The sequence below is a fragment of the Duffyella gerundensis genome (assembly GCF_001517405.1).
GTDB lineage: Bacteria > Pseudomonadota > Gammaproteobacteria > Enterobacterales > Enterobacteriaceae > Duffyella > Duffyella gerundensis.
The window spans coordinates 3,154,377-3,269,719 of sequence record NZ_LN907827.1; the positions used below are offsets into that span (position 1 = coordinate 3,154,377).

Below are 115,343 nucleotides of genomic sequence, written 5' to 3' on the forward strand. Positions count from 1 at the left end.
GATTGCCGAACGCGTGCGTCGCGATGCGGATATTCCGGTCGCTTCCGCCTGGGGCATTGATGTGCCGGCAATGGCGAACGAAACCGTGGAGAAATCACAGCTGGATCTGGTGATGGTGGGTCGTGCGCACCTGGCAAATCCACACTGGCCTTACCATGCCGCGCTGAAACTTAATCAGGATCGCGCCGCGTGGGTCTTGCCAGCGCCTTATGCGCACTGGCTTGAGCGTTATCGCACCAGCGAGTAAGCCTTACTGCAGGGCGCAGGACGCGCCCTCATCGAGATGCTCTGACAGATTGGCATCCCCGAGGATTTCGCCTTCGTGGCAGCGGGTGTTGTGCAGCATGTTGTTTTTTTCGTTCAGCGGCGAGGTGCTCTGCGCACAGGCCGTCTGGCCCGCGAGTGACGCAGCAAATAGTACAGTAAACAGTAACGAGCGCATGATCTTCTGCTTTTTTAAAAATCAGTGAAAGGTTGAGCGGGAAATTACGCCATCTTCAGCGCGCGGCGATTATGCCGCCAGCGCGCCCTGTCGTCTTATTAACGCGTGCTCTTTTCCACGTTTTTTTCATCGGCGTTGTTCATCATCCATGCGGGCAACTGAGGCTCGGGGATCGCCGTGCCACCAAAGGGGCAATAGAGCGCGCTGTCATCGGTTTGGCTGGCGCGTCGATAGGCGGCAGGCGTCTGATGAAAATGGCTTTTGAACACGCGGGTAAAGTGCTGCTGGGTGTTGAAACCGTAACGAATGGCGATATCCAGAATAGAGAGGCGCGTTTTACGTAACGCCACGGCAGACTGCGTCAAACGGCGCTTGCGGGTGTAATTCGCCAGCGTTTCGCCGGTGTAATCTTTAAACAGCCGCTGCATGTGCCATTTTGAATATCCCGATTTGTCGGTAATGGTGTCGATATTGAGTTCGGCAGAGAGGTTGGCTTCTATCCAGCCGATAAGCTGACTGAAGTAGGCCTGTTTTAACGTGAGGTCGGACTTTCTCATTGCGGATGCGCGCTAGCGGGCAGTGGTTTATCAAATGGTGAAGTAGTTTAGCATGAAATCATTACATTGTTAACGATTGGCACCACCGGGAAGCCGTGCGCATAAAAAAACGCCCCGTTGCGGGGCGTTCAGCGATCAGTGAGATTTCATGCCTGCCGCGGTCATCATCATGCGGAACAGCATGGCGACGACGCCTAACGCCAGCACGCTGGCGCCGTAGATAATCACCAGCCACAGCATGCGCTGCCACAGTGGCGCTTTGGGTGTTGCGGTTGCTTCAGTCACAGAACCCTCCTGAATCATCAATGGTAGCCTTCATCCGGCGTGATTTTGCCGCGGAACACGTAGTAGCTCCAGAAGGTGTAGCACAGGATCACCGGGATAATCAGCAATCCACCCACCAGCATAAAGCCCTGGCTTTGCGGCGGTGATGCGGCATCCCAAATGGAGATCGACGGTGGAATAATGTTTGGCCAGATGCTGATGCCGAGGCCGGTAAAGCCAAGGAAAATCAGCGCCAGCGTCAGCAGAAACGGTGTGTAGTGCGCATGGCGCTTCACCGCTTTCAGCAGGCCCCAGGCGCACAGCACTACCAGCACCGGCACCGGCAGAAACCAGAACAGGTTCGGCAGCGTGAACCAGCGATGGGCGATGCTGGCGTGTGACAGCGGCGTCCAGATGCTGATCACCGCGATCGCCGCCAACAGGGCAAGCAGCAGCGGCGGCACCAGTTTTGACATCTTCTGATGCAGCGCGTTGTCGGTCTTCATGATCAGCCAGGTGGCGCCCAGCAGCGCATAGGCCAGCACCAGGCCAACGCCGCAGAACAGCGGGAACGGCGCCAGCCAGTCCAGCGCAGAACCAGCAAAGGTACGATTCACCACCGGGAAACCGTTCAGGATCGCGCCAACGGCCACGCCCTGACTAAAGGTGGCGACCACCGATCCAAAGATAAAGGATTTATCCCAGAAGGCGCGGTGACTGACGGTAGCCTTGAAACGGAACTCAAACGCCACGCCGCGGAAAATCAGGCCAAACAGCATCACGGTCAACGGAATCGCCAGCGCATCAGCAATCACCGCATAGGCCAGCGGAAAGGCGCCATACAGCGCCGCGCCACCCAGCACCAGCCAGGTTTCGTTACCGTCCCAGACCGGCGCCACGGTGTTAACCATCATGTCGCGCTCAACCGCATCCTTGTTAAACGGAAACAGGATGCCGATACCCAGGTCGAAGCCATCCATGACGATATACATCAGGGTGGAGAAGACGATGATGGTGAACCAGATAATAGAGAGATCGATACCCATCGAATTATTTCACCTCTTCTGCTGAGTCATGACCTTCCTGCACCGCAGAGAGCGGACGGGCTGGCGTACGTTTCTGGCCCGGACCGCCTTCTGGCGTATGACCGCCCTCGCCCGGCTTCGGCCCTTTCTTGATCAGGTGCGTCATGTAGCTGTAACCAACGCCAAACACCGACATATAAACCACGATAAAGGCGATCAGGCTGATGCTCATGTGCAGATCGCCATGGGCAGAGACCGCATCTTTGGTGCGCAGCAGGCCATACACCACCCACGGCTGACGGCCAATTTCAGTGGTAAACCAACCGGCCAGAATAGCGATTAAGCCGCTTGGCCCCATGAACAGGCAGAACCACAGGAACGGACGCGAGCTGTAGAGGCGTTTTTTCACGCGCAGCCACAGGCTGACCACGCCCATCAGCACCATCAGCATGCCCAGCCCGGCCATCACGCGGAAAGACCAGAACACGATGGTGGAGTTAGGACGATCCTCTTTCGGGAAGGTCTTCAGCGCTGGCACCTGCTCGGTCAGGCTGTGCGTCAGGATCAGGCTGCCAAGATAAGGAATTTCCAGCGCATATTTGGTTTTTTCCTGCTCCATATCGGGCAGGCCAAACAGGATTAATGGCGTCGGTTCACCCGGCGGGTTTTCCCAGTGCCCTTCAATCGCCGCGATTTTCGCCGGCTGATGGTGCAGCGTATTCAGCCCGTGCATGTCGCCCAGCATCGCCTGAATCGGCGAGACGATCAGCGCCATCCACAGCGCCATAGAGAACATTTTGCGAATAGCCGGGGTATCGTTTTTACGCAGCAGATGCCACGCCGCCGAGGCGCCAACAAAAAAGGCGCTGGCCAGAAACGCCGCGGTAGCCATGTGCATCAGGCGGAACGGGAACGACGGGTTGAAGACAATCTTCATCCAGTCCACCGGCACCACCAGGCCATTCTGAATCTCATAGCCCTGCGGCGTCTGCATCCAGCTGTTGGAGGCGAGGATCCAGAAGGTGGAGATAATAGTGCCCAGCGCAACCATGCAGGTGGCGAAGAAATGCAGGCCAGGACCCACGCGGTTCCAGCCGAACAGCATGACGCCGAGGAAGCCCGCCTCAAGGAAGAAGGCGGTCAGCACTTCATAGGTCAGCAACGGGCCGGTGACGCTACCGGCGAACTGCGAAAAGCCGCTCCAGTTGGTACCGAACTGATAGGCCATCACCAGACCAGAAACCACGCCCATGCCAAAGTTCACCGCGAACACCTTCGACCAGAAGTGGTAAAGATCGCGATAATCATCGTTACGGGTTTTCAGCCACAGCCCTTCCAGCACCGCCAGAAAACTGGCCAGGCCGATGGTGATGGCGGGAAAAATAATGTGGAAGGAGACCGTAAACGCGAATTGTATCCTTGCCAGATGAAACGCATCTAATCCGAACATTGCTTACCTCTATGCGACATAACACACCTTGTTAATTACTTATATTTAACAAATCGATTTCATTTGTTACTTTTTTATTATTCTGAATTCAATAGCGAATAAAAAGAGAGCGGAAAATAAGGAAAAATGAACCGGAGGCAACTATATCAATTTATTTTGACGCTGATCATTGTTTTTTATTGAAACTATTATGATAAAAAACAAGGCGTCAGGTTAAATATCGACACGCAATGTAAAGGCAATGTAAATGACAAGGCGAGTTGTTAAAAAGCAGCAACTTATGCATTAAACACAGCGTGAAACCGGGTCGTAATGGCTTTTTTTAACGCCTGATGGCGTTTATTTCCGGCAATCCAGGGTGATAAAAAGGATTATGTTTAGCCTGAAGCAAATGAATTTACTGCCACTTTTAGCAAAATTAATTTCACAGGCGACTTTTAGGTAAAAAAAGAGCATGAGCAATTTTATTTAACGCTTACGGCGCCTTATTTCGCCCCTTTCACCCACCTATTTTTTAATTGTTTCCGCCCGGCGGCTATGCATTTTTACTACGGGCAAAAAGTGCGATTGCGGCACAGACCAGGGTACAGCGCTGTTGCCAGGCGGACGATTTGTGCCATCGCGCTTGTTTCTAAAATATATCTTAGATAGGGTATGAGACAACGTAAACGGCTGCCCATGAAGCAGCCCCGCCCTCTTTCAGACAGGACTATGCCATGAGTATTGAATCCACTCCGCTGCACTATGCCGTGCCACAACGCGTGAAAAACGAGCTGGTATTCCGCCAGATGACCGTCCAGCAAAAAACGCGGGTTGCCGACGCGTTTTACCGCATTGTCTTTCACGGTGAGCAGCTGAAAGGCTTTCATTCGCCGAGCTTCGACGATCACAGCAAGCTGTTTTTCCCCGATGCCAACGGCGTACTGCATCTGCCGACGCTCACCGATGAGGGCATCAGCTGGCCGCAGGGCGTGCGCCCCGCAGCACGCGATTACACACCGCTGGCGTTTGACGGTGAAGGCAGCCTGACCATCGACTTCTTCCTGCATGACGGCGGCGTCGCCAGCGAATGGGCCAAACGTGCTCAGCCGGGCGATGCGCTGGCGGTTGGCGGCCCGCGCGGCTCGACGATCATTCCCACCGACTATCCGTTCCAGGTTTACAGCGCTGACGAAACCGGCTTACCGGCGCTCAAACGTCGCCTGGCGGAACTGCGGCCGCTGCTGGCGGAAAAAGAGATTCACGTGCTGGCGCAGGTAAATGAAGCGGTCGGTCGCGCCTATCTTGGCGAGCAGCCGGGCATTCATTTTCAGTGGCTCGACTCCGCCGAGGCGCTCACTGCTGCGCTGCACGCACTGACGCTGCCGGGCGAAGGTTACTTCTTCTGGCTGACCGGCGAAGGTGCGCAGACCAAAGCACTGGCTGATTCTTTGGTGCAGCAGCGGCAGATTGACGACCGCTGGATCCGCGCCGTGGCGTACTGGCATCAGAAAGCGGAGGCGTAATGCGGGAGGAGAAAAGCGCCCAGTCGCGCGCGGGCAGGCAGAAACGGCGCGAACGGCTGCTCGATGCTGCCGATGCACGGCTGCTGATGCTGCATATCCTCGCACAGCGCAGCGCGCACGGTTATGAACTGATCAAAGCGATTGAGGAGATGGCCGGTGGCGAATATGCCCCCAGCCCGAGCCTGATCTATCCCAATCTGACGTTACTGGAAGAGATGGGACAGATTGCTCCGGCGCCTGACGGCGGCGACAAAAAAGCCTGGCAGCTCACCACAGCAGGTCATGATGCGCTGGCAGAGCAGCAGGAGAAGCTGACGGCGGTGACCGCGCGACTGGAAACGCTGGCGGTGCTGGTGGCTAACCGTGATATTCCGGCCATCAGCGAGGCGATTCATCTGATGAAAGGCACGCTGCATCAGCGCCTGGCGCAGGCGGATCTGTCGCCCGCCACGCTGGCGAAGATTGTCAGCGCGCTGGAAAAGGCGGCAAAGGACATTGCCGCCAGCTGACTCAGAAGTGTTTAAACAGCCAGTAAAGCAGCGCGGAGAGCAGGATGGAGACCGGCAGGGTCAGAATCCATGCCATCGCCAGATTGCGCAGCGTGCTGAGCTGCAAGCCGGAGCGGTTAGCCGCCATCGATCCCGCCACGCCCGAGGAGAGCACGTGCGTGGTGGAGACCGGTAAGCCAAAAGCATCCGCCGCGCCGATGGTGAACATCGTCACCACTTCGGCGCTGGCGCCCTGCGCATAGCTCAAATGCGTTTTGCCAATCTTCTCGCCTACCGTAACGACAATGCGTCGCCAGCCCACCATGGTGCCGAGGCCCAGCGCAATGGCTACCACCACTTTGACCCAGAACGGGATAAAGCGCGTGGCGTTATCCAGTTCCGCCTTCAGCGCGGTGAGGTTATCGCCAATCTGCGGCGTCACCGCCACCTTTTCGCTTTTAACATGCTTGATGGTTTCCGACGCGAGATACATGTTGTTGCGCGTGTTGCTGACCCGCTCCGCCGGAATGCGGTTTACGTCGCCATACTGACGGATATCATCGGAGATAGTGGCCGACAGCTGCGCCAGCGCGGGCATTACCGCCGGTTTCAGTTCGCCGGTACGCACATATTCGGTTAACACCGCGCGCGGCGATTCTACGCTAGCCGGTTGCGGATACTGACGGTGCAGCTGCTGGGCGGTAACTGATGCCAGCGCCGCTACACGGGGGATCTGCTCCGGCGGTATCGAGCGGTTCAGCGCATAGGCGATCGGCATGGTGCCCACGAGGATCAGCATGATCAAACCCATGCCTTTCTGGCCATCATTCGATCCGTGCGCAAACGACACGCCGGTGCAGGTCAGAATCAGCAGGCCGCGGATCCAGATCGGCGGCGGCTTTGGCCCTTCCGGCGCACGATAGAGCTGACGATTTTTCACAAAACGTTTCATCACCAGCAGCAGCGCGGCGGCGCTGACAAAGCCGATCACCGGCGACAGCAGCAGCGCATAGCCGACCTTCAGCGCCTGATCCCAGTCGACACCGCTGGATCCGTCGCGGCCGTTAAGCAGCGCATTCGCCACGCCGACGCCAATAATCGATCCGATCAGCGTATGCGACGATGATGACGGCAGGCCAAAATACCAGGTGCCGAGATTCCAGATAATGGCCGAGAACAGCAGCGCATAAATCATCGCGAAACCGCCGCCGCTGCCCGCCTGCAGAATCAGCTCAACCGGCAGCAGCGAGATAATGCCAAACGCCACCGCGCCGCTGGAAAGCAGCACGCCGAGGAAGTTGAAGAAGCCTGACCAGATCACCGCGGTGGTCGGCGGCAACGAGTGGGTATAAATCACCGTGGCAACGGCGTTGGCGGTGTCGTGAAAACCGTTCACAAATTCAAAGCCCAGCGCAATCAGCAGCGCCAGGCCGAGCAGCAGAAACGGCACGTAGCTGGTAAATTGCGCCCCGCTCTCTTCGACGTCGTTAAACAGATTCACCCCGGCAAAGGCGATGCCGAGCACCAGCAATAAAATAAAGAAGGTAATGGTGGTACGACTGTTCTTACCGTAAATATTAGGACGGCCGTGTTGGGCCAGCGGAGGCGTGGAGAGTGTGCTGTTTTGGCTCATGTCTCACCTGTTATTATCGTTGCTAAACGCACCGGCACAGTGTCGGGCTACGCAGGCTGTGATACCGCCGTTTCATGACAGTTGAATGAAGGAGGAGGCGGGTGTTTGCCGTGGGCAAATCCCTTAGGCCGGGCTGGCCGGAAGTTTTGCCCGGGAGCGGGCGGCTTTTTGCCTTGCAGGCGGCGTAAGGTCAATGGCTGCCTGGTTCTGCCTTGCAGGCGGCTTTAAGGTCAACGTCTTTAAGGTCAACGTCTTTAAGGTCAACGTCTTTAAGGTCAACGGCTATTTCGTTCTGCCCTTCGGGCCGCCCGAGCAGGGGCGGCAGTCGCCCCGCCCCTGCACCCCGGCTATCCGGCAAACACAACCGCCCGCCAAAGGCGGGTTCCCTCAGTAAAAGCATTTTCCTGACGGACCAGGCGCGATTCGCTCCCAGCTCAACGCGCCCTCTCGCCGCATCCCTGCGGCTCGCCCTGGAAAACACTTTTCCCTCGGCGGTGGTGATGCCTCTTAAAGGTCAAAACCCAGGTCAAAACCGAAAAGATAAAAGATGAAATTTTAAATAAAACCTAAAACCTAAAACCTAAAACTCAAAACTCAAAACTCAAAACTCAAAGCTCAAAGCTCAAAGCCCGGGATCCTTAATCTGATATCTGAAACTAAAAATTAAAGTGCCTTTGCCCTGTGGCCTGTGGCCTGTGGCCTGTGGCATTTGGCATTTGGCATTTGGCATTTGGCATTTGGCATTTGGCATTTGGCGTTTGGCATTTGGTGCTTGGTATTTGGTATTTGGTGTTTGGTGTTTGGTGTTGGGTGTTTGGTGTTTGGTGTTGGGTGTTTGGTGTTTGGTGTTTGGTGTTTGGTGTTTGGTACTTGGTGCTTGGTGTTTGGTGTTTAGTGCTTGGTATTTGGTGTTTGGCGTTTGGCGTTTGGCGTTTGGCTTTGTCTTAGATGTTCAGGTTTTGACCTGGGTTTTGACCTTTAGAGGCATCACAACTGCTGAGGAGGTGAACATTTTAGGATGGCCCGCCATGGATGGCGGGACAAGGGAGCGCTGAGCGGGGAGCGAATCGCGAGCGGTCCGTGAAGAAATGTGAACCGACGAAGGGACCCGCGCAGCGGGCGGTTGTGTTTGCCGGATAGCGCGGGTGCAGGGCCGGGGCGACTGCCGGCCCTGCTCGGGCAGGCTTTAGCCTGTACGAAATCGCTTTTGACCTGGCCCTGCTCGGGCAGGCTTTAGCCTGTACGAAATCGCTTTTGACCCGGCCCTGCTCGGGCAGGCTTTAGCCTGTACGAAATCGCTTTTGACCTGGCCCTGCTCGGGCTGCCTTTAGGCAGAACGAAATGGCTTTTGACCGTAAAGACTTTGACCTTAAGACTTTGACCTTAAGACATTGACCTTAAAGGCCGCCCGCCTTCGGGCAGAACCAGATGGTTCCTGACCTTGACCTTAAAGCCGCCTGCAAGGCAAAAGCCTCCCGGCTTACTGAGGGCGATAAACCCTCATCGATGAGGCGGGATTGGCCGCCAGCTTCCCCGCTGGCCGGATCGGCCGCCGCACCAATTCTCCGCCGCAGTTCGGGCATATGCCCTGCAAACTCTGCGTCGCGCAGTCGGTGCAGAAGGTACATTCAAATGAACAGATCATCGCCGTGGATGAATCGGCAGGCAGATCGCAGTCGCAACGTTCACAGCCAGGACGTAGTTCCAGCATCGGGGTATCTCCGTGATGAGCAAGCTGCCAGCATAGGCGCAAAATCTTCGCGGCGTAAGCGAGATAAAGGACAAAAACGCGCCCAATTGAGACAAAACGGGCTTACTTCACCCGGCCACGAAACACCCAGAATGCCCAGGAGTTATAAGCCAGCGTCAGCGGCATAACGATGGCGATGCCGGTTAACAGAAACTGCTGACTGTGCGGCGAGGCGGCGGCATCCTGCAGGCTCAGCTTGTCGGGAATCAGCCACGGATAGAGGCCGGTCATGATCATCATCGCCACGCTCAGCATCAACGTTAACGCCAGCAGCAGCGGCAGCAATGGGCGGCTGTCGGTCAGCGACCAGAGCAGGCTGAACCAGCACACCACCACAATAGCCATCAGCAGCTTGCCGGGCCAGGTGACGAGCGCATGCAGCCACAGATCGGGCAGCGACAGCACGATCGCCACAAACAATACCAGCGCCAGTACCAGAAACAGCCACGCCAGCAGCGTGGCGCGCTCGCCAGCCCGATCCTGCACGCGCCAGCGCACCCAGCAGCAGCCGAGCAGCCCATAAATCGCCACCATGCCAAAGCCGCTGAGCAGCGGATACCACGACAGCCAGCCAAACGCCTCGCCTTCCGGCAGGCCGCTGACCAGCAACCCGGCGATGCACCCCTGGAAAAAGCCGGTCAGCAGCGAAGCAATGATAAAAATGACATCAAGCGTGCGTTTGGCCCGCGACGACGTCTGGCCGCGATACTCCAGCGCCAGCGCACGGGCAAACAGACAGAACAGCATCAGAAACAGCGGCACATAAACCGCGTTGAAAATCTGCGCATATGCGGCGGGAAACAGCGCCAGCAGCGCCCCGGCGGTGAGCACAATCCAGGTTTCATTGGCATCCCACACCGGCAGGATCGACTGCACCAGACGCCGTCGGTCGTCGTCGTCATCGAACCACGGCAAAATAATGCCGACGCCGAGATCGGTGCCGTCGAGCATGACATAGAGCAGCAGTGAAAACGCCACCACCGCGGCGGAAAGATCGTCAAGACTCATGCCCGGTCCTCCCGACTGGTGTGCAGCTCATCGCTGAGCGTGCGCCCTTCGGCGCTGTTTATCACGCGAACGAGATAGTGCATGCCCACGCCAAAGCTCAGCAGATAGACCACAATCACCCCACTGAATGAGAAGATCACCGACGATCGTGCCAGGGATGCCACGCTCTCTGCGGTGCGCACCAGGCCATACACCGTCCACGGCTGACGTCCCATCTCCGTGACCACCCAGCCCGCCAGCATGGCGATAAAGCCTGCGGGCGTCAGGCAAACCAGCCATTTCAGAAAGCCGCGCCGCCACAGCCGATCTCCACGACGCAGCCAGAGCGCGGCCACGCTGGTCAGCAGCATTACGACGCCCAGCCCGACCATAATGCGAAAGGCGAAAAACACCGGCAGCACCGGCGGCTGATTTTGCGGCGGAAACTCGCTCAGGCTGGCGATCTCACCGCTGAGATTATGGCGCAGATAGAGCGAGCCCAACCGGGGAATCGCCAGCTCGGCGTGATTCTTCTGTTCCTGCTGATCCGGTATGGCGAACAGCCGCAGCGGCTCTCCTTCGCCGGGCGCTGGCCGGTGCCAGCTGCCTTCCATCGCCGCCAGCTTAGTCGGTTGATGATCACGGGTATTTTCACCGTGCAGATCGCCGACGATCACCTGTAATGGCGTCACGATCAACACCAGCCACAGCGCCCACGACGTAATGCATTTTGCCGCGCGATCGTCAGCATGATGCAACAGGCGCCACGCGCCGACGCCCGCCAGCAAGAAGCTGGTGCCGATCAGCGCCGCCAGCGTCATATGCGTCAGCCGCCACGGGAACGATGGCGATGAGAGCACGGTGAGCCAGCTCTCGGCGTGAAATACGCCGCTGTCATCGCGGATAAAGCCCACCGGCGTCTGCATCCAGGAGTTAGCGGCGAGGATCCAGAAAGTGCTGATCAACGCGCCCAGCGCCACCAGACAGGTGACGGCAAAGTGTAATTTGGGGTTGATCTTGCCCATGCCAAACAGCATCACGCCGGTCAGCCCCGATTCCAGAAAGAAGGCGACGAGGATTTCATAAAACATCAGTGGGCCAATCACGCCGCCCACCTGATGAGCAAATGGGCTCCAGTTGGTGCCAAACTGGAACTCCATCACCACGCCGGATACCGCGCCAATCGCCACGGTAAGCGAAAAAATGCGCATCCAGAACTGCAACGCCTGCCAGTGATGCTGCCGTCCATGGCGCAGCCAGGCGCCCTCCAGCAGCACCAGAAACAGCCCTAACCCCAGCGTAAATGCCGCGAGCACAATGTGCATGCCGATGGTTAGCGCAAATTGCATACGCGACAGCAGCAGCACCACATCGTTATCAGGCATGGCTTGGCTTACCGCTGTAACGGCTGATCGGTTTCTCAGCCGGTTTGTTGATTTCGCGGCCAAAGGCGCGCATGCCGGCCATCACCGGCTTAACGCCCTGCCACAGCTCTTCATCGTTCAGCATTTTGATGATGCCGCGAATGCCCGGCGCGCTTTTCTCCGCGGGCGCGTGCGCATTCTCACGCATGCCTTTAGCGGCGGCGGTCACCGCCAGCAGCAGCGGATTAAAATCCTCCGGTGGAATGGTCGCCAGTGCCTTGAACAGCAGGGTCAGGTTCTGCATTGCGTTCAGCGATCCAGGCTGATTCAGGCCATCCACCAGCACTTTGGCGATCTGCGTATTGGCGTTGACCATGTCAGTGGCGAGGCGCAAAAAGCCGTGTTGATGCAGGCTCTCAATCAGCTTTTCCATCGCTTCGGCGGCGGTAGGTTCGGTGCGCGTTGGCGGCACCTCATAGCTCATACGTTCAGCCATCAGAATTTCTCCGGGTGTTCAGTGTGTTCAGGCGGCAGCGTATAGCCCGCCTGCTGCCATTTATCCTCGACCGGCAGGTGATCGAGCGGGGTGCGCTGGCCGTAACGGAAGTTATGCGGCGGGAGCGGCGCAACCTGCGGCGGACGATCGAGCTTTTGCAGATTAATCGCGATCTCTTTATACGCTGGCGTGCGCACATCGGGATCGTGATGCTCGCCGGTCAGGCCGTTAACGCCTGGTTTGCCATGATGAATCGGAATAAACAGCACGTTGCCCGCCATGCGTTCGGTGATCACCACCGGCACCTCCAGCGACCCGCGCCGCGAGGTGAGTTTCACCCAGTCGCCCTCCTGCAGGCCGCGCGCCGCCGCCAGCTGCGGGCCAATTTCCACATACCAGTTAGGCGACAGCGAGGTGATACGGCCACCGGCACCGGTCTGGTTGGTTGACTGGAAATGTTCCAGCATGCGGCCGTTGTTCAGCAGCAGATCGTATTCGGCATCCTCTTCTTCCATCGGCGGCCGCCAGGTAAGCGGATAGAGCCGCGCCTTGCCGTCAGGGAATTTAAAGCCGTCGGTGTAGAGCAGCGGCGTGCTGCTGCCGTCGGCGGTCACCGGCCACAGCTGCGACTGCCAGCCCTCCAGCCGCGCATAGCTGACGCCGGCGAAAATCTCCGCGATGCGTGCCGCTTCCGCCATGATTTCGCCAGGGTGCTGGTAATACCACGGATGGCCCAGGCGACTGGCGAGATCGGTCAGAATCTGCCAGTCCGGGCGGCTGTCGCCCAGCGGCGGCAGCACTTCATAAAAGCGCTGGATCCGCCGTTCGGTGTTCACAAAGGTGCCCTCTTTCTCCACGCTCGGGCTGCCCGGCAATACCACATCAGCAAACTCCGCCGTGCGGCTCATAAAGATATCCTGCACCACCATGAAATCGAGGCGGCTGAACGCTTCATGCACCTTGGTGGAATCGGCATCGGAGAAAGCGGTCTCTTCGCCAATGATGTACATCGCCTTGAGTTTTCGCTCATGGGCGTGCTGCACCATCATGAAGTTATCGGCGCCCACCTCATCGGAGAGCGCTTCCGGTCGCACGCCCCACGCTCGCGCCCATTTCTCACGCACGGCGCTGTCGGTGACCTGTTCGTAACCGGGATAAACGTTACTCAGGCAGCCGAAATCGCTGGCGCCCTGCACGTTGTTATGGCCGCGCATCGGGTAGCCACCGGTGCCGGGACGGCCATAGTTGCCGGTCACCAGCAGTAGATTAGAGAGCGCGGTGCTGGTATCGGCACCGTGGCTGTGTTGGGTAATGCCCATCGCCCACAGCAGGCAGGCGCTTTCCGCCTGACCAATCATCTCGCCCGCCGCCGCCAGCTCATCCACGCTGATACCGGTCAGCGTACTGGCATACTCCAGCGTGAACGGCTCGAGCGAGGCGCGGAACTCAGCAACGTTATTCACTTTATCCGCCAGGAACTGCTCGTCGGCATAGCCGTGATCGAACATATAGCGCGCCATCGCCGACGCCCACACCATGTCATAACCGGGCTTGATGCGCTGATAGAGATCGGCGCGCTCGGCCATTTCATGCCGACGCGGATCAACTACCAGCAGCTTCTGCCCCTGATGCTTGTGTGACTGTTTGATGTGCGAGGCGATCACCGGATGGTTCTCCGCCAGATTGCTGCCGACAATAATGATCAGCGCGGTTTTCTGCAGGTCTTTAATCGTACCCGCATCGCCGCCGTAGCCCACGGTGCGGAATAGCCCTTCCGTCGCCGGGTTCTGGCAGTAGCGCGACGAGTTATCGACGTTGTTGGTGCCAAAAATCAGCCGGGCAATTTTTTGCGTCAGATAGGCTTCTTCATTGCTGGCTTTACTCGACCCGATAAAACCGATGCTGTTGCCGCCGTGCTGCTGGCTGATTTCCGTCAGGCGGCGCGCCACCAGGTTCAGCGCTTCATCCCAGCTGGCCGGACGAAAGCGGCCATTTTCGCGAATCAACGGCGTGGTCAGGCGTTTGGCATCATTCACGAAATCCCAGCCAAACTTGCCTTTTACACAGGTAGAGATGCCGTTAGCGGGCGCATCCGCCACTGGCTGCACCTTTAAAATGTGCCGGTCACGGGTCCACATTTCAAAACTACAGCCGACGCCGCAATAGGTGCAGACGGTTTTGGTTTTTTTAATTTCCGTCTGGCGCATGGCCATATCGATCAAGGAAATACCGGTGATCGGCCCCATGCCGATGCTGTCCTCCATCTTTTTCACCATGTCGATCATCGGTCGCTTAACCGGCTCCGGCATATCGGTGAATGGCCCGGCATTGGGCTGCATGGTTTTTTCCAGCAGCGCGTTACACGGACACACGGTGACGCAGTGACCGCAGCTGACGCAGCTGGAACCGGCAATTTTTTCCCCGCCGTCCCACAGCACACGCGGATGATCGGCGGTGTAATCGATGGAGAGCGTTTCGTTGACCTCAACGTTCTGGCACGCCTCCACGCAGCGGCCGCAGAGAATACACTGGTCGGGATCATAGGTGTAAAAGGGGTTGGTGTGGTCTTTCTCACTGGGTTTGCGTTCGTAAGGGTAATATTGAATCGCCATATCCATATCGCTGACCGCGTTGTGCAATGTGCAGTCGCCGGTGTTGTGTTCACACACCGTGCAGTAAAGCTCATGGCGCGCCAGCACGCGATCCATCCCCTCTTCCTGCGCCGCCTGCGCCAGCCGATCCTGGCTGTTGACCACCATCTCGTGCTGCGTTTTCAGCGTGCAGCCGCGCACCAGTTCGCCCTGATGCTCAACCCAGCACACGTCGCAGGTTTGCAGCGGCGGTAATGCCGGGTGATAACAGATATGCGGCAGCTTTCTGCCGTGCAACTCAAGAAAGTCGATAAGCGGCAGGCCCGCTTCGCCTGACAAGCGTTCGCCATTGTAAACAATGGTGCAGGTTTCCATGTTTATTGCCCTTTTATTTCGCTGACATTGCAAAAAAACTGCGTTCCGCCTGGCATTAATCAGCAGGCTGGTATTTTGTACGATTATGGTTTTGAGGATAGACCGGAACAGCGGGGAGATCAGGCGAAGCGGTGACGGATTTGAGACCGATATCTCTGTTTAAAAGCGGAATAACAGGCCGGTAGCCTGATAAAAAAAGTGTTGTTAAACATTTCTGCGCCGCCACAACGTAAAAAGGACAGCATCGCTGCTGTCCTCTGTGATGAAAAAAATCGGGTCAGACTTTTTTCGCGGCCGTTTCGTTTTCAATCGGCTGTACCGATCCTAACTCCGCGCCCGTTACCGGGTTCACCGCCGTATCAGACTGGGTGCGAACAATCATGCTGTCCAGCGCCGCCTGCTGATCCGCTGGCAGCGTGACGCTCGCCAGACCATCACCGCCGTCAACCGCAGGCTGCGGATCGGCCACGTAGTCGAAATTCTCATCGGAATTCCAGCTACCGCGCACTTCACCGCCTGCCGACATGTTGAAGTAGGTGTTGGCATACTTCTGCACCGGCGGCAATTTGCCCGGCGGGAAGTTGTTGCTGATGGCGTACAGCGCTTTTTCAAACGACATCTGATGCGCCACTTCGCGCGTCATCAGGAAGCCCAGCGCATCTTTTACGCCCACGTCATCGGTCATGTTGATCAGACGCTCATAGAGAATTTTCGCCCGCGCTTCGGCGGCGATATTCGAGCGCAGATCGGCAGTGACCTCACCGATAGTATCAATGTAGGCCGCTGTCCACGGCACACCGGCCGAGTTGGTCAGCGGCGGCCCACCGCCATACAGCAGCTGGGTCAGGTGGCTGTCATTACCATTACCGGTAATGGAGCGATAGATCTCGCCCTCCTGCTCAGTGCCTTCGGCCAGCTGGCCTTTTGCACCCTTGTTCAGCATGCCAACCAGTGAGCCAATGATCTCAAGGTGGCTCAGCTCCTCGGTGGCGATATCCATCAGCATATCTTTGCGTCCCGGATCGTCATCGCCGAGGCCCTGGGTAAAATAACGGCACGCGGCAGCCAACTCGCCCTGCGGCCCACCAAACTGTTCAAGTAACAGGTTAGCGAGACCGGGGTTCGGCCCGGCTACACGTACCGTGTATTGCAACTGCTTAACATGTCTGAACATGGTTCACTCCAACATTGCTTATCGCGGTAAGGGTCGCTGCCCAAAGATCTAACCGATTATTATTTTTTGGCTTCGACGCCTGATGCGGCATCGCGCACCAGGAACTGCTCGGTCACGCCTGGCAGATGGGTTAAACACCACTCCGCCATTTGCACTTCCTGATCACGAATCTGCTCAAACACGCGTGCGCCTTCGGTATCGCCCGCCAGCTCGGCGGCGGCAATCAGCGAGGTGTAGCTCGCGATTTCAAACTGTTCGAAAACGTAACCGCTGATCGCGCCTTTCACCACTTCGTCGTCGGCGGTCATACCGCCCATCGCCTGGCCAAACGCAGCCATTTTGCCCATGGTGTCTTTCAGCGTGGAGTTATCCACACCGTTGCGATCCAGCACGCCTTGCAGCAGTTCAAGTTGACCTTTGGTCTCTTCAATATGCTGCTCAATGCGCGCTTTCAGATCGGGATAATGCTCCAGACGTCCGGCCATTTTGGACAGCATCGACTCAGCCTGTTTTTCCATGGCGTGAGCATCGCGTAACCAGCTGTGATAGTTCTCAATTTTTGTCGTAGACATAATGTGACCTCACTAAAAAGGGTTTCGGAAAGGGCAGGAAATTACTGCTGCTGTTCGGCGATCTCGGTCAGCTTGATGTCAGTGTTTTTCTCTTCCTGCAGCGTTTCCGCCAGCAGCGCCGCCGCATCTTTCAGGCCCAGACGAACGGCCATGGCATGCAGCGTGCCGTAAGTTGCGATCTCGTAATGTTCGACTTTCTGCGCCGCGCCAATCAGGCCAGCATCACGCACTTCGCCTTTCTCAACGGATTCGATAATTTCCTGCGCCTCTTCCACCAGGCCTTCCAGCGCATGGCACTTCATGCGCTTAAGACGGATGCCTTCGGTGGTTTCTACCAGCTGATCGAGACGTTCAATCTGGCCGCGCGTCTCTTCCAGATGCGCTTCAAATGCCGCCTTGAGTTTTTCATCGCTGGCTGCACGGGCCATTTTTGGCAGGGCGCGGGTAATTTGTTTCTCTGCGCTGTAAACATCAGATAAATCATGAATGAACAAGTCAGTAAGTGTCTTAATAGCCATGTCAACTCCTGTCGTAGTTATTGAACGCTTCGCTTGTTAATTGATACCAAACTTCCCACGTCGCTTTAATAAAGCTCAGGGATAAGCATAGCTGCTAAATATAGGGCGTTTAAAAACCGGAGAAGCGGCATCACCATTTAAGACTATTCCTGGTTAGCCTTTTTCGCAAAAAAGTGGCAGGAAAAAAATTGTTATCGCACATGACTTAAAAATAAAATTAATCATTAAAAACAATTAATTAAAAGAATAATAATAGTGAACAAAAACCAGGAAAATTACCCGCCTCGCTTGTTTAACGCGCAGGCGTAAATAACCTTTAAATAACGCCAAAGGCAAAAATGCCATTTATTACCATACTGTTACCGAAAAATGAAAAAAGCGTCTCACGCCGTGCATTATACAAGGAGTAGCAATGCGAATTCATCATCTTAATTGTGGTTGTATGTGCCCACTGGGCGGCGCACTTTACGATGGCTTTAGCCACGGAATAAAAGCGCATCTGGTCTGTCATTGCCTGTTAATTGAAACAGATAGCCACGGATTAATATTAATCGATACCGGATTCGGCCTGCAGGATATGCGTCGGCCTGCCGACCGACTCACGCGCTTTTTCCGCACGCTGAACAATATTCAGTATCGTGATGAGCTCACCGCGCTCAATCAGGTGCAGCGGCTCGGCTTTCGCGCGGAAGATGTGCGCCACATTGTGCTGACCCATCTCGATTTCGATCACGCTGGCGGTCTGACCGATTTCCCCCATGCTCAGGTGCATCTGATGCAGCAGGAGATCGATACCGCCGAGCAGCGCCACAGCTGGCTGCGCCGCGAACGCTACCGGCCTGCGCAATGGTCGGCCCGTTCCGGCTGGCACGGCTATCAGGCCGCAGGCGAACGGTGGTTTGGTTTTGACGCGGTTAATCAGCTGCAGGGGCTGCCGCCGGAGATTCTGCTGGTGCCGCTGCCGGGCCACACGCTTGGTCATGCGGGTATTGCCATTCGTCAGCCCAACGGCTGGTTGCTGCACGGCGGCGACGCCTGGTTCTACCGCGGCGAGCTGCATCAGGCGCAGCGGCACTGCACGCCGGGGCTGCGTTTTTACCAGTGGATGATGCAGGCCGACGGCGCGGCGCGGCGGAAAAATCAGCAGCGGCTGCGCGAACTGAGCCTGGCTCACGGCAACGACATTACTTTTTTCTGTAGCCACGATGCGCAGGAGCTGCAACGGCTCTCGCCTGGCTTCTCAATCGACTAGCTGCATCCTCCGGCGATCGGGCAACATTTCCGGAGAATCAGGCAATCCCCTTTTGCAAAGAGCTTCTACACTTTATGGGGTTTCTCTTTGCATTTTTCCCCCCTTTTACTTTTTGCTCCATTTAAATTAAATACTGGAAAACAATCATGTCTGAAAACATTCGTTTACAGCTCAACGTTAACGGCCACCAGCATGATCTGGCCGTAGATCCGCGCGCCACGCTGCTCGATGCGCTGCGTGAAAACTTACAGCTGACCGGCACTAAAAAAGGCTGCGACCAGGGCCAGTGTGGCGCCTGCACGGTACACATTGATGGCGAGCGCGTGCTGAGCTGCCTGACGCTGGCAGCGCAGGCCGCTGGCCGCGACGTCACCACCATTGAAGGCATGGCTGACGCCGACGGCACGCTGCACGCGGTGCAGGCCAGCTTCCTTAAGCACGATGCGTTTCAGTGCGGCTACTGCACGCCGGGCCAGATTATGTCCGCCGTTGCCTGCATCAAAGAGGGCCACGCGCGCTCCGATGATGAGATCCGCGAATACATGAGCGGCAATATCTGTCGCTGTGGCGCCTATCCGCACATCGTTGACGCGGTGCGTGAAGCGGCTGCCCAGCTGAGTAAGGAGTCTGCATGAATCCCTTCCACTATCAGCGCGCCAGCAGCAGCGACGCGGCCATTGAGCTGCGCAGCCAGCAGGACAACAGCCGTTTTCTCGCCGGTGGCACCACCCTGCTCGACCTGATGAAATGCGGGGTTGAGCAGCCTGAGACCCTGATCGATATTTCCCAGCTCAGCGGTCTCGATACCCTTCGCTTTGAGGACGATAAGATCACCATCGGCGCGCTGGCCAGCATGAGCCAGCTGGCCGACCATCCGCAGTGTCAGGCGCTGGCACCGGCCATTTATGGCAGCCTGTGGCAGGCGGCCTCTCCGCAGCTACGCAATATGGCGACCATCGGCGGCAACCTGCGTCAGCGTACACGCTGCGTCTACTTCCGCGATCCAGCCACCTTTCCGGCCTGCAACAAGCGCCAGCCTGGCTCCGGTTGCGCGGCGCTGGACGGCGTAAACGCTAATCACGCTATTTTCGGCACCAGCGACAGCTGCATTGCCGTTTATCCTGGCGATTTAGCGATTGCGCTGACCGCGTTTGATGCGCAGGTAGTGCTACGCAACAGCCAGCAGCAGGAGCGCCGCGTCGCCATTGGTGACTTCTTCCTGCTGCCAGGCGACCGTCCCGATCAGGAGCACGATATCGCCGCCGACGAGATGATCATCGCCGTCGAAGTGCCCAACGTGCCCGCGCTGCGCCAGTCGCACTACCTCAAGGTGCGCGATCGCGCCTCTTATGAGTTTGCTGCCGCCAGCGCCGCCGTTGGCCTGGAGATTGAAGATGGCGTGATCCGCGACGTGCGCATCGCCCTTGGTGGCCTGGCCACTAAACCCTGGCGCGCCACCGCCGTAGAGCAGGCGCTGCGCGGCAAGCCGTTCAGCGAAGAAGCGCTGCGACTGGCCGCTGAACAGAGCATCGCTGACGCAGACCCCCGGCCACAAAGCCAGTTCAAGGTCACCCTGACGCCACGCGTTATCGTGCGCGCGCTGTTAGCCGCCGCTGAACCTGCGCAGAGAGGAGAATAAAATGACGGATCACAACAGTTATCAGGCGACCGGCGAGAAACGCGTTCGTGGCGATGGTCAGCAAAAAATCACCGGCCAGGCGACCTATGCGGTTGAGCATCAGCCGGAAAATGTCACCTACGGCGTGGTGCTGCAATCCACCATTTCCAGCGGCCGCATCACGCGTGTTAACAGCGAAGCAGCCCGCGCGCAGCCCGGCGTGCTGGCGGTGTTTACCCATGAAAGCGGCCTGAAGATCCATAAGCCGACGGCGATTGCCGACGGCGGCGCGGCGCAGTCGACCTACACGCCGATGCAGAACGATCGCATTATTCACAACGGGCAAAACATCGGCATCGTGGTGGCAGAAACCTTTGAGCAGGCCACCTGGGCTGCCTCGCTGGTGACCTTTGACTATGAAGCGTCTCCGGCGCTGATTTTCGCCACCGACGAAAACGCTGCGCCGAAGCCGGTAGAGAGTTCCGATATCGATCTGGGCGACGCACGCAAAGCGATGGACGACGCCGAGGTGCGCATTGAAGGCCGCTATATCACGCCGCGCGAGTACAACTCGCCGATTGAGCCGCACGGCTGCGTAGTGGAATGGCAGGACAACGAGCACGTTACACTGTGGGAACCGAGCCAGTGGGTTGCGGGTGCGCAGGTGGAAATCGCCGACTGGATGGGCATCGATAAAAAAGCGGTGCGTATCATCTCGCCTTACGTTGGCGGCGGCTTCGGCTCCAAACCGGTGCCTTATACGCACGTGGCGCTGGCCTGCGCCGCATCCCGCGAACTGAAACGACCGATCAAAGTAGCGCTGACCCGTCCGCAAACCTTTACCGGCTTTGGCGGCCGTCCAGCCACCGAGCAGCATCTTGAAATGGGTGCCACGCGCGACGGTAAAATCGTCTCAATCATCCACAGCGGCTTCAACGAAACCTCACTGGATGACATGTTTGGCGAAAGCTGTAACAAGGTCACCGCCCGCATGTACGGTGTGCCCAACGTGCATTCGCGCCACAGCGTGGTGCCGATCAACACCGTGACACCGGGCTGGATGCGCGCACCGGGCGAAAACCCCAGCGCCTTTGGCCTGGAAGTGGCGATGGATGAGATGGCCTACAAGCTGAACATCGATCCGCTGGCGTTTCGCCTGCTGAACTGGGCCGATCACGATTACATGCTCGATCTGCCGTGGAGTTCACGTCGGCTGAAAGAGGCCTATCAGGCGGGTGCCGAGGCGTTTGGCTGGGATAAGCGCACCATGGCACCGCGCTCCATGCGCGAAGGCCGTGAGCTGATCGGGTACGGCATGGCGTCCGGCACTTATCCGGTGAACACCATGCCAGCAGAGGCGCGTCTGGTACTGCAGGCCAACGGCCAGCTTACCGTGCAGAGCGCTGGCGCAGATATCGGCACCGGCACCTACACCATTCTGGCGCAGGCGGCGGCGGAAGTGCTGCATATTCCGTCCACCGCGATCAAGGTCGAACTCGGCGATACCGACCTGCCGCGCGCTGGCGTAGCCGGTGGCTCGCAGCTGGCCGGTAACCTGATGGGCGTGGTTAATAAAACCGCAAAGGTGCTGCGCGATAAGCTGCTGTCACTGGCCACTGAACTGGCTGACTCCCCGTTCTATCGTGCCGACCCGGCCCAGCTGACGCTCGACAACGGAGAAATCCGTCAGAGCGGTAAAGCGATCGGCTTTACGCGCCTGCTTCAGATGGCGCAGCTCTCAGAGCTGGAAGCGAAAGCGGACACCTTCCCGGAAGGCACCTCGGCGCAGGAACGCTTCGACATGACCGGTTCGATGTCAGCGATGTCACGGCCAAAAGAGGTTTCAGCGCACAGCTGGAGCGCACAGTTTGTTGAGGTCCGCGTTGACGAAGATTTCGGTACCGTGCGGGTAAAACGCATGTGCGCCGCGCTCGACAGCGGCCGGTTATACAATCCGACGCTGGGACGCAGCCAGTGGATCGGCGGCATGATCATGGGCCTCGGCCAGGCATTGCTGGAAGAAGGTGTGGTCGATCCGCGCAACGGCCGTGTGATCAACAACAACCTGGCTGATTATCTGGTGGCGGTTAACGCCGACGTGCCGGAGATCGTCACCATCGACGTCGGTCAGCCCGACTATCAGGCCACTGCCCTCGGCGGTAAATCGGTAGGCGAACTGGGGATCGTTGGCGTCGCTGCGGCGATCAGTAATGCGGTGTTTCATGCGACCGGGAAGCGGGTACGGGATCTGCCCATTACCATGGATAAGCTGCTGTAAGGGGGGCTGCCCGGAAGCGGGCGGCTTTTGCCTGGCAGGCGGCTTAAGGTCAACGTCTTTAAGGTCAACGGCCATTTCGTTCTGCCTGAAGGCAGCCCGAGCAGGGCCGGCAGTCGCCCCGGCCCTGCACCCGCGCTATCCGGCAAACACAACCGCCCGCTGAAGCGGGTCCCTTCGTCGGTTCACATTTTTTCACGGACCGGTCGCGATTCGCTCCTGCTCAGCGCTCCCTTGTCCCGCCATCCATGGCGGGACATCCTAAAATGTTCACCTCCTCAGCGTTTGTGATGCCTCCTCAAGGTCAACCCCCAGGTCAAAACCAAACACCAAAACACCAAAACACCAAAACATAAGGTCCTTAAAAGACACTTAAAAAGCACTTCAGATTTGGGATAAAAGCCGCGAGTTACTGCATTATTATATCTGTATTGCCTCCTCAACTGCTTCCAAATCAGGACTGGAATTGGAAAGATCTTCATATTGATGTTTGGAGTTTGGGATTTGGGATTTGGGATTTGGAGTTTGGAGTTTGGAGTTTGAAGTTTGAAGTTTGAAGTTTGAAGTTTGAAGTTTGAAGTTTGAAGTTTGAAGTTTGAAGTTTGAAGTTTGAAGTTTGAAGTTTGAAGTTTGAAGTTTGAAGTTTGAAGTTTGAAGTTTGAACTTGGTTTTTAAACTTGGGTTTAGATTTTATTTAAGACTTTGCTTTTAGTCTTTTGGGTTTTGACCTGGGTGTTGACCTTTAAGAGGCATCACCACCGCCGAGGGAAAAGCGTTTTCCAGGGCGAGCCGCAGGGATGCGGCGAGAGGGCGCGTTGAGCTGGGAGCGAATCGCGCCTGGTCCGTCAGGAAAATGCTTTTACTGAGGGAACCCGCCTTTGGCGGGCGGTTGTGTTTGCCGGATAGCCGGGGTGCAGGGGCGGGGCGACTGCCGCCCCTGCTCGGGCGGCCCGAAGGGCAGAACGAAATAGCCGTTGACCTTAAAGACGTTGACCTTAAAGCCGCCTGCAAGGCAGAACCAGGCAGCCATTGACCTTACGCCGCCTGCAAGGCAAAAAGCCGCCCGCTTCCGGGCAACAAGAAAGCCCGCCTGCGCTCAGGCCCTCTCCCCCCCATTTTTGGCTTTAACGATATCTGCCATCACCGCCAGGGCAATCTCTGCGGGCGTCTTGCTGCCGATATCCATGCCAATCGGCGCATGAATGCGCGTCAAATCCGCGGCGCTAAGATCGCCGATTTGTGCCAGACGCTGGCGGCGATTGGCGCTGTTGCGCTGCGAACCCATCACGCCAAGGTAAAACGCAGGCGTGTGCACCGCCTCCATCATAGTAAGATCGTCCATGCGCGGATCGTGGGTCAGCGCCACCACCGCGGTGTTGGCGTGGCAGCTCTGCTCTTCCAGATAGCGGGCAGGGAAGCATTTTTCCAGCCGCACCGCAGCGTCGAGCTGGCTGGCGAAGTTGGCTAAAAAATCAGGCCGGTTCTCGCAGACGATAGTTTCAAAACCCAACGATACCGCAAAACTGGCGCAGTACAGCGCCACCGTCGACAAACCGGCAACGATCAGTCGCGGCGGTGCGGCAATCGTCAGCGTGATGCGATCGCCCTGCTGCTCGACCACCGTGCTGCTGCGCCAGACAATCTCTTCCAGCCTTTCGCAGGCGTGCGGCAGCGTAATCACCTTTTGTAATGCCAGATGCCCGGCCAGCGCACGATGCAGCTGGGCCAGCCGCTGCGCGTTGTCATCACTGGGTTGCAGATGCTCAATCAGAATGTCCAGCACGCCGCCGCAGGGCAAGGTGCGATCCGGCGTCAGGCCACCATCGCCATAGCGCACGCGCTGGCTTGGCTGCTGAAAATCGCCCTGCCGAATACGGCGAATAAAATCTTCTTCAATGCAGCCGCCGGAAAGCGAGCCGCAATAGTCGCCATCGGCGGTAATCACCATCATGGTACCCGGCGGGCGCGGCGAGGAACCAAAGGTGCATAACACCGTGCAGAGCCAGACCGGCTGGCTCACCAGCCAGCGCTGTCCCTGATCGATCACCTGTAAATCTATATGCTGCATCAGGGTTTTCCTGTGGTGTTAAGCGGGAGATCGATATCGTCAACCACACCGCGATCGGTGCTGCTAATCAGTAACGGTGGATGTTCACGCAACAGCGCTTTCGCGCCGCTGTCGCCAGCGAGCTGTAACAGGCTGTCGCGCAGCGGCGCGGCAAATCCCACCGGATGGCCCGGCAGCTGCTGCCAGACCATCCGCGCGGTCAGCCGCTGTGTCAGCGCCTGCGTGACCTGCTGATAGGCCGCAACCGGCACGCCTGGCATATCGCCCGGTTGAATCAGCCAGCCCTGCCAGTTCAAACAGCGGCGCACCCCTTCCGCGATGGTGTCGCCCATGCCGCGTGAATCGATAGCGCACCAGCTCACGTTCGCCTGCGTACACAGCGCCTGAATGCCGCGATAGTCGGGCCGCGTAACCACCTGCACCGGCAGGCCAGACGCCACGGCATGGCGCAACACCGCGGCAAACAGCGGCTCGCCGCTGGCTAACGGCTGTTCCAGCTTAACGCCCTTGCCGCCCGCGGCCTGATAGCGTCGTCCAAACCCCGCCGCCGTGATGATTATCCCGCAGCTGTTCATGGTTATTCTGCCTGAGAAAGCTAAAAGCGTAGCTGAGGGTCGGCAAAGGCGAAATGCACGAAACCCGGTTTTTCTTGCCTGAACCTCGCGATCTGCACGCTTCTGCGCCGTTTGATCGCTTTTCTGCCCCAGCCGCTTGATATGGCGCAGCAAAATGCGCGGCGGAATTTGCCGACCTCGCCATTTGGTCGCATCATAAAGATTACTTTTGCAGACCCCTTACAGGAGCTTTTATGTTTCGTGCGCTGGTCATTAATGATAACGAGGCGGAAGGCTATCACTGCCGGTTACAGGACGTAGATGAGAGCCAGTTGCCGCCGGGCAACGTCACCGTGGATATCGATTATTCCACGCTTAACTATAAAGATGCGCTGGCGATCAGCGGTAAGGCGCCGATTATTCGCAGCTTTCCGATGGTGCCGGGCGTGGATTTTGCCGGCACGGTCAGCGCCAGCGACGATGCCACCTTTGCCCCCGGCGATAAGGTGATCCTGACCGGCTGGGGCGTCGGCGAGCGCCACTGGGGCGGGCTGGCACAGCGCGCGTGCGTGGAAGCGGGCTGGCTGGTTAAACAGCCGGATAACCTCAGCGCCCGCCAGGCGATGATTATCGGCACCGCAGGCTTTACCGCCATGCTCTGCATCAATGCGCTGGAAAAACAAGGCATTACGCCCGCCAGCGGATCGATCGTGGTCAGCGGTGCCAGCGGTGGCGTTGGCGGCGTGGCGGTGAGCCTGCTCGCCCGGCTCGGTTATCAGGTCAGCGCCGTTACTGGCCGACCGCAGGAGCGCGACTATCTGCTGCAGCTTGGTGCGGCTGAGATCATCGATCGCAGCGAGCTGGATAAACCCGGCAAGCCGTTGCAGAAAGCGCGCTGGGCGGCAGCGATCGATACGGTTGGCAGCCACACGCTGGCTAACCTCTGCGCCAGCGTGATGCACGGCGGCGCGGTAGCCGCCTGCGGTAACGCGCAGGGCATGGATTTTCCAGCCAGCGTGGCGCCTTTTATTCTGCGCGGCATTACGCTCACCGGCGTCGACAGCGTTACCGTGCCACAGGCGCAGCGCCAGCACGTCTGGCAGCAACTCGCCGGGCTGGTGGATGATGCGCTGCTGGAATCACTCAGCGATGAATGCACGCTGGACGAGGCGGTGGATCGCGCACATCAGCTGATGGCGGGTGAAATCCGCGGTCGGCTGGTGGTGAAATGTCGCTGATTCCGCCCTGACGATTCCCGGCGATCGCGTCTGATATCGCCGGGAACCTCACCGCTTTCCCTGCTCTCTTCTGCCCGCCCGGTTTTTTTTGCCGTTACGCCCGTTTAATTGATAAAAAACCGCTTTTCGCCCGCTATGCTTTACAGACGACACACGCACGCCTTCTTCTGTTCGCTGTACCCATAAAGGAAAAATCGATGAATATTGCCTGTTTAGGCTGGGGTTCGCTGATCTGGAAAACCGAAGCGCTGCCGGTTGAGGGAAGCTGGTTAACGGATGGCCCGCAGGTGCCGATTGAGTTTAGCCGGGTGAGCGACGGCGGCGAGCTGTCCACCGCTATCTGTCTGAACGGCGCGACCGTGCCAGTGCTCTGGGCACGGCTGGCAACCGATTCACTGCCCGCCGCCTGCGAAGCATTACGCCAGCGCGAACAGATTCCGGCGGAGCGCACCGACGGCGTTGGCCGCCTGGTGGTGGGTGAATCAGCAACCGGCCCGCTCAGCCAGTGGGCGCGGCAGAACCAGCTGGATGCGGTGATCTGGACCGCCCTGCCGCCACGTTTTGCGCTGCTCGAAGGCCGTACACCCAGCGTTGAGGAGGCGATCGCTTGGCTGGCTGGATTGCGTGGCGAACAGCAGCAGCACGCCAGAGACTATATCGAACAGGTGCCTGCGCAGATCGATACGCCCTACCGTCGCGCCATCAAACAGCAGCTTGGCTGGGGCTGATTAACCCGCCAGCGGCGGTTCAGCGTGCAGAATGCGTTCAGCCTGCTGTGCAGTGAGCGGATAATCAAAGAAGCGCCGATAAAAATCCTGCGTGATCTTCACCATATCGATGCCGACAAAACGCTGCGGATGCAGCTTCGCCGCGGCCCACTGGATCTGTAGCGCTGCTTCGGTGCCGTAGCGATCCCACGGAAATACCCCGGCCGGATTTCGCCAGACGCGATGCTGTTTAACCGCGGGCAGGCTACTGAACAAAGCGGCATAATCCGACTGCTCTAGCGTGCCCGCGCTGGCATCAATAATAATCACCTCAGGCTGCCAGGCGATGACACTCTCAGGTGTCGTCTCCTTCATGTTGCCAGAAACCTGCGCAGCGGCATTGCGTCCGCCCGCCAGCCGAATCCAGGTGTCGATCAGCGTATCGCGACCATCGACCTTTAACGGATGCAGCGACTGAATGTGCAGCACGCGCGGCCGCTGCGCCTCGCTCAGATTGCGGGTTACCGCACCGATCGCGTTAACCTTCTCATCGAGATACGCATTCCAGGCCCGCGCGCGCTGGCGTGCCCGATCGGTGCCCACGACCTCAGCGGTGGTCAACAGATCGCGCTTCATCGACGGAAAATCGTTGAACTTCATCACCAGCGTCGGCAAACCGGCCCGGCGATACGCGGCGGCATCGTCATCCTCGGCGGGCACAAACACCACATCGACATGACGAGCCAGCAGCGCTTCGCTCTCAAACGTGCGGCCGCGCACCGCCAGCGCCTGCTGTAGCGACGGTTGAATGGCAAACATCCACGGCCGATCGGCGGCATGATTGACCGTGGCGACGATGCGGTCACCGGCGCCCAGCGTCATCAGCACGGAATGATGCGCATACCAGCCGTCGGCGATGGCGCGGGCCTGCGCAGGCACCTGAACCTGATTGCCCAGATCGTCAGTGACCGTTCGCGCCTGCGCGCCGCCAACCATCAGCGCAGCCAGTAGCGGCAATAAAAGAGAAGGTTTCATCGCGGTAAGCCTCTTCGGCAAAAAGGTAAACGGAGTGACGCGCAGTATGGCATTCGCTATGTATTGTTGTTTATAACGCTGTGCGGTTTGTCGATGGTAGCAAGGCGCGGCTTGCCGCTGGCGGTCGGCTAATGCGAGGATTGAGCCTGTGCCGCGATGCGGCAACCTTTTACAACTGAGCAGCCAGGCGCCCCGGACCATGAAAACCCTTAACTAGCTCGATTTAAACCTGCTGAAAGCGCTGGCGATGCTGCTTGATGAGCGCAACGTCACCCGCGCCGCGCAACGGCTCGGCGTTACTCAACCGGCGATGAGTGCCATGCTGAACCGCCTGCGCGACGCCTTTGGCGATCCGCTGTTTATCCGTGCGCAGCGCGGCCTGGTGCCGACGCCGCGCGCGCTGGAATTGGTGGAACCGCTGCGGCAGATCATCAGCGATGTCAGCACGCTGCTGCAACCCGTACGCTTCGATCCGGCCAGCGCAACGCAAACCTTTACCCTCGCCGCCACCGACTACGCGCTCGGCACACTGGCGGTGCCGCTGCTGGCGGCGCTGAAGCAGCAGGCGCCGCAGATGCGCGTCAGCCTGATCGCCGTGGATCATCAGCGGATCCAGCAGCAGCTGGAGCGTGGCGAGGTTGATCTGGCGCTGCTGACGCCGGAGATCGCCCCGCCCGATCTGCATGCTCGCCGCCTGTTTGATGAGCATTATGTCTGCGTGATGCGTGAAGGCCATCCGCAGGCAGCGCAACTGCCGCTCACGCTGGATCGCTTCTGCCAGCTCGATCATGCGCTGGTCTCGCCTGGCGGCAATGCTTTTCACGGCGTAACTGATGCGATGCTGGCACAGCTTGGCCGTCAACGACAGGTCACGTTGTCGGTGCAGAGCTTTATGCTGCTACCGGCCATTTTGCGCGCCAGCGATATGGTGGCAGTTTTGCCTTCACGGCTGGTGGCCGATCTTAAGGGACTGATCGGCTGCCCGCCGCCGTTAGCTATTCCCGGTTTTACCAAAATCGCCGTCTGGCATGCGCGCAGCCATCACGACAGCGCCCAGCGCTGGCTACGGGAATTGCTGTTTACCCTGAGTGCAGATCAAGCTTAATTACAGTGCGTTGCGCTCTGATATCATTTTCCGTTATACCCGAGATAAAAATCCAGGATTGGTTTTATATCTGCTCCCTCTGCATCATGCTCAGCATCGCCGGGCCAACGCGTCCGGCTTCACCGACTGAGGAATGAAGATGCGCAATACAATGAACGCCATTATCTGGCCAGCAGATTTTGAGCCGGGCTACACCGAAAATTTCGCCTCAAATGAAATCATCCTCGCGGGTCTGAGCGCCGCCGATATCTGGCCGTTACTGGCCGACGCCAGCCGCTGGCCGGGCTATTATGCCAACTCCGCCAACGTCCGTTTTTATGATGGCGCGGGCCCGCAACTGGCTGACGGCGTGCGTTTTTACTTTGAAACCTTTGGCTTTCCGGTGGAAGCTCAGTGCAATGAATATCAGCCACCGACAGCGGATCAAGCGGGCCGTATCGCCTGGCACGGCTGGGCGGGCGAAGGCGATACGCGTCTTGATGTGCATCACGCCTGGCTGGTTGAGGATCTTAGCGGCCAGCGCGTGCGCATCCTGACTCAGGAGACGCAGAAAGGTAAACCGGCGGCTGAGCTGGCGCTGGCGAATCCGAACCCGATGATCAACGGTCATCAGGACTGGCTGAATGGTTTGGTCAGCGCCGCACGGGCCGCGAAGGTGTGAGAAGTGAGTCAATCGAACGGCGTTCGATGAGGCGTTTGGCTTCTAAAAAGCAAAAACCCAGCCAGAGGGAGGTGGCGAGTCAATCGAACGGCGTTCGATGAAGAGTTCGGCTCCTGAAAAGCAAAAACCCAGCCATAGGCTGGGTTCTTTAATAAGTGGTGCCCGAACTCGGACAAAAACGTCGGGAACGTTTTTGACGGACGCTTCAGCGTCCGCCCGCAGGGCGAGCCACAAGGAGGTGGCGAGTCAATCGAACGGCGTTCGATGAAGAGTTCGGCTCCTGAAAAGCAAAAACCCGCCTTTTGGGCGGGTTCTTTAATAAGTGGTGCCCGAACTCGGAATCGAACCAAGGACACGGGGATTTTCAATCCCCTGCTCTACCGACTGAGCTATTCGGGCAACGGGGCGCATTAAACAATAACGGCAGAATGCCGTCAAATGCTTTTCATTGAAAAGCGAACCGACTGCGCTCTTTTGCATCAACGGCGTCGCAAATGAGTAAAAAAAGGTAACCGGCAAACGGCTTTTGCTGAATCCCTGACCGTTTCAGCCGATAACAGCGGGGACACCCACAAAAAAAATAAGGTCTCCCCATGTTCAGCACCATTACATCAGGATTGATGTCGCGCATGGCCAGCCAGCCGCGTCGACACTCGTCCGCGACGCTCAGCTCGTTGAAAGGCTCGATTGCTATGATCGAGTTCAGCGAAGATGGCACCATTATCACCGCTAATCCGCTGTTTCTCGACAGCATGGGCTACACGCTGACGGAAATTGTTGGCCAACATCACCGCATTTTTTGTCCACCTGAAGAGGTCAGCTCAGCCGGTTATGCCGCTTTCTGGCAGCGACTGCGCACGGGCGACAGTTTAAGCAGCAAATTCTTACGCCTGGCAAAAAATGGCCGTCCGGTCTGGCTGGAGGCGCACTATGTGCCGGTGAAAGATCGCAGCGGCAAGGTGTTTAAAATCGTTAAGCTGGCTACTGATATCACCTCGCATATCGTCGACGCACAGGAAAAACGCGCCATCACCACGGCGATTGAACGTTCGATGGCGGTCATCTCCTTTAACCTGCAAGGCGAAGTGCTGAAGGCCAACGACAACTTCCTGAAAACCATGGGTTACCGTGAGGAAGAGGTCAGCGGTAAGCATCACCGCATCTTCTGTGCGGAGTCGGTTTATAACAGCGCAAAATACACCGAGTTCTGGAACAAGCTAAAGCGCGGCGAGTTTATTTCCGGGCAGTTTCCCCGCATCGATAAACAGGGTAAAACCGTCTGGCTGCGCGCCACCTATAACCCGGTTTTTGACAGCAACGGTCAGCTTTATGAAGTGGTGAAATTTGCTACCGACGTTACCGCACAGGTCGAGAAAAACCTGCTGGAACGGCAGGCGGCATCGCAGGCGTATCAAACGGCGCTGGAAACCGATAAGAGTACCCGACTGGGAGCCACGGTAATTGAAAACAGCGTGCAAACCATGCATGACCTGGCCGGTGAACTGCAGGGCATCTCGGGCGATATCTCCGATCTCAGCGAGCAGTCTGAGCGCATCGCCTTTATCGTCGAGAGCATCCGCAGCATCGCTAATCAGACCAACCTGCTCGCGCTTAATGCCGCCATCGAAGCCGCACGCGCGGGCGCACACGGCCGCAGCTTTGCGGTAGTGGCAAATGAAGTACGCACCCTGGCGGCGAACATCAACCACGCCACCAGCGAGATCGAAGGCATGATCCAGCAGAACCATACGTTGGCGGATAAAGCGCTGAAAGGCATTGAATCGAATCTCAAACGCGCCGATCAGGGCGTGGTGCTGGCAAAGGAAGCGGGCGGCGTGATCGCAGAAATCCGTGACAGCGCCTCCGAAGTGGTGCGCGCCATTGGCTCCGTCACCGAAGCGCTGAAGGCAAAATAATCAATCGGTGCAGCAGTGCTGCACCGGTTATTCCCTGGAAGCCTGTTTATGAGCAACAGGCGCAGGATGCTATTTATTATTTAAGCACGCATCTGCATGAAATAAATCAATCAAGAAACGGCTCAAAGTTAATAAAATAGTTTATTAAACGTAAAATCAACGTCGATTTATTTCCGCTGAAAATAAAAATAACCCCATGGTAATGTCATTATGTCGCACACGACCTCGGGTTAATTATAAGGAAATAATCATGAAAAAAACTTCAGCCTCTTTATTTAGCGTCACCTCTTGCCTGTTAACGCTGCCGTTACTTTTCTCTTCACAGGTCAGCGCTAATTCACTGACGCAGGGCGATGTACAAACCTCGTTATCCTTTGGCTTTCTCAGCGGAAAAGCAAAAGAGTTTGTATTTGATGACAGTTATAAACTCAGCGAACTGAACTGGACGATAAAAAATGCGCCGATAGTTAACGCTGAGTTTAACTATGACATAACGCCGCGTTTCAGCCTTAACGCACGCGGCTGGACCACCATCGTGGGCGGTAACGGCTTCAACAATGACTGGGACTGGGAAGACATCAACGATAACAACTTCACGTCGCACTCCTGGGGCAAAACCAACCTGAATTATGCCAATGAGATCGATCTCAGCGCGCGGGCCTGGTTTTTACAGACCGACCGTTATCAGGCAGGCGTGTTAGCGGGTTATCAAAAAAGCCGTTTTAGCTGGAATATGCGCGGCGGAAAATATAATTATCGCGGTGAACTGGATGACAACGATAATTACATCGCTTATCCGGAACCAGATACGGGCGAATTTGATAACAGCAAACTCAGCCTTGGCTATAAACAAAGTTTCAGCGCACCTTATATTGGCCTGACTGGATTGTGGCGTAAAGATGATGTTGAATTTGGCGCCCTGGTAAAATTTAGCCCGTGGGTACAGTCAAAAGATAATGATGAACATTATTTACGCGATGCCACGTTCCGTAATAAAGGCAACGACGCTAAAATGGTTTCAGCGCGCGTCTATGCTGGCTACGACATCACGCCGCAAATTAAGCTGCTCACCGAGGCAAGTTATACGCGCTATTCCTTTACCCGCGCTGATACGCAAATCTTTGATGAAGAGGGAGTAGAAAATCATCCAGGTGGTGGCGGTTTGAGCAATCAAAGCTGGATGGTGCAGGCTGGCTTGCAGTACCGTTTTTAACACTCGCTATACGTAGAGATAAACGCATCAGCCGCCGCCGCTTCTGCCCGCGGCGGCTGATTTTTTACGGTACTGGTTTTGCTGCAGGCAGGAAAATATGGTCGAGAATATTGCGCATCACCGGCGCGGCGGTTACGCCTTCGCTGCCGCCATTTTCCAGTATCAGCGCCACCGCCACCTGCGGATGATCGAACGGCGCAAACGCGGTGTAGAAAATATGGTCACGCAGCCGCACGGGGATCATCTTCGCGTTATAGGTCTGATCTTTGCGCAGGCTGAATACCTGCGAGGTGCCGCTTTTGGCCGCAATGCCGTACGGCGCGGTGTGAAAGTATTTATAGCCGGTGCCGTTGGGCGCATTGGCCATGCCAAACATCGCGTGGCGCACCAGCGACCAGTACGGCGAACTGGCGCTGCCAATCTGCGGCTGGCTCTGCGTTGGCTGCCAGGGCGTAATCTGCTTGCCGCGCTGCGCCTGCGCCAGCAGATGCGGCTGCGTCACCCGGCCATTATTGATTAAGGTCACCATCGCCTTCACCATCTGAATCGGCGTGGCGATCCAGTAGCCCTGACCGATGCCGACCGAAATGGTATCGCCCTGATACCAGGCTTTTTTGTGCACCCGCTGCTTCCATTCGCGGCTCGGCAGCAGGCCGTTGTACTCTTCATGCAGATCGATGCCGGTGGCTTTGCCGTAGCCAAACTCGCTGAGCAGCTGATGAATGCGGTCGATGCCCATCATATAGGCGACCTGATAAAAGAAGGTGTCGGCGGACTCTTCAATCGCTTTGGTGACATCCAGCATGCCGTGGCCGCTGTGCTTCCAGTCGCGGTAGCGCCGGTCGGTGCCAGGCAGCGTCCAGGTTGGCGCACCGAAAAAGTGGCTCTGCGGCGTGATCACGCCGGTTAACAGCGCCGACATCGCCATATAGGGTTTCACCGTTGAGGCCGGTGGATAAAGGCCCTGGGTCACGCGATTGATCAGCGGCAAGTTTTTATCCGCCAGCAGATGCTGATAATTTTTATAGCTGATGCCTTTCACAAAAGGATTGGGATCGTAGCTCGGGCTGGAGACCATCGCTAATACGCCGCCGTCGCGCGGATCTTCTACCAGCAGCGCGGCCCGCTGCCCGGCCAGCTGGCGTTCAATATACTGTTGCAGATGCAGATCGAGCGTCAGAGTGAGGTTTTTTCCGGCTACCGGCGGCACCTCTTTCAGCACGCGCACCACGCGGCCATGGTTATCCACCTCGACCTCCTGATAGCCCGGCTTGCCGTGCAACAGCGACTCGTAAAAGCCTTCAATACCCTGCTTGCCGATGTTGTGATCGGCAGCGTAGCTTTCCGCGATGCCCGCCGCGCTGAGCCGCTTGTCATCGGCGTCGTTGATTTTTGAGACGTAGCCAACCACGTGTGCCAGCTCGGCGCCATATGGATACTGCCGATCCTGATAGCTCTCCACCGCCACGCCGGTAAAGCGATACTGATTCACCGCGAACCGCGCCACCTGCTCATCGCTGAGCTCGCTTTTCAGGATCACCGGCTTATAGCGGCTGCTCTGTTTCAGGTCATGTTTAAAAGTGTCGATCTCATCCGGCGTCAGGTTAATCAGCGGCGTCAGCGCCTGCAATGTGGCCGCCATATCGCTGACCTTATAAGGCGTGATCTGGATGTCGTACCAGGTGACGTTTTTCACCAGCGGAATGCCGTTGCGATCGTAGATCAGGCCGCGCGTCGGCGCGATGGGGATCATCTTGATGTCGTTTTGATTGGATCGGGTCTGGTAGTAGCCATGTTCATCAATCTGCAAACGGTAAAGATTGCAGGCCAGAATGGCAAAGCAGGCGATTACCAGCACCATCGCCACGCAGGCGCGACGGACAAACAGCCGCTCTTCGGCCTCAAAATTACGCAAATTCACAGAAAATTATCACACGCTTTGTCATCGTTAGCTGGCCGATGATAAAGCGTCGCGGGCACACCGCCAGCGATAAGATGCACGATTACGCGCTAAAGTGTGACATTTGTTAAGCGGCGCGTTTAGTCAAGATCCTCACCGACCATCATGCGGTGCCCGTCGGGCGTTACTACGCTGAACTCGCGCATGCCGTGCGGCTTATCCTCTGGCGGCTGCGGCAGAATGGCGCCGTTGCGGGCAAACTCAGCGTAAAGCGCAGCGGCATCGTCAACGTAGAGATAGGCAAAATAGCTGTGATCGCCGGTGGCGGAAGGCAGCATCGCGTCGGGCGAATGGCCGAGCATAATGCGCACGGCACCGCGCGTCGCCAGCTGCCAGCCAGACGCCTCCGGCCAGGCGAGCGTAAAGCCCAGCACGTCACGGAAATACGCCGCGCTGCGCGACAGATCGGGAACGGCCAGCACAAAAGCACCAGCCAGCAGGGTTGAATCGGTCATCGGGCATGCTCCAGTATTAACGTGAGATAAGGGGATAAATGCTTGCTCCCGGTCGACGTGGCAACCGGCAACTCGCGTGCGGCTGAGCAGCATGACCGCACGCAAGCTGCTGTACAGGCTGCCATTGTCGCCGATGCATCAGCAGAAAGCGTTATCCTTTGGCTGAAAGCGGAATGATAACTACTGCTATTCAACAATCGAATTAATTATCTTTAAAATCAACAAAATAAGCGAGCACCTTTACCAGAAAAGAGTTCAGTTTTGCCCGGTATTGCTGCATACTTCGCCGCATCTGATGCTAAATTGATTAACCATTTTAAGGGTGACGGCATGTTAACTAACGAAATGACCGGCAAACTGAACGAGCAGTTAAACCTCGAATTTTACTCCGCTAATCTCTACCTGCAGATGAGCGCATGGTGTGCCGACAAAGGCCTGGAAGGCGCCGCGGCGTTTCTGAAAGAGCATTCGCGTGAAGAGATGGAACACATGCAGCGCCTGTTCGATTACCTCAGCGACACCGGCGCCATGCCGGTTATCGGCACCCTGAATGCACCGCCGGTATCGTTTAATTCGCTCGCCGAACTGTTTGAGCAGACCTACGAACATGAAAAGCTGGTGACCAGCAAAATCAACGAGCTGGCGCACGCGGCGATGATGTCACAGGATTACTCGACCTTTAACTTCCTGCAGTGGTACGTTTCCGAGCAGCACGAAGAAGAGAAACTGTTCAAAACCGTGCTGGATAAACTGGCGATGGTCGGCTCTTCCGGCAAAGGCCTGTTCCTGATCGATAAAGATCTGGCGCGCATGAACGCCAACAGCCACGGCCCGTCAGCATAACAACCGGTTCATAGCATCGCAAAAGGGCGCCTTTCGGCGCCCTTTTTGTTGCGGCATTTTCGCTATGCCAGCGTGAAACGCCGACTTTCTTCGCCCTGCACACAGAGCGTACGCTGCTCGCCTGGCGGCAGCAGCAGTTCCAGTTCACGCCACGCCGGACGGTAATCGCCCTGCTGCTCAAAATGGATATCGATACGCTCAGCGTCGCAACGTATTGTCCAGCGCAGCCACAGCGCATGACCGTCGCGCCAGCCGTGGCTTTCACCATCATCCTCAAACAGCATGCCGCAGCTTTCGCCCGCCGATAACGGCCAGATCGCCAGCTGACGCGTGGTATCCGCTATCGAAGCATCACAGCCGTAAGCGTTGCCCAGCGGCAAGGCGGCACCGGCGCGCACCAGCAGCGGCAGACGCTCCAGCGGGGCTTCCAGCGTAATCTGCTGACCACCGGCAAACCACGTGCCGCTGTGCCAGTCATACCAGCCGTGCGGCTGTTCAGGCAGCCAGAGCGTGCGCTGGCGTGCGCCCTGCTCCACTACGCTGGCCACCAGCAGATCGCGTCCCAGCAGAAACTCATCGTTCTCCTCAAAGGTGCGCGCATCATGCTCATGATCGAGGAAGGTCGGGCGCAGCATTGGCTCATCTTCGCTGCTCGCCAGCCAGAGCAGCGTATAGAGATAAGGCATCAGCCGGTAGCGCAGCCGAATCGCCTCGCGCACCGCAGGTGTTGCCGCCGGATACATCCACGGCTCGTTGACCGTGGCGTCGTCGTTCCACGAGTGAATGGTAAAACGCGGGTGCATGACGCCATTTTGTACCCAGCGGATAAACAGCTCGGCATCGGGTTTATCGCCAGAAAAGCCACCGACATCGTGACCGACGTTATACAGCCCCGACAGACTCATGCCGATGCCCATACGCGTGTTGTAACGCAGCGTCTGCCAGTTGGTGCGGTTATCGCCGCTCCAGGTCTGCACATAGCGCTGCATACCGGCGCAGCCGGAACGCGAGATCAAATAGGGCCGCTTTTCCGGCGCAAAGCGCTGCTGCGCTTCCATCGAGGCGCGCATCATCAGCAGCGGCATAACCGGACGAATATGCTTGATGGCGATCTCATCACCAAAGCCGTGGCAGCGCGCCTCGCCGTCCCACACTTCATATTCGTTGTTGTCATTCCAGGTGGCGTCGATGCCCATTTCCAGCAGCTGGCTGGTAACATTCTCCTGCCACCAGCGCACGGTGGCCGGATTGGTGAAATCGAGATGCGACCCTTCGTCATCCCAGAACACCGAGCGTTCCGGGCTGTCCTGCTCTGAATCGCGGATAAAAAGCCCCTGCTCCGCCACCTGCTGATAGCGCGGATGATCCTGCAACAAACAGGGTTTGATATTGGCGGCGAGCTTCAGCCCGGCGTCATGAAAGGCCTGGCTCATCGCCTGCGGCTGCGGCACCTTGCTGTAGTTCCAATTAAAAACGTAGCGCTTGTTGTTGATTGAGGTATATCCCGACGACAGCTGGAACGAATCGCAGGGGATTTGATGCTCGCGGCACAGTTCAATGAACTTCAGCAGCTGCTGCTGCGCATCGGGCGCATCGGTGTAATGCATGGTCGAGCCGCTGTAGCCCAGGCTCCACTTCGGCAGGAACAGCGTGCGGCCGGTCAGGCGCACAAACGCCTTGGTGACGTCGAGCACACGCGGGCCGAGCAGCAACCAGTAGTCGAGATCGCCCGCTTCGGCGCGGTAACGGCGATAGGCAGGATGGTAATTATCCAGCTCGTTGCCGAGATCAAACCAGCTGCTGCTCAGGTTGTCATAAAACAGGCCAAAGCTGGCGTTGCCGCGCTGGGTGATGGTGAACGGAATGTGCTTGTAGAGCGGATCGGTGCTGGCGGCGTTGTAGCCCATCGCATCGAGGTTGCGCATCTCAAAACGACGGCCGCCGCGGTTGAGATCGCCGCTCTTCTCGCCGAGGCCATAAAAGCGCTGATCGGCCTGGCGGCGCTGATAGTGCTCAACGCCGTTGCCCTGTGCGTCGAGCAGATAGGCGCCGGTATGCCGATCCTCTGCCAGCGGCTGCCAGTCGGTGCCATCGTGATATTCCCAGGCGAGCCACAGCGGCTGGTGCACGGTAACGCGCAGTCGGCCGCTGGTGAGTAGCAGTCGATCCTGCTGTTGCTCCAGCTGATAGCCGGGCGGTGTAAAGCCCGCCAGCGATTCACGGTCGCGCCCCTGCCACGGCACATCGTCTGCGGGCGCAATACTCCAGCTGCGCGGCAGATCCAGCACGCCCTCGCGTTTAATCAGCACGCGCATCACGCCGTCGCCCAATACGTACAGGCGGAACAGATGACGTCCATCCACCTTCAGTTCGATAAAAGCGTCGGTTTGCTGCGCCAGTTGCCACTGTTTTAAGGTTTTCATTGTGTCTTTCCTGAATCTTTAGCAGAGCGGCGATCGGCAATCCAGATCACCAGAAAAATGGCGCCGATAAGGTCAAAGAACCCCATTGCGATAAACAGTGGGTTGAAGCCCACGGTGTCGGCAGTGACGCCGATAATCAGCGAGAAGATAAAGCTGGCGATCCAGGCGCAGGAGCCGCGCATGCCGTTGACCGTCGCCATCTGGCCGCGATCGAACTTCTCCACCACCAGCGCGCTGAGCATGCAGGAGATGATCTGATGGCCGAAACCGCCGATGGAGATCAGCGCGATCGCCAGATAAGGATCTTTTACCTGGGTCATCGCCGCCAGCGACAGCATCAGCACCGCGCCGGTCACCGAGCTGGCCACCACCGAGTTGACGCGCGTACAGCCAAACCAGCGGGTATAGAGTTTGGTCAGATAACCGCTGGCGACGCTGCCGAGATCCGCCGCCAAAAACGGCAGCCAGGCGAACATCACGATCTGTTTCAGATCCATGCCGCGTTCGTTGGCGAGGTAGAGCGGCACCCAAAAGCTCAGCACTGCCCAGGCGGGCTCGGCGAGAAACGCCGGTAACGCAATGCCGTAAAAGCGTTTGTCTTTGCCGATGATTTTCAGCGCGCGGAAAAACGGCAGCCGCACCGCCGGTGGCTCGTTATCCTGGCTGATAAAGGCACGTTCTTCGTCGGAGAGGCGCGGATGCGTTTCCGGCGAATGATAGAGAAAGGCCCACAGCGCGACCCACACCAGACCAATAGCGCCGGAGAGCAGAAACGCGCCCTGCCAGCCAAAGCTGATGTGCGCCACATAGATAATCGGCGGGGCCAGCATGGCACCCAGCGAAAAGCCGACGCCCGCCCAGCCAGCGGCAATCGGCCGCTCTTTTTTCGGGAACCAGTCGCCAATCGCTTTGGCGTTAGCCGGGGTGGCCGCCGCTTCCGATGCACCCATGAAGAAGCGCAGGATCGCCAGCTGCAGCCAGCTTCCGGCACCGGCATGCAGCAGGCACATCAGCGACCAGAAAATGGCGCAGATCAGAAAGCCCATTTTTAAACCAATGACATCAATCAGCCAGCCGCACACCGGCTGGAACAGCGTATAGGCGAGCTGAAACGCCGCCACCACCCACGAATATTGCTCGGTGGTCATGTTCAGGCTGGTTTTCAGCTCCGGTGCCAGAATGCCGAGTGAATTACGGGTGATGTAGTTGACGGTAACGCCGAGCAAGAACAGCGCCAGCATCCACCAGCGCAGATTGCGAAAGATCCGCCGACTGGTCACCGCAGCGACCGGTTTAGTATTGCTATCCACGTGCATGTTTCTGCTCCACATGTTGCCCGGCAACCGCCAGGACGAAGGGGTTCATCTGTTCGAGGATGAGGGGAAAAACGTGACCTGCTGTGAAGCTAATCAAGGCAAAAACGTGGGTACAGCCACTTTTTTGAAAACTTTTACATGGGACACTATCGCGCCGGAGGTCAACGGGAATGCAGACCGTTATGACGTGGCTTTCTGCATAATGAAAAATTTTTCATGGCGTAATATGCGTGGGATCACAAAATGAAAGGAAAGCTCAATATCAGGGAAATTGCGGCGCAGGCGGGCCTGTCGATTGCCACCGTGTCGCGCGTGCTGGCGGGCAAAGCGAACACCCGTGCCGCCACCCGCGAAAAAGTGCTGGCCATCGCCCGGCAGCACGGTGTCATGGAGAACCTCACCGCTGGCCGCCTGCTGCTGAATAATCTGGTGGTGTTTGCGCCGCCGCGCGCCTTTGATCAGCGTACGGATATCTTCTACTACAAGGTGATTCAGGGCATTCATCAGGCGCTGAACCATCACGATGTGCGCGTGCGCTACTGCGGTATTGATGAGCTGGACAGCGACGCCGCGCTGTTTCTGGAAAAGATGCACCAGCCGGAAACCGACGCGGCGATCATCGTGGGCATTGATGACCGACATATTCATCAGCTGGCGGCCGAGCTGAACAAGCCGTGCGTGCTGATTAACTGCCTCGATCAGCGCATGCGGTTGCCCGCCGTGTCGCCCGATCATCAGCTGATCGGCCATTTTTCCGCTAACTATCTGTTTGAGCAGGGACATCGCCAGCTGCTGACCCTGCACTGCCTGCGCCGTTACACCATGGCGCAGCGGCTGGCGGGCGTGCGTGACGCCTGGCGCGCCAACAATCTCTACATGGATGAGCGCCGCCATCTGCTGACCGCCGAGGGCTTTGGCAGTGCCGAGGCGGAGCAGCGGGTTAGCGCCTGGCTACAGCGTACGCCAGCCAACAAGCGGCCAACGGCGATCCTCGCCGGTGGCGATTTTATGGCGATGGGCGCCATGAGCGCGCTGCAAAATGCCGGCCTGCGCGTGCCGCAGGATATCTCGGTCATGAGCATGGATGGCTTCAACCTGGCGGCGATTCACGATATCGCCCTGACCTCGGTACACGTGCCGCGCAACGAACTGGGCAGTGAGGCGGTGCGCGTGCTACAACAGCGGCTGCTCAACCCCGACGGCCCGTGCGGCAACCTGCTGCTCGCCGGTCGGCTGGTGAACGGCGAAACGGTGCGCCGCCTGCGTCAGCAGGCGCCGGTGCGTCAGGAAGGACTGTACGAATAGCGCGGCGCTACAGGTGAAAAATACGCCCGCTGCCATCGGGCAGTTCAACCGTGATGCTCAGTTTGCCGCCCAGCGCCTCAACGTAACGCTTCAGGGTATCAAGCTTGATTTCGTTGCCGCGCTGCTCAATTTGCGCCACCGCAGGCTGGCTGATGCCCATGCCTTCGGCGACGTTTTTTTGTGACAGGTGCAGCTCTTCACGCAGCTTTTGCAGGCCAGGCTGCAACAGCATCGCCTCTGCCATATCCTGAATCAGCATCTTCCCTTCCGGCATCGCATTAGTTTCCGTTTTCATCTTTACCCTCAGTGGTCATATCGATGGCAGCAGGCTTCCGCCCTGTAGCCAGCATTGTTGTTCCAGACTCTCCAGCCGCAGTTCCGACGGCTGCGGTCGACCAAAAAAGTAGCCCTGAAACAGCGTGCAGCCCTCTTCGCGCAGCTTGAGGAACTGTTCGCTGCTTTCCACGCCTTCGGCGGTGATCTGAATATCCAGACTACGGCTCATGCCGGTGATGGCGCGAATGATCGCCAGCGCCTCACGGCTGTCACCCATGTCGTTGATAAACGACTTGTCGATTTTGATTTTGTCGAAGGGAAACGAGCGCAGGTAGCTGAGCGATGAATAGCCGGTGCCAAAATCATCCAGCGCGATCATCACGCCCAGCGCCTTGAGGTTTTGTAGGGTGCGAATGTTGCCGAGCGAATCGTCCAGCAGCACCGATTCGGTGATCTCAACCTCCAGCCGGTGCGGGCTCAGGCCGGAATCGCGCAGCGCCGCTTCCACCGTTGACACCAGCGAGCTGTTTTTAAACTGCATCGGCGACAGGTTCACCGAAATGGTCTGCTCGCCCGCCCAGCTCACCGCTTCGCGGCACGCCTCATACAGCGCGTAGGCGCCCAGCATATGAATCAGCCCGGTCTCTTCAGCGATGGGAATAAAGTCGTTGGGCATAATCAGCCCTTTAACCGGATGGTGCCAGCGCATCAGCGCTTCATAGCCGAGAATATTAGTATGTTCGGCGTCAGTAATGGGTTGATAATAGAGCTTAAGTTGCTTGTTGGTGATCGCTTCGCGCAGGTCGTTTTCGATGATGCGCCGCGTGCGGGCCGCGTCATCCATCGCCAGCGTAAAATGTTCATAGCGGTTGCGGCCATTGCGCTTAGCCTCATACAGCGCCATGTCGGCACAGCGCAGCAGATGTTCCGGTGAACCGATCGCGCTGCTGGCCAGCGCAATGCCAACGCTCAGCCCCACCGTCAGATTATGCCCTTCGATGTTAACCGGTGGCCGAATCGCTTCAATCAGGCGCGATGCCAGCGCGCTCGCCTCATCCAGCTTATCCAGCCCCGGCAGCACAATGGCAAACTCATCGCCGCCGATGCGTGCCAGCGTATCGCTGTCGCGGATCACGCCGCGCAGCCGTTTTGCGACCGATCGCAACAGTTCGTCGCCAATCTGGTGGCCCAGCGCATCATTCACATTTTTGAAGTTGTCGAGATCGAGGCACAGCACCGCCAGCAGCTTGTGATGCTGGGCATCGGTGCGCAGCGCCTCGCTGAGTCGCTGACGGAACAGCACGCGGTTCGGCAGGCTGGTGAGATTATCGTGGTGCGCCATATGACGAATGCGTGCGTCGACTTCCCGCTGATCGGTCACGTCTTCGACAATCAGCATGACGTAGTCCTGACGTGCATCCTCGCCTTTGATGGTGGTGGCGCGCGAATGCAGAATGCGTTCACCGGTCGAGGTGGTGAGTAACTGCTCACACTGATGCACGCCTTCGGTACGCAAGGCGATATCCGCTAAATCGTTGAAGTAGTCGCTCAGCTCGGGCGACATACAATCCTGCGGACGACGATGCTGAAACTGCGCTTTGGTGGTGCCGAACAGCTGTTCTGCTTTGTCATTGATCAGCAGAATTTCGCGTGAAATAGCGTCTTCCACAATCACGCAGGAAGGTATATTGCTGATGATGTTATCAAGAAAGTTCGACAGCGATTCCATCTGCGCGCTCTGCGCTTCTGCCAGATCTTTCGCACGCAGCAGTTGCTGTTCATGCTCGCGCTTTTCCGTCACGTCGCGGGTGATTTTAGCGTAGCCAATCAGCTTACCGTTATCGTCATGAATGGCGTCGATCACCACATGTGCCCAGAACGCGCTGCCATCTTTACGGTAACGCCAGCCTTCGTCCTCGAAACGGCCAGAGGTGAACGCTACGTGAAGATTGGCCTCCGGCGTTTTCTCCAGGCGCTCCTGCCCGCTATAAAACACGGAAAAATGTTTGTTGAGAATTTCGCTGGCGAGATAGCCTTTTGCCCGCTGGGCACCGGCGTTCCAGTTCACCACCCGGCCCTGCAGATCCAGCATATAAATCGCGTAATCGGTGACCCCTTCCACCAGCAGACGGAATTTGGTCTCCTGTTCGCGTCGTTCGCGCTCCACGCGCTGTTGTTCGGTGCAGTCACGGGTGATTTTGGCGTAGCCAATCAGCTGGCCGCTCTCGTCACGAATGGCGTCGATGATCACGTGCGCCCAGAAGGTGGTGCCATCTTTGCGATAGCGCCAGCCCTCATCTTCAAAGCGGCCGGTACGCCAGGCGGTTTGCAGATTGCGTTCTGGCAAATAGGTCAGCCGATCCTGCATGCTGTAAAAAATACCGAAATGCTTGCCGATCACCTCTTCAGCCACATAGCCTTTGGCGCGCTGCGCACCGGCATTCCAGTTCACCACCAGCCCATCCTGATCGAGCATGTAGATGGCGTAATCGGTGACGCCTTCCACCAGCAGGCGGAACTTCGCCTCCTGTTCGCGCACTTTGCGCTCCGCTTCCTGCGCCTGCGTGCGGTCGCGGGTAATCTTGGCAAAGCCGATCAGCTTGCCACCGTCGTCATGCACGGCGTCGATCACCACATGTGCCCAGAAGGCGCTGCCATCTTTGCGCAGCCGCCAGCCTTCAGTTTCAAAACGCCCGGTTTCGCGGGCGATGCTTAAGCCGCGCTGCGGCATGCCTTTATCGCGATCTTCCTGGGTATAAAATTGCGCAAAATTTTTGCCCACGATCTCCTCGGGCGTGTAGCCCTTGGCCCGTTGCGCGCCGGCATTCCAGTTGGCCACGGTGCCATCCGGCATAAGCATATAAATGGCGTAATCCACTACGCTTTGCACCAGCAATCGATACAAAATATCGTCGTTGTTATTCATTCTGATTTGCCTGTCATCGTGCTGTGTGTTGACTCGCCGGAAAAGGTCCAGCGATAACTCGGCCTGGTTGTTCAGCGCGGCGCTGAACAGAGGTTGCTGACACATGATTATCACGTCTTACATAGAGAGTTTATCGGCAACAGCGAGGAAATATTCAGCCAACCGGCATCATGCCAGCGCTTTTTTGCCTGCCGCCGCGCCAGACGCGACATGGCTTGCAGAAGAATTAGCACGTTACGCCGGTTCTGCCGCGCTGCGGATTAACTGATTATAAAAGCAGGTGGCAAAAAAATAGCAATGTGCATTAGAATTGCGCTGGCTGATTAATTTCGACAGCAAATACTATTATAAAATTCCTTTTTACTCTTTTTTAGAGACAAGTCTCAAATTGGTCTCATCCAGAGGCGGCAATAATGGTCAGGGAAGCACCGGCTTTGTAATTAATGATGGTGGTAACACCGTCGTTTAACAAGGCAGCAGTCAATTTAGCTCATCGCATTTCTGGGAAACGCACATGATTAAAACTATTTTTATTGTTGATGATCATCCGATCATATGTACGGGAATTAAAGCGTTTCTACGCGCCAATGGATATGAGATCGCCGGGATTGCTGAGAATGGGCTTTCGGTTATCGCTGACGTCGGGCTGCATCGTCCCGATTTGGTGATTATGGATCTCAACATCCCCGGCAGGGATGGTATACAGGTTATTGAAATACTTAAAAAAATAAACTCAAGGCAGCGCATTATCGTATTGACCGCGTCGGAAAGCGAATACCATTTGCAGCGCTGTCTGCAGCTGAACGTGGAAGGCTTCGTGTATAAAAGCCACGATATCAGCCAGCTACTGGTGGCTATTCGCGCGGTCAACAAAGGCGAGCGCTATTATCCATTGCAGATTGACCTGGAGAGTGAAGATCGCGACAGCGAAAGTCGCCGTTTAATGAGCCTGTCACGCCGTGAATTGTCGGTACTGGTTCGCCTGGCGTCCGGACAGTCAAATAAAGAGATTGCGGCACAGCTCTGTCTGAGCAATAAAACCATCAGCACCTATAAGGTAAAGATCCTGAGAAAGTTGGGGATAAAAAGCATTGTAGAAATAAATGAAATGGCGAAAAGAAATAACCTTGTCTGATTGATATTCTTCTTTTTTTGCCAACTGGTCAGAGTTGTTCTCTTTATTTTTAGGAACTTTTTTAGCTCTTCTTTTAATACGTTCGTGTAATGCAGCCATGGCGGCGGGCCGTTATTATGTTGTTTATTTCCAAATCCGCGGGATAAATAACGTAAATCGCTGTCCATGGCTGATTATCCCTTGAGCGATCCCCGTCAGTAACAGTAGACTTGCCGCCACGTTTCACCTCGCCTGTTTGTGCCCCTATGTTATCGCCGAAATTATTGTGCGGAATGGCCCTGATGCTGTGCCTGAGCGGCTGCGGCACGCTATCCAGCAATCACATTGATCTTTCCGCACGCGCGATGCATCTGGCCGTCTGCGGTGCGCCGCTGTGGCAGCAGGTTGACGCGCTGGCGCTGCCGCAACTGCAACAGACGCCGGGCATCAGCATCGCGGTGCTTGATGCGCAGGGCAGGCAGCAATTATTTAACTACGGCTATCTGGATAGTTCCAGAAAAGCGCCGGTAACCAGCGACACGCGTTTTGCCATCGGTTCGCTGAGCAAAGGTTTTACCGCCGAGGCCACCGCGTGGCTGGTGCAACATCAGCAGCTGAACTGGCAGGATAAACTCGGCGCGCTGCTGCCCGATCCCGCCGCGCTGAGCGCTGACGCCCGGAATATCACCCTTGAGCAGCTGGCGACCCACAGCGCCGGTCTGCCGCGCCAGATCACCAACAGCGCGATGCTGGCAAAGCTGGTCGACTACCTGTTTACCGGCGCGCCCTTTTATCAGGATCTCGATCGCGGTGAGTACCGGCGCTGGCTGGCCGCGTTCCATCGCCCGGCTCAGCCGCAGGTGGTTTATTCCAATCTCGGCTATGCGTTACTCGATCGCGCGGTGCTGCTGAAAAGCGGCCAGCCACCACAACAGTGGGTCGCACAGCAGATTTTGCAGCCGCTGGCGATGCGCCACACCGGCTATCAGCCAGATGCGCTGCCCGACAGCGCCGATCGCGCCGTGGGTCACGCGGGCGACCAGCCTAAATTTATGTCGCGCGGCCAGCCGGTGCCGGACTGGCAGTTTCACGGCGATATGGTGGGCGCGGCCGCGTTGTGGTCAACCAGCCGCGACCTGCTGCGTTATGCGCAGGCGCACTTGCAGGGCAGCGGCGATGCCACGCTGGATGCGGCATTTCAGGATGCGATGCGGGTGCGCATTACCGCGCCCGGCCACGATGATGCGGCGCTGGGCTGGCTGCAAAACACGCTGTTTGGCCAGCAGATCCTTTATCAGTCGGGGTTTATTGGCGGCTTCGCCAGCTATATTGGGCTGGATCGCCGCCACGGTACGGCGGTGGTGGTGTTGCAGAACAGCTTTAACTGGCGCAATGATATCGGTCATCGCCTGCTGCTGCGCCTGGCGGAGCAGCAGGATCATCCCTGTACGACAGCTAGTGTTGCGCTACCGGATGCCAAAAGTGAGTCAGCGCACCTTCTCCGCCGGTCAGCGGATCGTTCTCTGGTAGCGGCACGTGACTGATGCGTTCCTGCGAGCGCTCCAGCAGGCTTTTATCATCACGTAGCGTTTCGGGCTCCATCTGATTGGGATAGGCGCCGACGCAGAAAAAATCTTCGCTGGCGGCGACCTGCTTATGGCCGACGCCCGCCGGAATCAGCACCGCATCCCCGGCGCGCAGCGTGACCATGCGGCCATTGTCACCGCCAAACAGCACTTCTGCCCAGCCCGCGCCCACGCCCAGCAGCTCATGAGTATTGGGATGATAATGGGTATAAGGATGGATTGGATAGCGCCAGCGCGGCGTCCAGTGATGCTGCGCAAAGGTCTTTTCAAACCAGCCGGCGATATCCTCTTCTTCGCCCTCCTCCACCTCATGCAGCCCAACGCGCGGATAGATGATCAGCGGCAGCGGGTTATTGGGCACGCCGTTGTCGACGGTGGCCAGCATCAGATGAAGCGGATTGGCCGATGCGCCGGCAGAAAAAGTGCCAGCCGCAAAGGACATAGAAAGCAGTAACGACGACGACACGGGCACAATGGGAGGACACATAAGCCATCTCCAGACAGTGAGAACGATTAGCTATAATTGTGGCAAATTTTCACAAACTCACAACAACTTCCGCTGCGCTTCCATCACAAAAAATGCTTAACAATGAATCACTAAGTCAAATTCAGGCAAAAAAAAACCGGTGACGATAATCACCGGCTGAACCACGAGGTTCTAAGGCACTGACGGGCTACTGGATTCGTTGCATTGCGGGCTTCACCACTTTCTCGCCCTGATGACCATAAAATTGATACAGCGTCTCGGCGGCCGCTTCGGTTAACACCATGATTTCGATGCGCCGGTTGCGGTCGCTTAACGGATTCTGCTGATCGAGCGGCATTCGCGCCGCCATGGCGTTAACCTGAATCACGCGGGCCGATTCCAGCCCGCCGCGCTCCAGCATGCGCCGGGCGGCCAGCGCACGGTCGCCGGAGAGATTCCAGTTGTTATAGGCGGCGTTGTCGCTGTAACGCGCTGCATCGGTATGCCCGGTGATCATGATCTGGTTATCGATGCGGTTAAACACCGGCGCCAGCTCGGTCAGCAGCCGCGCAAAATAGGGCATCAGCACCGCGCTACCGCGGGGAAACATGGTGCGATCGCTGTCATCCTGAATCAAAATGCGCAGCCCCTGCGGCACTTTCTCCAGCGACAGGTTATTTTGCGCGTTATAGAGCGTGGCGATGTTCAGGATCACCTGGCGCAGCTTTTCCAGCTCGCTGTCGGAGCGCGAGATCACGCTGCTCAGGCTTTCCGCCGGTTCCGCCAGCGGCGGCGCGGCATCACGGGTTGCGCTGTTGATCGATCCGCCATCGGCACGTAGCTCCGCCTGGGCGGTCGGCAGGCTGCTGGTGGTCACTTCAGGCTCCGTTGCCACCTCAATCTGCGGGCTGACCGGCGCCGAGCCATGATGGCTGCCAAAGGCGAACGGGTTAAAATCGGAGTTATCGAAGAACGAGGTATGGTGCATCTGCGCCACGATCTCCCGCCGTTCATCTTCCGACACCGAACTGATGATCAACTTCGTGGTGGTCACCAAAGGCGCAGAGCGTATTTCTGAAGTCTCGGCGCGCTTTACCCTTGATGCGCTGCCGGGCAAGCAGATGGCGATCGACGCCGATCTCAACGCCGGATTGATCAATCAGGAAGAGGCACGTCAGCGGCGCAAAGATGTCGCCAACGAGGCGGATTTCTACGGCGCGATGGACGGCGCGTCGAAGTTTGTGCGCGGTGACGCCGTAGCCGGGATCATGATCCTGTTGATCAACGTGCTGGGCGGCATTTTGATCGGCATCTTCAAATACAATCTGCCTGCCGGTCAGGCGTTTGAGCAATATGTTCTGCTGACCATCGGTGATGGTCTGGTGGCACAGATTCCCTCGCTGCTGCTGGCAACCGCCGCGGCGATCATCGTGACCCGCGTCAGCGATGGCAACGACATTGGCGACGAGATCAAATCGCAGCTGCTGGCAAAACCCTCGACGCTCTACACCGCCGCACTGGTGATGTTTGTGCTGGCGGTGGTGCCTGGCATGCCGCACACGGTGTTTTTAACCTTTACCGGCCTGCTGCTGTTTGCCGCCTGGCGCCAGAACCGCCGCGTGCAGCCAGCAACGCAGAACGAAAACGATATCAGCGCCATTCAGCAGGCGTTACAGCCGGAAGATGATGGCCTGAGCGTCAGCTGGCAGAGCATTCCGCTGATCGAGCCGGTTGGCCTGAATCTGGGCTATAAGCTGGTGACCATGGTGGATAAAGCCAAAGGCAGCCCGCTGACCCAGCGTATTCGCGGCGTGCGTCAGGTGGTGTCGGAAACCAGCGGCGTGCTGCTGCCGGAGATCGCCATTCGCGAGGATTTCCATCTCAAACCGGCGCAGTACGCGATAAAAATCAACGGCGTACGCACCGCCATTGGTGAAGTGCACGCCGACCGGCTGATGGCGATTCCCACCGCCGAGCAGTATGGCGAAATCGACGGCCTGCTCGATACCGATCCCGCTTATGGCATGGCGGTGACCTGGATTCTGCCGGAGATGAAGGCCAAAGCGCTGAACCTTGGCTATCAGGTGGTGGACTGCGCCAGCGTGGTCGCTACCCATGTGAATAAAGTGGCGCGTGAGAACCTGCCGGAGCTGTTCAATTATGAAGATATCACCGCGCTGAACGAGCGGCTGGCCAGCGTGGCGCCGAAGCTGGCGGAAGATCTCAACGCCGCGCTGAACTACAGCCAGCAGCTGAAAATTCACCGACTGCTGTTGCAGGATCAGGTATCGCTAAAGGATATCGCCACTATTGCCACCACGCTGGTGGAGAGCGCGGCGGTGACCAAAGATCCGATCCTGCTGGCGGCGGACGTGCGCTTTGCGCTGCGCCGCGCCATGGTAGCGGCGATCGCGCCGGATCATAAACCGCTGTCGGCCTTTACGCTCGACAGCGATCTGGAGAACCTGCTGCTGGCGGCGCTGAATCAGGCACAGCAGGCGGGCAAGATCGCTCTCGACAGCTTCCCGGTGGATCCTAATATTCTCACCCAGCTGCAATCCACCCTGCCGGTGATCCATGAGCAACTGAAGGCGCAGAACCTGACGCAGGTGCTGCTGGTCACGCCGCAGCTGCGCCCGCTGATCGCCCGCTACGCACGGCTGTTTGCCGCCGGTTTGCAGGTGCTCTCCTATAACGAAGTGCCGGATGACGCCCGCCTGGAGATTGTCGGCACCGTTAGTTAAGATATTTCTTTACTTATCAGGCCCGGAAACCCCGCCGGGCGCTGTTTTTCGCTGCTTTATCCTCCGCTATTCCTGCCTGAAAAAATTATTTATTAACGCTATTCAACTATTTAGTTATGCAATCGCTTGCCCTAAGTAATGTCCCATATCGGCTGTGTTTTCAGGCGTTTATCATCCGCACCTTCTGGGGCCGCAGCCCGTCAGAGGCCGCATTTCCTGCGTCCTGCGTCCCGTTTATGCATCTCTTCCGCTGGCGCTCTGCCGGTGGAAAAACATAAGGACATGCCGATGAAACTCTCTCTGTTAACCCGTAGCTGCCTGCTGGCTTTGGCCACCGGCGGCGTTGTGCCTGCGCTGCAGGCTGATGCCTGGCGTGCCGAAGGTGGTGAATCCAAAATCGTGACCAGCGGTCATACCACCAGCACACCGGACGATTATCCGCTTTATGCCGAAGGTGCAGGCAGCACGCTCATTAGCGAAAATGCTTATGAATTCAATACCACCGGCAACGATCTTTACGCGGCTTATGCACTGGATGGTGGCACGATCATCGCCAACGGCGGCAACTTTACCACCAACGGTACCGGTGCCCACGGCCTGCTCGCCGAAGCGGCAACGCTGGTGATTAACGGCGGCACGGTAGCCACCTCCGGCAGCAGCAGCCATGGGATAATGGCCAGCGGCGGCGCGGCTGATATCAGCCTGGAAGATCTGAATATCACCACCTCCAGCAACAATAGCGACGGCATCAAGATGACCGGTGGCACGCTGGAGGCCCAGCGCGTGACGCTAACCACCTCCGGCAGCAACGCTGATGCGATTTCGCTCGATAACAGCCAGGCGGATCTCAGCGATAACAGCAGCATGATTACCCGTGGCGATAACAGCAACGGCGTCAGTGTGGTCAACAACAGCCGACTGACCGTCAGCGACACCACCATTGAACTGGCAGGCAGCGGCAATGCCAGCGGACTGAATATCAGTGACAGCACCGTTGATGCCACGCGCCTGACCATTACCGCCGCCAACAGCAGCCGCGGTATCCTGGCCAGCAGCAGTGACAACAGCCACCTGCTGCGGCTCAGCCAGACCAGCATCACCACCGACGAGGGGGATGCGCTGGTGCTGTCGGGCGGTACCGCTAATCTGGCTAATCTGACCATCAGCAGCAGCGAAGGGTACGGCATCCGCAGTACCAACACCGCGCTGACGCTCAACCAGGGCACGATTGAAACAGGCGGCAGACAGTCAGATGCTATCTGGCTAAGCGGTGACAACAGCGTTGCCGACATCGACAGCGTTGAACTCGTGGCCAGCGGCCTGGGCGCGCATGCCGTGCTGCAGGATGGCGGCAACATCACGCTGCGCAACAGCGAACTGCGCACCAGCGGCATTGGTGGACACGTTATCGACAGCAGCAACGGCGTGTTCAACGGCGATAATCTGCGCATCAACAGCAGCGGCGCAGGTGGCCACGGTGTGCTGGTCGGCGCTGATGCGGTAGTAACCTTAATCAACAGCGAGATCAACAGCAGCGGCAGCGGTAGCGCCGGTATGCGCGTTAACAGCGGCGGCAGACTGATCGGTAGCGGCCTGGGCATTGACGCCAGCGGCGGCTCAGCGGTGACGCTACAGGGCGGCGATCTGCAGCTCAGCGAGAGCAAATTACACGCCACAGGCACCACCGCGGTGCTGGATATCCAGCCTGCCGATGCCGTGCGTGGCCAGGGTCGTTTTGATAATGTCACCTTCAGCAGTGAACAGGGTGCGCTGATCAAAGTCATCGGCGGCAATGCCGATCTGATCTTCAGCGGCAGCGGCCAACTGCAAAGCAGCGGCGGCGGATTGTTGCTGGACGCGACCACGCCGGGCACCAGCGATCTCACCGTGCAGGCGGATAACTATCAGCTGGCTGGCGATATGCGCGTCGGTGATAACCATCGGGCGGCGGTGACGCTGAGCGGTGAGTCGGTGTGGCAGGGAGCAGCGTCCGCGCTGACCGCGCTGTCGCTGAATAACAGCCGCTGGCTGATGACGCTCTCCTCTACGCTTGGCGCGCTAAACCTCGAAAATGGTCGCGTGAACTTTGGCGCGGACGGCGGGAATGATTTTCAGACGCTGACCACCGATTCACTCAGTGGCAGCGGCGAGTTTGCCCTGCGCACCGATATCGCTAACCTGCTCGGTGACCGGCTGCAGGTCACGGCTGACGGTGCCTCACAGGGGAATCACACCCTTGTGGTGGAAGATTCGGGTCGTGCGCCGCAAAACGGCGACGATCGCCTGATGCTGGTCGATGCCAACGGCGGTGATGCGCGCTTTAGCCTGGCGGGCGAGCATGTCGATGCCGGGGCATTCCGTTACTATCTGCAGGAAGAGAACAGCGACTGGTATCTGGCGACGCTCACCGAACCGGTTGATCCGGTCACGCCTGTGGACCCAGTGGACCCAGCCGATCCGGATCCGATAACGCCGGTCGATCCGGTCACGCCCGTTGTGCCGATTGTTCCGGAAGATCCCCAGGATCCTGTGGCTCCCGCCAGACCTGACACGCGCGCTAATAACCTGTCAAAAGGCGCCAACGCTGGTTTAGGCCAGCAAACTGCGTTGATTGCTTTGCTGACGGCGGAAAACGCCACGCTGGTTGAACGTATGGGTGAACTGCGCACCGATAGCGGCAGCGGCTTCTGGGTGCGGATTATCAGTGAAAACCTGCAGCACGACCTCGCCCGTAGCCGCGCCTTTGAGCAGCACATCGGTGGCTTGCAGTTGGGAAGCGATAAGCGTTTGCAGTACGCAAGCGGCGATCTGCTGCTGGGCGGGCTGTTCAGCACCACCGTCTCGCAGCAGGAATACGGTAATAACAGCTCTGGTAAACTCACCGCCATCAGCCTCGGTGGCTATGCGACCTGGCTGGATCACAACGGTTTTTATGCCGATGCAGTCGTGAAATTTCATACCATCGAAAACACCATCGATATGCGCAATAACCTCTTTCACCGCGTTGATGGCGATAGCAACAGCCATGCCCTGACCGCCAGTCTGGAGGTCGGTAAGCAATGGAAAAATGAGGCAGGCTGGTTTGTTGAGCCACAGGCGCAGCTCACCTCTTTTATTCTGGCTGGCGATACGCTCACGCTGGATAACGAGCTGGAGATTAAAAACCGCCATTACACCTCCTTGCAGAGCCGGTTTGGCGTGCGTGCGGGTCGTGATCTGGCGCTGGACGATCAGCAGTCGCTGGGCGCCTATGCCAAAGTGTCGAAAATCACCGAGCACGGCAACGAGCCGGAAGTGCGCGTTGATGGCGTGCCGCTTTATGCCGCGTTGCCTGGCAACCGCATGGAGTACGCGGTGGGCGTCAACTGGCAGCTGAACGACAAGCATAAGTTTTATGCGGAGGCGGGTTATGGGCACGGTAAGCGGATTGAGCAGCCAATGACCTTCAGTGCCGGATATCGTTATAGTTTTTAAGGGGGGCCTTCGGGCCAGGCCTGGGCCTTATTGAGCCTTGAGGCCAGGCTTGGCCCTGGGTCAAGGGCTTAAAGGCCAGGTCAACGGCCATTTCGTTCTGCCCTTCGGGCCGCCCGAGCAGGGGCGGCATGCGCCCCGCCCCTGCACCCCGGCTATCCGGCAAACACAACCGCCCGCCGCAGGCGGGTACCTTCGTCGGTTCACATTTCTTCACGGACCGCTCGCGATTCGCTCCTGCTCAGCGCTCCCTTGTCCCGCCATCCATGGCGGGACATCCTAAAATGTTCACCTCCTCAGCGGTAGTGATGCCTCCTCAAGGTCAACCCCCAGGTCAAAACCCAAACCTTAATTCAAAAGGGAAAGGGAAAAGGGAAAAGGGAAAAGGGAAAAGGGAAAAGGGAAAAGGGAAAAGGGAAAAGGGAAAAGGGAAAAGGGAAAAGGACTTTAATCATTTTAAATATAATGGAAATAGATAAACCACTAACTTGCTATATGAATACTGCTTTATTGAGGACTTAAAGTTTTAGTAAGGAATCTCATTAAGGTTTGGGTTTTATTTAAGAGTTTGGGTTTTATTTAAGGGCTTGGGTTTTATTTAAGACTTTGCTTTTAGTCTGTTTGGTTTTGACTTTGAGGAGGCATCACAAACGCCGAGGGAAAAGTGTTTTCCAGGATGAGCCGCAGGGATGCGGCGAGAAGGCGCGCTGAGCAGGAGCGAATCGCGCCTGATCCGTCAGGAAAACGCTTTTGCTGAGGGAACCCGCCTTTGGCGGGCGGTTGTGTTTGCCGGATAGCGCGGGTGCAGGGCCGGGGCGACTGCCGGCCCTGCTCGTACTGCCTTCAGGCAGAACGAAATCGCCTTTGACCTTGACCTGGGTTTTGACTTTGAGGAGGCATCACAAACGCCGAGGGAAAAGTGTTTTCCAGGACGAGCCGCAGGGATGCGGCGAGAAGGTGCGTTGAGCAGGAGCGAATCGCGCCTGGTCCGTCAGGAAAAGGCTTTTGCTGAGGGAACCCGCTCAGCGGGCGGTTGTGTTTGCCGGATAGCGCGGGTGCAGGGCCGGGGCGACTGCCGGCCCTGCTCGGGCTGCCTTCAGGCAGAACGAAATGGCCTTTGACCCTAAGACATTGACCTTAAAAGCTGCCTGCAAGGCAAAACGAAATGGCCCTCTGGCCTTAAGACCTTGACCTTAAAGCCGCCTGCAAGGCAAAAAGCCGCCTGCTTCCAGGCCCCCTCCCCCAACTGTTATAGGTTTCCCTTCCCCTTCTGTCTCTGCTATGAGACGCCATTTTATGCTTTACTATGTAGCAGAATGCATCAACGAGGAATCACGATGGAAGCCATTAAAAACATCATGCTGCGGGAAATCGCCATCCTGAACCGGGAAGAACGTCGGGACAACCGACCGCGTTTCAGCCTGAATTTCCTGCGCACGCACCCGGGCCTGTGGGCCATCATGTACATCTGTTACGCGCTTTGCGTGGTGCTGATCTTCACCACCGACTTTCTCGGCTGGCCGGCGTTCTGGTTCGCCACGGCGTTTGTGCTGATCATGAGCGTGCTGATGCTGATGGATATCAATCCAAAGTACCGATTTGAAGATATCGACGCCCTCGATCTGCGCGTCTGCTTTAACGGCGAATGGTATTACGTGCGCGCCCTGCCGCAGCATGCCATCGATGAAGTGCTGGCAAACCGCGAGACGCCGGAGGCGGTAAAAGAAGGCATCGCCCGCCTGATGCAGCAGAAAGGCGAGGTCGATTTCTACGATCTCTACTTCCTGACCTGGGGCAACCGTGCGGCCAGCAAGATCTAATGTGGCTGGCTGAGCTGCTCGCTAATCAGCTCGGCCAGAATCGCGACTGCCGCTTCCTGCGCTGCATCCCACGGCCAGGCGGTATTAAAGCGAAAGTAGTTAATATACTGATTGCCTGAAGAAAACATACTGCCCGGCGCAATGCTGATGTGGTGCTCCAGCGCGCGACGATAAAGCCGCGTCGCATCCTGTCCGGCAGGCAGTTCAATCCATAAAAAATAGCCGCCCTGCGAATCGTTGATTTTCACCTGCGGCGGCAACAATCGACGCAACGCCTGACGCGCATGATTTTTACGCTGGGCCATCACCTGACGAATACGCCGCAAATGACTGTCATAGCTACGCGTGCCGAGATAGTTCGCCAGCGCCAGCTGCATCGGCGCGCTGGTAGAGAGCGTGCTCATCAGCTGTAACCGCTGAATGCGCTGCGCATGCCGACCCGCCGCTACCCAGCCGACGCGAAATCCCGCCACCAGATTCTTGGAAAATGACGAGCAGTGCATCACATTGTCATGCTGATCCCAGGCTTTCACCGGCAGCGGCCGCTTGCCACCAAACCACAGCTCGGCATAAACATCATCTTCGATTAACGCCACGTTACGCGCCGCCAGCAGCGCCGCCAGCCGCTGCTTGTTAGCATCCGGCATAGTAAAACCCACCGGATTTTGCTGGTTGCTCATCAGCCAGCACGCCTTGATCGGCCAGCGATTCAGCGCCTGTTCCAGCTGATCGAGATCGATGCCGTGCTGCGGATCGGTGGCGATGGCCACCGCCTTGAGCTTCAGCCGCTCAATCGCCTGCAATGCGCCATAAAACGCCGGGTTTTCAATCACTACCCAATCTCCCGGCTCGGTCACCGCCTGCAAACTGAGATTCAGCGCTTCCATGGCGCCGTTGGTAATGACGATCTCATCCGGTGACACGGTAATGCCCTGCTGCGCATAGCGTTGTGCCAGCGTTTTACGCAGCGTTTCATTGCCGGGCGGCAGGTTATTCAGCGCATCGCTGGGTTTGAGATGGTGTGAGACGTTGCTAAGCGAGCGCATCAGCTGGCGCATCGGGAAGAGTTCAGGATCGGGAAAAGCGGAGCCAAACGGAATCACCTGCGGGTCGCGCGCCGCCTGCAGCACTTCAAAGATAAAGCCGTTGATATCGACGCTTTCGGCCAGCTGCACCGGCTGATGGCTGGCAGGCTGGCTGAGGTATTCCGCGCGCGGCGCGACAAAGTAGCCCGACTGCGGTCGCGAGACGATCCAGCCCTGGCTCTCCAGCACCTGATAGGCGTGCATCACCGTCATCAGGCTCATGCCGCTGAGTTCCACCTGCTGACGCAGCGAGGGCAGCTTCTCTCCCGGCTGCCAGGCTTCCGCCTCGATTTGTTCCCGTATCTGCTGCACCAGCTGTTGGTATTTTGCCACGTTACGCTTTCATTTTTGGCTGTTTGAGGCCGCGCAGTATAACTAAATTTATCGCCGATTGCTGAAGCCGGTTTATGAGTTTACTTTTGATTTTACGAAGGGCTGATCGAACGGGGCATTAACACTGATCTGACTTAGTTGACCTGTCTGGCCACACTGCGCTGACGTCGCATTTTTCAACACGCGCCCGCTAACCCGGCGGGCGTTTTGGGGTGTATCGCCGCGCTGTTTGCCTTCAACCATCCCGCCACTCTGCGCCCGCATGTGGCCCTTCCCCTCAGAAAATTCCAGTTTCGGGACAGGTCTTCTGTCGATGATTTGCCGCAACCAGCAGAATCGCGCAAACCCGGCTATTCCGGTTAGCACGCTACGAATGATTCGCAGCGTAATTTCATTCTGAGGGAAACAGCATGACCATGCAGATCAATAATGCACTTGAGTATTGGACGAGCACTAATGAGTGGAGTATTACCCTGACGCCAACAGAGACCGATCTGGAGTTTTTGTGGGTCTATTTCAACAATGTAGAGATTAAAGTGCCTGTTGCGGGCCAGAACCCCATTATCTGGTCGGCGCCAAAAGACCTGTTTAAAGAAGGCGTAAACAGCGTCAGCATGCGCTTCGACGACTTCGCGAAAAACCCTGGCGTAACCTCGGTATTCAACTTAAATCTCGATACCACTGCTCCCATTAAGCCACGCATTCTTTTTACCACCGACGATGTCGGCAGCAACACCGCTATCGTGGGCCCGGACGGCCGCACCGACGATCAATCACCGGTACTCAATGGCCTTGCTGAGCCAAAAAGCCTGGTGACACTTTATAACGCGCAGGATGAGGTGATTGGCAGTGCGATTGCCGACGGTAACGGCCTGTGGCAGATCGAGGTCGAACTAGCCGATGGCGAGCATGGATTCTATGTCACGGCGGAAGATGCTTTGGGTAACGTCAGCGTTGAGTCCGATGCCTTTAACCTGGTTGTCGGCCCGGATCTCGGCAACACGCCGCCCGGCGTGGCGCTGATCACCCATGCTGAGGATGACGTTGGCGCGTCAACCGGCGAATTGCGCTCTGGCGCCATCACCGATGACACCCGTCCACAGCTGCACGGCACGGCGCAGGCGGACAGCACGATCAATATCCAGTATCGCAACGGCGACGGTGAGTGGATCGACGGCGTCGCGGCAGTAGCCAACGCCAGCGGAGAGTGGAGCTGGACCGCACCTGAGCTGGAAGCAGGCAACTGGGAGTTTCGTGCCAACGCGGGTGGCAGCTGGAGTCAGCCGTTCAAACTTGACATTGCCACCGCAGGCAGTGACGCGCTAAAAGCGGCAATCAGCCAGGCAGAAGATAACTTTGGTGAATACACCGGTCCCCTGCTCAGCGGTGCGATCACCGATGACGCCACGCCAACCCTGAGCGGGCGCGCTGAAGCTAACGCTACGGTGATTATCCGCTGGAACGACGGCAACGATTTCTTTTCCACCACGGTACAGGCAGACGCCAGCAGTAACTGGCAGTGGACCCCCGATCCGGCTCTCGCACCTGGCAAGTGGGACTTTGCGACCAAAACCAGCAGCAACACCTGGAGCACGCCTTTCACGCTGGACATCATCGCGCCCGACTCGCAGGCCCCGCTGATGACGGATGTCTATGACGATGTCATACAAAAGGTCGGTACCGTAGCCAGTGGCACTGAAACCAATGACAACGAACTCCTGCTCAGCGGACGTGGCGAAGCAAATAGCCTCGTGTACATCTATGACAACGAAGTGCTGCTGACCTCGGTAACGGTGGGTCAGGACGGTAACTGGCAAGTGACCACACCGGAACTGAAAGATGGCGATCACAGCCTGGCCGTCAGCCACGGCGACTACAACAGCAGCCTGGCGAGCTGGGATTTTGAAGTCGACACCTTGCCGCCGCCTGATTTCGAGATCGAATCCATTAAAAGCGCAAAGACGTTCAGCCTCTCCTATGAAGAGATTGTTGCTGACGGCCAGAAATCACTGTGGATCGACAACGATAAGCGCCAGTTCAAGGTAGATGGCAACGAAGGTGACGTACTGGAGCTGGAAAACCTGACGCCGCAGGAGTGGCTGTCGATGGGTGAAGTGACCATTGCAGGCACGCAGTATGACGTCTGGAGTCATCAGGGTGGTGAAACTGAACTGCTGATTCAGCAGGGCATCATCAGCGAACTGGATCAGGCGTAACCGCACGGCGACCATCCAGCCGACGCGGGCGCAGCGCCCGCGCTTTAATCCTTAACCTGCTGATGACTAACAAACCGGGCGTATCAGCCCACCATCAGCCCGAAACTTTTAGAGGAATCACTACGTGAATATTTTAAGTACACCAGGCGTTAAAGTTATGGAGCGCGACGACAAACGGCCAACATTCTCCGCTAAGCTGGAAAGCGAGATCGGCAAAGGCGGCGAGGTCGAAATCGTCATCGGCGAACACAAATACACGGTAATGATCGACCCGGCCGACGGTAGCTGGAGCTTTACCTGGCCTGAGGATCTGGATGACGGCACCTACAGCCTCTCCATCCGCGCCACCGACAGCTCCGGCAACGACGGCATTCCAAAGCTCTATAACCTGGTAATCTCCACCACGCCGCCGGAGCCACCGGAATTACTTAACCTTTACGACGATGTTGGCGGCAAAACCGGCAGCTTTGACGCTGGTGTTCTTACCGATGACCGTCGTCCGACACTGACCGGCCTGGCCAAACCGGGTTCCATCGTGGTACTGATGCGCGACGGTGAGGAGATCGGCAGCGCCGTGGCCGACCCGATCACCGGCCTGTGGAGCCTTGAGCCGAACCAGGATCTTGCCGACGGCGAAAACAGCCTGACGCTGGTCACCCGCGATACCTTTGCCAAAAAGGATCGTGAAAGCGAGGAGTCCGAGCCGTTCACCATTGTGGTTGGCCCGGACGCCACCACGCCGGGCCCGGGCCCAGCCCTGGTGTTTATCGACGGCGCAGAAGATAACGTTGGCGCTAACACCGGCCCGCTGGCCTCCGGCGCGCTCACCGACGACACCCGCCCGGAGCTGCACGGCACCGCCCCGGCGGGCAGCACCCTGCGCCTGCAGTACCGCAGCGACAACGGCGACTGGATTGAAGCAGGCAACGTGCCAGTTAATGCTGACGGCAGCTGGAGCTGGGCGCCAGCGGATGCGCTGCCAGACGGTAGCTGGGAGTTTCGCGTGCATGGCGAAGCTGGCTGGACCGACGAGTTCGCGCTGGAAATCAGCGCTGGCGCGCAGAGCACCATAGCGATCACCCACGCTTCAGATAACAAAGGCCCTTATACCGGTGAACTGGCAAACGGCGTCGCTACCGACGACGACACGCCGACCCTGCATGGCCGTGCCGAGGCCAACAGCATCGTCTATATACATGCCCACCTTGCCGACAACGACGCCTGGTCACCGCTGGGCAGTGTACTCACCGGACCGGACGGCAGCTGGAGCCTGACCACCACGCCGCTTATCAACTACGGTAGCTGGCACTTCCAGGCCGGTGCTAACCAGACGGCAGATCCGCAGGCCGACACCTTCCAGCTTGACCTGATTGCCCCCGGCTCCCGCGCGCCGGTTATTGCTGGTGCCTGGGATGACGTGGGTAATATCACCGGCCTGATTCAGGATGGCCGCACCACCAACGACACCACGCCGGAGCTGCGCGGCATCGCCGAGGCCAACAGTGTGGTGATGATTGAGTTCGGCAAACCCGGCGAGCCTTACGATACCAGCCACAGCGTCATTGCCAACGCCCGCGGCGAGTGGTCGTTCACCCCGCCGCAACCGCTGGAGCTGGGCGATTGGGTGTTTCGCACCAAAACGGCGAACGGTACCAGCTACAGCAATAGCTGGCACCTGAATGTCACGGAAGGTGAAAGCCTGGCGATAATCACTGAAGTGATTGATAACGTCGGATCCTGGACCGGCGAGCTGAGCAATCCCGACACAACCGACGACAGTTCACCAACGCTGAAGGGTACCGCGCCGGATGGATCACTGGTGATACTCTATCAGGATGGTGAGGCGATCGGCTCGGTTGTAGCAACTGGTGGCAGCTGGGAATTCACCGTGCCAGGTCTTAACGAAATTAAGACCTACAGTTTTACTGCCGGAGTTCGCGAAGGCGGTACAGATGGGCCTCAGTCAGAAGCCTGGAATATTACACATGAGCCAAACCGTCAGGATTGGTATAAATATGATCTCGGAATTCTTACGTCAAGGGATCTGGCGGCTGGTGAGACTGATACTCAAGCCGGTATAAAGCTTACAACGTTAAGGTATGGTCACAATTGGGGTAGTGTGTCAAACGGATTTAGAAATGAATCTTTAGTCCCAATAACAGGGAGTAATATAGCAGTCACAGGATCAATGAAATTCGAATTTTTGCACGGTATATCCCGTTCCATTGCATTTTCAGTAAATGATGTGCAGGCTGCCTACACTGTTCGATATTATAACTCTGCAGGCACACTAATTGAGCAAAAAAATTATTCAGGAACTCAATCGTACCAAAGCATAAACTATTCCAGTAAAACTGGTGAAAGCATTGCCAGCATTGACGTTACGACGAGTAATGTTAGTGGTAAAGGGATAGATTTGTTAGAGCTTAACAATTTCAGATTCTCAGTTCCGTCAGCTCGTGACATCCAGAAAGAAGAGGAATCTTCTGATCAAAACTCAAGTATTATGGCTGACGCCAGCGCCGCTACCACAATTAAAAACGTGGACGAGCTGGAGGTGATTAACGGCGGCGACGGCGTGGACACCCTGGTCATTACCGGCGCGCAGCAGACGCTGGTGTTATCCGATGTTGCCGACAAGCTTAATTCTGTGGAAGTGATCGACATTACCGGCAGCGGTGATAACCGTCTGGAACTGAACGTCGCTGACGTGCTTAACCACGGCGGTCGCGACCTGTTTATTGACGACGGCAAACTGCAGTTTATGGTGCAGGGCAACGAAGGTGACACCGTGCAGCTTGATGACCTGCTGCCGGACGGCACCGATACCGGCGACTGGATTGCGCAGAACGGCACCGTGACCGTGGCGGGCGTGGAATACCAGGTGTTCAGCCACAGCGGCGAAGAGGCGGAGGTGCTGATCCAGCAGGGCATCAAAACCGAATTGATTTAACGCTCACTCCGGCTGTTAAGGCCGGCTGTTAACATCACCCTTAAGGGAGCCTGCCGGCTCCCTTTTTTATCCGCAAACGTAAAGGGTCACAGGGAAACCTGCGGGCCTGCTTTGCCATTGCCGACTGCGCGCGGCCGCACAAATCCGCCTTTTACCGGCCTTCCCGCCCGGGCCCCACGTTTTTCCGGCCATTCGGGACGGGTCTCATCGCTCATTCACCCACAAATTAGCATGCTGATGATACACCGCACCGGCGTCTTAGCCGGTGAATTAACACAACCATTCAAAGGAACACTGCGTGAATATTTTAGCTAACCCGGGCGTTAAGGTTATGGAGCGCGACGACAAACGGCCAACATTCTCCGCTAAGCTGGAAAGCGAGATCGGCAAGGGCGGCCAGGTCGAAATCGTCATCGGTGGCGACAGCTACACGGTAATGATCGACCCGGCCGACGGCAGCTGGAGCTTTACCTGGCCTGAGGATCTGGATGACGGCACCTACAGCCTCTCCATCCGCGCCACCGACAGCTCCGGCAACGACGGCATTCCAAAGCTCTATAACCTGGTGATTTCCACCACGCCGCCGGAGCCACCAACGCTGTTCACCCTTGACGACGATCAGGGCGACAAGACCGGCTTTTTCAAATCCGGTGAGACCACCGACGACCTGCGTCCGACGCTGAGCGGCCTGGCCAAGCCGGGCGCCATCGTGGTGCTGATGCGCGACGGCGAAGAGATCGGCAGCGCCGTGGCCGACGCCGTGACCGGCCTGTGGAGCCTTGAGCCGAACCAGGATCTTGCCGACGGCGAAAACAGCCTGACGCTGGTCACCCGCGACACCTTTGCCAAAAAGGATCGTGAAAGCGAGGAGTCCGAGCCGTTCACCATCGTGGTTGGCGCAGACGGCGGCGATAACGGCAGCGGCGGCCAGGCGCTGATTACCCACGGCTGGGACGACAGCGGCGAGAACTTCGGCGAGCTGAGCTCCGGCGCGCTGACCAGCGACACCACCCCGCAGTTGCGGGGCACCGCCCCGGCCGAGAGCATCGTGCGCGTGCAGTATCGTGCCGAAAACGGCCGCTGGGTGGACGGCGGCAGCGCCGTTGCCGGCCCGGGCGGCGACTGGAACTGGACCGCGCCGGAGCTGGGCGCGGGCAGCTGGGAGTTCCGCGTGTCGGCGGCCACCTCCGGCGGCTGGAGCGACGAGTTCGCGCTTGAGGTCAGCGGCCAGGCGCAAGCTGAGGTGACCATCACCCACGGCTGGGACAGCGAGGGCGCCTACACCGGCGAGCTGCGCTCCGGCGCGCTCACCGACGACAACAAGCCACAGCTTTTTGGCCGCGCCGAGGCCAACAGCCTGGTGTATGTGCACGCCCGCCTGCCGGGCGGCGAATGGGAGCGCGTCGGCTCCGCCCATGCCGGCCCGGACGGCCGCTGGACGCTGGAGACCGAGCGCCTCAGCGCCGGTTCAAATGAGCTGACCGCGGGCAACAGCCCGGCGGCCCAGGGCGGCGACATTTTTAACCTTGAGGTGGTCACCGCCGACCCGGCCGCGCCGCAGATTGTGGATATCTACGATAACACCGGCCCGATTACCGGCTACATGGGCAACCCGGACGTCACCGACGACCGCACGCCGCGCCTCGAAGGCCGCGCGCCGACCGGCGCCGTGGTGGTGATTTATCAGGACGGCGTGCCGGTGGGCTCGGCGGTGGCCGCCGGCGGCCTGTGGCAGTTTGAGGTGCCGGCGCTGACCGAGGATGCCACCTACAGCTTCACCAGCGCCATCCGCAGCGGCGGCACCGACGGCCCGCAGTCCCCGGCGTGGGAAATCGAGCTGATCACCGGCAACCCCACGGACGTGACGCTGGAAATCCTCAGCATGACCGCCGACAGCGGTGCCTCCGCCAGCGACTTTATCACCAACGACGGCTCGGCCGGCCGCACCCTCAGCGGGATCCTCAGCCGTCCGCTGGGCCAGGGCGAGCGCGTGCTGGTCAGCAACGGCATTCAGACGCTGGAAGCGGTAGTGAACGGCATTAACTGGACGCTGGTCGACCCGGATGCGCACAGCGGCAGCTGGAATTACCGTGCCTGGGTGGAAAACGCGGTGACCGGCAGCAACAGCGAGCGGGCACAGCAGACGGTGACCTTTGACAACAGCATCGTCCGCGCCACCATCGACAGCATCTATGACTCCGCCAGTGGAAAGGATCTGGATGCCGGTGCCACCACCGTTGACCGCACGCCGACGCTGAGCGGCAAGGCCGAGGCGGACAGCCTGGTGACCATTTACGACGGCACCACGGCGATTGGATCGGTGCATGCCAGCGACAGCGGCGACTGGACGTGGACCCCGAGTTCATCCCTGCGGGACAAGACCTATAACTTCAGCGTGGTGGCAGAGGACACCGCCGGCAATGAAAGCGTGCCGTCAGCAGGATGGGAAATAAAGGTTGCGGCCTCCGGCAACAGCAGCACGGAGAACTGGGATGGTTATAAAAATTTTAATGTGTCGGCAGGCAACACTTACCATTTTGACAATGGCCTGCGCGCAAAAGTGCTTAGCACTTTACCTAATAAAAACTCAACTGGATTTAGCATTATAGATTCTGCCCCATATGATTCAAAAGGCCAACTCGGCGAAAAAACCATGCAATTATGGTATGGCGCAGTGACGCAGTTTACCGTTCCGGCAACTGATGCATTTTCTCTTTCTTTCGTCGCTATGAGGGCGCAATATCGGCCAAAGGTGACGGTACGATTTTATGACACGCAGGGAAAGCTGTTACACGCGGAAACGTTGGATACGGCAGATGCCGGGTTCCAGGAGTGGTTTACCTCAACTTATATCAGCGAGGATGGTCGCCAGATTCAGAATGTGACTATTACAGCGCAAGGCAATGATGCCTATGCCTTTGTTGACAAATTATCATGGGGCGAAGATGTTATTCGTCCCGATAATACTGTCTCCGGCGAAGAAAACAGCCGTGATAACGAAGTCGATATAAACACGCTCGTTAATAAAGAATCCGACGAGGAAAATAAAGGCCAGATCGATCTCACCGGCGAGGAAAATAACCAGGTCACCCTTAACCTGAATGATTTACTGACTTCCGGCGAGAAGAACCTGTTTATTGAAAACGGTAAAACTCAGCTGTTAATTACCGGCGACGAAAACGACACCGTGCAGCTCGACGATCTGCTGCCGGACGGCACCGACACCGGCGACTGGATTGCGCAGAACGGCACCGTGACCGTGGCGGGCATCGAGTATCAGGTCTACACCCACAGCGGCGAAGAGGCGGAGGTGCTGATCCAGCAGGGCATCAAAACCGAGCTGATTTAACGCTCAGTCCGGCTGTTAAGGCCGGCTGTTAACACCACCCCTGAGGGAGCCTGCCGGCTCCCTTTTTTATTGGTAAACGGAAAGGATCACAGGGAAGCCTGCGGGCCTGCTTTGCCATTGCCGACTCCACGCGGCCGCACAAACCCGCCTTTTACCGGCTTTTCCGACCGGGTACCCACGCTTTTCCGGCCATTCGGGACGGGTCTCATCGCTCATTCACCCACAAATTAGCATGCTGATGATACACCGCACCGGCGTCTCAGCCGGTGAATTAACACAACCATTCAAAGGAACACTGCGTGAATATTTTAGCTAACCCTGGCGTTAAGGTTATGGAGCGCGACGACAAACGGCCAACATTCTCCGCCATTCTGGAAAGCGAGATCGGCAAAGGCGGCCAGGTCGAAATCGTCATCGGCGAAGACAGCTACACCGTAATGATCGACCCGGCCGACGGCAGCTGGAGCTTTACCTGGCCTGAGGATCTGGATGACGGCACCTACAGCCTCTCCATCCGCGCCACCGACAGCTCCGGCAACGACGGCATTCCAAAGCTCTATAACCTGGTGATTTCCACCTCTCCGCCGGAGCCACCAACGCTGTTCAATCTTTATGACAACGTCGGCGGAAAAACCGGCAGCTTTGATGCGGGCGCTACCACCGACGATCGTCGTCCCACTCTGAGCGGCGATGCCAAACCGGGCGCCATCGTGGTGCTGATGCGCGACGGCGAGGAGATCGGCAGCACCGTGGCCGACCCGGTCACCGGGCAGTGGACGCTGGAGCCGAACGTCGACCTGCAGGAGGGCGAAAACAGCCTGACGCTGGTCACCCGCGACACCTTTGCCAAAAAGGATCGTGAAAGCGAGGAGTCCGAGCCGTTCACCATCGTGGTTGGCGCAGACGGCGGCGATAACGGCAGCGGCGGCCAGGCGCTGATTACCCACGGCTGGGACGACAGCGGCGAGAACGTCGGCGAGCTGCGCTCCGGCGCGCTGACCAGCGACACCACCCCGGAACTGCGGGGCACCGCCCCGGCCGACAGTATCGTGCGCGTGCAGTACCGCAGCGAAAACGGCAGCTGGGTGAACGGCGGCAGCGCCGTCACCCGCCCGGGAGGCGACTGGAGCTGGACCGCCCCGGAGCTGGGCGCAGGCAACTGGGAGTTCCGCGTGTCGGCGGCCGCCTCCGGCGGCTGGAGCGACGAGTTCGCGCTTGAGGTCAGCGGCCAGGCGCAGGCTGAGGTGACCATCACCCACGGCTGGGACAGCGAGGGCGCCTACACCGGCGAGCTGCGCTCCGGCGCGCTCACCGACGACAACAAGCCACAATTGTTTGGCCGCGCCGAGGCCAACAGCCTGGTGTATGTGCATACCCGCCTGGAAAATGGCGTCTGGGAACGCATCGGCTCTGCCCATGCCGGCCCGGACGGCCGCTGGACGCTGGAGACCGAGCGCCTGAGCGCCGGCCACAACCAGCTGACCGCGGGCAACAGCCCGGCGGCGTCCGGCGACGCCCTGTTTGAACTCGAGGTGGTCACCGCCGACCCGGCCGCGCCGCAAATCGTCGATATCTACGATGACACCGGCCCGATTACCGGCTACATGGGCAACCCGGACGTCACCGACGACCGCACGCCGCGCCTCGAAGGCCGCGCGCCGACCGGCGCCGTGGTGGTGATTTATCAGGACGGCGTGCCGGTGGGCTCGACGGTGGCCGCCGGCGGCCTGTGGCAGTTTGAGGTGCCGGCGCTTACAGAAGATAAAAGTTACAGCTTTACCAGCGCCATTCGCAGCGGCGGCACAGACGGCCCGCAGTCCCCGGCGTGGGAGATCGAGCTGGTCACCGGCAACCCCACGGACGTGACGCTGGAGATTACCAGCATGACCGCCGACAGCGGCATCTCTGACAATGACTTTATTACCAACGACGGCTCAGCCAACCGCACTCTCCGCGGCACCCTGAGTCGCGAGCTGGCACAAGGTGAACGCGTGCTGGTACACAATGGCAACGAATGGTTGTTAGCCGTTGTCGATGGCCTGCAATGGAGTGTGGTAGACACACGCGCGCACAGCACAAGCTGGGCATATCAGGCAAAAGTAGAAAACGCGGTGAGCGGTGTCGAAAGCCAGGTTGCAGAACAAGCCGTAATATTTGATAACACGACGGCACCGCCAACTATTAGTGGTATTTATGATAACTCGGGTAATATCGAGCAGCTGATTTCAGAGGGTGGAAATACCACCGATGCCACACCGGTATTACGCGGCACCGCAGAATCAGACAGCATAGTTTATATCTATCTCGAAGGCAGCGAACAACCAATCGGCAGTACCACTGCGGTAAATGGCCAGTGGTATTTTACCGGAAATGACAGATTAAGCGTTGGCAAGAATACGTTTTACATAAAATCTTATGATAAGGCGGGAAACAGCGCTAATGGTGATACTTATAATATTAATCTTCAGCCACTCATCAAAAAAGAGGACTTTGAGTCCTACGATGACACTCTTTTTACAAGTTATGATTTTGGTGGGTTTATTGTTGATACTTCAGCGACATTTCGAGTAACTAATGCTTATAGTGGTAGTTATGGCATGATAGGAAAAAGTCTGCATCTTGGTCCCAAGGGATCGGGATTAAGAAAAGCAACCATCACTTTCAAAAGTGAAATTAGTTATTTTGAAATGACATTAGGTGGAGTTGATTTTGCTCAAAACCGCACAGCAACAGTAATTTTTTATGACAAGGATAATAAAGAGATAGGAAGAAAAGTATCAGCTAGAGATGGAAGCAAGACTTTTGAAAAAATAACATTCACTGCTCGTGATGATTCGGAAATAGCTAAAGTAGAAATATTTACGCCCGATGATGGAGCTGGAGTACTGGTCGACAACATTACCTATAATGAAATCTATTCAATAGATAATAAAGAAACTGATCAAGACCAAATTAAAGAAGCTACCGAAATCAAAGGGATTAACGTTAACAGCACTGTCAATAAAGAAACCGATGCGATAAATAAAGGCCAGATCGATCTCACCGGTGAAGAAAATAACCAGGTAACCCTTAACCTGAATGATTTACTGACCTCAGGCGAGAAGAACCTGTTTATTGAAAACGGTAAAACTCAGCTGTTAATTACCGGCGACGAAAACGACACCGTGCAGCTTGATGACCTGCTGCCGGACGGCACCGACACCGGCGACTGGATTGCGCAGAACGGCACCGTCACCGTGGCGGGCGTGGAATATCAGGTGTTCAGCCACAGCGGCGAAGAGGCGGAGGTGCTGATCCAGCAGGGCATCAAAACCGAGCTGATTTAACGCTCACTCCGGCAGGTTCAGTTTCCCTGCCGGACCTTATCACCACGTTAACAAGGAGCCTGCAGGCTCCTTTTTTCTATACCGCCTTGTTTTACCGCCCTCTTCTGCGCTTCGCATTTCCATTACGGAATAAACCGCTGTTCACGCAGCGCGGTCAGCCGATCGATAAACATCTCTTCGCTGTCGATACAGTCGGCAAAGCCGTGCTTGCGCGCCTTGATGGTGCTGGTGATGTTGTCGAAGGTGGTTTTGAGGATAAAGTCGCCAAACTGCCAGGAGACGATGCGGTCATAGGGGTATTCCTGCAGGCCGTGCTCCTGCGTCAGTTGCTGCCACAGCGGCCCTTTATCGGCCATCATCTGCTGTAGCGACAGCGGAAACGGCTCGCCCACCGGCACATCAAAAAACGCGGCAATGCGCGGCCAGATGCGCGACCAGCGGAAGTAATCGCCGTTGGTGATGTTAAAAACCTCACCGCGGCAGGATGGCGTTTCCCCCGCCCACTCCACCGCGCTGGCCAGAATGCGCGTGTCGGTTACCTGATAGAGCGCATCCCATGCGGCGCGCGGGCCAGGAAAAGACATTGGCACGCCCAGCGCTTTGGCGAGGGTGCCGTAAATCGCAATCACCATTAGCAGGTTCATCGGGTTGCCGACCGCCATGCCGATCACCGCTTCCGGGCGCAGCGCAGTCCATGACCAGGGTTTTCCCTGGGATCGTTCACGCAGAAAATCTTCCTGATCGTAATAGAAGTTCGGCGGCATATGGCGCGGATCGCTCTCTTTCGCCGGTGATGGGAACGGGCCGATATGCGCGCCATAGGCTTTGCCGCCCTGCATCAGCGTGATGTGCTGAAACTGTGGCGCGTGCGCTTCCAGCACCTCCACCAAATTTTTCAGCATCAGCAGATTGGTCTCCACCAGCTCGGCGGGCGTCGGCTTTTCCTGATAGGCAGCAAACACCAGATGCGTCGCCTCGGGGATCTGCGCCAGCAGGGTTTCACACGACTGACGATCGGTAAGATCCACCGGCAAATGCCTGGCGCGTCCGGCAAAGTCTGGCTTGCGCCGGGAAATCGCCACCAGCTCGACGTCCTGATGTTCAAAATGGCTAAGCACGCCGCGTCCAATCACGCCCACTGCGCCCGCCACCACAACCGTTTTTTTCATAACCGCGCCCTCTGCGCAAACAATGAGAAAACTAAAGTGTTGTGGCGCAGGCGGCAGTCGTCAATATGCTGGAGAGGCGCAAGCGAAGCGCCAGTACGGCGATGCCCCCGTCAATCGGGGGCTGCGGGAGAATGGTTTTTTTTCAGGCGCAGCGGCTAGCGGATCAGGCGCTGGCGGCCAGTTCCGGCTGCGCCTGCATCTCGGCGGCCTGCTCTTCGCCGACGTAATCGGGCAGTTCGCCGATGCGATCCGGCGGCAGCGGTTTACCCAGCAGATAACCTTGCAAGGTGTTGCAACCGAGGCTGGTCAGGAAGGCTTGCTGCTCGGCAGTTTCCACCCCTTCAGCCACCACTTTCAGGTTCAGCGACTGCGCCAGCGCCACGATAGCAGAGAGAATGGTGGCATCTTCCGGCTTGCTCTCCAGCTCATTGACGAAAGCGCGGTCGATTTTCAGCTCGCTGGCGGGCAGGCGCTTAAGATAGAGCAGGCTGGAATAGCCGGTGCCGAAATCGTCAATCGAGGCTTTGACGCCCAGCGTGGTCAGTTCGGTAAGAATGCGCACGCTCTCATCGGGATCGCGCATCGCGGTGGTTTCGGTGACTTCCAGCGTCAGCTGCTCCGGCGGAATGCCGTGCCGGTTCAGCGCCGCGGTGACCGTTTGCACCAGGTTATTCTGCTCGAACTGTAACGCCGACAGGTTCACCGCCACCGTCCAGCTTGGATGGCCGCTGTCATGCCATTCACGCAGCTGGCGACAGGCTTCGTTGATCACCCAGCTGCCGATGTTGACGATCATGCCGGTCTTTTCGGCGATCGGCAGAAACACGTCCGGCGACAGCAGGCCGCGCACCGGATGCTGCCAGCGCAGCAGCGCCTCAAAGCCAAGAATCGGCCCGCACGGCGCGCAATATTTTGGCTGATAGAACAGACGCAGCTCGTTGTGCTCCAGCGCCTGCCAGAGATCGTTATTGAGCTGTAGCTGGCTCTGCACCTGAATGTTCATCGACGGCTGGAAGAAGTTGTAGCCGTTGCGGCCGTTGTTTTTGGTGTGATACATGGCGGCATCGGCGTTAAACATCAGCTCACGCTCGTCGGCGCCGTCGCCAGGAAACACCGCAATGCCGATGCTCAGCGACACCACCAGCTCGTAACGCGAGACCGCAAAAGGCCGATCGATCGCTTTCACCAGCCCATCGGCAATGGTGGCCGCATCGTTGGGATGGTCGATTTCGGTGAGCAGCACGAACTCGTCGCCGCCCATGCGCGCGAGGGTAAAGTGCCCTTCGACCTCCTGCGCCATGCGTTCGCTTACCGCAATCAGCAGGTTATCGCCAACATGGTGCCCGAAGGCATCATTAACCGCCTTGAAGCCGTCAAGATCCATGAACATCAGCGCAAACTGGCTGTTCTCGCGGCTGGCTTTGCTGATCGCCTGTTCCAGACGATCTTCCAGCAGAATCCGGTTAGGCAAACGGGTCAAATTGTCATGCAGCGCCAGCTGCGCCAGTTCGCGGTTGGCCTCTGCCAGCGAACGTGCCAGCAGCGAGGTGCGCGCCTGTAAACGGGCGTCGAGCATGGAAACCAGCAGCGTAATACCAAGAATGGCGATGGTGACCACCGTCACCAGCAGCGCCAGCCAGTTGCCGTTGACGCCCATGTGCGTAGAGTGGCTGTGCGACGGGAAGCTCGCCGCCGCCATGCCGGTATAGTGCATGCCCGCGATGGCGCAGCCCATTAACACCGATGCGCCAATACGCATCAGCGTCAGGCGGCCATTGCCGGTGCGCAGATGAAATGCCAGCCACAGCGCCGCGCCGGAGGCGACCAGCGCGATCACCACCGAGAGCGCGATCCAGCGCCAGTCCCAGATAATGCCGGGCACAAACATCAGCGCCGCCATGCCGGTGTAGTGCATCGCCACCACGCCGCTGCCGAGCACCAGCGCCCCGCCGCACAGGCGCAGCGCTGGCAGTTCGCCGTAGCAAACCAGCCAGAGCGCGAAAATGGACGCCACGATGGCGATCAGCATCGAAATGGCGGTGAGCGACGCGTCATAGCTCATTACCATTGGCAGCGTCATCGACAGCATGCCGATGAAGTGCATCGCCCAGATGCCCACGCCCATGGCAAAACCGCCGCCGATCAGCCAGACCAGCGCGGCTTTACCGCTGGAGGTGGCGACGCGGCCCGCCATATCGAGCGCGGTGAACGAGGCCAGCATCGCCACAATCACGGAGATGATGACCATCATTGCATCATAGGAGGTAACCAACATAGGCGTTTCCAAAAGGTCAGCTGCCAGCGCACCGGCATAAGGTAGAAAAAACGGGCATCGTCATGTTCGAATTATCGGCATCGCTCGCGGGCATCTTAGGCTATCCGCACCTGAACGTACCGATTACTGCAAAAGGTCAATCTGTTGCCTGCGCGATCACGGCGGGCTGGCGATCGCCTGCGCCACGCGCTCTGCTGGCAAGGGTTTGCCCAGCAGATAGCCCTGCAGGGTGGTAAAACCGAGCCGGGTTAGCAGCTGCTGCTGCTCCGCCGTCTCCACGCCTTCGGCCACCATATCGAGATTCAGCCCGTGTGCCATCGTGAGCATGGCGCGCACTACGGTGGCATCTTCGCTGTCCGCCCGCAGGCTGTTGATAAAGTTGCGATCGATTTTCAGCTCGCTGGCCGCCAGATGTTTCAGCTGGAGTAAGTTAGCATAGCCGATACCAAAATTATCGATGGCAATACGCACGCCGAGGCTGGCCAGCGCGGCGATAATCTGCTGACTGAAGGCGGGATCGCGCATGGTTACCGACTCGGCGATCTCCAGCGTCAGCGAACCGGCGGGCAGCTGATGGCGCGCCAGCGCATCGCGCACCGTATTCAGCAGATCGTGCTGCTGAAACTGCAGCGCCGACAGGTTTACCGCCACGCTCCATTCCGGATGCCCCCCGGTGTGCCACTGTCGCAGCTGGCGGCACGCTTCGTTGATTACCCAGTTACCGATCGAGACGATCAGCCCGGTTTTCTCGGCGCGGGCGAGAAATTTCTCCGGCGTCAGCAGGCCGCGCGTCGGATGCTGCCAGCGTAACAGCGCTTCAAAGCCCAGCGGCTGTTGATTGCCGGTGGAGAACTGCGGCTGATAAAACAGCCGCAGCTCCTGACGATCCAGCGCCGCCCAGAGATCGGTGGCCAGCTGTAGCTGATGCTGCGTCAGAGTGTGCATCGCCGGTTCAAAAAAGTGCCAGCCGTTGCGGCCACTCTGCTTGGTGTGATACATCGCCGCGTCGGCGTTGAGCATTAAGATTTTGCGCGTTCTGCCATGCTCCGGGAACAGCGCGATGCCCACGCTCAGCGAGACGCGCAGCTGGTAGCGCGCCAGGTCGAACGGCGCGTCGATCGCCTTCACCAGCGTGCCCGCCACCTGCCCCGCCTGCGCGCGATTCGCCTCGTTGAGCATCACCACAAACTCATCGCCGCCCAGCCGCGCCAGCATCGCCGTCTCCGGCAAGTTATCATTCAGCCGTTCCGCTACCGCCCGCAGCAGCCGATCGCCAATATGGTGTCCCCAGGCGTCGTTGACCGCCTTGAAGCCGTCGAGATCCATGAACATCAGCGCCAGCGGGTGATCTTCCCGACTGGCGCGCCGCAGGCTACGATCGAGCTGCTGTTCCAGCATGATGCGGTTGGGCAGGCCGGTCAGCCCATCCCGCATCGCCAGCTGCTTCAGTTCACGATTGGCGCGGGTTAGCCGGTACGCCAGCTTTGCCGCCTGCAGCTGGGCATCCAGCATGGAGGCGAGCAGCGTCAGGCCGAGAATAGAGAGCGTGATGATGGTGACCCATACCGCCAGGCCCTGCGCGCTGAATCCCTGATGATCGATCATGCTGTGTGTGGAGAAATGGGCGGCGGCCATGCCGATGTAGTGCATACCGGCGACGGCAATGCCCATCACCAGCGCCGCACCGAGCCGCAGCAGCAACACGCCGCGCAGATTTCTTCGCAGGTGAAAGGCGAGCCACAGCGCCAGGCCGGAAGCGCCGATGGCCACCACGCAGGAGACCGCCACCAGCAGCGCATCCCAGCGAATCGCAGGCGAAATCAACAGCGCACGCATGCCGATATAGTGCATACCGATGATGCTACCGCCGAGGGTCAGCGTGCCCGCCAGCCAGCGTCGCAGGGTCAGCACGGCGCGGCTGGCGGCGAACCACAGCGCGGTGGCGGAGCCGACTATCGCCAGCAGCAGTGAACCGAGGGTTAAGGGGATGTCATAACGGGTGGTCAGCGGCATCATCATCGCCAGCATGCCAATAAAGTGCATCGCCCAGATGCCGATGCCCATCGCCGCGCCGCCACCCGGCAACCAGAGCAGCGCGCGACGCCCACGTACCGCTGCCATGCGGCCTGCAATATCAAGCGCGGTGAACGAGGCGATAAACGCGACGATCAGAGACACCGTTACCAGGATCCCATCCCAGTTAACCATCAGCATCGTACCACTCCTTTCCATCATGCCTGTCCGCAGCTCGCGATCGTGACGTTGCCCTAAATATGCTGCCTGTTATCGGCATCTGGTACGCAATATTTACCGCACGCCCTCAGCGAGCCGTGAAATATTGTTACGCAGGGGTACTTTCTGCGAGGTCAAAAAAAACAGCATGCCGAAAAGCGGTCCGTTATCACGACGTTACGCCTGTTCTGCCGTTACGCATAGCACTCTGCGTCACAGAAAAAAGCTGATAAAACAGGGAGTCATCACAATACTTAAGAGAAATTACCCTTTGCCATTTACCCGAAGGGTTCGCTTGTTCTATAGTTAGGAAAATTTATATAAAAACATTTAGTCACATCTCGGAACTTTCTTACAAAATAAGCGAGTTAGCGTCACGAGATGAGCGCAGCGGTTATTTAAGATTTTATTTAATGCGTTACCCATCAGGTGAAAAAGCAGAGCTTGTTTTTAATTCGTAAGGAATGATTATGAAAAAGACGCTTTTTCTTCTGGCCTGTGGCCTGAGTACCGTTGTTTCACCTCTGTCGATGGCGGCGACCACCAACGGCTCCTTTAACGCCACGCTGACGCTGACCACCGGCTGCGTGATCAACGGTGTGCCTAATGCCCCTAACGGCGTGAACTTCGGCACCTTAGACTTCGGCAGCAGCGCCGCGACCTTTACCTCGCTCGATGCCACCTTGCAGGGCTCGCAAGGCGCAGGCATTAACGTGCTGTGCACCACCAATCAACCCTTTAACGTGCGTATTACCAGCAGCAACGAAGCGCCTGGCACCGTATTTGGTACGGTCACCGGTCAGCCACGTTATCTGGTGTTAGGTGCCGATCCTACGCAGGGCATCGCCTACACGCTGTATAACGACGCAGCGCGTGCGACCCCTGTTGCCAATAACACCGATCTGGTCGCGGTGGGCACGCCCAGCCCCACGTTGGGCCAGAACTTCCCCATTTATGGCCGGGTAACCGGCGGCAACAACAGCTCGGCGGTCCCGGCAGGCACCTATACCGATACCATTAACGTTGCTGTGAATTACTGATCGGCGTAGCCGGAATTCAACGATGCCGGGGATGTGGCACCGTCAACTCGCTGCGCCTGCTCTCCTGCTGCTCATGGCTGGACAGGTGCAGGCGCTGCCGACCCAGACGTTTCAGGTCTCGGCGTCGGTGGTGGCGGGCTGTGTAATTTCAGGCATCAATACCGGCGTGTTCGGCACGCTGGATTTTGGCACCCAGTCGGGCGTGTCGCGGCAGAACGTCAGCGCCAGCTTTGTGCAGAGCACCTCGATTAATCTGGCCTGCACGCCCGGCACCAGCCTGAACATGAGCATCAACGGCGGCAGCAATTTTGGCACCTCGCGCAACCTGAAGCTGGCTAATTTCAGTAATACCATCGCTTATCAGCTGTTCAGCAACGCCAGCCGCACCCAGGCCATTCCGGTGAATCAGAACGTCACGCTGAGCTATGCCAACGCTAATAACATTACGTTGCCGATTTATGGCCAGCTGCAGCTACCCGGACCGACGCGCGCTGGCACCTACACCGATACCCTGACCGTCACCCTGAGCTGGTAACGGGCGAATGAAAAGAAAGGAACCGATCATGAACTGGCTTCGTCCCCTTGCGCTCTCCCTGGCCGTGCTGGCTGCGCCGCTGCTGCATGCGGCAAACTCGGTGATGATCTGGCCGATCGATCCGAAAATTCACAGCGAGGATAAAGCCAGCGAACTCTGGCTGGAGAACCGCGGTAACGCCACCACGCTGATGCAGGTGCGCATCTTTCAGTGGCAGCAGATTAATGGTCAGGAGCAGTATCAAACTCAGCAGCAGGTAGTGGCCAGCCCGCCGCTGGTGCGCATCGAACCCGGCCAGAAACAGCTGGTGCGCCTGATCAAACAGACGCCGCCGTCCGCCAATACCGAAGCCGCCTATCGCGTGGTGCTGGATGAGATCCCGACGCCACAGAAACCCGGCGAGAACCAGGCCGGACTGACCTTCCAGATGCGTTATTCGGTGCCGCTGTTTGTTTACGGCAATGGCCTGACGCCCGACGGCGTTAAGCCGCAGCTGAGCTGGCAGCTGGTTAACGACGGGGGCAAACGCTTTATTGAGATCGCCAATAGTGGCAACGGCCACGCCCGTATCAGCAAGGCGCAGCTGGATGGTCGCACGCTGTCCGACGGCCTGCTGGGCTACGTGCTGGCCCGCTCCAGCAACCGTTTTCCGGTTAATGCGGCGAGCGGCAGTGAGCTGCAGGCGCAGGTGAATGACAGCAGCTGGCGCAGCCGCGGCTCGCGCTAGCTATGCTGCTTCACCGTTGCGCCTGGGCCGTGCTCCTTGCGCTGTGCGCCGTTGATGCCACGGCAGAGACCTTTTCGACGCTGCCGCCACCGCCTTCTCTGTCGCCAGCACCACAGGGCGATCGGCAGCAATATATGCTCGGTCTGGTGGTGAATCAGCGCGATCGTGGCGACATCGTGCCGGTGACCTTCCAAAACGGGCACTATCTGCTGCGCGCCAGCGATTTGCAAAACGCCGGGATTCCGGCGGAGAAGCTGCCAGCGGGCGAGGTGGATCTCGCCACGCTGCCCGAGGTGCAGGCGGAATACAACAGCCAGCGCCAGCTGCTGTTGCTCACCGTGCCACCCGGCTGGCTGCCCGCGCAGACCTTTACCGGTGACGATCGCGGCCCACGTTATCCGGGCCAGGTCAGCAATGGTCTGTTGCTGAACTATGATGCCTACGCCAGCCGTGTCGAACGCGGCAGTTCACGGCTGGCGCTGCTCAGTGAGCTGCGGCTGTTTGGCCCGGCGGGACAGTTTTCCAGCAACGGTGTTTATCAGCAGACGCTGTCCGGCAGCAGTGCGGCGCAGGAGGATGGCTATATCCGCTACGACACGTTTTGGGCCAACGAGGATGAGAACCGCGCGCTGAGCTGGCGCGTTGGCGATCTGATCAGCGACAGCCTCGCCTGGAGCAGCAGCGTACGGCTGGGCGGCGTATCCCTTGGCCGCGACTTCAGCGTGCGCCCCGATCTGGTGACCTATCCGCTGCCCGCCTTTGCCGGTCAGGCGGCCGTGCCCTCCACCGTCGATCTGTTCGTTAACGGCTATCGCACCAGCCGCAACGACGTACAACCTGGCCCCTGGTCGCTGACCAACCTGCCGTTTGTTAACGGCGCGGGCGATGCGGTGATTGTCACTACCGATGCGGTGGGTCGCCAGATCACCACCACGCTGCCCTTTTATGTCACCAGCGATCTGCTGAAGCCTGGCCTTAGCGATTTCTCTTTTTCGGCGGGTGCGCAGCGGGAAAACTACGGCGTGAAAAACTTCGATTACGGCAGCGCCGCCGCCAGCGGCTCTTATCGCTACGGCGTGAGCGACTGGCTGACGCTGGAGACCCACGCCGAGGCAACGGAATCGCTGGTGATGGGCGGCGGCGGCGCGCAGTTCAAACTGGGCGCGTTTGGCGTGGTTAACGGCGCGCTGGCGCAGAGCCAGCTGGCCGGAGAACAGGGTACGCAATACAACTGGGGCTATCAGTACAATCGCGACGGCTTCAGCATCGGCACTCAGCATACCGTGCGCACGGCGCAGTTCGGCAATCTGGCGCTGGTAGGCAACCGCAGCGGCGACACCGGCGACGGCAACATTCTCTACGCGCTGAGCCGCCGCAGCGCGCAGTACAACGCCAGCCTGGCGCTGAATCAGTTTGGCAGTATCGGCGCGGCTTACATTGAGATCGACAGCGGCGATGGCCAGCAAACCCGGCTGCTTAACCTGTCGTGGAGCAAAAACCTGTGGGGCAACAGCAGTGTTTACGTTTCCGCCAGCCACGATCGCGAGCAGTCAGGCTGGAGCGGCGCCGTCTCGCTGGTGATTCCGTTTGGCAATGAGATCAGCAGTGCAGTGAGTCTTGAACGCGATCGCGAGGGCAACAACGCGCAACGCCTTTACGTCTCACGTGCCATGCCCAGCGACGGCGGGCTGTCGTGGGATGCCTCGTGGGCCAATCAGGCCAGCGGCGGCGATTACACTCAGGGTAGCCTGCGCTGGCGCGACCAACGCTTTGATAGCGCTGCCGGCTTCTACGGCGACGGTGACAGCAGCACGCAGTGGGCCGATTTCAGCGGCTCGCTGGTGATGATGGATAACCGGGTGTTCGCCGCCAATCAGGTCAACGACGCTTTTGTGCTGGTGAAAACTGGCTATCCCGACGTCACGGTGCGCTATGAGAATCAGCCGATGGGCCGCACGGACAAAGAGGGTTATCTGCTGGTGCCGTCGATCAACAGCTGGTATCCGGCGAAGTACGATCTCGATACGCTCGACCTGCCCGCCGATGTCACCACGCCCAGGGTGCAGCAGCGTTTTGCAGTGAAGCGCCAGAGTGGCTTTTTACTGAATTTCCCGGTGGAACCGCTGCGCGCCGCCAGCGTGATTGTGCAGGATCAGCATCAGCAGCCGGTGCCGGTTTCCAGCGTGGTGACGCGCGCCGGGCAGGCGGCGGAATATGTCGGCTGGGATGGTCTGGTGTGGATGGAGAATTTACAGGCGGACAATCTTATTCATCTGCAAACGCCGGATGGCCGCACGTGCGATACCCGACTGACGCTGCCTGGCGGTCGGCCGCAGGCGCTGAAAACCTATGGCCCGCTCACCTGCTCGCTGCCGGATCTGCCCACGGGCGCCGCGCCGGTTAGCGATGCCGCTAATTCGACCTCAGGACTGTTGCCATGATCAAAATGCTGCTGCTTGTGCTGCTGCTGTTTTCCACTGCCGGACAGGCCGCCTGTACGCTACCCGCCGCCACCGCCAGCTTCGGCTCGCTGACCTCGTTTGCGGTGAACAGCACCGCCAGCACTACCTCCAGCAGCGCCAACGTTAACTGTGGCTCCGGCTCCACGCTGTCGCTGCTGGGCAATAACAACATTACGTTGCAGCTGACCAGCGCCACGGTGACCGCCAATACGCGCGGCGTGCTGAAACGCAGCGGTGATACCGGCACGGATAATATTCCGCTTCAGCTCTGTACCGATTCGGCCTGCACCAGTGAACTGCGCGTGGGCGGCACACCTTACACCTACAATCAGGCGCAGCTGCTGAACCTGATTGGCCTGCTCGGCGGGCTTAACTTCAGCCTGCCGCTCTATCTGCGCACCGTGCCCGGCCAGACGGTGGCGGCGGGCACCTATACCGTGACGCTTAATCTGGCGGTGACTTACAATATCTGCACCAGCCTGAATGTGGGCCGGTTATGCCTGACGCCGCAAACTGGCAGCGGCGTGATCCCGTTGACCACCACGCTGATCGTCACCAACGACTGCACCACCATCACCGCGCCCAATATCAGCTTTGGCAGCGCGCCGCTGGTGAGCAGCTTTCCCAGCGTGTCGCAAACTATCAACGTCATCTGCACCAAAGGCAGCGTTTATACGGTGGGATTAAGCAACGGCAATTATGCGTCAGGCAGCGTGCGTAACATGGCAAGCAACGCTAACCGGCTGAGCTATGAGATTTATAAAGGCACCAGCAGCAACCGCTGGGGGCCGAGCGGCAGCGAACGTCAGGCCAGCAGCGCCGCGGCGTCAGTCAGTGCTGATGGCCTGACGCGCGGCTTTGCCTACCGCGCGCAGGTGCTGACTAACCAGAACACGCCGCCTGCGGGCAACTACAGCGACAGCGTGGTGGTAGATATTGCGTTTTAATCAGAGCGCTTCGGCGGGCTTTCCCTGATGCGCGTAACGATACCGTTTTACCAGCTTGCCGATACAGAGTGTGCCAATCAGGCCGCACACGGCGGCAAAGGTTAGCCAGACACCGGGCATCGCTTTATCGCCGGTGGCGTGAATCAGGTAGCTGGAGATAGCTGGCGTAAAACCGCCAAACAGCGCGGTTGCCAGGCTGTAGGCCAGCGAAAAGCCCGAGGCGCGCACTTCCGCCGGCATGATTTCCGCCAGATAGACCACCATCGCCCCGTTGTAGCTGGCATAAAGAAACGACAGCCACAGCTCCGCTTCCAACAGGTGATTAAAGGAGGGCGATCCCACCAGCCAGTGCAGCACTGGCCAGGCGGTGACGATCATCAACAGAGTAAACAGGATCAGCAGTGGACGACGACCCACGCGATCGGAAAGCGCGCCCATCAACGGCAGCCAGAACAGGTTGGAAATGCCGACAAACAGCGTGACCAGAAAACTCTGTTTATCGTTCATCATCAGCACGGTTTTACCGAAGGTCGGCGTGAAAGCGGTGATCATGTAGAACATGACCGTGGTGGTGACCACCATCAGCATACCCGCCAGCACCAGCGCCCAGTTGCTGGCCACGGAGCGCATGATGTCGCGCATCGCCGGATGATGTTTACGCTGTTTGAACTCGTCGGTCTCTTCCATCATGCGACGGATCCAGAACAGGAACGGCACGATCATGCAGCCCACCACAAACGGGATACGCCAGCCCCATTCGGTAACCGCCTCTTTCGCCAGCAGATGATTCAGCGCCAGCCCCAACAGCGCCGCGAAGATCACCGCAACCTGTTGACTGCCTGACTGCCAGCTGACGTAGAAGCCTTTGCGCCCTTTTGGCGCCACTTCCGCCAGATAGACTGAGACGCCCCCCAGTTCCACGCCTGCCGAGAAGCCCTGCAGTAAACGCCCCAACAGAATAAGGATTGGCGCTGCCATGCCCAGTGTCGCGTAGCCCGGCACCAGCGCAATGGTCAGCGTGCCGATCGCCATCAATCCCAGCGTCAGCAGCAGCCCTTTGCGACGACCATGATGGTCGATGTAGGCACCCAGAATAATCGCGCCCAGCGGACGCATCAGGAAACCCGCGCCGAAAGTCATCAGCGTCAGCATCAACGACGCGAAGGGATCGTCACCGGGAAAGAAGGTTTTTGCTATGGCGGTGGCGTAGTAGCCAAATACCATAAAGTCGTACATTTCCAGAAAGTTACCGCTGGTTACGCTGAGTATCTTGCGCGCACCGCCCTGCCGCGGCGCACTGATTGCATTGCTCATTACTGCTTCCTTTATCGCTATTTTTTTCTCTTTTAGCGTGGCGGCGCGGAATTTAATGTGATGGCGATCACTATGAACCATTAGCAGGCAAACAATAGCGTAACAAATGATTAACATGGGGAGGAGGCCCGGAAACGGGGGATTTGCCCGGAAGCGGGCGGCTTTTGTCTTGCAGACGGCTATTAAGGTCAAGGTCTTGAGGTCAAGGTCTTAAGGTCAACGGCCATTTCGTTCTGCCTGGCTGGCGGCTTTAAGGTCAACGTCTTTAAGGTCAACGGCCATTTCGTTCTGCCCTTCGGGCCGCCCGAGCAGGGGCGGCATGCGCCCCGCCCCTGCACCCCGGCTATCCGGCAAACACAACCGCCCGCCGCAGGCGGGTACCTTCGTCGGTTCACATTTCTTCACGGACCGCTCGCGATTCGCTCCAAGCTCAGCGCTCCCTTGTCCCGCCATCCATGGCGGGACATCCTAAAATGTTCACCTCCTCAGCGGTGGTGATGCCTCCTCAAGGTCAACCCCCAGGTCAAAATCCAAAAGACTAAGACCGGAATTCAAAGTAAAACCCAAACCCAAACCCAAACCCAAACCCAAACCCACAACCCACAACCCACAACCCACAACCCACAACCCACAACCCACAACCCACAACCCACAACCCACAACCCACAACCCACAACCCACAACCTACAACTCACAACCTACAACTCACAACTCACAACCCACAACCCACAACCCACAACCCACAACCCAAAAACCTGAAATCTGAAATCTGAAACCTGAAGCTAAAAAATTGAAGCGTTTTTGCCTTTTATTTAAGCTTTTGTTCTTAATTACTTTGGTTTTGACCTGGGTTTTGACCTTTAGAGGCATCACAAACGCCGAGGGAAAAGCGTTTTCCAGGGCGAGCCGCAGGGATGCGGCGAGAGGGCGCGCTGAGCCGGGAGCGAATCGCGTCCGGTCCGTCAGGAAAACGCTTTTGCTGAGGGAACCCGCCTTTGGCGGGCGATTGTGTTTGCCGGATAGCGCGGGTGCAGGGCCGGGGCGACTGCCGGCCCTGCTCGGGCTGCCTTCAGGCAGAACGAAATGGCCTTTGACCTGGCCTTTAAACAGCCTGCCTGCCAGGCAGAACGAAATAGCCGTTGACCTGGCCTTTAAGCAGCCTGCCTGCAAGGCAGAACGACATGGCCGTTGACCTGGCCTTTAAGCGGCCTGCCTTCAGGCAGAACGAAATGGCCTTTGACCTTGACCTTAAGAGCCGCCAGCAAGGCAGAACGACATGGCCGTTGACCTGGCCTTTAAGCGGCCTGCCTGCAAGGCAGAACGAAATGGCCTTTGACCTTGACCTTAAGAGCCGCCAGCCAGGCAGAACGACATGGCCGTTGACCTTGACCTTAAGAGCCGCCAGCCAGGCAGAATGAAATGGCCTTTGACCTTGACCTTAAGAAGCCGCCTGCAAGGCTAAAAGCCGCCCGCTTCCGGGCAAATCCCCGCGGAATTTCTTCCGCGATCCCTCCTTCTTCTGTGCTACATCAATGAACCGGCATTTAGCGTAAAAACCACTACATCCAGGCATAAAATATTCATTACCCTCTACATATTGATATTTTTTGAGGGAACAACATGATCAGCGTGGTAATTAAACGCGACGGCTGCCGGGTGCCTTTTGATGCGCAGCGCATTGTGCAGGCGGTGAATGCGGCGGCGCAGGCGGCGGCGGTGAATGACAACGACTATGCACAGCAGGTGGCAGCAGAGGTAGCGGCGACGGTTACGCAACAGGCTGAAGTCGATATCCATGAGATTCAACGGGCGGTGGAAAATGCGCTGATGAGCGGCCCTTATCCCCAGCTGGCGCGCTGCTACATCGAATACCGCCACGACCGGGATCGCGCGCGCGAACAGCGCAGTAAGCTGAGCCAGGCGATTCGTGGGCTGGTGGAACAGAGCGATCCGGCGCTGCTCAACGAAAACGCCAACAAAGACAGCAAGGTGATTCCTACCCAGCGTGATCTGCTGGCGGGCATCGTCGCCAAACATTATGCGCAACAGCATTTGCTGCCGCCGTCGATCGTGGCCGCTCATCAGCGCGGCGAAATTCATTATCACGATCTCGACTATTCGCCCTTCTTTCCGATGTTTAACTGCATGCTGATCGATCTGAAAGGCATGCTCACGCAGGGCTTCAGGATGGGCAACGCGGATATCGCGCCGCCAAAATCAATCGCCACCGCCACGGCGGTGACCGCGCAGATTATCGCGCAGGTCGCCAGCCATATTTATGGCGGCACGACGCTGAATCGCATCGATGAAGTGCTGGCGCCCTATGTCGACATCAGCCTGCAAAAACATCGTCTGACCGCAGAACAATGGCAGGTCGCGGACGTCGAAGGCTACGCGCGCGCCTGCACCGAAAAAGAGTGTTATGACGCGTTCCAGTCGCTGGAATATGAGGTCAATACGCTGCATACCGCCAACGGCCAGACGCCGTTTGTCACCTTCGGCTTCGGTCTCGGCACCAGCTGGGCGGCACGGCTGGTTCAGCAGTCAATCCTGAAAAATCGTCTGGCCGGACTGGGCAGTAATCACAAAACGGCGGTATTTCCGAAGCTGGTGTTTGCCCTGCGCGACGGCGTTAATCTGCGTCCGCAGGATGCTAATTACGACATCAAACAGCTGGCGTTGCAGTGTGCCAGCAGGCGCATGTATCCCGATATTCTTAACTACGATCAGGTGGTTAAGGTCACCGGTTCTTTTAAAACGCCAATGGGCTGCCGCAGCTTTCTGGGCGTGTTTGAGCAGGATGGCGAGCTGGTGCACGATGGCCGTAATAATATCGGCGTGGTGAGCCTGAATCTGCCGCGTATTGCCCTTGAGGCCGCGGGCGATGAGGCGCGCTTCTGGCAGGTGCTTGATGTTCGCTTGCAGGTGGCCAAACAGGCGCTGCTGACGCGCATTGCCCGGCTGGAAAACACCAAGGCGCGGGTAGCGCCAATTCTGTATATGTCCGGCGCCTGTGGCGTGAGATTGCAGCCCGACGACGATATTGCGGAGATCTTCAAACATGGCCGCGCCTCGATTTCGCTGGGTTATATCGGCCTGCATGAAACCATCAATGCGCTGAGCGGTGGCAAGCACCACCTTTACGATGATGCGGCGCTGCGCGCTAAAGCGGTGGCGATCGTCAGCCGGTTACGCGAGGCGGTCGATGCGTGGAAAGCGGAAACCGGCTACGGCTTTAGCCTCTACAGCACGCCGAGTGAAAACCTCTGTGACCGCTTCTGTCGGCTGGACGCGGCGGAATTTGGCGTGGTGCCGGGCGTCACGGATAAAGGGTATTACACCAATAGCTTTCATCTCGACGTCGAAAAACGGGTCAATCCCTATGACAAAATCGACTTTGAGGCCGCCTATCCGCCGATCGCCAACGGCGGCTTTATCTGTTACGGCGAATACCCAAATCTACGCCACAACCTCAAGGCACTGGAAGATGTCTGGGATTACAGCTACAGCCGCGTGCCCTATTACGGCACCAATACACCGGTGGACGAGTGTTATCTCTGCGGTTTCAGCGGCGAATTTACCTGCACCAGCAAGGGCTTTACCTGCCCGCAGTGCGGCAATCACGATGCAGCGAAGGTCTCAGTGATCCGGCGCGTGTGCGGCTATCTCGGCAGCCCGGATGCGCGACCTTTTAACGCCGGTAAGCAGGAAGAAGTGCGGCGTCGGGTGAAACATCTCTGATGAATATTCACGCTTATTACGATGTGGATGTGGTCAACGGGCCGGGTACGCGCTGCACGCTGTTTGTTGCCGGTTGCGAGCATCAGTGTCCGGGCTGCTACAACCAGCGCACCTGGCGGCTGGATAGCGGCCAGCCGTGGAATGCGCAGTGGGAGCAGCGCATTATCGATGATCTGCTGGATACGCGCATTTGCCGTCAGGGATTGTCGCTCTCCGGCGGCGATCCGCTGCATCCGGCCAACGTCGCATCGGTGCTGGCGCTGGTGCAGCGGGTGCGCGCCGAGTGCGCAGGCAAAGATATCTGGCTGTGGACCGGCTACCGGCTGAACGAGCTGAATCCGGCTCAGCGCGCGGTTGCCGCCGAGCTGGACGTGCTGATTGACGGCAAATTTATTGCGGCGGAAAAAGATGCCACGTTAATCTGGCGCGGCAGTGGTAATCAGATCATCCACTATCTGCGCTGATCGCGCGGGATCTGCGCCGATTCCACCACCGTAACCGGCTCTGTAGCGGGCGTGAACGCCTGTTGCCACATTGCCCGCGCCACATCTCGCGCGGCGACGGCTCGCCAGTTGCCGGGCAGCAGAGAAAACAGGGGCGCCATCAGCGATTCACCGCGCCGCTGCTCGTCGCGCTCGCCTAACAGCAGCGATGGCCGGATCAGCGTCAGTCGTGGCCAGCCCTGCTGACGCAGGCTGTTTTCCATTTCACCCTTCACCCGGTTATAGAAAAACGGCGATCGGCTGTTGGCCAGATGCGCGCTGACCACCAGCATGTGCGTGGCTCCCAGCCGCCGACCGGTCAGCGCCGTATCGACCACCAGCGTGTAATCCACATGCACAAACGCGGGCTTGCTGCCGGCCCGCTTCAGCGTGGTGCCCAGACAGCAAAACACCTGATCCAGCGGTTGATCCAGCGGCCGCAGCACGTCGGTTAAGTCCGCCTCGACCGGATTGATCACCTTGCGCATCGCCGGTAATGGGCGGCGCGTGGGCGCAATAATTTCGCTGATACGCGGATCGTCAATCAGCAGGCGCAGCAGCTCGCCGCCGACCAGCCCGGTTGCTCCGGTGAGTAACACTCGACTCATCATTTCCCTCTTTTGCCGCGTGATTTGCGTGCGTCATCAACATGTTAACAATCTGTAAACAAGCGTTTTTACAGGTAATTCCTGCCGGTTCCCTTGATTTTTCAGCATGCTCTACCAGAATTGATCCGGTATCCCACATTTTGAAGGAGGAAAAAATGAGCAAGAAAGTAGCGGTCTTGATCACCGATGAATTTGAAGACTCAGAATTTACCTCACCTGCTGAAGCCTATACCAAAGCAGGCCATGAAGTGGTAACGATTGAAATGCAGGCCGGTAAAACCGTGACCGGCAAACAGGGCAAGGCAGAAGTGAAAATCGATAAAGATATCGATCACGTCAGCGTCGATGAGTTTGACGCGCTGCTGTTACCAGGCGGTCATTCACCGGACAGCCTGCGTGGCGACGATCGCTTTGTTGATTTCACCAAAGACTTTATCGCCAGCGGCAAGCCGATCTTTGCGATTTGTCACGGCCCACAGCTGTTGATCAGCGCGGGCGGCGTGCGCGGTCGTAAGATGACGAGCGTGAAGGCGATTGCGGTAGATCTGCGCAATGCCGGTGCCGATTTCTATGATAAAGAGGTGGTGGTCGATAAGGATACGCTGGTCACCAGCCGTACCCCGGACGACCTGCCCGCGTTTAATCGCGAATCACTGCGCATTCTCAGCGCGGTGTAACCGCTTCAGCGCATGCCGGGTTCGCCCGGCATCGCTACTCAATCGCCCTCTCGCTTTCCTCGCGTTGCCAGGCAATTTTACTGCCGAATCCCAACTTGTTATCGGTCATTTTCAGTTCCCGCAGCCGGATCTCCCACAGCGGCGCAGAGGCTTTGCGTGCCACCGGAAAACGCTGGCAATAGGCTTCACGCGCGGCAATTTCCGCCTCGCCGCTGAGCAGCGCGATATCGCCGGTGTACTGAATACCTTTGATCAGCAGCACGCTTTTCGGCTGGCCGTTAATGGTGCCGGCCACGCGCGGCTGTTGCAGCAGCATCGCGCCGTGACGCGTATGCGTTTCGGTCATCAACCACAGCGCCATGGTTGGCTCGTTGAACACATAGAAGCAGTTGGCGCACCAGAGATCGTCGGCGGTGGCGCAGCACAGCGACAACACATGCTGTTTTTTCAGATAGCGTGCAAGATGAGCAAAATCGGACACAATTTTTTCCACTGGTTGTAAGAAGCGCTTTGCCAGCCTGCGCCGCCGCTCGTTAGAATGGCCGCGACTTAACAGGGAAGCGATGATGGACAAAGCCTGGCATCTTTATATTGTGCAAACCGCTCGCGGCGCGCTTTACACCGGCATCACGGTGGATGTGCCGCGACGGGTGCAGCAGCATCAAAACGGCACCGGCGCGCGCGCGCTACGCGGCAAGGGGCCACTGACGCTGGTTTTTCATGGCGAAGCGGGCGATCGCGCCAGCGCCTCGCGGCTGGAATATCGGGTGAAACAACTGACGCGTCCGCAGAAGGTGGCGCTGGTCAACAGCCAGCCAGCCGATCTGCCCGCCTGGCTTATGCAGTTCGGTTAAAAGGTGCAGCGTACTCGACTAAGCCACCCTGTCCGGCAAAGGGATCATCGGCAATTTTGCGTACCTGAAACGTCGCTTCGGTACCGGGCCAGCGGCAGTGCAGCTGATACCGCGCCGCCGGTTCAAAACCATAACGACCAAACCATGCCGGATCGCCGAGTACCACCACCGCGTTGTAGCTAAAGTCACTGAGGGTATCAAGCCCTTCAAACAGCATTTGCTTACCCCAGCCCTGGCGACGAACGCTTTCATCCACCGCCAGCGGCGCAAGGCCAACCCAGTTGAGATCTTCACCACCGAGCGTCACCGGGCTGAAGGCGGCGTAGCCCATCACCTGCCCTTCATCATCCGTCGCCACTACGCCAAGCGTCAGCAGACCATCCTCACGTAACTGCTGCACCAGCTCAGCCTCGGCTGACGTGGCAAAACAGCGACGCAGCAGACTGTCGATTCCGGCAGCGTCAACACCAATTTCGGTACGAATTAACATGAGTTACCTGCGCGAGCCATACCGGCGTTCGCGTCCTCTGTCAAAGCGGTTTTATTACGTCCTGCCAAAACAAGATGCTCGCCATACAGCAGCGCATCCACATCAGTGGCATCCATCCCAGATTTACGATAAAGCCGACGCCGGTAGGGGGTTGAATTACCGGACGACGTTGAAAGAATAGCGTATTCGGGTCAGCTTTTCGCGTTGCAATAAGATCGGCATAGCAGCAGCATGAGCCAGCCGCCATTTTTACAATACGGTGAACGATGTGCCCGACGGGTTGTATATTTTGCCATATTACCTGAGAGTAAATGGCTGCTGGATCAACAAACCGGTGATTTCCCGGCTATCTGGAGGAGTGATGGAGAGTTCGCAGAGTCGTTATTCAACTAAGCTGGCGGCGCTGGGCTGGCTGGAGCACGCTTTTCTGCCTGCCGGAATGCCGCCACCTGATGCCTGCGCGTTCGCTCATCAGCGCCACAGCGCGGTTGCCGTAGATGCTGAGCAGGCCTTTCCGCCTAAATCGGTGGACGCTGATGCGGTGATCGGCCGTGGCGAACGGGCGGTAGCAATCTATACCGCTGACTGTTTACCGGTGCTGATTGCTGATAATCGTCATCATCAGGTAGCGGCGGTTCATGCCGGATTGCAGGGCGCGCTGGCAGGTGTGCTGTTCAGCGCGGTAGAGGATTTACTTAGCCAGGGTTCCCGGCCAGAAGATTTATGGGTGGCGATCGGTCCGGCAATCTCACCCTGCTGCTATGAGCTGGGTGAAGATCGGCTGGCGGCGATTCAGGCCAATCCGCGGCTGCAACAGCCTGTGCGCTGGCATCGCGACCGGCCGCTGAATCCGCTGGCGGTGCGTCCACAGGCGGCGGCGCAGCAACAGGGCATCTGGTTTGACTTGCCGCAACTGGGCAAACAGATGCTGGCGCAACAGGGCATTCCGACGGCGCAGATCGAGCTGCTCAACGTCTGCACCTACTGCATGGCCGAGCCGCAATCGAGTTACCGGTACAACAGCCATCATGGCAGCGGTTACGCCTCGCGCTACGCCTGGATCCGCCGCAAATCCTGACGCCTTATACGCCTGGCATCAGATCGTTGCTGTATTTAAACAGCTCGGAATCGGAGCGCAGGCCAAGCTTTTTCAGCGCAGATTGCTTCTGGCCGCTGACCGTTTTACGGCTGCGTTTAAACTTGATGGCAATCTGCGACACGCTCAGCCCATCCAGATAACAGCGCACTACCTCAACTTCGCGCGGGCTGAGCAGCTTGACCTTTTCATACATCATGCCGCTGGTTTTTACCCCCAGCGTTTCATGAATGGCATCCTCATTGACCACGTAGAGGTTTTCAATTTCGTAGGCCAGGCCCGGCGACAGAAAAATGCGGCCGTTTGCTACCTGACGAATCGCCTGGAAAATATCGGCCATATTATGGCTTTTGCCGATAAATCCGCTGACACCGGCGCTGAGCACCATTTTAACGATCGCCGGGCTTTCCAGCGACGACGAAATTAATATGCGCAGCCGCGGATAATGGCTGCGCAGCTGTTTAACCAGCGCCAGGCCATCCAGCTCTTTTTCACCTAATAAAAAGTCCAGCACTAATACATCGACCGGCTCTTTTTTTAACTCTGCAAAAAGTTCAACGCTTGATCCCCATGCGCCCATTAATTCCATATCGGGTTCGGCTTTAATACAAATATCGAACGCGGTACGAATCATTGGATGATCGTCTAACAACGCAATGCGCAATGGATTATTAAGTACTCGTTTCATCAGTACTTCCTTTTCAGTCCTTGATGTTGATTCATCACGTAAGATAATGACCTGATATATTGCAATTCCTCGCAATAACAGCCTGTATAACTTATTTTCTTTTTTATATCGGGCTACCGGCGAGCCACGGAATTAACTGACCGGCGGAAGCATTGCCACGGAAAATAGCGGCATAACCATCGTAACGATTGCTGACTTCACTGATCCGGTTATTGTGATAATCCGTTTCAGCACCTAATACATCCAGCAGGGTACGGCGGCCCAGGTGATACCACTGGTCGAAAAAGTCGAGTCGGATCCGATCCGATTCCACGGTTAAATTACTGTACAGCTCTGCGCGGTCGAGCATGGCGTGCGCATCCTGATCGGCCTTGCGAATGCGGTTTTCATATTCCAGCCGCATTTCGCGCATCTGCTGCAGGCTGGTTTCAGCACGCTGCACGGCTGCCCGCTCTGATGCACGGTTTGAGCCGCCGCGGAACAGTGGCCAGCTGACGTTCAGACCCGTCTGCCACGCCTGTTGGTTGCCTAACTGATCTTCCTGCGTGCTTTTGGACACCGTCCAGTTGAGCTTCGGCATTGCTGAGGCTTTTACCGCATCGATCTCCTTCTGCGCGGCACGTGCCTCGGCCTGCGCGCGCTGAATCGCCGGGTGATCTTCCAGACGTTGCAGCAGGCGCGCAAGATTGGCGGGCTGTAAATTCCAGCGCGGCGTTTGCGGCAAAGGCACCTGCGTTTCGCCCAGCAGGCGATGCAGGGTTATTTCCGCATCGCGCGCGCGCGATACGGCGCTGTCGAGCAGACTCTGCGCCTGTAACAGTCTGCTGCGCGCCTGCGTCAGCTCGCTGCGTCGGCCCTGGTCCGCCTTTACAATGCCGCTGAGCATGGTGGTCAGCTCGTTCATGCGCGCCACATAGCTTTTGCTCAACTCAATAACCTGACGTTCTTTGGTCAATGTAATCAGTGCGTTACTCACCTGCAATGCCACATCTTCCTGCTGGGCGATGATCGCCTGCTGGCTGGCGGTTAACGTCTCCTGACGGCTGGCAATGGTGCTGGCGGTCTGACCAAAGTCATACAAGTTGGTCGCCATATTGATGCCAAAAGCCGGCATGCTCGACTGTTTGCTGCGCTGCCCATCACCGAACTGCAAAGAAGGCGACTGGGCATTCACATCCAGCTGCGGCCAGCGTTGGCCTTTGGCTTCATCCACGTTGGCTTCCGCCATCGAACTTTGCGCTTTAACCGCCATCAACTGCGGGTTAATGCTCCACGCCTGACGCACCGCGCGCATAAAAATCTGCTGCAGCTGAGCTTCAGATGGCCCCGCCACCGTGCGGCCCGGCGTCGGCAGCGTGGCCGGGAGCGCGGCGTAATCGGTTAACGTTGGCTCACGACGATACGGTGTGACACTTTGCTGGCCTGTGGTGGGTAGCGTTTTCGTGCTCTGCGGTTCCACCTTGCGGAAAACAATCACCTCTTCGTCGTTGTTTTCCTGCTGCAGAAAGCCGCCGCGCGTCGCCGCCGGTGCGCTACGGGTCAGATAACCGGCATTATTGCTGCTGGCTGTCTTGCGGCGAGGCAGCAGATGCGGCGCGGTTGTCTTACCGCTTAGCGCACGTTCGCCGCCTGTGCGCGCCACGGGTGCCGATGCGCGGCCAAACGGCTGAGGCTGCGGTGGCACCGTGGCCTTCACTGCCGGCGGCGGTATGACAGCAGCCGGCTGCGGTACCCTGGCAAATGACGTCGCAGGCTGACGGGCAGGCTGAGTGCGCACTGGCGCAACGACCGGATTAGCCACCGCCCGCGTACGCGGCACGGCCCTCGGTGCGGGTGAAGCGATTGTCGGACGACTATTTTCACTCGCCATCTGACTGAATAAGTAGAGCTCCTCATCGCTGGCATAAAGCGGCGCGCTGTGCCCGCTCATTGCCAGTAGAATAATTAATGCCAGTTTTTTAGGTCGCCTGGTAAAAGAAACAGCAAGTTGAATATTACGCATTATTATTATCGCTCACGAAAGGCTTCTTTAGCTTTCAACACGGGTTTCAATAAATAATCGAGAATCGTTTTCTCACCGGTACGTATTTCTACCGATGCCACCATGCCGGGAATAATAGGTAACTCTTTTCCACCTGCATTAAGCGTGCTGCTATCGGTAAGAATTAATACGCGATAATACGTATCGTCCGGTCTGCCCGCCGCTGATTTTTGATCGTCCTTCAGCGTATCCGGACTAATATGCTCAACCGTGCCGTGCAGGCCACCATATATGGCATAGTCATAGGCGGTTATTTTTACTGTTGCCGGTAAACCCGGGTGCAAAAATGCCACGTCGGAAGGCCGTATTTTCCCTTCAACTAACAGTTGATCTTCCAGTGGAACAATTTCCAGAATATGTTCACCCGGCTGAATAACACCACCAATGGTATTTACCCGCACATTTTTTACCGTGCCGCGTACCGGTGCGGTCATGGTAGTGCGCTCAACGATATCCAGACGTCCGGCCAGGTTTTCTACCGTTTGCGACAGTTCCAGCTCCAGCCGTAACAGCTCTGAGTTAGCCTCGCTCTGATAGCGGTTTTTACGCTCGACAATCTGTGACTGAATGTCGTTGGCCTGACGGCGCATCCTCAGCATTTCCACTTCGGAGAGCAAACCTTTCGCTGCCAGCGGCTCGGCGAGACGAATTTCGCTCATCGAGAGCGCATAGCTGCGTTCCAGGGAACGTACGCTGTCATTTAATGCGCTGAGTCGCGACTTCCATGCTCGCGTCTCCTGCTCAACCAGCGCCGGATCGGCCTGCACTTCCTCATCAAACACCAGCGGCTGACCATAGGATTCGGCGCGCAGACGCGTAATGGTGGCCTTCAGACCCTGCACTTTACTGAACACTTCGCGATAGCTCGACTGCGCGCGGGTCGGATCGATTTTTAAAAGCACATCGCCGCGATTAACCACCGAACCTTCACGCACGTTCATCTCCGCCAGAATGCCGCCTTCGAGGCTCTGAATAATCTGCTCGCGACTCTTGGAGATGATCTTGGCATCGCCTTTGGTAATCTCTTCCACGCGGGCAAATTTAGCCCAGGTTAAGCCACCGACAATCACCGCGATAATCAGCCAGATCACCAGTTTTGAACCCGGCGTTGACTGCGCCATCAGCGACGCCTGAACGTCATTCATAAACTCTGCGTCGCTGGCGGAAAGCGCAGGCTTTTTATTACGTCGAAAAAGAGCCGCGATCATTTTTCCTCCCCGGCGATGGTCGCCTGCGTTGTTGCTGCTGGCGCCCGTTTTGCGATCGCCGCCGCAGCCGTTTGTTGGTCAGGCGACGTTGTCGCGCTGTGGGTTGTAGATGGTTCAGCCTCAGGTTGGGCCGTTTTCTTCAGTCTGGGCGGCGCTTTTGCCGGTATCGGCGCTGAAGGTCCCTGCTGAGCTGCGGCCTCCGGCTGCTGTTGCTCGGGCTGCTGGGGTTGCTGCTGTTGCAGACGGTCGGCTTTCTCTTTGGCCTGCAAAGACGCCATCACCTGCTCTTTGGATCCATCGGCTGCCACTTTGCCCTCATCAATGATGATGACCCGTTCAACCAGCGCCAGCAGCGAAGGACGGTGTGTCACCACGACCAGCGTATGGCCCTCAACGGCGCGGCGCAGATGCTGCAGGAAAAGCGTTTCTGTCTGGCTATCCATCGCGCTGGTCGGTTCATCGAGCAGCAGCACTTTTGGACGGGCCAGCAGCGTACGGGCCAGAGAAACCAGTTGGCGCTGGCCGCCTGACAGCCCTTCCCCCATCTCACCAATCATCATATTGATGCCGCTGGGATGACGGGCGGCGATCTGATCCAGACCGGTTAGTCTCAGCACGCGCAGCAGTTCATTGGCGGTGGCATTCGGCGAGCCAATCATCACGTTTTCACGCAGCGTGCCGTAGAACAGGCGGGCTTCCTGGCCGACGTAGCCCACGCTTTTGCGCCAGTCGGCGGGATCGATCTGGTTAACGTCCAGACCGCTGCTGAACATCTGGCCGTTTACCGGCTGATAAAGCCGTGCCATCACACGCAGCAGCGTAGATTTACCGCTGCCGATGCGTCCGAGGATCGCCACGCGATCGCCGGCAGCGATGTCCAGCGAGATGCCGGTCAGCACCGGTGGGTTAGGCTTCATCGGCGGAGCAGGATAGGAAAAGTTAATATCTTTCAGGCTGAGCTGGCCATCCAGCGGCGGATTTGCCAGGTATTCGCGGGTACTGTCGCGATCAACCGGCATTTCCATCAGCTTGGTTAATGAACTCATCGCCGCTTTCGCCTGCTGATAACGCACGGCAAGGCCAATGACCTGCCCCAGTGGCGCCGTGGCACGGCCAGCCAGCATCACGGTGGCGATCATCGCCCCCATGGTGAAGGTGCCTGCATCAATCAGATACACCCCTACAACAATCAGTATCACGGTCTGAAACTGCTGCAGGAAGGTCACGACGCCGGTTGCCAGCGTCGAATAACGCTTCGATTTCATTGAGTTGGCAGATTGCAGGGCGCTGAAATTTTCCCAGCGGCGCTGCATATAGGACTCGCCGCCCACTGCCTTCAGCGTTTCCATACCTTCGATCGATTCAATCAGCACGCCTTGCTTTAACGAGGCATCACGCAGGTTTTCCTTCATGATCTTCGCCAGCGGCCACTGGATCGCGGCGCTAACCAGAATGATCAGCGGGATCATCAGCAGCGGCACAATAGCCAACGGGCCGCCAATGAAGTAGATGACGAACACGAACATCAGGATAAAGGGCAGATCGGAGAGAGCGGCCAGCGTCGCCGAGGCAACAAAATCGCGCACTGATTCAAACTCGCGCAGCTGGTTAGCAAAGGTGCCTGAAGAGGCAGGCTTGTGCTCCATCTGCACCGACAGCGCCTGGCGGAACAGCATGGCACCTAACACCAGGTCCGCTTTTTTACCGGCCATATCGAGCAGGTGCGCGCGAGTAAAGCGGGTAATGGCTTCGAAAATCATGGCGATGGTTACACCGATAGCCAGTGACCATAGCGTAACAAAGGCCTGGTTCGGCACCACGCGATCGTAGACGTTCATGGTAAAAAAGATGCTCGCCAGCGCCAGCACGTTGATTAGCACCGCCGCAATAGCGGCGCTGCGATAATAGCTGCGGTAACGCCATAACGTACTGAACAGCCAGTGCCCTTTAGTCTCAGGCAGCGTGGCGCTCATGCGCGCATCAACTTTAGCCTGCGGTTTCGCCATAATGGCAAATCCGGCGTAGATTTCGCTGAGCTGGGCGTGATCCATCTCCACCGCATCTGCGCTGATTTCCGGCATGATCAGCTGATAACGAAGCTCGCGTTTATTTTCCTCATTGGTATGGATGCGCCGTGACAGCATAATGCAGCCACCGCCGCCTTTGCGCAGCAGGATGATTGGCATCAATTGTTCAGGCAGTTCGTTACTGCGACGTTCAACCATTCCACCGACAATCCCGGCATTTTCCAGTGCCTTTAGTGCCAGTGAAGGAGAGAGCAGCATTGCGGTAGGCAATCCTGCAATCAGCGAGTCAGGTGAACGGCTTAGTTTATAGTGCTCACATATCCAGACCACGCTTTGCAGCAGCGTGTCGTCTATTTTGGTATCTGCTCGAGCAACACTGCGCGCATCCAGCTCATTGGCCAGAATGGCTTCTTCCGTGTTCATTTACACTTTTCCTCTGGTGAGACAGATTGTTCTAATTAGAATTCGTTACAGGGTGATAGAACTTCTGAGAAAATTCTGACAGGCGAGGATGCAAGACCGAACAAGACTTGTCTCGAAAAGGGGTTTTATTAACGGAAGCCAGCAGGGCAAAATAATTAAGCTGACAAAAAATAAAATTTCAAAAAGAAATAAAAACACGCTGTTACTTTATTGTAAAAAAGGGTCAGCTCAACGTGACTACAGCGGCTTTACGGTTGTTAACTGGCTGTTTTGCAAAAACATGCAGCCGCACCGATTTTCTATGCGGCGGCATAGTGTTTGTACACTAATTTATCTGCAACACTATTTTTCTGTGCGTCACACATCGTTGTTTATGGGTTTTATTAACGGCACAATCTGACAGATGACTATTATTACTGCGTTTATGTTCAATATAAATAATATCCTCAGCAAAAGCGCTGTCTATTAAAGCACGTTTCAGTGAGGCTACCTGCGCACGTTCTGCCGCCGCGCTGTCGTTTAGTGATTTTCCCGCGGAATAATTCAGTAAGGTCAGCCGATGAATCTGCATATTATCGCGTCTGATGGCGATCAGCATTTCGCGTAATGCTTCTCGCCCTGCGAGGGTAACTTCACGCTGCCAGATGCTATCGTGATAAAAAAGATCGTGCATATCCAGCGTTACATAACGGGTTTTTAACGCCTCTTCATCCTGATAAACACAAGGCACGACGGCAGAGGCACGAGAAAGCAAATGTCGCTGCTGACGTTTATTGCCGCTCTCCTGCTCGCCTTTGCCTTGTCTTACGACAACAGGCATATCGCTGTCTGGTGTGGCCTGCAGAAAATACCGTTTTCCTCCGCGGAAATCCGCCTCGAACAGCAAATGCCGTTTGCCTTCATAAACAGCATTCTTATGAAAATAGTCGCTCAGGGTATGTTTACCGGGCCGCAGGCAAAATTGCGTAAAGCCGCCGGGCAGCAAGCGAGTATGAAATTCACCGTCAATATAGATATAAGCGCCCTGCGCGTTACTGTCGTTATCCGCACGATAATAAATAATCTGAGTAAGCTGGGGGACCACGGGCGGATGTTGCTGATAGCGATCGGCGTTATTTATTTCAGCTGAGGAGACGCCATGGCTAAAAGAGAGCACCGGAATAAATACACACCCTAAAATTGTTTGCTTTATTGTTAACATAGCCTGCTGCCCTCTCCATTTGATTGCGTGTAAGTACACATCCGGGTGATGCTGAAGGCTGGCGATGTCGGAATGGCGTCAGGTTGTGCCGTGCGGAGAATCATTAATCTGCCGCACTGCACTCTTCCACTGAGGATGCCCTCGACAACATGCGTCGCTGTTGATGGAGATAAGGCAGCTCCTGTTCTGCAGCCGGGCGATTCAGCACTTCAGGTTCGCCGCTGTAGCCATCCAACATGCGCAGAAACTGTGTCTCTCCTCGGCCCAGCCAGATTTTAAAATCGGTCAGAGGCATGCCGTGGTAATAACTGGCATTCTTCACCAGCGCCGCCAGGCGATGCTCGCCAGGCGCCAGACAAAAAGCCGTAAAACTGCCAGGCAATAATGAGGTGTGAAACTCACCATTAATATAAATATGTGCTGCGCCCTCTTCATCGTCGAAACTGCGGAAAAATATGACGCGCGACTGTGATAAGGGCAATGCAGATAGTGACTGGTAATATTCAGGTAATACATCTGTTTGCTGAGTGTTCGCCTGCGCAGAGGCGACCGCCATTAAATATAAGGCAGAAAAAATAGCTATTCGCATTAGTTAAAGTCTTTTCAGGAGGGGAAGCCCCTCTTTCATCAGGCATAATGGTTAAGCATCCACTATCAGAGCAAAAAATGATATCCACTCTGGTTTATGCGTTGTTCGCCCTGCATTGACGCCATCTTGAGGTTCAATCGCCGTTACTCTTTGCTTAATCACTATTATCATAATGCCATACAGAGAAGTTGATATAGCGCAATAAATGGCGTACCGCCTTTACCTCCTTTTTCTTGTACTTTGAAAAACAGGATAAAAACGTGCAGTCTGATGAGGAAAATTTATCGTACGGCGACCTGCCGCTACAACATCATAAAAAAGCGATGTGTCGACCTTTCGATCATGGAACACGCTGTCACGCAGGAAAAATAGAGGTTATGACTCAAAGCACATACAAGATTTGTCTCAATAATGCCTATATGCGAAAAAAATCGTGCCTGCCAGCGCGGGCAGCACTCCGCTTTTATTAGACCAAACCGTAACGAAAAATCGTAATTGCGAGACGTTACGAGAAATAAAGACAAGCGAGGAATCTTGTTTTTAAATAACGAGACTTGTCCCAAATTTTTAGGCACCGATAAAAAATCATAGTGGAGAAATAGCGCCAGTAATATGATACTGGCGGCCAACAGGAAAAAATAACAATTCAGGCAATTTCCCACTTAGTCTGCCAAAAGCCTCATTCAATCACAGGGATGTTTAGCGTGCGCTACTTATTAACAATGCTAATTTTAACGTTTAGCGTTTCACTGAATGCTGCAATCAAGGAGCTTAATTTACTGGTTCGCACCGATATTGTTGTGCCTGACGTGGTAATGAACGGCGATCGTCACATTTTCCCTGAAGGTGATGTATTGCGTGTAGGTATTTGGGGTGCCGCACAACCTCCGCTCTATATTGATAATGATCACCACGCGTTTGAAGGGCTTACCGCGGATTATCTCGGCGCGGTGCAGCGCATGTTAAAACTGCGTATGCAGTTAATTTATTTTCCTACGGAAGAGGCGATGGCAGCGGCCCTTGCTGCAGGTACGTTGCATATGGTGGCTATCTATAATCCTGAGACGTTAATGCTCACGCCGCCGCTTATTCGCACAACGCCCTATCTGCTGGACAGCTCGGTCATTCTGCAGAATACAAAAAACAATAATGATAAAAGCCTGACACGAAAAATTATTGCCTGGGCGGGCCCGCAACGTATTGGCCTCAAGCTGCAGCAGGATTATCCTGAGGCTATTTTACAGCACCATCAAACCTATGCCAAAGCGCTGGCGGCCACGGCGTTTCGACAGGCTGATGCCACATGGGGAAACGCCTCAACGCAGGAATATCTGCTGCGGTACGGTTACAGCAACGAACTGACAATGTCACCCAGTCGCGCCCTTTCCAACCTCAATATCTCTTTTGGCGTCAGTCCTCGCTATCCGGAATTAGCCGAAGCGCTCAATATGGCGCTGCGCATGATTCCTCTCGCAGGGCGTTTGCGCATTGCCAATCGCTGGCAATTACAAAGCCACTACGTCATGAAAAACAATCCATTAGCGCTGACACCGCAGGAGGACAACTGGCTGCGTCTTCACCCCTTTATTCCGATTGATATCGCGGCTAACGGCGCACCGCTATTTTTCCGCGACGAAAGCGGCACGTGGCAAGGCATCGCCAAAGAGATCGTTGATTTAATCTCGGGCCGTGCAGGCGTGCTGTTTGAACCGGTGACGCCAGGCCAGCATGCGTCTGTCGACAGTACAAAAGTCCATTTTTCACCTGCCGTGCTGCTTGATGAACAGCAGCGAGCACAACGCCTGTTTTCACGGCCTTATCTTATTTCACCCTGGGTCTTGGTGCAGGCCGTCGATACCGCCAATATCCTTGAAATGGCCGGTAAAAAAAATCGCCGGGTATTCTCGCTGAATGAGAGCCGTCTCAATGCTTATATGGCTGAAACCTGGCCTGATATAACGCTGCAAACTCAGCTTTCACCCCAGGAGGCGCTGCTTCAGTTACTGAGTGGAAAAGCAGATGGCGTAATTATCCCCAAAGTGCATGCCGACTTTCTGCTGCGCAACTATTACCGGGATCGATTACGCATTATTCAAGTGGTTGGTGAACAGCCCGCCAAAATAGGCATGGCGGTGGATAAAGCCAATGCGCCGCTGATTGAGATCATCAATAAGGCGCTGCTTGATATTCCACCGGAAACGCTGGAGCCGTTAATTTCACGCTGGCATAACCTGCCGCAGGTCAACCGCACCATTTCCTGGCATGACTATAAAGATGTGGTGCTGAAGATTGTGGCGCTGGCCAGCATCATCATTCTTATCTGCTTAATCTGGAATCGCCATTTGCAGCGGGTTATTCGCCAGCGCACCGAGGCGCAGCATGCCCTGAAGGACCAGCTCACCTTCACCAACACGCTGTTTAACGAATCGCCGGTGGTGATGTACGTCAGGGATCGGCAGGCCAGGCTGATGCACTGCAACACCGCCTATCTCGATTTTCTTGAGGTCAGCCTGGAGGAAGTTGTTGGCAAAGGCACCGATGTGTATCGCCATCTGCTGGACGACGCGTGCCTGCAACTGCTGGAGGCGGAGCACTACACCACGCTGCGTCAGGGCACCGCCTCAATGCGCGATGTGAAGATGCAGTTTCGTGGCAAAACGGTGCATGTTTTCCACTGGGCGCTGCCATTTCGCGATCGACTGGGGGCCGTGGTAGGCGTTATTGGTGGCTGGCTTGATGTCACCGAGCGCCATGAATTGCTGCTGGCATTAAGCACCGCCAAAGAGGATGCCGATGCCGCCAACCGTTCCAAGAGCCAGTTTCTGGCCAGCATGAGCCATGAGATCCGTACGCCACTGCACGCCATTATTGGCCTGCTGGAGATGGAAACTCGCCAGAAACCGGCGCGTGAGATCAGCAACAACGTGCTGGTTGCCTATGAATCAGCCAACGCGCTGCTGTCGCTAATTGGCGATATTCTTGACCTGTCGCGCATTGAGTCAGGCATCCATCAGCCCAAACCCGAACCCTGTCTGCTGCCGCAGCGTATCGAACAGGTGATCAATCTGTTTCGCAACAAGGCGGAGAGCAAAAATATCGCCCTGCGCCATGAGATTGATATCACTCATCCCTGCGTGCTGCTTGACGCCATGATGTTCAACCAAATTTTTTCTAATCTGCTCAGCAATGCGATCAAGTTCACCGATCGCGGTTACGTCAGCGTAACGCTTTATCAGGGCAGCATAGATATGAACGAGCAGCGCGGCGAGTTTGTGCTGGAGATCGAAGACAGCGGCTGTGGCCTTGATGAAGATCAGCAGCAGGCTATTTTTGAGCCTTTTGTGCAAACCGGCGATCGTCAGCGTCAGCAGCTTGGTACCGGGTTGGGTTTAAGTATCTGTCGCAAGCTGGCAGAACTGATGGGCGGCGAAATAGACGTGGAGAGCCAGCCAGGCGAGGGCGCGGTGTTTCGCTTTCATTTTTATGCGCCGCTGGTCGATGAACAGCAGGTGCAGCAACAGCAGGCTGAAAACGTTCCCGCTCAGGGGCAACTGCGCATTATGGTCATTGACGATCACGCCCCGAACCGCCTGCTGTTGGGCCAGCAGCTGGAATATGCCGGTCATCAGGCGATGTTGATCGAGAGTGCGATACAGGCACTGGTTATCTGGCAGCAGGATCCAGACGCCTTTGATCTCATTATCAGCGACTGCAATATGCCCGACATGGATGGCTTTACGTTTGCACGCCAGCTGCGTGCGCTGGAGCAACAGATACAGCGTCCGCGGATGTTGATTTTTGGGCTTACCGCTTCCGCTGAGCGCTCCATCATTCAGCGCTGTCTGGATGCGGGCATGGATGATTGTCTGTTTAAGCCGCTTAGCGTGGATACGCTGATGCGTCATCTCAGCAATACCACGCACCATCTTTCTCCGCCTGCGCCTGCAACAGAGCAACAGCGCCAGCCAGGCGCGCTGCCTGCACCTTGCCCGTTGTTGCAGGAGCTGGCCGAGCGCGATATGGCAGGCTGTCTCGCCTTTATTGACAGCATTATTGTCAGCAACGATGAGATTTTGGCGGAAATCAATGCAGCACACGACAGCGCACAGCTGTCGCAGCTGGGTCACAAAATGAAAGGAGGTGCGCGTTTAATCAATGCCACCGACGTTGAACGGCTGGCTAAACAGCTGGAAGATAAACCACCAGCAGAAGCCGTAATGGCGATTAAATCCGGTTTGGCACACGCAATTGCGGAGCTTGAAAAGATGCTGTTAGCATTCAAAAATAGCCTGAATCACTAATATCATCGCCTGAATTATATTTTACGGTCCAATCAAGACGGTTCCTGGATAACTTTACGCACTGGATTATCATAATGAACATCTTATTAATTAATGATATTAGCTGCCGCTTTATTAATATTTAAAGGTCACGTTATGCATAATGCAAAAATTATCATTGTCGACGAACATAAGATTGTTTCATCCGGAATTCAATCACTGCTATTAATGAACGGCTTTTGTCATATCTCAGTTGCAAATACGATCAGGGATGCCATTGATGCTATATTGGCACGGCACTATGACATCATGATATTTGATCCTGAATTTGCTGAAAACAGCGGCATCGGCTTCTTGCGCGATCTGGTGAGAAGCAAGGCCAGCCTGAAGACGATCATCATCAGCGAAAGCAAAAACAACCATCTCATCATGCAGTCAATCAGCATTGGCACGAATGGATATGTCTCAAAAAAAGAGAATGTCAGCACACTCATTTCAGCCATAGGCTGTGTCTATAACAGCGTCGATTATTTACCCGGCGAGCTGGTGCGCCGTTCGCACGATTATTGCGATGAACAGCGCAGGCTGGCGCTGCTGACTGAGCGTGAAATGCTGATCCTGAAAAAACTGGCGAAAGGAAAGTCAAATAAGTTGATTGCCGACGAGCTGGGACTGAATAATAAAACCGTCAGCACCTATAAAACCAAAATATTTCAGAAGCTCGACGTTAATAATATTGTTGATGTTGTCGAAATGGCAAAACGTAACGCCGTTGCCTAAAACGTTACGCGTTTCCATACGCCTTACATTGCGTTCTCGTTATGTAAAATGTAGAGCCATACACTGGCCACTATTGCGTTGCCGTTGCAAAGTTTACAGGTCACTTTCCGTTACTGCGCGAGGTACCCCCCACCTCGTGTGCCGCCTGTAAACTTTGCTTTTTTTATGATGCCCTTCACAGCCTGTCGGCAAACATTTTCACTTCACGATGACACTCGCTACAGTCAACTCATCCGACCACTATCGAAGATACTGCGATGACGCCGCTGCCAACACCTTCACTCTTTGCCCCGCTGGATTTGGGTTTTACTCGTTTAAAAAATCGCGTGCTGATGGGATCGATGCACACCGGCCTGGAAGAACATCCTGGCGGCACCGAGCGGCTGGCCGCCTTCTATGCTGAACGCGCCCGAGCTGACGTAGCGTTGATTGTTACCGGCGGTATCGCTCCCAATGCGCAAGGCGTGGTTGCCAGGGGCGGCGCGGTACTGGATCGACCAGAACAGTGTCCGCAACATCGGATAGTGACCGATGCAGTGCATGAGGCTGGCGGCAAAATTGCGCTGCAAATCCTTCATGCCGGCCGATACAGCTATCAACGCGATCTGGTCGCGCCCTCAGCGCTTCAGGCGCCGATTAACCCTTTTATGCCGCAGGCGATGGATGAGCAGCAGATCCTGCGCACCATCGCTGATTTTGCACGCTGTGCGCAACTGGCGCAGGCCGCAGGCTATGACGGCGTTGAGATCATGGGATCAGAAGGCTATCTGATTAACCAGTTCCTCGCCTCACGCACCAATCAGCGGCAGGACAACTGGGGTGGCAGCAGCGAAAATCGTCAGCGTTTTGCCATCGCCATCGTTAAGGCGGTACGGGCGGCGGTGGGCCGCGATTTTATTATTATTTACCGCCTGTCGATGCTTGATCTGGTGGAAGGCGGCAATACCTTTGATGAAACCATTATGCTGGCAAAAGCGATTGAACAGGCGGGGGCCACGCTGATCAATAGCGGTATCGGCTGGCATGAAGCGCGCATTCCTACCATTGCCACCGCCGTTCCGCGTGGCGCATTTGGCTGGGTAACGCAACAATTACGCCAACATGTCTCGCTGCCGCTGATCACCACCAACCGCATTAATCATCCCGCCACCGCGCAGCAATTACTGGATGAAGGCTGTGCCGATATGATCTCCATGGCGCGACCATTCCTGGCGGACGCTGAATGGGTGCGCAAAGCGGCCACGCAGCGGGAAGATGAAATTAACAGCTGCATCGGCTGCAATCAGGCGTGCCTCGATCAGATCTTTGCCGGGCAGATTACCTCCTGCCTGGTCAATCCACGCGCCTGCCATGAAACGCTGATGCCCATTGCGGCGGCACCGCATATCAAGCGGCTCGCGGTGGTGGGTGCCGGGCCGGCAGGCATGGCATTTGCCCTCAATGCCGCACAGCGCGGGCATCGGGTAACCTTATTCGACGCGGCAATAGCCATCGGCGGGCAATTCGCTATCGCCCAACAGATTCCGGGTAAAAGCGAGTTTGCTGAAACGCTGCGCTATTTTGATCGTCAGTTAAAACTGGCGGGCGTGACGCGGCAGCTGGGACGCAGGGTCGATGCGGCGGCGCTCACGGCGTTTGATGAGGTGATTCTGGCCACCGGCATTACGCCGCGCCAGCCTGAAATTGACGGTATCGATCACCCTTCGGTGCTGAGTTATTTGCAGGTATTGCGTGATAAGCATCCGGTGGGTCGCCGCGTCGCCATTATTGGTGCCGGTGGCATCGGTTTCGACAGCGCCATGTACTTAAGCCAGCCGCCCGCGCCTGGTGACGCTATCGGGGCTTTTTGTCAGGAATGGGGTATCGATCGCACCCTGCAGCAGCCAGGCGGCGTGGTGGTGCCACAGCCGGAGAAGAGCCCGCGTGACATCTGGCTGCTTCAGCGCAAACCGGGTAAGCCCGGCGCCAGCCTCGGCAAGACCACCGGCTGGATCCATCGCAGCAGTCTGTTAGCGCGCGGGGTCAACATGTGGGGGAACGTGCAGTATCAGCGGATTGACGACAACGGCCTGCACATCTTACGTGATGGCGAGCCGCTGACGCTGGCGGTGGATAATGTGATTATCTGCGCCGGTCAGGAGCCAAATCGTCAGCTTGCCGCTGCGCTGACCGCACTCGGCAAACCGCTGCATCTGATTGGCGGCGCCGACGTGGCGCTGGAGCTGGATGCCCGACGTGCTATCGCCCAGGCAACCAAACTGGCGCTGGTTATCTGAGGATCAGCGCAGTTTTACCGCACGCAGTACCACAAACTTGGCGCTGGAGGCCACCAGCGTGCAGTTGCCGAAAATCTTTTTCAGCTTGCGATGGTAATCAAGATGGCGATTGCCCACGATGCGCAGCTCGCCGCCATACTGCAGGCAGCGGCGGGCATCATGGAACATCTGCCAGGCGATCTCATCGGTTAACGCATGCTGCTGATGGAATGGCGGATTACACAGCACCGCGTGCAGCCGGTCAGCAGGGAAGCCGCTTAAGCCATTGTTAACGCTGAAGTGGGAGCGCGCCAGATCCTGCGGGCGATTTACCTCAACGTTCAGCTGGCTTGATGCCACTGCCATCCAGGATTCATCGACAAAATGCACATCCGCCAGCGGATTCTTCTCCAGCGCCATCAGGCCAATGATGCCGTTACCGCAGCCAAGGTCAGCAATTTCACCGTCAATGTGATCAGGCAGATGCTGCATAAACAGCCGTGCGCCGATATCGAGTCCGTTGCGGGAAAAGACATTCGCGTGATTGTGGATCTGATAATCGGTACCTTCCAGCGGCCAAACGCGGGTCGGCACCGGCTTGCCGACCGCAGGCGCGGTGAAGCGGCAGAACACCAGACGGGCTTTTTTCCACGCCAGTGAGGTTTTGGTTTCGCCCAACATACGCTCGAACAGCTGCAGCGTAGAGGTGTGAATCTCTTTGGCGCGGGCAGCAGCGATGATCAGCGTATCGGCAGAGACCACTTCACGCAGCGCGCGCAGTTGGTGCTCCAGCAGCGCCACGGTTTTCGGGATTTTAATCAGCACGCAGGCCGGATTGGCTGGCAGCGGCGACATGCTGTCGAGAAAAGTGACCGCGCTGTCATCGAGACCGTTCAGACGCAGGTTTTGCCTGGTCGCCTGCTGGCTGAGCCATGAGTCGCTTACGCTGACCACTTCACGCGGATTCAACGCCGCGGCCAGCGTGCCGAAGGTGTCATTGAATACGATCACCGGCCCTTCCGGCAACGCCTGCTGGAGCAGGTATTCATCAGCGGCATCCCAGGCTTGCAGCGGGTTCTCTTCGTTTACTTGTGGAAAGCGATGCAGCGTCAGCGTGCGGTCGCCCAGTTCTAATTGGCTCATTGATTCTCCGGCGTGGTACTCTTTGCGCGTTTTTCGCCCTGAAAGCGGGGGCGCAGTATATACCCAAATCCGGCCGGGTGGCAGTAAAGCGCACGACCGGATGTATTCAGGACCGACTATGTCATCACTTATCTATCTTCAGGGCTATCCCGAATCGGTGTTGCAGCAGGTGCAACAGCTGATCGACAAACGGCAGCTGGCCCGAGTGCTGCAACAGCGCTATCCCGACGGGCATACGATTAACAGCGATAAAGCGCTGTATGACTTCACCCAGGATATCCGTCAGCGTTACCTGCGGAATGCGCAGCCGCTGAGCAAGGTGCTGTATGACAGCAAAATCCGCGTCATGAAACATGCGCTCGGCCTGCATACCGCGATTTCACGCGTGCAGGGCGGCAAGATGAAGGCCAAGGCGGAGATCCGCGTAGCGACGCTGTTTCGCCAGGCACCGGAACCCTTTTTGCGCATGATCGTGGTGCATGAGCTGGCACACCTGCGCGAAAAAGATCACAACAAAGCGTTTTACCAGCTCTGCTGCCACATGGAGCCGAACTACCACCAGTTTGAGTTCGATACCCGCCTGTGGCTGACGCAACAGCATCTCGAAGGGCGCGAGGGTTAAAGAAACTCTTTGGCTTTCTGAATCAGGCTGGTCTTTGTGAGCGCGCCCAGAAACAGACGATCCTGCGGATTACTCAGCACCGGCAGACGCTCCAGCGTGACGCGGGCAAACGCCTCCCAGCCTTCACGCACGCTCTGATTCTGATAGACGCAGGGAAAATTATCGTCCATTACCGTCAGCACCGGCGACTCCAGCGTAATCTCCTGATCGAGAATTTTTCGCGAAATATCGTGAATCGATACCACGCCAAGAAACTGCTGGCGATCGTTGATCACGTAAACAAAACGTTCGCGTTTCAGTGAGCTGACCGCTAAAGCCTGACCCACCGATTCATGGGGCTGTAGCGCGGCACCGGGAATAATCAGCTGTGAAATAACGCTGTTATCAAAATCGAATTTGGCATCGGCGCGGTTGAGATGGCGGCCTACCACCGGATAGGTGCTGGCGGCATGCAGCTGATAAACCACCATGGTCGCCAGCACGGTGGCGATCATTACCGGAAAAAGCAGGCTGCTGTTGAGCGTCATTTCCAGCACCATCAACATCGCCATCAGCGGTGCCTGGCTAACCGCCGCCAGCACCGCGGCCATGCCAATCGCCGCATAAATTAATGGATTCTCTATCGGCAGCCCCAGTTGTCTGGCAACGGTGGCCAGCGCCACGCCGAGCAGTGCGCCAATCAGCAGCGACGGCGTGAACAAACCGCCCACGGCGTTGGACCCTACCGACAACGCGGTAGCAGCCATTTTCAGCACCAGCAGAAGCAGGATACCCGGCAGCAGATAGTGCCCCGCCATCAACTGCACGATAATTTCATAGCCGTTGCCGAGAATATCGGTCGTGGCAATCGCCAGTATGCCCACCGCCACGCCACCCAATCCCAGCCGCAGCGGCAGCGCGCGAATGTGCGAGAACAGCTTTTTCGAGCGGGCGATCAGCGCCAACAACAGCCAGCCTGTCGGTCCGGCCAGCAGTGCGATCAGCACGGTCAGCGTCAGCGAGCTGGGATCCATGGTGAAATTGACCTCGGCCAGCGGATAAAGCGCTGAGCGAAAGCCCAGCGACCACATGGTCATCACCGCGGTCGCCGCAGCGATAATGAGCGGTATCAGCCGCTGCAGCGCAGAGATACCGAAGGCGATTTCAGCAACAAAAATCGCCGAAGCGAGCGGCGCATGATAGACCGACGCCAGCCCCGCCGCCGCCGCCATCGCGACCACATCGCTGTTACGCAACGCCAGCGAGGCGGAAATGCAGCGGCCCAGCAGACTGCCGCACAGCGCCGAGAGCTGCACCATCGGCCCCTCTTTACCGATCGACGCGCCGCTGCCAATACTGGCAATCGACGAGAGCGCACGAAACAGTGAGGTTTTTCCCGGCACTGCATCCAGCCGGGCGTTGATCACTTCAAGATAATCAGTATTGACCGTTTCGCGCTTTTCAATGTCCACCGCAAAGCGCAGAAACCAGCCGGCGATCAGGCCGCCACCGCCCACAATCAATGGCCAGACGTACCACGGCCACACCCGCATCGCCTGGGTAATTTCATCGCCCGAGTTAAACAGCAGCTGATTGATTAATTCGATCAGGCCGCGAAAGGCCAGCGTCACCAGCGAGGCGGCACAGCCAACCGGTATCGCCACCAGCACCGCCGCCCAGCTCAGAACATGCTTATTACTGCTCACCTTTTATCCTTTCGTCTGTCCGTGATGGGTCATCATATTGGAATGCGGATCGCACTATCAAATGCGCGTCGCGGCTGCACATTGCGCCGGTCATTGTGCGTGTTACCCTGCCGGTTCGACTCACCAAAAGGGAAGATTGCCCGGCTATGATTCGTTTCGCCATTATCGGTACTAACTGGATAACCCGCCAGTTCGTTGACGCCGCCCATGAGAGCGGCCGTATGAAACTGAGCGCGATTTATTCCCGCCAGCTGGAGCAGGCCAGGGCGTTCAACGCGGATTACGACGTCGAGTTGCTGTTCGACTCGCTGGAGGCGATGGCGCAATCGCCTGCCATTGATGCCGTCTATATTGCCAGCCCCAACGCCCTGCACTGCGAGCAGGCATTGCTGTTTCTGCAACACAAAAAACACGTTATCTGCGAAAAGCCGCTCGCCTCACACGACCGCGAAGCTGAAGCGATGATCGCTGCCGCCCGACAGAACCAGGTGGTGCTGTTTGAGGCCTTTAAAACCGCCAGCCTGCCTAACTTTTTGGCGCTGCGCGATGCGCTGCCGAAGGTGGGTAAGATCCGTAAGGTACTGCTGAATTACTGTCAGTATTCATCACGTTATCAGCGCTACCTGGACGGCGAGAATCCCAATACCTTTAATCCCGCCTGGTCAAATGGCTCGATCATGGATATCGGCTATTACTGTCTCGCCACCGCCATCAGCCTGTGGGGCGAGCCGCAACGGGTGCAGGCGCAGGCGTCGCTGCTGCCGAGCGGCGTGGATGCGCACGGCACGGTGGTGATGACGTACGGCGACTTTGAGGTGACGCTGCGCCACTCTAAAGTCAGCAACTCGCACCTCGCCAGCGAAATTCAGGGCGAAGCGGGTACGCTGGTCATTGAGAAAGTGGCGGAGTGCCAGAGCGTGATGTTTTACCCCCGCGAAGGCCAGCGTCAGGATTTCAGCAAACCGCAGCATATCAACACCATGCTGTATGAAGCAGAGCGTTTTGCCACGCTGGTGGCGGCACAGCAGGTTGAACATGACGGGCTGGCTCTGTCGCTGGCCACCGCGCGTCTGCTTACCGAGATACGTCGGCAGACCGGCGTCTGTTTTCCCGCCGATTCGTCAATTGCGACAAAGGTTGTGTAAATATCTCTAAATATGAATGGTGACCATTGATAAAGGCGCAGCGCTGACATAACTTACGCTGCAGCAAAGGGGAGTAACTTGTCATCCAATGGGCCGTCATTACGGTGCTCTGCACCCGGTCGTTGGGCAACAGGAATAGCGTGCTATTTCGGTTGTGAGTGAGACCTTGCCGAAAGGCGAGGTCTGCTTGAAAAATTTAAGCGGCTGCAGTCTTTCGATAGCAGCCGTTTTTATTTGATACAGGATAAGATTATGAACTCAGTCGGCACACCCCTGTTGTGGGGCAGTTTTGCTGTCGTCGTCATCATCATGCTGGCGATTGACCTTCTTTTGCAGGGACGGCGCGGTGCCCAGACCATGACCTTTAAACAGGCAGCGGTGTGGTCACTGATTTGGGTTTCCGTTTCTCTGCTGTTCAGTGCGGTTTTCTGGTGGTATCTCGACGGCTCTGCTGGTCGCGAAATCGCCAATACGCAAACCCTCGCCTTCCTTACCGGTTACGTGCTGGAAAAATCACTTGCCGTTGATAACGTCTTCGTCTGGCTGATGCTGTTCAGCTACTTTAGCGTGCCGGCCAATCTGCAGCGCCGTGTGCTGATTTACGGCGTGCTGGGCGCTATCGTGCTGCGCACCATCATGATCTTCGCGGGCAGCTGGCTGGTTACGCAGTTCAGCTGGATCCTCTACATCTTCGGCGCGTTCCTGCTGTTTACCGGCGTGAAAATGGCGATGGCGCACAATGAAGATGCCTCTGCCGTCGGTGATAAACCGGTGGTGCGCTGGCTGCGCAGCCACCTGCGCATGACTGACACGCTGGAAGGTGAAAAATTCTTTACCCGTCGCAACGGCGTGCTGTTTGCCACCCCGCTGCTGCTGGTACTGATCATGGTGGAACTGAGCGACGTTATTTTTGCCGTCGACAGCATTCCCGCTATTTTCGCCGTCACCACCGATCCCTTTATCGTGCTGACCTCGAACCTGTTCGCCATTCTCGGCCTGCGCGCCATGTACTTCCTGCTCGCTAACGTGGCAGAACGCTTCTCAATGCTGAAGTATGGCCTGGCGCTGGTGCTGATTTTTATCGGTATCAAGATGCTGATCGTCGAGTTCTATCACATCCCGATAGCGGTTTCGCTGGGCGTGGTAGGCGGTATTCTGGCGGTAACATTGCTGATCAATGCCTGGGTAAACCGTAAAAATGACCGTAAAGGGTTAACCAAATAATCTGTTGAAGGGGCGCGCGTCGCCCCTGTTTTATTTTGCCTTGCCCGCGCTTTACCCCGTCATATAGTGTCACGGCGTTTTCAGGCAGAAGATTGCCGCATTGCCGCGTCGCCGCCCGACAGAATTTATCCTTTCCCTGCTATCGCATTTCCTTATACTTCCCCCGCAAATGCACTGAGCTTCCTACGTTTCTGGCCGGTTAATGCTGAAACGGGGAACCCAAAAACGGTAATCGTGATGAATAAAAAGGAATCCGGACTGGCTCGTCGCCTGATGACAATGAGCCTGGTTCAACAAATCGTTATTGGCCTGATCGCCGGTATCATTCTGGCGGGCGTGTCGCGTGACGCGGCGCTGGCAGTGGGCCTACTGGGCGAACTGTTTGTTAACGCGCTGAAAGCGGTGGCGCCGCTGCTGGTATTAGTGCTGGTGATCTCATCGATTGCCAACCATCAGCAGGGACAGAAAAGCAACATTAAGCCGATTATCATGCTCTATCTGCTCAGCACCTTTTTCGCCGCGGTGATTGCGGTGACCTTCAGCCATCTGATTCCGCAAACGCTGATTCTGTCGGTGGAAAAAAGCACCATTACGCCGCCTTCAGGGATTACCGAAGTGCTGCGCGGTCTGCTGATGAGCATGGTAGCGAACCCGATTACCGCCCTGATGAACGCTAACTACATCGGTATTCTGGTTTGGGCGATTGGTCTGGGACTGGCGTTTCGCCACAGCCGCGACAGCACCCGCGCCTTTCTGAACGACGCCTCCGATGCCGCCACCTGGCTGGTGCGCTGTGTGATTCGCTGTGCGCCGATCGGTATTTTTGGTCTGGTGGCCTCGGTGCTCGCCTCATCAGGTTTTGGCGCGCTATGGCAATATGCCCACCTGCTGACGCTGCTGCTCGGCTGCATGATTTTCATGGCGCTGGTGATTAACCCGCTGCTGGTGTTCAGCAAAATTCGCCGTAACCCTTATCCGCTGGTGTTTACCTGCCTGCGTGAAAGCGGCGTCACCGCCTTTTTTACCCGCAGTTCTGCCGCCAATATTCCGGTGAACATGGCGCTGGCGAAACGCTTAGGCCTGGATGAGGATACCTATTCGGTGTCGATTCCGCTGGGCGCGACCATCAGCATGGCGGGTGCGTCAATCACCATTACCGTGCTAACGCTGGCGGCGGTCAATACGCTGGGTATCGCTATCGACGTGCCAACTGCGATTCTGCTGAGCCTGGTGGCATCACTGTGCGCTTGCGGTGCATCCGGCGTGGCGGGGGGGTCGCTGCTGCTGATCCCGGTGGCCTGCAACATGTTTGGCATTCCCAACGATGTGGCGATGCAGGTGGTTGCAGTGGGCTTTGTGATTGGCGTGCTGCAGGATTCCGCGGAAACCGCGTTAAACTCCTCCACGGATATTCTGTTTACCGCCGCCGTCTGCCAGGCGGACGCGGAACGCGCATAAAAAAGGCGGCCAGCAATGGCCGCCTTTTTTTATCATCGTGCTTTACAGCGTCACGCCGCTTTTAAAAATTGCCAGCTCACGGAAATCATTGATTTCGTTTTTAGCCGGTTCACCATTGGCAATCGCCACGATGGTATCGACAAAATCCTCCAGCATCGCCTCCATGCTCAGACCGTTAATCAAACGACCAGCATCAAAATCGATCCAGTGCGGCTTTTTCTCCGCCAGCGGTGAGTTGGTGGCAATTTTTACTGTCGGCACAAAGCCGCCATAGGGCGTGCCGCGACCGGTGCTGAACAGCACCATATGGCAGCCCGCGCCCGCCAGCGCGCTGGTCGCCACCGCATCATTACCGGGCGCACTGAGCAAATTCAGCCCGTGCTGTTTTAATCGCTCGCCATATTTCAGCACGTCCACCACCTGGCTCTGCCCCGCTTTCTGCGTGCAGCCCAGCGACTTCTCTTCCAGCGTGGTAATGCCGCCTGCTTTGTTGCCCGGCGACGGGTTTTCATAGATAGGCTGCTCATGGGCAATGAAGTAGCGTTTGAAATCGTTAATCATTGCCACGGTTTTTTCAAAGGTCGCCTCATCGCGACAGCGGCTCATCAGAATACGTTCGGCGCCAAACATTTCCGGCACTTCGGTCAGCACGGTGGTGCCGCCATTGGCGATCATCTGATCGGAGAAACGACCGAGCAGTGGATTGGCCGTAATACCCGAGAGGCCATCGGAGCCGCCGCACTCAAGGCCAAACTTCAGTTCGCTGAGCTTGCCCGCTTCGCGACGGTCATTACGCATTGCCGCATACAGGCGATGCAGCTGTTCCAGCCCCGCTTCCACTTCATCATCCTGCTGCTGGCAGATCATAAAGCTGACGCGCTCGCTGTCATACTCGCCGAGCGTTTGTTGAAACACATCGACCTGATTATTTTCGCACCCCAGGCCAATCACCAACACCGCGCCAGCATTCGGATGTCGCACCATATTTTGCAGCATGGTACGGGTGTTTTCATGATCCTGGCCGAGCTGAGAGCAGCCAAACGGATGACTGAACAGATAAACGCCATCAATGCCTTCGGCGTCGTGGGTCTCTTTCAGAAACCGCTGCAGGATTTGCCGGGCGATGCCGTTCACGCAGCCAACGGTGGGTAAAATCCACAGCTCGTTGCGAATGCCGACTTCACCGTTCTGGCGACGATAGAGCTGCACGTCGCGATCCCCCGCCTGCGGTGGCAGCGTCACGAAGTCCGGCTGATACTGATACTCATCAAGATCGCTGAGGTTGGTGCGCGCATTGCTGGAATGAATGATTTCACCGGCGGCAATCGGCTGCGTTGCGTGCGCAATCGGCAGGCCATATTTGATTACCAGCGCATCGGTGGCGATCGGCGTGAGCGCAAACTTATGCCCACGCGCCACCGCCTGCGGCAGGGTCAGCGTGTGGTCGTCGAGCGTAAGCGCTGTGCCTGAATCGAGATCGCAGAGCGCAACGGCGACATTATCGCGCGGGCTAATTTGGATAACTTGTTGCATAGGGTTTACCTCAGTTGCGCCACGGCGGCACGCATTCCCTGCGTGACAATAGCTTGTAAGTGCTCACTAACGGCTTCTGTTAAGCCTGGCATCTGTGACAGATCGCTGCCCCAGTGCGCCGACTGGCTCAGCACCTGCGCCACCAGAGCCGGTAAATCATCGCCATATTCCGGCCACCACTGAGCAAAGCGCGTCAGCCAGATCTCATCGTCCTGCAACGGATAGTGCTCGCTGTTACGCTGGCCACGATAAAAAGCGATCAACGCCGCCAGCGCAAAGGTCAGGCGCACGGGCCAGATGCCGTGCTGCTGATGCGAGGCCAGCAACTGCGGCAGTAAACGGGTGCGGAACTTGGTCATGCCATTTAGCGCAATGGCGAGCAGCGCATGCTGAATAAAAGGGTTACGGAAGCGTCGCTGTACCGCATCAGCAAAGGCGTGCAGCTCGTTTTCCGGCAGATTAAGTGTGGGAATAATCTCCTCACGTAACGTGCGATCGACGAAACCTGCTATCTCCGCATCCGCCATCGCTTCACCAACGTGATCCAGCCCGGCCAGAAAGGCGACCGGCACCAACGCGGTGTGGGCACCATTGAGAATCGCCACCTTCTGCTCTTTCCACGGTTTAATATCGCTGACCAGCCGCACGGACGGCGCTAAATGCGCCAGCTTCAGTTCGTCCGCTACCTGCTGCGGGCCCTGAATCACAAACTGGTAATAGACTTCACCCGCCACCAGATAGCGATCCTGATAGCCCAGCTGCTGTTCGAGCGTTGCAGCATCCTGCGGATAACCGGTGACGATGCGATCCACCAGCGTGTTGCAGAAAATATTGTGCTCCCTGACCCACGCGCTGAACGCCTCTGGCAATTGCCATTGCGTTGCGTAACGCAGCACCAGCTCACGTAGCGTGGTGCCATTGTCGTCAATCAGTTCACAGGGCAAAACGATCCAGCCGCGAGCAGCATCGCCAGCAAAATGCTGGAAACGCGCCCACAGCAGCTGCGTCAGCTTGCCAGGAAAGCTGCTGGCGGGACGGTCATCAAGCGTATCCTGCTCAGCAAAGGCGATGCCTGCTTCCGTGGTGTTGGAGAACACAAAACGCATATTGGGATCCTGCGCCAGCGCGATAAAGGCCGCGTACTGCGTGAACGGCTGAATCTCCCGCTTCACCGAGCGAATCAGGCGCGAGGTATTCACCACCTCACCGCGCTCATCAAGGCCGCGGATCAGCGTGGTATACAGGCCATCCTGCTCATTCAGCGTACGTTCGCCCGCCCGGTTGCGCGGCCTGACCACCACAATGCCCGCATCCAGATCGTGCTGCTCATTGAGCACGTCGATCTGCCAGTCGATAAAGGCGCGCAAAAAATTGCCCTCACCGAACTGGATAATGCGATCCCTGTGCTGGCGGCCCGGAAAATCGTTACGATTCAGCCTGTTCATTTTTACTCTCCGAGCTCAATGCCAAAATAATCGCGGGCATTATTGAAGCAGATGTTCTGCACCATGCTGCCCAACAGCGCGATATCGTCCGGCGCCTCGCCGCGTTCCACCCAGCGTCCAATCATTTGGCAGAGCAGACGACGGAAA

Annotated in this window: 88 protein-coding genes, 1 tRNA gene and 2 pseudogenes (2 of these 91 cut by a window edge); 46 read left to right on the top strand and 45 right to left on the bottom strand. The window is 57.2% G+C overall.

The genetic code is table 11. The features are described from left to right. Positions 1-247 carry the end of an NADH:flavin oxidoreductase/NADH oxidase gene (locus tag EM595_RS14545; protein WP_067433581.1) on the top strand. The gene continues 854 nt to the left of window position 1, outside the view, so the window shows 247 of its 1,101 coding nt (coding positions 855-1,101); the start codon falls outside the window, past its left edge; its stop codon occupies positions 245-247. A gap of 3 nt (positions 248-250) precedes the next feature. Here EM595_RS14545 and EM595_RS14550 read toward each other — a convergent pair whose 3' ends face one another. The 5 genes and pseudogenes from EM595_RS14550 to EM595_RS14565 all read right to left on the bottom strand — a co-directional run bounded on the left by EM595_RS14550 (position 251) and on the right by EM595_RS14565 (position 3,738). Next, a complete protein-coding gene (locus EM595_RS14550) occupies positions 251-442 on the bottom strand; it encodes a hypothetical protein (protein ID WP_067433584.1) in 192 nt (63 codons plus the stop codon). A 224-nt stretch (positions 443-666) separates the two neighbouring features. Further along, positions 667-999 (bottom strand): annotated as a pseudogene (locus tag EM595_RS14555) (helix-turn-helix domain-containing protein); the annotation flags it as partial. Positions 1,000-1,134: 135 nt separating this feature from the next. Continuing rightward, complete coding sequence (locus EM595_RS20705; RefSeq protein WP_071852526.1) at positions 1,135-1,302, bottom strand: DUF2474 domain-containing protein; 168 nt, start codon at positions 1,300-1,302, stop codon at positions 1,135-1,137. Further along, entirely contained in the window at positions 1,302-2,309 is a 1,008-nt protein-coding gene (cydB, locus tag EM595_RS14560; protein ID WP_067433590.1) for a cytochrome d ubiquinol oxidase subunit II, read from the bottom strand. The genes EM595_RS20705 and cydB overlap by 1 nt, the downstream gene beginning before the upstream one ends. A gap of 4 nt (positions 2,310-2,313) precedes the next feature. Then, positions 2,314-3,738, bottom strand: a complete 1,425-nt coding sequence (locus EM595_RS14565; RefSeq protein WP_067433592.1) for a cytochrome ubiquinol oxidase subunit I — start codon at positions 3,736-3,738, stop codon at positions 2,314-2,316. Positions 3,739-4,454: 716 nt separating this feature from the next. Here EM595_RS14565 and EM595_RS14570 point away from each other — a divergent pair. Continuing rightward, positions 4,455-5,243, top strand: coding sequence for a siderophore-interacting protein (locus tag EM595_RS14570; RefSeq protein ID WP_173645379.1), 789 nt, complete (start codon positions 4,455-4,457; stop codon positions 5,241-5,243). Next, positions 5,243-5,752, top strand: coding sequence for a PadR family transcriptional regulator (locus EM595_RS14575; protein WP_067433595.1), 510 nt, complete (start codon positions 5,243-5,245; stop codon positions 5,750-5,752). The genes EM595_RS14570 and EM595_RS14575 overlap by 1 nt, the downstream gene beginning before the upstream one ends. Position 5,753: 1 nt before the next feature. Here the strand turns inward: EM595_RS14575 and EM595_RS14580 are convergent, their stop codons facing one another. Next, positions 5,754-7,364 carry an inorganic phosphate transporter gene (locus tag EM595_RS14580; protein ID WP_067433598.1) on the bottom strand — a complete coding sequence of 537 codons (1,611 nt, stop codon included), beginning with the start codon at positions 7,362-7,364 and terminating at the stop codon, positions 5,754-5,756. A gap of 193 nt (positions 7,365-7,557) precedes the next feature. On the opposite strand from EM595_RS14580, the gene EM595_RS21150 reads away from it, so the two are divergent. Both EM595_RS21150 and EM595_RS21155 read left to right on the top strand, forming a co-directional pair. Next, the gene (locus tag EM595_RS21150; RefSeq protein ID WP_157883893.1) at positions 7,558-7,758 is read left to right on the top strand and encodes a hypothetical protein; all 201 of its coding nucleotides are present in this window, start codon (positions 7,558-7,560) and stop codon (positions 7,756-7,758) included. Positions 7,759-8,080: 322 nt separating this feature from the next. Beyond that, entirely contained in the window at positions 8,081-8,419 is a 339-nt protein-coding gene (locus EM595_RS21155) for a hypothetical protein (RefSeq protein ID WP_157883894.1), read from the top strand. Between the two features lie 425 nt (positions 8,420-8,844). Here the strand turns inward: EM595_RS21155 and EM595_RS20710 are convergent, their stop codons facing one another. The 8 genes from EM595_RS20710 to EM595_RS14620 all read right to left on the bottom strand — a co-directional run bounded on the left by EM595_RS20710 (position 8,845) and on the right by EM595_RS14620 (position 17,191). Beyond that, positions 8,845-9,075, bottom strand: coding sequence for a DUF1272 domain-containing protein (locus EM595_RS20710; protein ID WP_071852527.1), 231 nt, complete (start codon positions 9,073-9,075; stop codon positions 8,845-8,847). Positions 9,076-9,177: 102 nt separating this feature from the next. Then, the gene (locus EM595_RS14590; protein WP_067433604.1) at positions 9,178-10,122 is read right to left on the bottom strand and encodes a cytochrome d ubiquinol oxidase subunit II; all 945 of its coding nucleotides are present in this window, start codon (positions 10,120-10,122) and stop codon (positions 9,178-9,180) included. Further along, the gene (locus EM595_RS14595) at positions 10,119-11,486 is read right to left on the bottom strand and encodes a cytochrome ubiquinol oxidase subunit I (RefSeq protein ID WP_067433607.1); all 1,368 of its coding nucleotides are present in this window, start codon (positions 11,484-11,486) and stop codon (positions 10,119-10,121) included. The genes EM595_RS14590 and EM595_RS14595 overlap by 4 nt, the downstream gene beginning before the upstream one ends. Beyond that, positions 11,479-11,961 (bottom strand): helical membrane plugin domain-containing protein, encoded by a 483-nt coding sequence (locus EM595_RS14600; protein ID WP_067433610.1) that lies wholly within the window; start codon positions 11,959-11,961, stop codon positions 11,479-11,481. Before EM595_RS14600 ends, EM595_RS14595 begins: the two co-directional genes overlap by 8 nt. Then, on the bottom strand, positions 11,961-14,927 hold the full coding sequence (gene fdhF, locus EM595_RS14605) for a formate dehydrogenase subunit alpha (RefSeq protein ID WP_173645380.1): 2,967 nt from the start codon (positions 14,925-14,927) through the stop codon (positions 11,961-11,963). The genes EM595_RS14600 and fdhF overlap by 1 nt, the downstream gene beginning before the upstream one ends. 277 nt (positions 14,928-15,204) lie before the next feature. Beyond that, positions 15,205-16,101: a manganese catalase family protein gene (locus EM595_RS14610; protein ID WP_067433613.1), complete on the bottom strand. Its 897-nt coding sequence runs from the start codon at positions 16,099-16,101 to the stop codon at positions 15,205-15,207. A gap of 59 nt (positions 16,102-16,160) precedes the next feature. Then, positions 16,161-16,673 carry a ferritin-like domain-containing protein gene (locus EM595_RS14615; RefSeq protein ID WP_067433616.1) on the bottom strand — a complete coding sequence of 171 codons (513 nt, stop codon included), beginning with the start codon at positions 16,671-16,673 and terminating at the stop codon, positions 16,161-16,163. 41 nt (positions 16,674-16,714) lie between these two features. Continuing rightward, a complete protein-coding gene (locus EM595_RS14620) occupies positions 16,715-17,191 on the bottom strand; it encodes a YciE/YciF ferroxidase family protein (RefSeq protein ID WP_067433619.1) in 477 nt (158 codons plus the stop codon). A gap of 412 nt (positions 17,192-17,603) precedes the next feature. Between EM595_RS14620 and EM595_RS14625 the strand changes: the two genes are divergently transcribed. From EM595_RS14625 to EM595_RS14640, 4 genes are all read left to right on the top strand, one after another. After that, positions 17,604-18,443, top strand: coding sequence for an MBL fold metallo-hydrolase (locus tag EM595_RS14625; RefSeq protein WP_067433622.1), 840 nt, complete (start codon positions 17,604-17,606; stop codon positions 18,441-18,443). Positions 18,444-18,589: 146 nt separating this feature from the next. Further along, complete coding sequence (locus tag EM595_RS14630; protein WP_067433626.1) at positions 18,590-19,078, top strand: (2Fe-2S)-binding protein; 489 nt, start codon at positions 18,590-18,592, stop codon at positions 19,076-19,078. Next, entirely contained in the window at positions 19,075-20,082 is a 1,008-nt protein-coding gene (locus tag EM595_RS14635; protein ID WP_067433629.1) for an FAD binding domain-containing protein, read from the top strand. Before EM595_RS14630 ends, EM595_RS14635 begins: the two co-directional genes overlap by 4 nt. 1 nt (position 20,083) lies before the next feature. Next, positions 20,084-22,339 (top strand): xanthine dehydrogenase family protein molybdopterin-binding subunit, encoded by a 2,256-nt coding sequence (locus tag EM595_RS14640; protein WP_067433633.1) that lies wholly within the window; start codon positions 20,084-20,086, stop codon positions 22,337-22,339. A gap of 1,093 nt (positions 22,340-23,432) precedes the next feature. Here the strand turns inward: EM595_RS14640 and EM595_RS14650 are convergent. Then, the gene (locus EM595_RS14650) at positions 23,433-24,404 is read right to left on the bottom strand and encodes an XdhC family protein (RefSeq protein WP_067433644.1); all 972 of its coding nucleotides are present in this window, start codon (positions 24,402-24,404) and stop codon (positions 23,433-23,435) included. Further along, a complete protein-coding gene (locus EM595_RS14655; protein ID WP_067433647.1) occupies positions 24,404-24,979 on the bottom strand; it encodes a nucleotidyltransferase family protein in 576 nt (191 codons plus the stop codon). The genes EM595_RS14650 and EM595_RS14655 overlap by 1 nt, the downstream gene beginning before the upstream one ends. Before the next feature lie 233 nt (positions 24,980-25,212). On the opposite strand from EM595_RS14655, the gene acuI reads away from it, so the two are divergent. Further along, a complete protein-coding gene (gene acuI, locus EM595_RS14660; RefSeq protein WP_067433650.1) occupies positions 25,213-26,196 on the top strand; it encodes an acrylyl-CoA reductase (NADPH) in 984 nt (327 codons plus the stop codon). 197 nt (positions 26,197-26,393) lie between these two features. After that, the gene (locus EM595_RS14665; protein WP_067433653.1) at positions 26,394-26,924 is read left to right on the top strand and encodes a hypothetical protein; all 531 of its coding nucleotides are present in this window, start codon (positions 26,394-26,396) and stop codon (positions 26,922-26,924) included. Here EM595_RS14665 and EM595_RS14670 read toward each other — a convergent pair whose 3' ends face one another. After that, complete coding sequence (locus EM595_RS14670; protein ID WP_067433656.1) at positions 26,925-27,938, bottom strand: ABC transporter substrate-binding protein; 1,014 nt, start codon at positions 27,936-27,938, stop codon at positions 26,925-26,927. A gap of 229 nt (positions 27,939-28,167) precedes the next feature. Between EM595_RS14670 and EM595_RS14675 the strand changes: the two genes are divergently transcribed. After that, positions 28,168-29,043: a LysR family transcriptional regulator gene (locus EM595_RS14675; RefSeq protein WP_269446998.1), complete on the top strand. Its 876-nt coding sequence runs from the start codon at positions 28,168-28,170 to the stop codon at positions 29,041-29,043. 151 nt (positions 29,044-29,194) lie between these two features. Then, positions 29,195-29,704, top strand: a complete 510-nt coding sequence (locus EM595_RS14680; protein WP_067435523.1) for an SRPBCC family protein — start codon at positions 29,195-29,197, stop codon at positions 29,702-29,704. 323 nt (positions 29,705-30,027) lie between these two features. Here the strand turns inward: EM595_RS14680 and EM595_RS14685 are convergent. After that, positions 30,028-30,103: transfer RNA gene (locus tag EM595_RS14685), tRNA-Phe, on the bottom strand. 194 nt (positions 30,104-30,297) lie between these two features. Between EM595_RS14685 and EM595_RS14690 the strand changes: the two genes are divergently transcribed. Together EM595_RS14690 and EM595_RS14695 are read left to right on the top strand one after the other, a co-directional pair. Beyond that, on the top strand, positions 30,298-31,620 hold the full coding sequence (locus EM595_RS14690; RefSeq protein ID WP_067433662.1) for a methyl-accepting chemotaxis protein: 1,323 nt from the start codon (positions 30,298-30,300) through the stop codon (positions 31,618-31,620). A 250-nt stretch (positions 31,621-31,870) separates the two neighbouring features. Beyond that, positions 31,871-32,833 carry an omptin family outer membrane protease gene (locus EM595_RS14695; RefSeq protein WP_067433665.1) on the top strand — a complete coding sequence of 321 codons (963 nt, stop codon included), beginning with the start codon at positions 31,871-31,873 and terminating at the stop codon, positions 32,831-32,833. Between the two features lie 64 nt (positions 32,834-32,897). Here the strand turns inward: EM595_RS14695 and mrdA are convergent, their stop codons facing one another. Beyond that, positions 32,898-34,754: a peptidoglycan DD-transpeptidase MrdA2 gene (mrdA, locus tag EM595_RS14700; protein WP_067433668.1), complete on the bottom strand. Its 1,857-nt coding sequence runs from the start codon at positions 34,752-34,754 to the stop codon at positions 32,898-32,900. A gap of 119 nt (positions 34,755-34,873) precedes the next feature. After that, a complete protein-coding gene (locus EM595_RS14705; RefSeq protein WP_067433671.1) occupies positions 34,874-35,248 on the bottom strand; it encodes a VOC family protein in 375 nt (124 codons plus the stop codon). Between the two features lie 42 nt (positions 35,249-35,290). On the opposite strand from EM595_RS14705, the gene EM595_RS21485 reads away from it, so the two are divergent. Together EM595_RS21485 and ftnA are read left to right on the top strand one after the other, a co-directional pair. Next, positions 35,291-35,425, top strand: coding sequence for a hypothetical protein (locus tag EM595_RS21485; RefSeq protein ID WP_262410935.1), 135 nt, complete (start codon positions 35,291-35,293; stop codon positions 35,423-35,425). 153 nt (positions 35,426-35,578) lie between these two features. Further along, a complete protein-coding gene (gene ftnA / locus EM595_RS14710; RefSeq protein ID WP_067433675.1) occupies positions 35,579-36,091 on the top strand; it encodes a non-heme ferritin in 513 nt (170 codons plus the stop codon). 62 nt (positions 36,092-36,153) lie between these two features. On the opposite strand, the gene EM595_RS14715 is transcribed toward ftnA, so the two are convergent. Both EM595_RS14715 and EM595_RS14720 read right to left on the bottom strand, forming a co-directional pair. Beyond that, complete coding sequence (locus EM595_RS14715) at positions 36,154-38,514, bottom strand: glycoside hydrolase family 31 protein (RefSeq protein ID WP_067433678.1); 2,361 nt, start codon at positions 38,512-38,514, stop codon at positions 36,154-36,156. Next, positions 38,511-39,830: an MFS transporter gene (locus EM595_RS14720; protein WP_067433680.1), complete on the bottom strand. Its 1,320-nt coding sequence runs from the start codon at positions 39,828-39,830 to the stop codon at positions 38,511-38,513. Before EM595_RS14720 ends, EM595_RS14715 begins: the two co-directional genes overlap by 4 nt. A gap of 243 nt (positions 39,831-40,073) precedes the next feature. Here EM595_RS14720 and EM595_RS14730 point away from each other — a divergent pair, with 243 nt between their 5' ends. Beyond that, positions 40,074-41,135 carry a LacI family DNA-binding transcriptional regulator gene (locus EM595_RS14730; protein ID WP_067433682.1) on the top strand — a complete coding sequence of 354 codons (1,062 nt, stop codon included), beginning with the start codon at positions 40,074-40,076 and terminating at the stop codon, positions 41,133-41,135. A gap of 7 nt (positions 41,136-41,142) precedes the next feature. Here EM595_RS14730 and EM595_RS14735 read toward each other — a convergent pair whose 3' ends face one another. Both EM595_RS14735 and EM595_RS14740 read right to left on the bottom strand, forming a co-directional pair. Further along, complete coding sequence (locus EM595_RS14735) at positions 41,143-41,442, bottom strand: type II toxin-antitoxin system RelB family anti-toxin (RefSeq protein WP_371317217.1); 300 nt, start codon at positions 41,440-41,442, stop codon at positions 41,143-41,145. A gap of 3 nt (positions 41,443-41,445) precedes the next feature. Then, a complete protein-coding gene (locus tag EM595_RS14740) occupies positions 41,446-44,337 on the bottom strand; it encodes an EAL domain-containing protein (protein ID WP_071852528.1) in 2,892 nt (963 codons plus the stop codon). Positions 44,338-44,851: 514 nt separating this feature from the next. Here EM595_RS14740 and EM595_RS14745 point away from each other — a divergent pair. Beyond that, positions 44,852-45,472 carry a response regulator transcription factor gene (locus EM595_RS14745; protein ID WP_067433687.1) on the top strand — a complete coding sequence of 207 codons (621 nt, stop codon included), beginning with the start codon at positions 44,852-44,854 and terminating at the stop codon, positions 45,470-45,472. A gap of 281 nt (positions 45,473-45,753) precedes the next feature. Further along, positions 45,754-46,995: a serine hydrolase domain-containing protein gene (locus EM595_RS14750; RefSeq protein WP_071852529.1), complete on the top strand. Its 1,242-nt coding sequence runs from the start codon at positions 45,754-45,756 to the stop codon at positions 46,993-46,995. Here the strand turns inward: EM595_RS14750 and EM595_RS20715 are convergent. Further along, positions 46,907-47,524: a cupin domain-containing protein gene (locus EM595_RS20715; RefSeq protein ID WP_071852530.1), complete on the bottom strand. Its 618-nt coding sequence runs from the start codon at positions 47,522-47,524 to the stop codon at positions 46,907-46,909. The two genes, EM595_RS14750 and EM595_RS20715, sit on opposite strands and share 89 nt — an antisense overlap. Before the next feature lie 187 nt (positions 47,525-47,711). After that, entirely contained in the window at positions 47,712-48,557 is an 846-nt protein-coding gene (locus EM595_RS14760; RefSeq protein ID WP_231938708.1) for an OmpA family protein, read from the bottom strand. On the opposite strand from EM595_RS14760, the pseudogene EM595_RS14765 reads away from it, so the two are divergent. The 4 genes and pseudogenes from EM595_RS14765 to EM595_RS14775 all read left to right on the top strand — a co-directional run. After that, positions 48,532-50,247 (top strand): annotated as a pseudogene (locus EM595_RS14765) (flagellar biosynthesis protein FlhA); the annotation flags it as partial. The gene EM595_RS14760 and the pseudogene EM595_RS14765 sit on opposite strands and share 26 nt — an antisense overlap. 288 nt (positions 50,248-50,535) lie before the next feature. Further along, complete coding sequence (locus EM595_RS14770; protein ID WP_067433696.1) at positions 50,536-53,721, top strand: autotransporter outer membrane beta-barrel domain-containing protein; 3,186 nt, start codon at positions 50,536-50,538, stop codon at positions 53,719-53,721. A gap of 281 nt (positions 53,722-54,002) precedes the next feature. Continuing rightward, complete coding sequence (locus EM595_RS21160) at positions 54,003-54,197, top strand: hypothetical protein (protein ID WP_157883895.1); 195 nt, start codon at positions 54,003-54,005, stop codon at positions 54,195-54,197. Between the two features lie 858 nt (positions 54,198-55,055). Continuing rightward, on the top strand, positions 55,056-55,538 hold the full coding sequence (locus tag EM595_RS14775) for a YlaC family protein (RefSeq protein ID WP_067433698.1): 483 nt from the start codon (positions 55,056-55,058) through the stop codon (positions 55,536-55,538). On the opposite strand, the gene EM595_RS14780 is transcribed toward EM595_RS14775, so the two are convergent. After that, complete coding sequence (locus EM595_RS14780) at positions 55,535-56,956, bottom strand: aminotransferase-like domain-containing protein (RefSeq protein ID WP_067433701.1); 1,422 nt, start codon at positions 56,954-56,956, stop codon at positions 55,535-55,537. The genes EM595_RS14775 and EM595_RS14780 overlap by 4 nt on opposite strands. A gap of 410 nt (positions 56,957-57,366) precedes the next feature. Between EM595_RS14780 and EM595_RS14785 the strand changes: the two genes are divergently transcribed. From EM595_RS14785 to EM595_RS14800, 4 genes are all read left to right on the top strand, one after another. Then, complete coding sequence (locus EM595_RS14785; protein WP_067433704.1) at positions 57,367-59,172, top strand: Ig-like domain-containing protein; 1,806 nt, start codon at positions 57,367-57,369, stop codon at positions 59,170-59,172. 124 nt (positions 59,173-59,296) lie between these two features. Further along, on the top strand, positions 59,297-62,125 hold the full coding sequence (locus tag EM595_RS14790) for an Ig-like domain-containing protein (protein WP_157883896.1): 2,829 nt from the start codon (positions 59,297-59,299) through the stop codon (positions 62,123-62,125). Between the two features lie 298 nt (positions 62,126-62,423). Next, a complete protein-coding gene (locus tag EM595_RS14795; protein ID WP_067433710.1) occupies positions 62,424-65,474 on the top strand; it encodes an Ig-like domain-containing protein in 3,051 nt (1,016 codons plus the stop codon). Positions 65,475-65,773: 299 nt separating this feature from the next. Then, positions 65,774-68,800 carry an Ig-like domain-containing protein gene (locus tag EM595_RS14800; RefSeq protein WP_067433713.1) on the top strand — a complete coding sequence of 1,009 codons (3,027 nt, stop codon included), beginning with the start codon at positions 65,774-65,776 and terminating at the stop codon, positions 68,798-68,800. 122 nt (positions 68,801-68,922) lie between these two features. On the opposite strand, the gene EM595_RS14805 is transcribed toward EM595_RS14800, so the two are convergent. The 3 genes from EM595_RS14805 to EM595_RS14815 all read right to left on the bottom strand — a co-directional run bounded on the left by EM595_RS14805 (position 68,923) and on the right by EM595_RS14815 (position 74,458). Continuing rightward, positions 68,923-69,969: an SDR family oxidoreductase gene (locus EM595_RS14805; protein WP_067433716.1), complete on the bottom strand. Its 1,047-nt coding sequence runs from the start codon at positions 69,967-69,969 to the stop codon at positions 68,923-68,925. A 163-nt stretch (positions 69,970-70,132) separates the two neighbouring features. Beyond that, positions 70,133-72,244, bottom strand: coding sequence for a putative bifunctional diguanylate cyclase/phosphodiesterase (locus tag EM595_RS14810; RefSeq protein ID WP_067433718.1), 2,112 nt, complete (start codon positions 72,242-72,244; stop codon positions 70,133-70,135). Between the two features lie 156 nt (positions 72,245-72,400). Further along, complete coding sequence (locus tag EM595_RS14815; protein ID WP_067433721.1) at positions 72,401-74,458, bottom strand: putative bifunctional diguanylate cyclase/phosphodiesterase; 2,058 nt, start codon at positions 74,456-74,458, stop codon at positions 72,401-72,403. Between the two features lie 488 nt (positions 74,459-74,946). On the opposite strand from EM595_RS14815, the gene EM595_RS14820 reads away from it, so the two are divergent. The 5 genes from EM595_RS14820 to EM595_RS14840 are packed head-to-tail and all read left to right on the top strand — an operon-like array spanning position 74,947 to position 80,187. Beyond that, positions 74,947-75,516 (top strand): Csu type fimbrial protein, encoded by a 570-nt coding sequence (locus EM595_RS14820; RefSeq protein WP_067433724.1) that lies wholly within the window; start codon positions 74,947-74,949, stop codon positions 75,514-75,516. 31 nt (positions 75,517-75,547) lie between these two features. Beyond that, positions 75,548-76,051 (top strand): Csu type fimbrial protein, encoded by a 504-nt coding sequence (locus EM595_RS14825; RefSeq protein ID WP_067435532.1) that lies wholly within the window; start codon positions 75,548-75,550, stop codon positions 76,049-76,051. A 28-nt stretch (positions 76,052-76,079) separates the two neighbouring features. Further along, positions 76,080-76,778: a fimbrial biogenesis chaperone gene (locus tag EM595_RS14830; RefSeq protein WP_067433729.1), complete on the top strand. Its 699-nt coding sequence runs from the start codon at positions 76,080-76,082 to the stop codon at positions 76,776-76,778. Between the two features lie 2 nt (positions 76,779-76,780). After that, entirely contained in the window at positions 76,781-79,219 is a 2,439-nt protein-coding gene (locus EM595_RS14835) for a fimbria/pilus outer membrane usher protein (protein ID WP_067433732.1), read from the top strand. After that, positions 79,216-80,187: a Csu type fimbrial protein gene (locus tag EM595_RS14840; protein ID WP_067433735.1), complete on the top strand. Its 972-nt coding sequence runs from the start codon at positions 79,216-79,218 to the stop codon at positions 80,185-80,187. Before EM595_RS14835 ends, EM595_RS14840 begins: the two co-directional genes overlap by 4 nt. Here EM595_RS14840 and tcuC read toward each other — a convergent pair whose 3' ends face one another. Then, positions 80,188-81,501, bottom strand: a complete 1,314-nt coding sequence (gene tcuC / locus EM595_RS14845; protein ID WP_067433737.1) for an MFS transporter — start codon at positions 81,499-81,501, stop codon at positions 80,188-80,190. Positions 81,502-82,682: 1,181 nt separating this feature from the next. On the opposite strand from tcuC, the gene EM595_RS14855 reads away from it, so the two are divergent. From EM595_RS14855 to nrdG, 3 genes are all read left to right on the top strand, one after another. Beyond that, the gene (locus EM595_RS14855; RefSeq protein WP_067433743.1) at positions 82,683-82,919 is read left to right on the top strand and encodes a hypothetical protein; all 237 of its coding nucleotides are present in this window, start codon (positions 82,683-82,685) and stop codon (positions 82,917-82,919) included. A gap of 202 nt (positions 82,920-83,121) precedes the next feature. Continuing rightward, positions 83,122-85,242: an anaerobic ribonucleoside-triphosphate reductase gene (nrdD, locus tag EM595_RS14860; protein ID WP_067433746.1), complete on the top strand. Its 2,121-nt coding sequence runs from the start codon at positions 83,122-83,124 to the stop codon at positions 85,240-85,242. Next, positions 85,242-85,706, top strand: coding sequence for an anaerobic ribonucleoside-triphosphate reductase-activating protein (gene nrdG / locus EM595_RS14865; protein WP_067433749.1), 465 nt, complete (start codon positions 85,242-85,244; stop codon positions 85,704-85,706). Before nrdD ends, nrdG begins: the two co-directional genes overlap by 1 nt. Here nrdG and EM595_RS14870 read toward each other — a convergent pair. Beyond that, complete coding sequence (locus EM595_RS14870; RefSeq protein WP_067433753.1) at positions 85,694-86,332, bottom strand: Rossmann-fold NAD(P)-binding domain-containing protein; 639 nt, start codon at positions 86,330-86,332, stop codon at positions 85,694-85,696. The two genes, nrdG and EM595_RS14870, sit on opposite strands and share 13 nt — an antisense overlap. A gap of 155 nt (positions 86,333-86,487) precedes the next feature. Between EM595_RS14870 and EM595_RS14875 the strand changes: the two genes are divergently transcribed. Further along, the gene (locus EM595_RS14875; RefSeq protein WP_067433755.1) at positions 86,488-87,009 is read left to right on the top strand and encodes a type 1 glutamine amidotransferase domain-containing protein; all 522 of its coding nucleotides are present in this window, start codon (positions 86,488-86,490) and stop codon (positions 87,007-87,009) included. A 34-nt stretch (positions 87,010-87,043) separates the two neighbouring features. On the opposite strand, the gene EM595_RS14880 is transcribed toward EM595_RS14875, so the two are convergent. After that, positions 87,044-87,490 (bottom strand): YhbP family protein, encoded by a 447-nt coding sequence (locus EM595_RS14880; protein ID WP_067435536.1) that lies wholly within the window; start codon positions 87,488-87,490, stop codon positions 87,044-87,046. Between the two features lie 85 nt (positions 87,491-87,575). Here EM595_RS14880 and EM595_RS14885 point away from each other — a divergent pair, with 85 nt between their 5' ends. Next, a complete protein-coding gene (locus EM595_RS14885; protein ID WP_067433758.1) occupies positions 87,576-87,863 on the top strand; it encodes a GIY-YIG nuclease family protein in 288 nt (95 codons plus the stop codon). Here EM595_RS14885 and EM595_RS14890 read toward each other — a convergent pair. Beyond that, on the bottom strand, positions 87,847-88,353 hold the full coding sequence (locus EM595_RS14890; protein WP_067433762.1) for a GNAT family N-acetyltransferase: 507 nt from the start codon (positions 88,351-88,353) through the stop codon (positions 87,847-87,849). The genes EM595_RS14885 and EM595_RS14890 overlap by 17 nt on opposite strands. A gap of 361 nt (positions 88,354-88,714) precedes the next feature. Between EM595_RS14890 and EM595_RS14895 the strand changes: the two genes are divergently transcribed. Next, entirely contained in the window at positions 88,715-89,431 is a 717-nt protein-coding gene (locus EM595_RS14895; RefSeq protein WP_067433765.1) for a purine nucleoside phosphorylase YfiH/LACC1 family protein, read from the top strand. 4 nt (positions 89,432-89,435) lie between these two features. Here EM595_RS14895 and EM595_RS14900 read toward each other — a convergent pair whose 3' ends face one another. The 6 genes from EM595_RS14900 to EM595_RS14925 all read right to left on the bottom strand — a co-directional run bounded on the left by EM595_RS14900 (position 89,436) and on the right by EM595_RS14925 (position 97,593). Beyond that, a complete protein-coding gene (locus tag EM595_RS14900) occupies positions 89,436-90,137 on the bottom strand; it encodes a response regulator (RefSeq protein WP_067433768.1) in 702 nt (233 codons plus the stop codon). Positions 90,138-90,240: 103 nt separating this feature from the next. After that, positions 90,241-92,139 (bottom strand): TolC family protein, encoded by a 1,899-nt coding sequence (locus EM595_RS14905; RefSeq protein ID WP_071852531.1) that lies wholly within the window; start codon positions 92,137-92,139, stop codon positions 90,241-90,243. Positions 92,140-92,144: 5 nt separating this feature from the next. Further along, a complete protein-coding gene (locus EM595_RS14910) occupies positions 92,145-93,386 on the bottom strand; it encodes an HlyD family type I secretion periplasmic adaptor subunit (RefSeq protein ID WP_067433773.1) in 1,242 nt (413 codons plus the stop codon). Next, positions 93,383-95,836, bottom strand: coding sequence for a type I secretion system permease/ATPase (locus EM595_RS14915; RefSeq protein WP_082691670.1), 2,454 nt, complete (start codon positions 95,834-95,836; stop codon positions 93,383-93,385). The genes EM595_RS14910 and EM595_RS14915 overlap by 4 nt, the downstream gene beginning before the upstream one ends. 325 nt (positions 95,837-96,161) lie before the next feature. Further along, complete coding sequence (locus EM595_RS14920) at positions 96,162-97,076, bottom strand: hypothetical protein (protein WP_157883897.1); 915 nt, start codon at positions 97,074-97,076, stop codon at positions 96,162-96,164. Between the two features lie 64 nt (positions 97,077-97,140). Beyond that, the gene (locus EM595_RS14925) at positions 97,141-97,593 is read right to left on the bottom strand and encodes a hypothetical protein (RefSeq protein WP_067433779.1); all 453 of its coding nucleotides are present in this window, start codon (positions 97,591-97,593) and stop codon (positions 97,141-97,143) included. A gap of 737 nt (positions 97,594-98,330) precedes the next feature. Here EM595_RS14925 and EM595_RS14930 point away from each other — a divergent pair. From EM595_RS14930 to EM595_RS14940, 3 genes are all read left to right on the top strand, one after another. Further along, positions 98,331-101,927 carry an ATP-binding protein gene (locus EM595_RS14930; RefSeq protein WP_162265768.1) on the top strand — a complete coding sequence of 1,199 codons (3,597 nt, stop codon included), beginning with the start codon at positions 98,331-98,333 and terminating at the stop codon, positions 101,925-101,927. A gap of 135 nt (positions 101,928-102,062) precedes the next feature. Continuing rightward, positions 102,063-102,686, top strand: coding sequence for a response regulator transcription factor (locus EM595_RS14935; protein WP_067433785.1), 624 nt, complete (start codon positions 102,063-102,065; stop codon positions 102,684-102,686). Positions 102,687-102,943: 257 nt separating this feature from the next. Further along, positions 102,944-104,962 carry an oxidoreductase gene (locus tag EM595_RS14940; RefSeq protein ID WP_067433788.1) on the top strand — a complete coding sequence of 673 codons (2,019 nt, stop codon included), beginning with the start codon at positions 102,944-102,946 and terminating at the stop codon, positions 104,960-104,962. A gap of 3 nt (positions 104,963-104,965) precedes the next feature. Here the strand turns inward: EM595_RS14940 and rlmG are convergent, their stop codons facing one another. Further along, positions 104,966-106,084, bottom strand: coding sequence for a 23S rRNA (guanine(1835)-N(2))-methyltransferase RlmG (gene rlmG / locus EM595_RS14945; protein ID WP_067433791.1), 1,119 nt, complete (start codon positions 106,082-106,084; stop codon positions 104,966-104,968). A gap of 118 nt (positions 106,085-106,202) precedes the next feature. Here rlmG and EM595_RS14950 point away from each other — a divergent pair, with 118 nt between their 5' ends. Continuing rightward, positions 106,203-106,706 (top strand): M48 metallopeptidase family protein, encoded by a 504-nt coding sequence (locus EM595_RS14950; protein WP_067433795.1) that lies wholly within the window; start codon positions 106,203-106,205, stop codon positions 106,704-106,706. On the opposite strand, the gene EM595_RS14955 is transcribed toward EM595_RS14950, so the two are convergent. Continuing rightward, positions 106,703-108,391, bottom strand: a complete 1,689-nt coding sequence (locus EM595_RS14955) for a chloride channel protein (protein ID WP_067433798.1) — start codon at positions 108,389-108,391, stop codon at positions 106,703-106,705. The two genes, EM595_RS14950 and EM595_RS14955, sit on opposite strands and share 4 nt — an antisense overlap. A 146-nt stretch (positions 108,392-108,537) precedes the next feature. Here EM595_RS14955 and EM595_RS14960 point away from each other — a divergent pair, with 146 nt between their 5' ends. From EM595_RS14960 to sstT, 3 genes are all read left to right on the top strand, one after another. Further along, positions 108,538-109,536 carry a Gfo/Idh/MocA family protein gene (locus EM595_RS14960; RefSeq protein ID WP_067433800.1) on the top strand — a complete coding sequence of 333 codons (999 nt, stop codon included), beginning with the start codon at positions 108,538-108,540 and terminating at the stop codon, positions 109,534-109,536. A gap of 252 nt (positions 109,537-109,788) precedes the next feature. Beyond that, positions 109,789-110,760, top strand: a complete 972-nt coding sequence (locus tag EM595_RS14965) for a TerC family protein (RefSeq protein WP_067433802.1) — start codon at positions 109,789-109,791, stop codon at positions 110,758-110,760. Positions 110,761-110,997: 237 nt separating this feature from the next. After that, positions 110,998-112,218: a serine/threonine transporter SstT gene (gene sstT / locus EM595_RS14970; protein WP_067433806.1), complete on the top strand. Its 1,221-nt coding sequence runs from the start codon at positions 110,998-111,000 to the stop codon at positions 112,216-112,218. A 42-nt stretch (positions 112,219-112,260) separates the two neighbouring features. On the opposite strand, the gene EM595_RS14975 is transcribed toward sstT, so the two are convergent. The 3 genes in view from EM595_RS14975 to uxaC are tightly spaced (at most 5 nt apart) and all read right to left on the bottom strand, a layout consistent with a single transcriptional unit that may run on beyond the window. After that, complete coding sequence (locus EM595_RS14975; protein ID WP_067433809.1) at positions 112,261-113,751, bottom strand: UxaA family hydrolase; 1,491 nt, start codon at positions 113,749-113,751, stop codon at positions 112,261-112,263. Positions 113,752-113,756: 5 nt separating this feature from the next. Then, positions 113,757-115,196: a tagaturonate reductase gene (locus EM595_RS14980; RefSeq protein WP_067433812.1), complete on the bottom strand. Its 1,440-nt coding sequence runs from the start codon at positions 115,194-115,196 to the stop codon at positions 113,757-113,759. A gap of 2 nt (positions 115,197-115,198) precedes the next feature. Continuing rightward, positions 115,199-115,343 carry the 3' portion of a glucuronate isomerase gene (uxaC, locus tag EM595_RS14985; protein WP_067435539.1) on the bottom strand. The gene runs 1,271 nt beyond the window's last position, so 145 of the gene's 1,416 nt are visible here — the last part of the coding sequence; its start codon lies off the right edge, out of view — the gene reads right to left on this strand; its stop codon occupies positions 115,199-115,201.

Bases quoted from the DNA above. Each gene is read 5' to 3' on its own strand.
- EM595_RS14550 (WP_067433584.1), bottom strand. From the start codon at position 442: ATGCGCTCGTTACTGTTTACTGTACTATTTGCTGCGTCACTCGCGGGC.
- EM595_RS20705 (WP_071852526.1), bottom strand. From the start codon at position 1,302: ATGATTCAGGAGGGTTCTGTGACTGAAGCAACCGCAACACCCAAAGCG.
- cydB (WP_067433590.1), bottom strand. From the start codon at position 2,309: ATGGGTATCGATCTCTCTATTATCTGGTTCACCATCATCGTCTTCTCC.
- EM595_RS14565 (WP_067433592.1), bottom strand. From the start codon at position 3,738: ATGTTCGGATTAGATGCGTTTCATCTGGCAAGGATACAATTCGCGTTT.
- EM595_RS14570 (WP_173645379.1), top strand. From the start codon at position 4,455: ATGAGTATTGAATCCACTCCGCTGCACTATGCCGTGCCACAACGCGTG.
- EM595_RS14575 (WP_067433595.1), top strand. From the start codon at position 5,243: ATGCGGGAGGAGAAAAGCGCCCAGTCGCGCGCGGGCAGGCAGAAACGG.
- EM595_RS14580 (WP_067433598.1), bottom strand. From the start codon at position 7,364: ATGAGCCAAAACAGCACACTCTCCACGCCTCCGCTGGCCCAACACGGC.
- EM595_RS21150 (WP_157883893.1), top strand. From the start codon at position 7,558: ATGGCTGCCTGGTTCTGCCTTGCAGGCGGCTTTAAGGTCAACGTCTTT.
- EM595_RS20710 (WP_071852527.1), bottom strand. From the start codon at position 9,075: ATGCTGGAACTACGTCCTGGCTGTGAACGTTGCGACTGCGATCTGCCT.
- EM595_RS14590 (WP_067433604.1), bottom strand. From the start codon at position 10,122: ATGAGTCTTGACGATCTTTCCGCCGCGGTGGTGGCGTTTTCACTGCTG.
- EM595_RS14595 (WP_067433607.1), bottom strand. From the start codon at position 11,486: ATGCCTGATAACGATGTGGTGCTGCTGCTGTCGCGTATGCAATTTGCG.
- EM595_RS14600 (WP_067433610.1), bottom strand. From the start codon at position 11,961: ATGGCTGAACGTATGAGCTATGAGGTGCCGCCAACGCGCACCGAACCT.
- fdhF (WP_173645380.1), bottom strand. From the start codon at position 14,927: ATGGAAACCTGCACCATTGTTTACAATGGCGAACGCTTGTCAGGCGAA.
- EM595_RS14610 (WP_067433613.1), bottom strand. From the start codon at position 16,101: ATGTTCAGACATGTTAAGCAGTTGCAATACACGGTACGTGTAGCCGGG.
- EM595_RS14615 (WP_067433616.1), bottom strand. From the start codon at position 16,673: ATGTCTACGACAAAAATTGAGAACTATCACAGCTGGTTACGCGATGCT.
- EM595_RS14620 (WP_067433619.1), bottom strand. From the start codon at position 17,191: ATGGCTATTAAGACACTTACTGACTTGTTCATTCATGATTTATCTGAT.
- EM595_RS14625 (WP_067433622.1), top strand. From the start codon at position 17,604: ATGCGAATTCATCATCTTAATTGTGGTTGTATGTGCCCACTGGGCGGC.
- EM595_RS14630 (WP_067433626.1), top strand. From the start codon at position 18,590: ATGTCTGAAAACATTCGTTTACAGCTCAACGTTAACGGCCACCAGCAT.
- EM595_RS14635 (WP_067433629.1), top strand. From the start codon at position 19,075: ATGAATCCCTTCCACTATCAGCGCGCCAGCAGCAGCGACGCGGCCATT.
- EM595_RS14640 (WP_067433633.1), top strand. From the start codon at position 20,084: ATGACGGATCACAACAGTTATCAGGCGACCGGCGAGAAACGCGTTCGT.
- EM595_RS14650 (WP_067433644.1), bottom strand. From the start codon at position 24,404: ATGCAGCATATAGATTTACAGGTGATCGATCAGGGACAGCGCTGGCTG.
- EM595_RS14655 (WP_067433647.1), bottom strand. From the start codon at position 24,979: ATGAACAGCTGCGGGATAATCATCACGGCGGCGGGGTTTGGACGACGC.
- acuI (WP_067433650.1), top strand. From the start codon at position 25,213: ATGTTTCGTGCGCTGGTCATTAATGATAACGAGGCGGAAGGCTATCAC.
- EM595_RS14665 (WP_067433653.1), top strand. From the start codon at position 26,394: ATGAATATTGCCTGTTTAGGCTGGGGTTCGCTGATCTGGAAAACCGAA.
- EM595_RS14670 (WP_067433656.1), bottom strand. From the start codon at position 27,938: ATGAAACCTTCTCTTTTATTGCCGCTACTGGCTGCGCTGATGGTTGGC.
- EM595_RS14680 (WP_067435523.1), top strand. From the start codon at position 29,195: ATGAACGCCATTATCTGGCCAGCAGATTTTGAGCCGGGCTACACCGAA.
- EM595_RS14690 (WP_067433662.1), top strand. From the start codon at position 30,298: ATGTTCAGCACCATTACATCAGGATTGATGTCGCGCATGGCCAGCCAG.
- EM595_RS14695 (WP_067433665.1), top strand. From the start codon at position 31,871: ATGAAAAAAACTTCAGCCTCTTTATTTAGCGTCACCTCTTGCCTGTTA.
- EM595_RS14705 (WP_067433671.1), bottom strand. From the start codon at position 35,248: ATGACCGATTCAACCCTGCTGGCTGGTGCTTTTGTGCTGGCCGTTCCC.
- ftnA (WP_067433675.1), top strand. From the start codon at position 35,579: ATGTTAACTAACGAAATGACCGGCAAACTGAACGAGCAGTTAAACCTC.
- EM595_RS14715 (WP_067433678.1), bottom strand. From the start codon at position 38,514: ATGAAAACCTTAAAACAGTGGCAACTGGCGCAGCAAACCGACGCTTTT.
- EM595_RS14720 (WP_067433680.1), bottom strand. From the start codon at position 39,830: ATGCACGTGGATAGCAATACTAAACCGGTCGCTGCGGTGACCAGTCGG.
- EM595_RS14730 (WP_067433682.1), top strand. From the start codon at position 40,074: ATGAAAGGAAAGCTCAATATCAGGGAAATTGCGGCGCAGGCGGGCCTG.
- EM595_RS14740 (WP_071852528.1), bottom strand. From the start codon at position 44,337: ATGAATAACAACGACGATATTTTGTATCGATTGCTGGTGCAAAGCGTA.
- EM595_RS14745 (WP_067433687.1), top strand. From the start codon at position 44,852: ATGATTAAAACTATTTTTATTGTTGATGATCATCCGATCATATGTACG.
- EM595_RS14750 (WP_071852529.1), top strand. From the start codon at position 45,754: ATGCTGTGCCTGAGCGGCTGCGGCACGCTATCCAGCAATCACATTGAT.
- EM595_RS20715 (WP_071852530.1), bottom strand. From the start codon at position 47,524: ATGTGTCCTCCCATTGTGCCCGTGTCGTCGTCGTTACTGCTTTCTATG.
- EM595_RS14770 (WP_067433696.1), top strand. From the start codon at position 50,536: ATGAAACTCTCTCTGTTAACCCGTAGCTGCCTGCTGGCTTTGGCCACC.
- EM595_RS21160 (WP_157883895.1), top strand. From the start codon at position 54,003: ATGTTCACCTCCTCAGCGGTAGTGATGCCTCCTCAAGGTCAACCCCCA.
- EM595_RS14775 (WP_067433698.1), top strand. From the start codon at position 55,056: ATGGAAGCCATTAAAAACATCATGCTGCGGGAAATCGCCATCCTGAAC.
- EM595_RS14785 (WP_067433704.1), top strand. From the start codon at position 57,367: ATGACCATGCAGATCAATAATGCACTTGAGTATTGGACGAGCACTAAT.
- EM595_RS14805 (WP_067433716.1), bottom strand. From the start codon at position 69,969: ATGAAAAAAACGGTTGTGGTGGCGGGCGCAGTGGGCGTGATTGGACGC.
- EM595_RS14810 (WP_067433718.1), bottom strand. From the start codon at position 72,244: ATGTTGGTTACCTCCTATGATGCAATGATGGTCATCATCTCCGTGATT.
- EM595_RS14815 (WP_067433721.1), bottom strand. From the start codon at position 74,458: ATGCTGATGGTTAACTGGGATGGGATCCTGGTAACGGTGTCTCTGATC.
- EM595_RS14820 (WP_067433724.1), top strand. From the start codon at position 74,947: ATGAAAAAGACGCTTTTTCTTCTGGCCTGTGGCCTGAGTACCGTTGTT.
- EM595_RS14825 (WP_067435532.1), top strand. From the start codon at position 75,548: ATGTGGCACCGTCAACTCGCTGCGCCTGCTCTCCTGCTGCTCATGGCT.
- EM595_RS14830 (WP_067433729.1), top strand. From the start codon at position 76,080: ATGAACTGGCTTCGTCCCCTTGCGCTCTCCCTGGCCGTGCTGGCTGCG.
- EM595_RS14835 (WP_067433732.1), top strand. From the start codon at position 76,781: ATGCTGCTTCACCGTTGCGCCTGGGCCGTGCTCCTTGCGCTGTGCGCC.
- EM595_RS14840 (WP_067433735.1), top strand. From the start codon at position 79,216: ATGATCAAAATGCTGCTGCTTGTGCTGCTGCTGTTTTCCACTGCCGGA.
- tcuC (WP_067433737.1), bottom strand. From the start codon at position 81,501: ATGAGCAATGCAATCAGTGCGCCGCGGCAGGGCGGTGCGCGCAAGATA.
- EM595_RS14855 (WP_067433743.1), top strand. From the start codon at position 82,683: ATGGCCGTTGACCTGGCCTTTAAGCGGCCTGCCTTCAGGCAGAACGAA.
- nrdD (WP_067433746.1), top strand. From the start codon at position 83,122: ATGATCAGCGTGGTAATTAAACGCGACGGCTGCCGGGTGCCTTTTGAT.
- nrdG (WP_067433749.1), top strand. From the start codon at position 85,242: ATGAATATTCACGCTTATTACGATGTGGATGTGGTCAACGGGCCGGGT.
- EM595_RS14870 (WP_067433753.1), bottom strand. From the start codon at position 86,332: ATGAGTCGAGTGTTACTCACCGGAGCAACCGGGCTGGTCGGCGGCGAG.
- EM595_RS14875 (WP_067433755.1), top strand. From the start codon at position 86,488: ATGAGCAAGAAAGTAGCGGTCTTGATCACCGATGAATTTGAAGACTCA.
- EM595_RS14885 (WP_067433758.1), top strand. From the start codon at position 87,576: ATGGACAAAGCCTGGCATCTTTATATTGTGCAAACCGCTCGCGGCGCG.
- EM595_RS14890 (WP_067433762.1), bottom strand. From the start codon at position 88,353: ATGTTAATTCGTACCGAAATTGGTGTTGACGCTGCCGGAATCGACAGT.
- EM595_RS14895 (WP_067433765.1), top strand. From the start codon at position 88,715: ATGGAGAGTTCGCAGAGTCGTTATTCAACTAAGCTGGCGGCGCTGGGC.
- EM595_RS14900 (WP_067433768.1), bottom strand. From the start codon at position 90,137: ATGAAACGAGTACTTAATAATCCATTGCGCATTGCGTTGTTAGACGAT.
- EM595_RS14905 (WP_071852531.1), bottom strand. From the start codon at position 92,139: ATGCGTAATATTCAACTTGCTGTTTCTTTTACCAGGCGACCTAAAAAA.
- EM595_RS14910 (WP_067433773.1), bottom strand. From the start codon at position 93,386: ATGATCGCGGCTCTTTTTCGACGTAATAAAAAGCCTGCGCTTTCCGCC.
- EM595_RS14915 (WP_082691670.1), bottom strand. From the start codon at position 95,836: ATGAACACGGAAGAAGCCATTCTGGCCAATGAGCTGGATGCGCGCAGT.
- EM595_RS14925 (WP_067433779.1), bottom strand. From the start codon at position 97,593: ATGGCGGTCGCCTCTGCGCAGGCGAACACTCAGCAAACAGATGTATTA.
- EM595_RS14935 (WP_067433785.1), top strand. From the start codon at position 102,063: ATGCATAATGCAAAAATTATCATTGTCGACGAACATAAGATTGTTTCA.
- EM595_RS14940 (WP_067433788.1), top strand. From the start codon at position 102,944: ATGACGCCGCTGCCAACACCTTCACTCTTTGCCCCGCTGGATTTGGGT.
- rlmG (WP_067433791.1), bottom strand. From the start codon at position 106,084: ATGAGCCAATTAGAACTGGGCGACCGCACGCTGACGCTGCATCGCTTT.
- EM595_RS14950 (WP_067433795.1), top strand. From the start codon at position 106,203: ATGTCATCACTTATCTATCTTCAGGGCTATCCCGAATCGGTGTTGCAG.
- EM595_RS14960 (WP_067433800.1), top strand. From the start codon at position 108,538: ATGATTCGTTTCGCCATTATCGGTACTAACTGGATAACCCGCCAGTTC.
- EM595_RS14965 (WP_067433802.1), top strand. From the start codon at position 109,789: ATGAACTCAGTCGGCACACCCCTGTTGTGGGGCAGTTTTGCTGTCGTC.
- sstT (WP_067433806.1), top strand. From the start codon at position 110,998: ATGAATAAAAAGGAATCCGGACTGGCTCGTCGCCTGATGACAATGAGC.
- EM595_RS14975 (WP_067433809.1), bottom strand. From the start codon at position 113,751: ATGCAACAAGTTATCCAAATTAGCCCGCGCGATAATGTCGCCGTTGCG.
- EM595_RS14980 (WP_067433812.1), bottom strand. From the start codon at position 115,196: ATGAACAGGCTGAATCGTAACGATTTTCCGGGCCGCCAGCACAGGGAT.